Source organism: Rhodococcus sp. 14-1411-2a, assembly GCF_002259485.1.
Classification (GTDB): Bacteria; Actinomycetota; Actinomycetes; order Mycobacteriales; family Mycobacteriaceae; genus Rhodococcoides.
The window spans coordinates 230,687-346,029 of the sequence record NZ_NPGA01000020.1 but is presented as its reverse complement, the minus strand read 5'-3'; the positions used below and the strand labels follow the sequence as shown (position 1 = coordinate 346,029).

At 66.0% G+C, this 115,343-nt stretch carries 102 protein-coding genes and 1 tRNA gene (2 of these 103 running past the window's edge); 61 read left to right on the top strand and 42 right to left on the bottom strand.

The features are described from left to right. The 9 genes from carB to CH291_RS22515 all read left to right on the top strand — a co-directional run. Positions 1-1,211, top strand: partial view of a carbamoyl-phosphate synthase large subunit gene (gene carB / locus CH291_RS22555; protein ID WP_094688700.1) — the final stretch only. The gene continues 2,128 nt to the left of window position 1, outside the view; the window shows 1,211 of its 3,339 coding nt (coding positions 2,129-3,339); its start codon lies off the left edge, out of view; the stop codon is at positions 1,209-1,211. Positions 1,212-1,238: 27 nt separating this feature from the next. Further along, positions 1,239-2,066, top strand: a complete 828-nt coding sequence (gene pyrF / locus CH291_RS22550) for an orotidine-5'-phosphate decarboxylase (protein WP_094688699.1) — start codon at positions 1,239-1,241, stop codon at positions 2,064-2,066. 209 nt (positions 2,067-2,275) lie between these two features. Next, the gene (gene mihF / locus CH291_RS22545; RefSeq protein WP_008716579.1) at positions 2,276-2,596 is read left to right on the top strand and encodes an integration host factor, actinobacterial type; all 321 of its coding nucleotides are present in this window, start codon (positions 2,276-2,278) and stop codon (positions 2,594-2,596) included. 5 nt (positions 2,597-2,601) lie between these two features. Next, positions 2,602-3,213, top strand: a complete 612-nt coding sequence (gmk, locus tag CH291_RS22540) for a guanylate kinase (RefSeq protein ID WP_094688698.1) — start codon at positions 2,602-2,604, stop codon at positions 3,211-3,213. 72 nt (positions 3,214-3,285) lie between these two features. Continuing rightward, positions 3,286-3,591, top strand: a complete 306-nt coding sequence (rpoZ, locus tag CH291_RS22535) for a DNA-directed RNA polymerase subunit omega (protein WP_032377808.1) — start codon at positions 3,286-3,288, stop codon at positions 3,589-3,591. A 23-nt stretch (positions 3,592-3,614) separates the two neighbouring features. After that, positions 3,615-4,865 carry a bifunctional phosphopantothenoylcysteine decarboxylase/phosphopantothenate--cysteine ligase CoaBC gene (gene coaBC, locus CH291_RS22530; RefSeq protein WP_094688697.1) on the top strand — a complete coding sequence of 417 codons (1,251 nt, stop codon included), beginning with the start codon at positions 3,615-3,617 and terminating at the stop codon, positions 4,863-4,865. 181 nt (positions 4,866-5,046) lie between these two features. Beyond that, complete coding sequence (gene metK, locus CH291_RS22525; RefSeq protein WP_032397994.1) at positions 5,047-6,261, top strand: methionine adenosyltransferase; 1,215 nt, start codon at positions 5,047-5,049, stop codon at positions 6,259-6,261. Between the two features lie 147 nt (positions 6,262-6,408). Further along, a complete protein-coding gene (locus tag CH291_RS22520; protein WP_179276662.1) occupies positions 6,409-8,376 on the top strand; it encodes a primosomal protein N' in 1,968 nt (655 codons plus the stop codon). Between the two features lie 79 nt (positions 8,377-8,455). Beyond that, positions 8,456-9,307 carry a cyclase family protein gene (locus CH291_RS22515; protein ID WP_068050541.1) on the top strand — a complete coding sequence of 284 codons (852 nt, stop codon included), beginning with the start codon at positions 8,456-8,458 and terminating at the stop codon, positions 9,305-9,307. Here the strand turns inward: CH291_RS22515 and CH291_RS22510 are convergent. After that, positions 9,223-10,947 carry a diguanylate cyclase domain-containing protein gene (locus CH291_RS22510; protein ID WP_256980948.1) on the bottom strand — a complete coding sequence of 575 codons (1,725 nt, stop codon included), beginning with the start codon at positions 10,945-10,947 and terminating at the stop codon, positions 9,223-9,225. The two genes, CH291_RS22515 and CH291_RS22510, sit on opposite strands and share 85 nt — an antisense overlap. A gap of 313 nt (positions 10,948-11,260) precedes the next feature. On the opposite strand from CH291_RS22510, the gene CH291_RS22505 reads away from it, so the two are divergent. From CH291_RS22505 to CH291_RS22495, 3 genes are all read left to right on the top strand, one after another. Beyond that, positions 11,261-11,998 carry a PadR family transcriptional regulator gene (locus CH291_RS22505; RefSeq protein ID WP_256980970.1) on the top strand — a complete coding sequence of 246 codons (738 nt, stop codon included), beginning with the start codon at positions 11,261-11,263 and terminating at the stop codon, positions 11,996-11,998. Positions 11,999-12,085: 87 nt separating this feature from the next. Next, on the top strand, positions 12,086-13,009 hold the full coding sequence (fmt, locus tag CH291_RS22500; protein WP_094641886.1) for a methionyl-tRNA formyltransferase: 924 nt from the start codon (positions 12,086-12,088) through the stop codon (positions 13,007-13,009). Next, entirely contained in the window at positions 13,006-14,475 is a 1,470-nt protein-coding gene (locus CH291_RS22495; RefSeq protein ID WP_094688696.1) for an RsmB/NOP family class I SAM-dependent RNA methyltransferase, read from the top strand. Before fmt ends, CH291_RS22495 begins: the two co-directional genes overlap by 4 nt. Before the next feature lie 17 nt (positions 14,476-14,492). Here the strand turns inward: CH291_RS22495 and CH291_RS22490 are convergent, their stop codons facing one another. Then, positions 14,493-14,882 carry an MmcQ/YjbR family DNA-binding protein gene (locus tag CH291_RS22490; protein ID WP_068050537.1) on the bottom strand — a complete coding sequence of 130 codons (390 nt, stop codon included), beginning with the start codon at positions 14,880-14,882 and terminating at the stop codon, positions 14,493-14,495. A gap of 36 nt (positions 14,883-14,918) precedes the next feature. Between CH291_RS22490 and rpe the strand changes: the two genes are divergently transcribed. The 15 genes from rpe to ppc all read left to right on the top strand — a co-directional run bounded on the left by rpe (position 14,919) and on the right by ppc (position 31,084). Further along, entirely contained in the window at positions 14,919-15,593 is a 675-nt protein-coding gene (gene rpe, locus CH291_RS22485) for a ribulose-phosphate 3-epimerase (RefSeq protein ID WP_094688695.1), read from the top strand. Then, positions 15,593-16,624 carry a bifunctional diaminohydroxyphosphoribosylaminopyrimidine deaminase/5-amino-6-(5-phosphoribosylamino)uracil reductase RibD gene (ribD, locus tag CH291_RS22480; RefSeq protein WP_094688694.1) on the top strand — a complete coding sequence of 344 codons (1,032 nt, stop codon included), beginning with the start codon at positions 15,593-15,595 and terminating at the stop codon, positions 16,622-16,624. The genes rpe and ribD overlap by 1 nt, the downstream gene beginning before the upstream one ends. After that, on the top strand, positions 16,625-17,236 hold the full coding sequence (locus CH291_RS22475) for a riboflavin synthase (protein WP_094688693.1): 612 nt from the start codon (positions 16,625-16,627) through the stop codon (positions 17,234-17,236). 86 nt (positions 17,237-17,322) lie between these two features. After that, positions 17,323-18,612, top strand: coding sequence for a bifunctional 3,4-dihydroxy-2-butanone-4-phosphate synthase/GTP cyclohydrolase II (locus CH291_RS22470; protein WP_068050543.1), 1,290 nt, complete (start codon positions 17,323-17,325; stop codon positions 18,610-18,612). Beyond that, positions 18,609-19,106 carry a 6,7-dimethyl-8-ribityllumazine synthase gene (ribH, locus tag CH291_RS22465; RefSeq protein ID WP_068050533.1) on the top strand — a complete coding sequence of 166 codons (498 nt, stop codon included), beginning with the start codon at positions 18,609-18,611 and terminating at the stop codon, positions 19,104-19,106. The genes CH291_RS22470 and ribH overlap by 4 nt, the downstream gene beginning before the upstream one ends. Positions 19,107-19,135: 29 nt before the next feature. Then, positions 19,136-19,594, top strand: a complete 459-nt coding sequence (locus CH291_RS22460; RefSeq protein ID WP_068050542.1) for a PH domain-containing protein — start codon at positions 19,136-19,138, stop codon at positions 19,592-19,594. A 71-nt stretch (positions 19,595-19,665) separates the two neighbouring features. Continuing rightward, the gene (gene uvrC, locus CH291_RS22455; protein WP_094688889.1) at positions 19,666-21,756 is read left to right on the top strand and encodes an excinuclease ABC subunit UvrC; all 2,091 of its coding nucleotides are present in this window, start codon (positions 19,666-19,668) and stop codon (positions 21,754-21,756) included. A 56-nt stretch (positions 21,757-21,812) separates the two neighbouring features. Beyond that, a complete protein-coding gene (gene rapZ / locus CH291_RS22450) occupies positions 21,813-22,706 on the top strand; it encodes an RNase adapter RapZ (protein ID WP_094642373.1) in 894 nt (297 codons plus the stop codon). Continuing rightward, positions 22,703-23,728 carry a gluconeogenesis factor YvcK family protein gene (locus CH291_RS22445; RefSeq protein ID WP_068050530.1) on the top strand — a complete coding sequence of 342 codons (1,026 nt, stop codon included), beginning with the start codon at positions 22,703-22,705 and terminating at the stop codon, positions 23,726-23,728. The genes rapZ and CH291_RS22445 overlap by 4 nt, the downstream gene beginning before the upstream one ends. Further along, complete coding sequence (whiA, locus tag CH291_RS22440; protein ID WP_068050529.1) at positions 23,719-24,702, top strand: DNA-binding protein WhiA; 984 nt, start codon at positions 23,719-23,721, stop codon at positions 24,700-24,702. The genes CH291_RS22445 and whiA overlap by 10 nt, the downstream gene beginning before the upstream one ends. 120 nt (positions 24,703-24,822) lie before the next feature. Further along, positions 24,823-25,842: a type I glyceraldehyde-3-phosphate dehydrogenase gene (gene gap / locus CH291_RS22435; RefSeq protein ID WP_032365753.1), complete on the top strand. Its 1,020-nt coding sequence runs from the start codon at positions 24,823-24,825 to the stop codon at positions 25,840-25,842. Positions 25,843-25,847: 5 nt separating this feature from the next. Continuing rightward, the gene (locus tag CH291_RS22430; protein WP_032377823.1) at positions 25,848-27,059 is read left to right on the top strand and encodes a phosphoglycerate kinase; all 1,212 of its coding nucleotides are present in this window, start codon (positions 25,848-25,850) and stop codon (positions 27,057-27,059) included. A gap of 3 nt (positions 27,060-27,062) precedes the next feature. Further along, positions 27,063-27,848, top strand: a complete 786-nt coding sequence (gene tpiA / locus CH291_RS22425; RefSeq protein WP_068050527.1) for a triose-phosphate isomerase — start codon at positions 27,063-27,065, stop codon at positions 27,846-27,848. A gap of 119 nt (positions 27,849-27,967) precedes the next feature. Continuing rightward, positions 27,968-28,201 (top strand): preprotein translocase subunit SecG, encoded by a 234-nt coding sequence (secG, locus tag CH291_RS22420; RefSeq protein WP_068050526.1) that lies wholly within the window; start codon positions 27,968-27,970, stop codon positions 28,199-28,201. Between the two features lie 51 nt (positions 28,202-28,252). Beyond that, positions 28,253-31,084 (top strand): phosphoenolpyruvate carboxylase, encoded by a 2,832-nt coding sequence (ppc, locus tag CH291_RS22415; protein ID WP_094688692.1) that lies wholly within the window; start codon positions 28,253-28,255, stop codon positions 31,082-31,084. 224 nt (positions 31,085-31,308) lie between these two features. Here ppc and pgl read toward each other — a convergent pair whose 3' ends face one another. The 5 genes from pgl to tkt are packed head-to-tail and all read right to left on the bottom strand — an operon-like array spanning position 31,309 to position 37,743. Then, entirely contained in the window at positions 31,309-32,055 is a 747-nt protein-coding gene (gene pgl / locus CH291_RS22410) for a 6-phosphogluconolactonase (protein ID WP_068050524.1), read from the bottom strand. Beyond that, positions 32,048-32,956: a glucose-6-phosphate dehydrogenase assembly protein OpcA gene (gene opcA / locus CH291_RS22405; protein WP_170946023.1), complete on the bottom strand. Its 909-nt coding sequence runs from the start codon at positions 32,954-32,956 to the stop codon at positions 32,048-32,050. The genes pgl and opcA overlap by 8 nt, the downstream gene beginning before the upstream one ends. Further along, positions 32,953-34,509: a glucose-6-phosphate dehydrogenase gene (zwf, locus tag CH291_RS22400; RefSeq protein ID WP_037189374.1), complete on the bottom strand. Its 1,557-nt coding sequence runs from the start codon at positions 34,507-34,509 to the stop codon at positions 32,953-32,955. Before zwf ends, opcA begins: the two co-directional genes overlap by 4 nt. Positions 34,510-34,515: 6 nt before the next feature. Continuing rightward, complete coding sequence (tal, locus tag CH291_RS22395; RefSeq protein ID WP_037189373.1) at positions 34,516-35,640, bottom strand: transaldolase; 1,125 nt, start codon at positions 35,638-35,640, stop codon at positions 34,516-34,518. Positions 35,641-35,643: 3 nt separating this feature from the next. Continuing rightward, positions 35,644-37,743 carry a transketolase gene (gene tkt / locus CH291_RS22390; RefSeq protein ID WP_094688691.1) on the bottom strand — a complete coding sequence of 700 codons (2,100 nt, stop codon included), beginning with the start codon at positions 37,741-37,743 and terminating at the stop codon, positions 35,644-35,646. 411 nt (positions 37,744-38,154) lie between these two features. Between tkt and CH291_RS22385 the strand changes: the two genes are divergently transcribed. Continuing rightward, a complete protein-coding gene (locus CH291_RS22385) occupies positions 38,155-39,162 on the top strand; it encodes a heme o synthase (RefSeq protein ID WP_068050518.1) in 1,008 nt (335 codons plus the stop codon). A 24-nt stretch (positions 39,163-39,186) separates the two neighbouring features. On the opposite strand, the gene CH291_RS22380 is transcribed toward CH291_RS22385, so the two are convergent. Continuing rightward, positions 39,187-40,152 carry a quinone oxidoreductase family protein gene (locus CH291_RS22380; protein WP_094688690.1) on the bottom strand — a complete coding sequence of 322 codons (966 nt, stop codon included), beginning with the start codon at positions 40,150-40,152 and terminating at the stop codon, positions 39,187-39,189. 136 nt (positions 40,153-40,288) lie between these two features. Between CH291_RS22380 and CH291_RS22375 the strand changes: the two genes are divergently transcribed. Then, the gene (locus tag CH291_RS22375) at positions 40,289-40,660 is read left to right on the top strand and encodes a hypothetical protein (RefSeq protein WP_068050522.1); all 372 of its coding nucleotides are present in this window, start codon (positions 40,289-40,291) and stop codon (positions 40,658-40,660) included. A gap of 139 nt (positions 40,661-40,799) precedes the next feature. Here the strand turns inward: CH291_RS22375 and CH291_RS22370 are convergent, their stop codons facing one another. From CH291_RS22370 to mptB, 4 genes are read right to left on the bottom strand one after another with little or no spacing between them, the layout of a single operon-like run. Beyond that, a complete protein-coding gene (locus tag CH291_RS22370) occupies positions 40,800-41,804 on the bottom strand; it encodes a COX15/CtaA family protein (RefSeq protein WP_094670228.1) in 1,005 nt (334 codons plus the stop codon). A gap of 55 nt (positions 41,805-41,859) precedes the next feature. Beyond that, positions 41,860-42,654, bottom strand: a complete 795-nt coding sequence (locus tag CH291_RS22365; RefSeq protein WP_373455161.1) for an ABC transporter permease — start codon at positions 42,652-42,654, stop codon at positions 41,860-41,862. A 2-nt stretch (positions 42,655-42,656) separates the two neighbouring features. Beyond that, positions 42,657-43,601, bottom strand: coding sequence for an ABC transporter ATP-binding protein (locus CH291_RS22360; protein WP_176460513.1), 945 nt, complete (start codon positions 43,599-43,601; stop codon positions 42,657-42,659). Beyond that, positions 43,598-45,301, bottom strand: coding sequence for a polyprenol phosphomannose-dependent alpha 1,6 mannosyltransferase MptB (gene mptB / locus CH291_RS22355; protein ID WP_373455160.1), 1,704 nt, complete (start codon positions 45,299-45,301; stop codon positions 43,598-43,600). Before mptB ends, CH291_RS22360 begins: the two co-directional genes overlap by 4 nt. Before the next feature lie 286 nt (positions 45,302-45,587). Between mptB and CH291_RS22350 the strand changes: the two genes are divergently transcribed. The 7 genes from CH291_RS22350 to CH291_RS22320 are packed head-to-tail and all read left to right on the top strand — an operon-like array spanning position 45,588 to position 51,993. Then, entirely contained in the window at positions 45,588-46,334 is a 747-nt protein-coding gene (locus tag CH291_RS22350) for a helix-turn-helix transcriptional regulator (RefSeq protein ID WP_317810418.1), read from the top strand. After that, the gene (gene sufB / locus CH291_RS22345) at positions 46,331-47,776 is read left to right on the top strand and encodes a Fe-S cluster assembly protein SufB (protein ID WP_032377835.1); all 1,446 of its coding nucleotides are present in this window, start codon (positions 46,331-46,333) and stop codon (positions 47,774-47,776) included. Before CH291_RS22350 ends, sufB begins: the two co-directional genes overlap by 4 nt. A 24-nt stretch (positions 47,777-47,800) precedes the next feature. Continuing rightward, positions 47,801-48,991, top strand: coding sequence for a Fe-S cluster assembly protein SufD (sufD, locus tag CH291_RS22340; RefSeq protein ID WP_094688888.1), 1,191 nt, complete (start codon positions 47,801-47,803; stop codon positions 48,989-48,991). Between the two features lie 40 nt (positions 48,992-49,031). Then, a complete protein-coding gene (gene sufC / locus CH291_RS22335; protein ID WP_094641863.1) occupies positions 49,032-49,808 on the top strand; it encodes a Fe-S cluster assembly ATPase SufC in 777 nt (258 codons plus the stop codon). 2 nt (positions 49,809-49,810) lie between these two features. Continuing rightward, positions 49,811-51,112 carry a cysteine desulfurase gene (locus tag CH291_RS22330; RefSeq protein WP_094688687.1) on the top strand — a complete coding sequence of 434 codons (1,302 nt, stop codon included), beginning with the start codon at positions 49,811-49,813 and terminating at the stop codon, positions 51,110-51,112. Then, positions 51,113-51,610, top strand: a complete 498-nt coding sequence (gene sufU / locus CH291_RS22325; protein WP_094641859.1) for a Fe-S cluster assembly sulfur transfer protein SufU — start codon at positions 51,113-51,115, stop codon at positions 51,608-51,610. It abuts the gene before it with no gap. Beyond that, the gene (locus CH291_RS22320; RefSeq protein ID WP_068050507.1) at positions 51,607-51,993 is read left to right on the top strand and encodes a metal-sulfur cluster assembly factor; all 387 of its coding nucleotides are present in this window, start codon (positions 51,607-51,609) and stop codon (positions 51,991-51,993) included. Before sufU ends, CH291_RS22320 begins: the two co-directional genes overlap by 4 nt. A gap of 21 nt (positions 51,994-52,014) precedes the next feature. Here CH291_RS22320 and ku read toward each other — a convergent pair whose 3' ends face one another. Genes ku through CH291_RS22305 form a run of 3 tightly spaced genes read right to left on the bottom strand, consistent with a single transcriptional unit; the run spans position 52,015 to position 54,935 of the window. Continuing rightward, positions 52,015-52,953, bottom strand: a complete 939-nt coding sequence (gene ku / locus CH291_RS22315) for a non-homologous end joining protein Ku (protein WP_068050506.1) — start codon at positions 52,951-52,953, stop codon at positions 52,015-52,017. 51 nt (positions 52,954-53,004) lie between these two features. Next, the gene (locus tag CH291_RS22310; RefSeq protein ID WP_094641857.1) at positions 53,005-54,150 is read right to left on the bottom strand and encodes a lycopene cyclase family protein; all 1,146 of its coding nucleotides are present in this window, start codon (positions 54,148-54,150) and stop codon (positions 53,005-53,007) included. Then, the gene (locus CH291_RS22305; protein ID WP_094688686.1) at positions 54,147-54,935 is read right to left on the bottom strand and encodes an SDR family oxidoreductase; all 789 of its coding nucleotides are present in this window, start codon (positions 54,933-54,935) and stop codon (positions 54,147-54,149) included. Before CH291_RS22305 ends, CH291_RS22310 begins: the two co-directional genes overlap by 4 nt. A 155-nt stretch (positions 54,936-55,090) precedes the next feature. On the opposite strand from CH291_RS22305, the gene CH291_RS22300 reads away from it, so the two are divergent. Beyond that, a complete protein-coding gene (locus CH291_RS22300; protein WP_068050503.1) occupies positions 55,091-56,722 on the top strand; it encodes an ABC-F family ATP-binding cassette domain-containing protein in 1,632 nt (543 codons plus the stop codon). 14 nt (positions 56,723-56,736) lie between these two features. Here the strand turns inward: CH291_RS22300 and CH291_RS22295 are convergent, their stop codons facing one another. After that, the gene (locus tag CH291_RS22295; protein WP_068282405.1) at positions 56,737-57,312 is read right to left on the bottom strand and encodes a TetR/AcrR family transcriptional regulator; all 576 of its coding nucleotides are present in this window, start codon (positions 57,310-57,312) and stop codon (positions 56,737-56,739) included. Positions 57,313-57,425: 113 nt separating this feature from the next. Next, positions 57,426-60,236, bottom strand: a complete 2,811-nt coding sequence (locus CH291_RS22290) for an aconitate hydratase (protein WP_068050501.1) — start codon at positions 60,234-60,236, stop codon at positions 57,426-57,428. Between the two features lie 336 nt (positions 60,237-60,572). Here CH291_RS22290 and CH291_RS22285 point away from each other — a divergent pair, with 336 nt between their 5' ends. The 8 genes from CH291_RS22285 (at position 60,573) to CH291_RS22250 (ending at position 69,405) form a co-directional block, all read left to right on the top strand. After that, the gene (locus CH291_RS22285) at positions 60,573-61,115 is read left to right on the top strand and encodes an Rv1476 family membrane protein (protein ID WP_068050500.1); all 543 of its coding nucleotides are present in this window, start codon (positions 60,573-60,575) and stop codon (positions 61,113-61,115) included. Positions 61,116-61,554: 439 nt separating this feature from the next. Next, entirely contained in the window at positions 61,555-63,084 is a 1,530-nt protein-coding gene (locus tag CH291_RS22280) for an NlpC/P60 family protein (protein WP_094641855.1), read from the top strand. Positions 63,085-63,160: 76 nt separating this feature from the next. After that, positions 63,161-64,567, top strand: a complete 1,407-nt coding sequence (locus tag CH291_RS22275) for an AAA family ATPase (RefSeq protein WP_373455151.1) — start codon at positions 63,161-63,163, stop codon at positions 64,565-64,567. Positions 64,568-64,587: 20 nt separating this feature from the next. Continuing rightward, entirely contained in the window at positions 64,588-65,559 is a 972-nt protein-coding gene (locus CH291_RS22270) for a DUF58 domain-containing protein (RefSeq protein ID WP_094688886.1), read from the top strand. Further along, the gene (locus CH291_RS22265) at positions 65,556-66,548 is read left to right on the top strand and encodes a VWA domain-containing protein (RefSeq protein WP_068050495.1); all 993 of its coding nucleotides are present in this window, start codon (positions 65,556-65,558) and stop codon (positions 66,546-66,548) included. Before CH291_RS22270 ends, CH291_RS22265 begins: the two co-directional genes overlap by 4 nt. Positions 66,549-66,614: 66 nt before the next feature. Then, on the top strand, positions 66,615-67,337 hold the full coding sequence (gene fabG1 / locus CH291_RS22260) for a 3-oxoacyl-ACP reductase FabG1 (RefSeq protein WP_068050494.1): 723 nt from the start codon (positions 66,615-66,617) through the stop codon (positions 67,335-67,337). A gap of 60 nt (positions 67,338-67,397) precedes the next feature. Then, positions 67,398-68,222 (top strand): NADH-dependent enoyl-ACP reductase InhA, encoded by an 825-nt coding sequence (inhA, locus tag CH291_RS22255; protein WP_032377850.1) that lies wholly within the window; start codon positions 67,398-67,400, stop codon positions 68,220-68,222. Positions 68,223-68,325: 103 nt separating this feature from the next. Then, positions 68,326-69,405, top strand: a complete 1,080-nt coding sequence (locus CH291_RS22250; RefSeq protein WP_068050493.1) for a ferrochelatase — start codon at positions 68,326-68,328, stop codon at positions 69,403-69,405. A gap of 34 nt (positions 69,406-69,439) precedes the next feature. Here CH291_RS22250 and CH291_RS22245 read toward each other — a convergent pair whose 3' ends face one another. After that, a complete protein-coding gene (locus CH291_RS22245) occupies positions 69,440-70,267 on the bottom strand; it encodes a hypothetical protein (protein ID WP_179276633.1) in 828 nt (275 codons plus the stop codon). A 76-nt stretch (positions 70,268-70,343) separates the two neighbouring features. Between CH291_RS22245 and CH291_RS22240 the strand changes: the two genes are divergently transcribed. Genes CH291_RS22240 through CH291_RS22230 form a run of 3 tightly spaced genes read left to right on the top strand, consistent with a single transcriptional unit; the run spans position 70,344 to position 72,828 of the window. Then, positions 70,344-71,153 (top strand): DUF3097 domain-containing protein, encoded by an 810-nt coding sequence (locus CH291_RS22240; protein ID WP_094670249.1) that lies wholly within the window; start codon positions 70,344-70,346, stop codon positions 71,151-71,153. A 54-nt stretch (positions 71,154-71,207) separates the two neighbouring features. Continuing rightward, the gene (locus tag CH291_RS22235) at positions 71,208-71,639 is read left to right on the top strand and encodes an NfeD family protein (protein WP_179276632.1); all 432 of its coding nucleotides are present in this window, start codon (positions 71,208-71,210) and stop codon (positions 71,637-71,639) included. Between the two features lie 4 nt (positions 71,640-71,643). After that, entirely contained in the window at positions 71,644-72,828 is a 1,185-nt protein-coding gene (locus tag CH291_RS22230) for an SPFH domain-containing protein (protein ID WP_068050491.1), read from the top strand. Positions 72,829-72,840: 12 nt separating this feature from the next. Here the strand turns inward: CH291_RS22230 and CH291_RS22225 are convergent, their stop codons facing one another. From CH291_RS22225 to CH291_RS22215, 3 genes are read right to left on the bottom strand one after another with little or no spacing between them, the layout of a single operon-like run. Beyond that, positions 72,841-73,350: a hypothetical protein gene (locus CH291_RS22225; RefSeq protein WP_094688683.1), complete on the bottom strand. Its 510-nt coding sequence runs from the start codon at positions 73,348-73,350 to the stop codon at positions 72,841-72,843. Beyond that, on the bottom strand, positions 73,347-73,946 hold the full coding sequence (locus tag CH291_RS22220) for a hypothetical protein (RefSeq protein WP_094641852.1): 600 nt from the start codon (positions 73,944-73,946) through the stop codon (positions 73,347-73,349). Before CH291_RS22220 ends, CH291_RS22225 begins: the two co-directional genes overlap by 4 nt. Positions 73,947-73,995: 49 nt before the next feature. After that, the gene (locus CH291_RS22215) at positions 73,996-74,694 is read right to left on the bottom strand and encodes a TVP38/TMEM64 family protein (protein WP_094688682.1); all 699 of its coding nucleotides are present in this window, start codon (positions 74,692-74,694) and stop codon (positions 73,996-73,998) included. A gap of 170 nt (positions 74,695-74,864) precedes the next feature. On the opposite strand from CH291_RS22215, the gene mutA reads away from it, so the two are divergent. The 3 genes from mutA to meaB are packed head-to-tail and all read left to right on the top strand — an operon-like array spanning position 74,865 to position 80,072. Beyond that, positions 74,865-76,748 (top strand): methylmalonyl-CoA mutase small subunit, encoded by a 1,884-nt coding sequence (mutA, locus tag CH291_RS22210; protein WP_094688681.1) that lies wholly within the window; start codon positions 74,865-74,867, stop codon positions 76,746-76,748. A gap of 1 nt (position 76,749) precedes the next feature. Then, the gene (gene scpA / locus CH291_RS22205; RefSeq protein WP_094688680.1) at positions 76,750-79,035 is read left to right on the top strand and encodes a methylmalonyl-CoA mutase; all 2,286 of its coding nucleotides are present in this window, start codon (positions 76,750-76,752) and stop codon (positions 79,033-79,035) included. 2 nt (positions 79,036-79,037) lie between these two features. Then, a complete protein-coding gene (gene meaB / locus CH291_RS22200) occupies positions 79,038-80,072 on the top strand; it encodes a methylmalonyl Co-A mutase-associated GTPase MeaB (RefSeq protein ID WP_255183141.1) in 1,035 nt (344 codons plus the stop codon). Here meaB and CH291_RS22195 read toward each other — a convergent pair. Together CH291_RS22195 and CH291_RS22190 are read right to left on the bottom strand one after the other, a co-directional pair. Further along, a complete protein-coding gene (locus CH291_RS22195) occupies positions 80,049-81,125 on the bottom strand; it encodes a nucleoside hydrolase (RefSeq protein WP_094688885.1) in 1,077 nt (358 codons plus the stop codon). The genes meaB and CH291_RS22195 overlap by 24 nt on opposite strands. Beyond that, positions 81,122-81,592, bottom strand: a complete 471-nt coding sequence (locus CH291_RS22190) for an OsmC family protein (RefSeq protein WP_094688679.1) — start codon at positions 81,590-81,592, stop codon at positions 81,122-81,124. Before CH291_RS22190 ends, CH291_RS22195 begins: the two co-directional genes overlap by 4 nt. Before the next feature lie 191 nt (positions 81,593-81,783). Here CH291_RS22190 and proP point away from each other — a divergent pair, with 191 nt between their 5' ends. Then, the gene (gene proP / locus CH291_RS22185) at positions 81,784-83,289 is read left to right on the top strand and encodes a glycine betaine/L-proline transporter ProP (RefSeq protein ID WP_094641842.1); all 1,506 of its coding nucleotides are present in this window, start codon (positions 81,784-81,786) and stop codon (positions 83,287-83,289) included. A gap of 11 nt (positions 83,290-83,300) precedes the next feature. Here the strand turns inward: proP and CH291_RS22180 are convergent, their stop codons facing one another. From CH291_RS22180 to CH291_RS22165, 4 genes are all read right to left on the bottom strand, one after another. Continuing rightward, complete coding sequence (locus CH291_RS22180) at positions 83,301-84,557, bottom strand: saccharopine dehydrogenase family protein (protein ID WP_068050812.1); 1,257 nt, start codon at positions 84,555-84,557, stop codon at positions 83,301-83,303. A gap of 44 nt (positions 84,558-84,601) precedes the next feature. Then, positions 84,602-86,098, bottom strand: a complete 1,497-nt coding sequence (locus CH291_RS22175) for a glutamate-cysteine ligase family protein (RefSeq protein WP_094688678.1) — start codon at positions 86,096-86,098, stop codon at positions 84,602-84,604. A gap of 105 nt (positions 86,099-86,203) precedes the next feature. Beyond that, on the bottom strand, positions 86,204-87,664 hold the full coding sequence (locus CH291_RS22170) for an SDR family NAD(P)-dependent oxidoreductase (RefSeq protein ID WP_068050810.1): 1,461 nt from the start codon (positions 87,662-87,664) through the stop codon (positions 86,204-86,206). 146 nt (positions 87,665-87,810) lie between these two features. After that, positions 87,811-87,896: transfer RNA gene (locus CH291_RS22165), tRNA-Leu, on the bottom strand. A gap of 204 nt (positions 87,897-88,100) precedes the next feature. Here CH291_RS22165 and CH291_RS22160 point away from each other — a divergent pair. Together CH291_RS22160 and CH291_RS22155 are read left to right on the top strand one after the other, a co-directional pair. Further along, entirely contained in the window at positions 88,101-89,432 is a 1,332-nt protein-coding gene (locus CH291_RS22160; RefSeq protein ID WP_082898618.1) for a M20/M25/M40 family metallo-hydrolase, read from the top strand. Positions 89,433-89,448: 16 nt separating this feature from the next. Then, positions 89,449-89,976 (top strand): YbhB/YbcL family Raf kinase inhibitor-like protein, encoded by a 528-nt coding sequence (locus CH291_RS22155; RefSeq protein WP_068050809.1) that lies wholly within the window; start codon positions 89,449-89,451, stop codon positions 89,974-89,976. Between the two features lie 45 nt (positions 89,977-90,021). Here CH291_RS22155 and CH291_RS22150 read toward each other — a convergent pair whose 3' ends face one another. The 3 genes from CH291_RS22150 to CH291_RS22140 form a co-directional block, all read right to left on the bottom strand. Next, positions 90,022-91,092: a quinone-dependent dihydroorotate dehydrogenase gene (locus tag CH291_RS22150; RefSeq protein ID WP_094670055.1), complete on the bottom strand. Its 1,071-nt coding sequence runs from the start codon at positions 91,090-91,092 to the stop codon at positions 90,022-90,024. A 95-nt stretch (positions 91,093-91,187) separates the two neighbouring features. Further along, positions 91,188-91,448: a DUF5703 family protein gene (locus CH291_RS22145; RefSeq protein WP_094688677.1), complete on the bottom strand. Its 261-nt coding sequence runs from the start codon at positions 91,446-91,448 to the stop codon at positions 91,188-91,190. A 58-nt stretch (positions 91,449-91,506) separates the two neighbouring features. Continuing rightward, entirely contained in the window at positions 91,507-92,532 is a 1,026-nt protein-coding gene (locus tag CH291_RS22140) for a YncE family protein (protein WP_094688676.1), read from the bottom strand. Between the two features lie 160 nt (positions 92,533-92,692). Here CH291_RS22140 and CH291_RS22135 point away from each other — a divergent pair, with 160 nt between their 5' ends. Beyond that, positions 92,693-93,058, top strand: coding sequence for a hypothetical protein (locus tag CH291_RS22135; protein ID WP_082898619.1), 366 nt, complete (start codon positions 92,693-92,695; stop codon positions 93,056-93,058). Here the strand turns inward: CH291_RS22135 and CH291_RS22130 are convergent. Genes CH291_RS22130 through CH291_RS22115 form a run of 4 tightly spaced genes read right to left on the bottom strand, consistent with a single transcriptional unit; the run spans position 93,033 to position 96,917 of the window. Then, positions 93,033-93,887, bottom strand: coding sequence for a heme ABC transporter ATP-binding protein (locus CH291_RS22130; protein ID WP_094688884.1), 855 nt, complete (start codon positions 93,885-93,887; stop codon positions 93,033-93,035). The genes CH291_RS22135 and CH291_RS22130 overlap by 26 nt on opposite strands. Next, positions 93,878-94,945, bottom strand: a complete 1,068-nt coding sequence (locus tag CH291_RS22125; protein ID WP_094688675.1) for a FecCD family ABC transporter permease — start codon at positions 94,943-94,945, stop codon at positions 93,878-93,880. Before CH291_RS22125 ends, CH291_RS22130 begins: the two co-directional genes overlap by 10 nt. Then, positions 94,942-95,949 carry a heme/hemin ABC transporter substrate-binding protein gene (locus CH291_RS22120; protein ID WP_179276630.1) on the bottom strand — a complete coding sequence of 336 codons (1,008 nt, stop codon included), beginning with the start codon at positions 95,947-95,949 and terminating at the stop codon, positions 94,942-94,944. The genes CH291_RS22125 and CH291_RS22120 overlap by 4 nt, the downstream gene beginning before the upstream one ends. Positions 95,950-95,984: 35 nt before the next feature. Continuing rightward, positions 95,985-96,917 (bottom strand): aldo/keto reductase, encoded by a 933-nt coding sequence (locus CH291_RS22115; protein ID WP_094641830.1) that lies wholly within the window; start codon positions 96,915-96,917, stop codon positions 95,985-95,987. Positions 96,918-97,128: 211 nt separating this feature from the next. On the opposite strand from CH291_RS22115, the gene CH291_RS22110 reads away from it, so the two are divergent. From CH291_RS22110 to mshC, 5 genes are all read left to right on the top strand, one after another. Beyond that, entirely contained in the window at positions 97,129-97,959 is an 831-nt protein-coding gene (locus tag CH291_RS22110) for an undecaprenyl-diphosphate phosphatase (protein WP_094669321.1), read from the top strand. Between the two features lie 124 nt (positions 97,960-98,083). Then, positions 98,084-98,791, top strand: a complete 708-nt coding sequence (locus CH291_RS22105) for a histidine phosphatase family protein (protein ID WP_094688674.1) — start codon at positions 98,084-98,086, stop codon at positions 98,789-98,791. A 135-nt stretch (positions 98,792-98,926) separates the two neighbouring features. Next, on the top strand, positions 98,927-99,517 hold the full coding sequence (locus CH291_RS22100; RefSeq protein ID WP_094688882.1) for a DUF3090 domain-containing protein: 591 nt from the start codon (positions 98,927-98,929) through the stop codon (positions 99,515-99,517). Between the two features lie 35 nt (positions 99,518-99,552). After that, the gene (locus CH291_RS22095; protein ID WP_179276661.1) at positions 99,553-100,326 is read left to right on the top strand and encodes an SCO1664 family protein; all 774 of its coding nucleotides are present in this window, start codon (positions 99,553-99,555) and stop codon (positions 100,324-100,326) included. A 24-nt stretch (positions 100,327-100,350) separates the two neighbouring features. Then, positions 100,351-101,592, top strand: coding sequence for a cysteine--1-D-myo-inosityl 2-amino-2-deoxy-alpha-D-glucopyranoside ligase (gene mshC / locus CH291_RS22090; protein WP_094688672.1), 1,242 nt, complete (start codon positions 100,351-100,353; stop codon positions 101,590-101,592). Here the strand turns inward: mshC and CH291_RS22085 are convergent. The 8 genes from CH291_RS22085 to CH291_RS22050 form a co-directional block, all read right to left on the bottom strand. Beyond that, complete coding sequence (locus CH291_RS22085) at positions 101,589-102,827, bottom strand: DUF2399 domain-containing protein (RefSeq protein WP_256980943.1); 1,239 nt, start codon at positions 102,825-102,827, stop codon at positions 101,589-101,591. The two genes, mshC and CH291_RS22085, sit on opposite strands and share 4 nt — an antisense overlap. After that, positions 102,817-107,001, bottom strand: coding sequence for a TIGR02680 family protein (locus tag CH291_RS22080; RefSeq protein WP_094688671.1), 4,185 nt, complete (start codon positions 106,999-107,001; stop codon positions 102,817-102,819). The genes CH291_RS22085 and CH291_RS22080 overlap by 11 nt, the downstream gene beginning before the upstream one ends. Positions 107,002-107,005: 4 nt before the next feature. Next, positions 107,006-108,439, bottom strand: a complete 1,434-nt coding sequence (locus CH291_RS22075) for a TIGR02678 family protein (RefSeq protein WP_094688670.1) — start codon at positions 108,437-108,439, stop codon at positions 107,006-107,008. Next, positions 108,436-109,911: a TIGR02677 family protein gene (locus tag CH291_RS22070; RefSeq protein ID WP_373455159.1), complete on the bottom strand. Its 1,476-nt coding sequence runs from the start codon at positions 109,909-109,911 to the stop codon at positions 108,436-108,438. Before CH291_RS22070 ends, CH291_RS22075 begins: the two co-directional genes overlap by 4 nt. Before the next feature lie 127 nt (positions 109,912-110,038). Beyond that, positions 110,039-110,338 carry a Rieske (2Fe-2S) protein gene (locus CH291_RS22065; protein WP_094670191.1) on the bottom strand — a complete coding sequence of 100 codons (300 nt, stop codon included), beginning with the start codon at positions 110,336-110,338 and terminating at the stop codon, positions 110,039-110,041. Next, the gene (gene nirB, locus CH291_RS22060) at positions 110,335-112,824 is read right to left on the bottom strand and encodes a nitrite reductase large subunit NirB (protein WP_094670190.1); all 2,490 of its coding nucleotides are present in this window, start codon (positions 112,822-112,824) and stop codon (positions 110,335-110,337) included. The genes CH291_RS22065 and nirB overlap by 4 nt, the downstream gene beginning before the upstream one ends. Beyond that, positions 112,824-113,171 carry a molybdopterin oxidoreductase gene (locus CH291_RS22055; protein WP_068050787.1) on the bottom strand — a complete coding sequence of 116 codons (348 nt, stop codon included), beginning with the start codon at positions 113,169-113,171 and terminating at the stop codon, positions 112,824-112,826. The genes nirB and CH291_RS22055 overlap by 1 nt, the downstream gene beginning before the upstream one ends. Positions 113,172-113,271: 100 nt before the next feature. Continuing rightward, positions 113,272-114,174, bottom strand: coding sequence for a PAC2 family protein (locus CH291_RS22050; protein WP_068050790.1), 903 nt, complete (start codon positions 114,172-114,174; stop codon positions 113,272-113,274). 173 nt (positions 114,175-114,347) lie between these two features. On the opposite strand from CH291_RS22050, the gene metH reads away from it, so the two are divergent. After that, a protein-coding gene (gene metH, locus CH291_RS22045) for a methionine synthase (RefSeq protein WP_068050786.1) crosses the window boundary here: on the top strand, positions 114,348-115,343 show its beginning. The gene runs 2,574 nt beyond the window's last position; only the first 996 of its 3,570 coding nucleotides appear in the window; its start codon is at positions 114,348-114,350; the stop codon falls past the right edge of the window.

The following is a 115,343-nucleotide window of genomic DNA, read 5'->3' as shown; positions in this document are numbered from 1 at the left end:
ACGGAGCCCGTGAGATCGCCGCCGGAATCGGTTACCCGGTGCTGGTGCGCCCGTCCTACGTGCTCGGCGGACGCGGCATGGAGATCGTGTACGACGAGGGATCGCTGGCCACGTACATCTCCAACGCGACGGAGATCTCGGACGACCGTCCGGTGCTGGTCGACCGGTTCCTCGAAGACGCAGTCGAAATCGACGTCGACGCACTGTGCGACGGCACCGAGGTCTACATCGGCGGCATCATGGAACACATCGAGGAGGCCGGTATCCACTCCGGCGACTCGGCCTGTGCGTTGCCGCCGATCACGCTGGGCAAGACCGACATCGAGAACGTCCGACGGTCCACCGAGGCGCTCGCGAAGGGCATCGGCGTACGCGGTCTGCTCAACGTGCAGTACGCACTCAAGGACGACATCCTGTACGTCCTCGAAGCCAATCCTCGCGCGAGCCGCACGGTTCCGTTCGTGTCCAAGGCGACGGCAGTTCAGCTCGCGAAGGCCTGCGCTCGCGTGATGCTCGGGGAGAGCATCGCCGAACTCCGGACCGCGGGAATCCTGCCCGAGACCGGAGACGGTGGCACCGTCCCGGCCGGATCCCCGATCGCCGTCAAGGAAGCGGTGTTGCCCTTCAACCGGTTCCGCCGCGCGGACGGGACCGGAGTGGACACCTTGCTGAGCCCGGAGATGAAGTCCACCGGTGAGGTGATGGGAATCGACTTCGATTTCGGTACCGCGTTCGCCAAGAGTCAGACTGCGGCGTACGGCTCGTTGCCTGCGGGTGGCGCGGTGTTCGTATCGGTGGCCAACAAGGACAAGCGATCACTGATCTTCCCGGTGAAGCGACTGGCGGATCTGGGCTTCACGATCCTGGCGACCGAAGGAACCGCAGATGTGTTGCGGCGCAACGGAATCAAATGCGAACAGGTCTACAAGCAGTCCGGTGAGGACGTGCCCGCAGGGGAGCGGACCATCGTCGACCGGATTCTCGCCGGTGACATCGCCATGGTGATCAACACCCCGTACGGCAACTCCGGCCCCCGCGTCGACGGATACGAGATCCGCAGCGCGGCAGTGGCGCAGAACATTCCGTGCATCACCACGGTGCAGGGTGCGTCGGCAGCGGTGCAGGGCATCGAAGCCGGCATCGCCGGAGGAATCGGTGTTCGCTCGTTGCAGGACCTGCACGCCGGTCTGAAGCAGGGTCTCGAAGGCTGAGGTAGGTCAGGGAGAGCGGGGAAAGCAATGAGTCATCACACGTGGTCGGATCGGTTGCGCGCCGCGGTTGCGGCCCGTGGTCGACTGTGTGTCGGAATCGATCCGCACCCGGCGCTGCTCGAGGCGTGGGGCCTGCCTCGCTCGGCGGACGGTCTCGAGGTGTTCGCCGAGCTGTGCGTCGAGGCGTTCGTCGGCGAGGTGGCCATCGTCAAGCCTCAGGTGGCGTTCTTCGAGGCGTACGGATCTGCCGGGTATGCGGTGCTCGAACGCACTGTGAGTGTGCTTCGGGATGCGGGCACCCTGGTGATCTCCGATGCGAAGCGCGGCGACATCGGAACCACGATGGATTCGTACGCGCAGGCCTGGCTGGAACCCGATTCTCCGTTGTCCTCGGATGCAGTGACGGTGTCGCCGTACCTTGGCTTCGATTCACTGGGGGAGACCGTCGATCGAGCGGTGCGACACCGGCGCGGTCTGTTCGTGCTGGCTCGGACCTCGAATGAGGAGGGCTCGGCCCTGCAGCAGGCGGCGACCTCGGACGGCGAGACGGTGGCTCAGTCGATCGTCGACGCGGCGGGGAAGCGCAACCGGGTCGACGCCGACACGGTGGGCTTGGTCGTCGGTGCCACTCGTGATCACGGTCTCGACCTGTCGAACTACACCGGACCCATCCTCGCGCCGGGTCTGGGAGCGCAGGGAGCAACGGTTGCAGATCTTGCGGAGATCTTCCGCGATTCGCGTGAGCTGTTGCTTCCCAACTCCTCTCGGGGTGTCCTGGCGGCAGGTCCGTCGGTGACGGCATTGCGCGACGCGGCGATGCGGTTGCGCGACGAGATCGAAGCCGGTCTCGCATAGTCGACGCTGCCGCGCTCCGGCATTCGGGGGCGGGTTAGCGGTGAGCGGCAGTCGTCGGTACGGTCGCTAGCGCTGCCGACGAACAGTGCGGATCGCCGGTGCGGAGCGCCGATGAACGTGGTCCGTGGCAGTGGAACATCGATGGTCGACGTGCCGACAGCGATCGTGCACGTCGTATCGCCCAGAACGAGAAGACGGAGGAACCGACAGTGGCCCTTCCCCAGTTGACGCCCGAGCAGCGTGCCGCTGCCCTCGAGAAGGCAGCGATCGCCAGGAAAGCGCGCGCCGAGCTCAAGGAGCGCCTCAAGCGCGGGGGCACCGATCTCAAGCAGGTGCTCACAGATGCCGAGACGGACGAGATTCTCGGAAAGATGAAGGTCTCCGCGTTGCTCGAGGCCCTGCCGAAGGTGGGCAAGGTCAAGGCCGCGGAGCTGATGACGGAATTGGAGATCGCGCCCACCCGTCGACTGCGCGGTCTCGGAGATCGGCAGCGCAAGGCGCTGTTGACGAAGTTCGATTTCGAGGCCTGACGACGGTGAGTGACACTGCGGCGACATCGGTCCCGGAGATCGAGCGCGGCCGGTTGGTGGTGTTGTCCGGCCCCTCCGGCGTCGGCAAGTCCAGTGTCGTTCGGCTCGTGCGTGCTGCGCTGCCCGAGCTGGTGTTCAGCGTGTCGGTCACGACGCGAGCGCCGCGGCCCGGTGAGGTGGACGGTCAGGATTACCACTTCGTGTCGGCCGATGAGTTCGATCGGATGATCGCCGACGACGAGTTGCTCGAGTGGGCGAGCATTCACGGTGGTCTGCAGCGGTCGGGGACTCCGGCCGCACCGGTGGAGGCCGCGCTGGAGGCGGGTAGACCGGTGTTGCTCGAGCTCGATCTGGCCGGTGCCCGTGCCGTGCGGGTGTCCAAGCCCGAGGCGATGCTGGTGTTCATGGCTCCACCGACGTGGGACGACCTCGTCTCTCGTCTGGTCGGGCGCGCGACCGAGGAGAGCGCGGCCACCGAGCGGAGATTGGAGACCGCACGGGTGGAATTGGCCGCACAGGACGAGTTCGACACGGTGGTTGTCAATACCGATGTCGACCATTCGTGCGAACAGTTGGTATCCTTGTTGGTCGGTAGGTCGTCGGTCGGCAACAGCTGACCAGTTTCACGGCGCATGAGGCCCCGACCAGCTAGTTCGTAGCACCAACGATGCAATTTCAGGAGATCATCAGTGAGCAGCATTTCAGCGGCCGTTTCCGACTTCGACGGACGCAGCGCTCTGCCGGCCTACGACACGCCGCTCGGCATCACCAATCCGCCCATCGACGAGCTGCTCGCCCGCACCTCGTCCAAGTACGCCCTCGTGATCTACGCAGCCAAGCGTGCCCGCCAGATCAACGACTACTACAACCAGCTCGGTGACGGCATCCTCGAGTACGTGGGACCGCTGGTCGAGCCGGGTCTGCAGGAGAAGCCGCTGTCGATCGCTCTTCGCGAGATCCACGCGGACCTGCTCGAGCACACCGAAGGCGAATAAGAACCTCACAGAGGACATCTGACTTGCACGTTGTCGTCGGAGTCGGCGGAGGTATCGCCGCCTACAAGAGTTGTTCGCTCATCCGTAGTTTCACCGAGGGCGGGCACCAGGTACGGGTTATTCCGACCGCATCCGCCCTGGAGTTCGTCGGGCGTGCGACATTCGAGGCGTTGTCCGGCCAACCGGTACACATCGGGGTGTTCGCGGACGTGCCGGAAGTTCCGCATGTGCGCCTGGGTCAGGAGGCAGACCTCGTCGTCGTCGCCCCCGCCACCGCGGACCTCATGGCCCGCATCGCGGGGGGACGCGCAGACGATCTTCTGACGGCCACCCTGCTCACGGCGCGGTGCCCGGTGGTCCTGGCTCCGGCGATGCACACCGAGATGTGGGAGCACCCCGCCACGGTCGCCAACGTCGCGACCCTTCGTTCTCGCGGAACACACGTGATCGAACCGGCATCGGGGCGTCTGACCGGGCGAGACACCGGGTCGGGTCGGCTGCCGGAGCCGGACGAGATCTTCGCGCTCTCCATGCTGGTGACCGAGCGAGGGGACGCGCTTCCTCGCGATCTCGAAGGACGCCGTGTTCTGGTCTCTGCCGGGGGCACTCGCGAGCCTCTCGATCCGGTTCGTTTTCTGGGCAACCGAAGCTCGGGCAAGCAGGGATATGCGCTCGCGCGAGTGGCAGCGCAACGAGGAGCCCAGGTGACGTTGGTCGCCGGGTACACCAGTGACCTCGACGCTCCGGCCGCGGTCGACGTGGTGCACGTCAAGACGGCGTCGGACATGCAGGAGGCCGTTCGCAAACTTGCCGTCGGTGTCGACGCCGTGGTGATGGCGGCCGCGGTCGCCGACTTCCGCCCGGAGTCCATCGCGGGCAGCAAGATCAAGAAGGGGGCCGACGAACCGTCGTCGATCCCGCTGGTCCGCAACGACGACATACTCGCCGGCCTCGTGTCGGCTCGCCGCGACGGTGAGCTCGAACCGTCGACGGTCATCGTCGGATTCGCCGCCGAGACCGGGGACGCGGACGGCGACGTGCTGACGTACGCGCGGGCCAAGCTCGAACGCAAGGGCTGCGACCTGCTCGTGGTCAACGCTGTCGGGGACGGCAAGGCGTTCGAGGTCGACCACAACGACGGCTGGCTGCTCGGTTCCGACGGTTCCGAGGCGGCGCTCGGCGAGGGCTCCAAAGCACTTCTCGCGAGCCGCGTGCTGGATTCGGTGGCGCAGATGCTCGATGCGCGGAGTACTCGACCGAAGTCGAATCCGTGACGATGCCGAGAGTGCACGATCGATGTCGTACCGGCTACCGTGCTGGGCACCACGTGTAGTGCCGTAGAGGTTTGCGCGGCTCCGGCAGGGGCGATAACACCGAGGGAACGTCAATTTTCGTGGAGTGCCCGACCGGCGCGAGGCGTCGGGTCGGGCAGGAACATGCGTCGAGAGGAAGTCCGTGAGCAAGTCCGGTAGTCGGCTTTTCACCAGCGAGTCCGTCACAGAGGGTCACCCCGACAAGATCTGTGACGCCATCAGCGATTCCATTCTCGATGCTCTGCTGACGGAGGATCCGCGTGCTCGGGTGGCCGTGGAGACCCTGGTCACCACCGGCCAGGTGCATGTCGCGGGTGAGGTCAATACCACCGCATACGCCGACATCCCCAAGATCGTGCGCGAGAAGGTGCTCGAGATCGGGTACGACTCGTCGGCCAAGGGGTTCGACGGAAATTCGTGCGGTGTCAACGTTGCGATCGGCGCGCAGTCACCCGAGATCGCTCAGGGCGTCGATCACTCGCACGAGGCCCGAGTCGAGGGACTGTCCGACGACGAGATCGACCGTCAGGGCGCGGGGGATCAGGGGTTGATGTTCGGCTACGCCAACACCGACACTCCCGAGCTGATGCCGTTGCCGATCGCGTTGGCGCACCGGCTCTCTCGGCGACTGACCGAGGTCCGCAAGAGCGGAGTGCTGCCGTACCTGCGTCCGGACGGCAAGACGCAGGTGACGATCGAGTACGACGGTGACAACGCCGTTCGCCTCGACACCGTGGTGATCTCGACTCAGCACGCAGCGGACATCGATCTCGACAACCTGCTCACTCCCGATATCCGGGAGAAGGTGCTCGGCTCGGTGCTCGCCGAGTTGGACGTGCCGACGTTGGACACGTCCGATGTGCGTCTGTTGGTCAATCCCACCGGAAAGTTCGTGCTCGGTGGACCGATGGGTGACGCCGGGCTGACCGGCCGGAAGATCATCGTCGACACCTACGGCGGTATGGCACGGCACGGTGGTGGCGCGTTCTCCGGCAAGGACCCGTCGAAGGTCGACCGCAGTGCTGCCTATGCGATGCGCTGGGTTGCGAAGAATGCTGTTGCCGCCGGTCTCGCCGATCGCATCGAGGTCCAGGTGGCGTACGCCATCGGCAAGGCGGCACCGGTCGGGTTGTTCGTCGAGACGTTCGGCACCGAGAAGACCGATCCCGCGCGTATTCAGGCGGCGATCAGCGAGGTGTTCGATCTACGTCCCGGTGCCATCATTCGTGATCTGGATCTGCTGCGACCGATCTACGCGCCCACTGCGGCGTACGGTCACTTCGGCCGCACCGACATCGATCTTCCGTGGGAGTCCACCGATCGCGCCGGCAAGCTTCGCGAGGCTGCCGGACTCTGAGTTCGGCGTCGACCGTTCTGCACGTACCCTGCTCGCACCGGCTCGGTGCTCCGACATCGAGTGTGGGGTGAGAATCGAGGAGGAGGTGCGGTGGCGGGCGTAGCGCGGGTGGCGGCGTCGGATCTTCCGATCGCGCGCATTCTTCCGATGTTGCCGCTGCCGCATCTCGACCGCGAGTTCGACTACCTCGTTCCCGAGGAGGTGAGCAGTGATGCTCAGCCCGGTGTCCGAGTTCGGGTGCGGTTCGCGGGTCGACTGGTCGATGGTTTCGTGCTGGCCAGACTGGCCGAGACCGAGCACTCCGGCAAGCTCGGCTGGCTCGATCGGGTGGTGTCCGCGGAGCAGGTTCTGACTCCGGAGATCGCAGAACTGGCCGCGGCAGTGGCGGATCGATACGCCGGGACCAGGGCTGACGTGCTACGGCTGGCGATCCCGGCTCGCCATGCCCGAGTCGAGGCGGAACAGACACCCATCGTCGAGCCCCCGGCCGAGCCGGACATCGACCGAGCGGCCTGGTCGGCCTACACCCACGGCTCGAACTTCCTCGACGCATTGGCATCGGGACGCGTACCGCGCGCGGTATGGCAGGCGTTGCCCGGTGAGCTGTGGCCGGTGCGGTTGGCGGAGGCCGCCGCCGTGACCGTGGCCGGCGGTCGGTCCGCGGTGGTCGTGGTGCCCGATCAACGAGACCTCGATCGTCTGGAGACGGCCTGCACGGCTCTGCTCGGTGCCGACCGGGTGGTGGCGCTGTCGGCCGGTTTGGGCCCGGCGAAGCGGTATCGGCAATGGTTGCGTGGGCTGCGATCGGGCCCGGTCGTCGTGGTGGGGACGCGCAGCGCCGTGTTCGCTCCGGTGTCCACTCTCGGCATGATCGCCATCTGGGACGATGGTGACGACAGTTTCGCCGAGCCCCGTTCGCCGTATCCGCATGCCCGAGAAGTGGCGTTGCTGCGAGCGCACGTGTCCGCAGCCGCGGTGGTCATCGGCGGACATGCGCGGACTGCGGAGGCGGAAGCTCTCGTGGATTCCGGTTGGGCACACGACCTGGTGGCTCCTCGTGAGCTTGTCCGTGAGCGTCAACCCCACGTGGTGGCCTTGGCCGACTCGGACCATGCGCTCGCGCGGGATCCGGCAGCCCGTGTCGCCCGGTTGCCCGCGATCGCGTTCGAGGCGGCTCGGGCCGCACTGAAGGCCGATTCGCCTGTGCTGGTTCAGGTTCCGCGCGGGGGCTACGTGCCGTCACTGGCGTGCGCGAAGTGTCGACATCCGGCTCGGTGTCGCCGGTGCAACGGTCCGTTGGCGCTTCCGTCGGCCCCGGGGAGCGACGGAGCAGGGAGTCCGACGTGCTCGTGGTGCGGAATCGCAGACACCGCGCATCGGTGCACGGCATGCGGATCGCGCAACCTGCGTGCGGTCGTGATCGGCGCGGGCCGTACCGCCGAGGAACTCGGACGGGCATTTCCCGGAGTACCGGTTCACAACTCGGGAGGCGCCGCCGTGCTCGACGCCGTCCGACCCGGTGCCGGTCTCGTCGTGTCCACCGTCGGTGCCGAGCCGACGGTCGACGGTGGATACGGCGCGGCCCTCTTGCTGGACGGCTGGGCCCTGCTCGGCCGGGCAGACCTGCGCGCGGCCGAGGAGACGCTGCGTCGGTGGATGACCGCCGCCGCTTTGGTTCGGCCGGGCACGGCAGGCGGACGAGTGGTCGTCGTCGCCGAGTCCGAGATACCCACGGTGCAGGCACTGGTTCGCTGGGACCCGCTGTGGCACGCCAGAAGTCAGTTGGACGAACGAGTGGAGGTACGGTTCCCGCCCGCCGTGCACGTTGCGGCCGTCGACGGAACCACCGATGCGATCACCGCGCTGGTGGAGAGCGCAGATCTGCCCGAGTCGGTGGAAATACTCGGACCGGTCGATCTGCCGGACGGCCAACGGGCGCCGGCGGGCGGCGGTGAGGACGCACTTCCCGGTGATGTGCAGCGGTTGTTGATACGCGTGCCGCGCAGCACCGGGGCGGCGTTGGCGCGGGCACTGGCCACCGCGCAGGCATCGCGCAGTGCCAAGAAACTCGGCGGCGGAGTGCGGGTCCAGATAGACCCGATTCGAATCGGCTGATTCCGCCGTCCCGGCTCGACGTGGCCTAGGGTTGCCTCGGGGCGGCGCACGGGGCGCCGATGAAAGGTGGGTCGGGGACATGAAGAGAAGGCAGCTCTTTCGCCGTGCGACAACAGGTTTGGCAGTGGTGATCGGTGCCCGTCTGGCCGCACCTGCCACCGCCGACGCCCTGCCGGGTACCGGCTCGGCGCAGCCACCCACACCGGCCGTTCCGTTGGATCGAATGCTCCGGATCGTGTCCCTGTCGCACATCAACGATCCGGCGCTCACTCCGATCTTTCCCGGCGATCCCGAATTCTCGCTCGAGACGGCGTTCACAGTCGCAGACGACGGCTTCTACCTCCAGTACGTCAAGGAGGGCGAGCATACCGGCACGCACTGGGGCGCACCCGCGCACTTCCAGGAAGGTGGCCTGACCGCCGACCAGCTCGATCCGGAGGATCTGTTTCTGCCCGCGGTGAAGATCGACATTCGTGATCGGGCGGCGGCCGACGCCGACTACGCCGTGACCGTGGCCGACCTGCAGAACTGGGAAGCAGTCAACGGTGCCATTCCACCAGGGGCGGCTGTCGTTCTGTGGACGGGATGGGCGTCACGCTGGGGGACCGATGCGTACGCCAACGCGGACGCGGACGGTGTGACGCACCAACCCGGGTTCTCTCCGGAAGCAGCGCAGTGGTTGATCGACACGGGCAGGCTAGCCGACAGAGGTGCCCTCGGCACCGACACCTTCGGACCCGATCTGGGCAACGACGACACCTATCCGGTGTCGGTCAAGCTCTACGACCGGCGTCGGATCAGTCTGGAGAACCTGACCAATCTGGAGTCGATTCCGACCACGGGTGCCTACGTTCTGGTCGGCGGCCCGATCAACCGAGCCGGATCCGGTTCACCTGCAACCATTTTCGGCCTGGTCCCCAGGGTCGCCTGATCTGAGGTGCTCGGCACCGCGGTGAGTGCACCCGCGGTGTCGTAGGCGTAGATACCGGCCTTGCCCTCGCGTTTGGCCTCGTACATCGCTCGATCGGCCAGCCGCATCAGCTCGTCCTCGTCGGCGGTGTCGGAGCCGGCCACGCTCGTGCTGTCGTGGGGTGTGCGGTCGAGCTGACCGATCTGCACCACGCCCACGCACACGCCGACCGACACCGAATGGCCGTCGATCTCGTGGGCGGTCCGCATCGTCTCGGCGATGCGGACCGCCGTCGCGCGACCGGCATCGAGGTCGGCGTACACCAGGGCGGTGAACTCGTCGCCGCCGAAGCGCGCCACTACTCCGTCCACGACGCATCGCTCGAGGCGGCGTGCGAGTTCGACCAGTAGTCGGTCGCCGCCGCCGTGTCCGAATCTGTCGTTGACGCTCTTGAAGTCGTCGAGGTCGATGAGCAGCAGGACGGCGCGGCCCCGGCCCGCTCGGGCGTCGTGCACCGCCGCTCGAAGGTGTTCGTCGAACGACGACCGGTTGAGCAATCCGGTCAACCCGTCGTGATGCGCGCGGTACGTCAACTCGGCCTGCGCCCGAGTCAGGCTTCGCAGCAGATTGTCGTTCTGCACCAGGGTGATCACCTGGCGAACGAGTGAGAGCAACACCACTGCAACCCCGAGTATCACCACGGTCGAGTCCAGCTCTCCGGTCTGCACCCGCAGTATCGCCAACACGATCCCGATCGCACCCATGAGTGCGTACGGCAACAGCAATTGCGTTCTCGCGCCGGTGACGGCCTCGGTGCAGTCCGACTCGGTGGGCTGCGATCCGTGCAGCGACGATCCGTACAGCGACGAGCCGTGCGTCGACGAGTCACGCGGTGCCGGGTTGTCGTCCACGGTCCTCGGGGCAGCAGCCGCGAGAGCGATGAGCGCTGTGCCTGCGATGAATCCGCCGTCGGTCAGAACCGGCATGAAGTCCGCACCGGTGGCGACGAGATACGCGTAGATGCTGTCGGATATCGCCATCATCAGGATTCCGGCGCCGAGCAGGGTGAGCTGCGTCCGATATCGCGCGGCGATCCTCGGGATCACGGCGAGCAGCACGATCATGGCCACGAGTACCAGGTCGGTGATGGGGTACATGATCGCCACCAGGAACTCGATCGAGTCGGATTCCGACGAATGCACGACCGCGCCGAGCACGGTTGCCCAGGAGAGAACGAAGAGCGACCCGACGACGACGGCCCCGTCGAGCAACGACATCACCCAGACATGGCGTGCACTGGAGGCAGCCCGCCAGGGCGACGGGCCGACGAAGGCCAGCAGGGCAGGCACGGCGAGGATCGGGAAGAGAAAGAAGCCGACGTCGGCGACGGACGCGGTCGGCAGCGGCATGCCGAGAGCGGATCGATAGAAGGCCCAGACCGCCATGCCTGCACTCCAGCAGGCCATTCCGGCGGCCATCAGAACGCGCCACTGCCGTTCGGTGCCCGTTCTTCTCGACGCCGTCCGCCAGCAGACGATCGTCGCCGTGATACCTCCCGCGAGCTGTGCGATGTCGTCGATCAGTACGGAGGTTCGTTGGCCGAGAACGTTGGAGCCGGCGAGCAGGACGATGGCGAGGACGCATCCGAGCACGACGGTCACGCATCGCCTCGTCGATCCGGCCACACGGCCTCCCTCGTTGGTGCGCGAGCGTGGTTGCGCGAGCGCGGTAGAGCCGGCCGCTGTTTCGGTCCGTTGGACGAGAGCTCGTACCGACCGCGTCATCCTAGCGAGCGAGAGCCGTCCAGGGCGCGTTCCTCGGAGTCGGAAACGTGGAGGTTGCCTCTGGACCTTGCCAAAGATCTATTGGCGATATATCGTCGCTGTGTCAATCGATACTAAGGAGTACGACATGAATTACGCATTCGAAGGTTTCGCACACGAATTCGGACGTCGCGCAGGAGCACGTCGACACATGCGTGGCGCGCCGTTCCAGATGTGGGTCGCGCAGAGTGAGGACCGCGGCCCGTCGGACGATCACGGTCCACGAGAGCGCGGCCGCGGCAGGAGAGGTCACGGTGAACGGAGCAGGCACGGTGCCGGTGGGCCGTTCGGACGGGGACCGGAAGGCATGCGCCCCGGTTTCGGTCCCGGTGGTTTCGGTCCCGGTGGTTTCGGGCCGAACGCAGATTTCGGTCGAGGTCGCGGTCGGGGAGGGCGAGGGCGTCGCGGGGACGTGCGCGCTGCAATCCTCCTGCTGCTCGAGGAACGTCCGATGCACGGATACGAACTGATCCAGCAGATCGCCGAGAAGAGCAACGGCACCTGGAAGCCGAGTCCTGGCTCCATCTATCCGGCCCTGTCGCAACTCGAAGACGAGGGCCTGGTCCTCATCGACAAGGTGGCCGGCCGCAAGACCGCTGCGCTGACCGACGAGGGTCGAACACACATCGAGGCCCATCGTGCCGACCTGGGCAGCCCGTGGGACGACGTGGCAGAGTCCGTCGGAGTCGACGCCCGGGATCTTCGGGCGCTCATCGGCCAGTTGATGGGCGCAGCCGGTCAGGTCGCCGGAGTGGGCACACCGAAACAGGTGGAGCGGGCCGCCGAGATTCTCACCGAAGCCCGCAGGTCGCTGTATCGGATACTTGCCGAGGACGGTTCGACCGATCGAGATCCCGACGACACGGTCGACGCCCCCGACGCGCCGTGACCGGCAGGTGCGGAATCGTCCGCAGTGCTTGCGACTCCCTAGGATGGACACCCGAGATCCTTTCGTCCATCCCAGGGAGTTGCTCGAGTGCGCGTCGTCTTTGCCGGTACACCGGAGCCCGCGGTCCCGTCGCTGCGGGCACTGCTCGAGTCCGAACGCCACGAGGTGATCGCGGTGGTGACTCGGCCCGACGCCGCTGCCGGTAGAGGTCGCAAGACGATGCGCTCACCGGTCGGGCAGCTGGCCGACGAGCACGGAATCCCCGTGTTCACACCCGCGAAGCCCGCGGATCCGGATTTCGTCTCACAGCTCACCGAACTCGCACCCGACGTGTGTCCGGTGGTCGCGTACGGGGCACTGCTGCCGCAGCCGGTGCTGGACATCCCTCGCTTCGGCTGGATCAATCTGCACTTCTCGTTGCTGCCCGCATGGCGAGGTGCCGCGCCGGTACAGGCCGCCATCGCCGCAGGCGACGAGATCACCGGTGCCTCCACCTTCCTGCTCGACGCGGGAATGGACACCGGCCCGGTACTCGGCGTCGTCACCGAGCGGGTACGCGCAACCGACACGACGGGGGACCTGCTCACCCGGCTGGCGTCGAGCGGAGCAGACCTACTCGCTGCCACCCTCGACGCGATCGAGGACGGGACGGCATCGGCGCATCCGCAGCCCGAGGACGGGATCTCATACGCGAGCAAGGTCAGCGTCGACGCCGCACGCATCGACTGGACGCGGTCTGCTGCATTCGTCGATCGGCACATCAGATCGGTGACCCCCGCACCGGGCGCATGGACGACGATCGGTGAACTCCGCGTCAAGATCTCACCGGTTCAGCACTCCGAGGACACGCTCGCGCCGGGTTCGATCGAGGTGCGCAAGTCCGGGGTGCACATCGGAACAGGTACGACGGCAGTGGTTCTCGGCGAAGTTCAACCGCAGGGCAAGAAGCTCATGAAGGCACTCGACTGGGCGCGCGGCGCTCGGCTGGACGATACGGCGGTAGCGCGATGACAGAACCCGACAGGCCTCGAAAGCGCGAGTCGAGTCCGGCCCGAAAGACCACCAAGAAGTCGCCCGGTGCGCGTGGTCCGAAGGGAAACCGGCCCCCGCAGGGCGGGGGACCCCGTGCCGTCGACGCGATCGACCCGGCCCGTCGCGCGGCCAGGGACGTGCTGAAGGCCGTGCGCGAGCGGGATGCCTACGCCAACCTGGTGCTGCCCGGTTTGCTGCGAGAGCGCAAGCTCGACTCACGCGACGCGGCACTGGCCACCGAACTCGCGTACGGCGCTTCCCGAGCGCGTGGTGTGCTCGACGCGGTGATCGCCCACGCCGCCGGTCGGCCCGCCGCCGAGATCGACGGACCACTACTCGACATTCTGCGGCTCGGCTCGTACCAACTGCTGCGTACCCGGGTGGCTCCTCACGCCGCCGTCGCCACGTCGGTGGACCTTGCTCGGTCCGAATTCGGTTCCGGCAAAGCAGGTTTCGTCAACGCCGTGTTGCGGCGCGTGTCCGAACGTACGGCGGCGCAGTGGGTCGACGAACTTGCGCCCGAGGCGGGGGTCGATCCCGTCGGCCACCTCGCGTTCGAGTACGCGCATCCCACGTGGATCGCGCAGGCCTTCGCCGATGCACTCGGTGCCGACGCCGGTGAACTCGCCGCCGTCCTCGAGGCCGACGACGCGCGCCCCTCGGTGCACCTGGTCGCCCGGCCCGGAGAGATCTCCGCCGAAGAACTGGCGCTGATCACCGGGGGAGAAGAGGGGCCCTATTCGCCGTATGCCGTGCACCTCGACGGCGGTGATCCCGGCAAGATCGACGCCGTCCGTGACGGGTTGGCCGGAGTGCAGGACGAAGGCAGTCAACTCGTCGGCCGGGCGCTCACCCTGGCACCGCTCGTCGGCGAGGACGGTGGCCGGTGGCTGGACCTGTGCGCCGGACCGGGCGGTAAAGCTGCCCTGATCGGTGCCATCGCCGAAATCGACGGTGCCACGGTCGACGCCGTCGAACCGACCCCGCACCGAGCCGATCTGGTGTCGAAGACGACGAAAGATCTTCCGGTGACGGTGCACACCGTCGACGGTCGAGCGTCCGGACTCGACGGCGGCTACGACCGAGTGCTCGTCGATGCGCCGTGCACCGGACTCGGTGCCCTGCGACGCAGGCCCGAAGCACGCTGGCGTCGACAACCTTCCGACGTGGCGGCGCTCGTGACTCTGCAGAAAGAACTGCTGGCAGCGGCAATACAGCTGGTTCGCCCCGGTGGAGTGGTGCTGTACTCGACCTGCTCGCCGCATCTGTCCGAAACCACGGCCGTCGTCGCCGACGCGATCCGCCGCTACGGCGTCGAGCCGCTCGATACCCGTGAGCTGGTGCCGGGTGTCCCACAACTCGGAGACGGCACGTCGGTGCAACTGTGGCCGCACCGACACGGTACGGACGCGATGTTCATGGCGGCGCTGCGTAAACCGATGTAAACAGCATGCCGATGTGATCAGTCGCCGGCCAGGAACGTCTCGGCCACATCCTTCGGGGCGTAGACCAGCCAGCCGTCGACGATCAGTTCTCGCAGTTCGTCGTCGCCGGTGTTGTCGATGTCGACCAGAACGGCGGCGAACCCGTCGAAATGCGGGATGGTGAAGCACGCCCGCGGGTGGGCGGCGAGGATGGCTTCCTTTTCGTTCGGATCAGCGGTGCGGACCGCGAGGATCGGCCCGCTGGGCGGAATCTCGCTGCCGAACCGCTTCAGATCGGCCTTGCTGAACGGCCGAATCCACGCGAAGACGTTCTTGCCCACCGACCATGCCGGATGGCCGTACCGAACACCCTCGGTGACCTCGGGCAACTCGGCGATCACCGTCGCCGCGTAATCCATGGTGGTCATGGGCGAACGATACCGGCTGGGCTAGGCTCGTCAATCGTGGTTTCCCCGATGATTGCCCCCTCGATCCTGTCCGCTGATTTCGCTCGTCTGGCTGCCGAAGCCGAGGCGGTGGCCGGAGCCGACTGGCTGCACGTCGACGTCATGGACGCGCACTTCGTGCCGAACCTCACCCTGGGTCTGCCGGTCGTGGAGAGCTTGCTGAAGGCGACGAACATCCCCCTCGACTGCCACCTGATGATCGAGGACCCGGCCCGCTGGGCTCCGCCCTACGCCGAGGCCGGGGCGTACAACGTCACCTTCCACGCCGAGGCAACCGACGACCCGTCCGCAGTGGCACGCGACATCCGCGCCGCGGGCGCGAAAGCAGGCCTGTCCGTCAAGCCGGGAACACCCATCGAGCCGTACCTCGAGATCCTGCGCGACTTCGACACCCTGCTGGTGATGAGCGTGGAGCCGGGCTTCGGCGGACAGTCGTTCCTGCCCGAGGTGCTCTCCAAGGCGAAAGCTGTTCGGGCACTTGTCGATTCCGGTGATCTCCGGCTGATAGTGGAAATCGACGGCGGCATCAACTCCGATACGATCGAGCAGGCCGCGGAGGCCGGAATCGACTGTTTCGTGGCCGGATCGGCCGTCTACAACACCGCCGACCCCGCGGTCGCCGTGCGCGACCTCCGTGCCCGCGCCGCCCGCGCATCACATCACCTGTCGTAATGAACGGCCAGGGCGCAACACTGTCCGTCGCGGACGCCATGGCCCTCGCCGTCGAGGCATCCGAAGCCGCCCGGGGCATCAGCAGTCCCAACCCCCCGGTCGGCGCGGTGATCCTCGATGCCGACGGCATCGTCGTCGGCATCGGTTCGACTCGCCCGCCCGGCGGACCACACGCCGAGATCGTCGCGCTGGCCGAGGCCGGGGACCGAGCTCGCGGCGGTACCGCGGTGGTGACCCTCGAACCCTGCAACCACACCGGCCGCACCGGACCGTGCTCACAGGCCCTGATCGCGGCGGGCATCGCCGCAGTCGTGCATGCCGTCGCAGATCCGAATCCGCTCGCATCGGGCGGCGGAGACACCCTGCGCGCGGCGGGCATTCGCGTCGAACAGGGGACCGGCGAGACCGAGGTGCGGCAGGGGCCGCTGCGAGCCTGGTTGCACAAGCAACGCACCGGGCGGCCGCACGTGACGTGGAAGTATGCCGCCACCCTGGACGGCCGTAGCGCGGCGGCGGACGGCACGAGCCAGTGGATCACCGGACCGCAGTCCCGGGCGCACGTCCACGCCGAACGGGCCAAGCTCGACGCCATCGTGGTGGGAACCGGCACCGTACTGGCCGACGACCCGCGCCTGACCGCACGACGTCCCGACGGGACCCTTGCGCCCCACCAGCCCGTCCGCGTCGTCGTCGGATCTCGGCCGATTCCGTCGACCGCGGCAATCCGTGGATCCGACGCACCTACCGTGTTCCTGGACACACACGACCCCGCCGCCGTGATCGACGCTCTGCACGAGCACACCGACATCCAGCTCGAAGGCGGTCCGACGTTGGCCGGAGCGTTCCTCGCCGCCGGGCTCGTGGACCGCGTCGTGGCGTACGTCGCGCCGGCCGTGTTGGGCAGCGGGCCCGCAGCGGTGGAGAATGCGGGTATCGGAACAATTGCCGACGCAATTCGGTTCCGCACGGAGACAGTCACCATGATCGGCAACGACATTCTGATCGGCGTCGTGCCCGAAGGAGCGAAGTAGATGTTCACCGGAATTGTCGAAGAGCTCGGCGAGATCGTGGCCAAGGACGAACTTCCCGACGCCGCGCGGTTCACCGTCCGCGGACCGGTGGTGACCTCCGATGCAGGCCACGGCGACTCCATCGCGGTGAACGGCGTCTGCCTGACCGTCGTCGAGGTGCTGCCCGACGGCGGATTCACCGCCGACGTCATGCAGGAAACTCTGATCCGCTCGAGCCTCGGCGCCCTCGATGTGGGCAGCCGCGTCAACCTCGAGCGGGCAGCCGCGCTCGGCAGCCGTCTCGGTGGGCACCTGGTGCAGGGCCATGTGGACGGCACCGGGACCATCATTAGCCGGTCCCCGTCGGAGAACTGGACGGTCGTACGCATCGCACTGCCCACCTCGGTCGCACGCTACGTCGTAGAGAAGGGCTCGATCACCGTCGACGGCGTCTCGCTCACCGTCTCCGGACTCGGCACCGACGACGGTGCGCACTGGTTCGAGATCTCCCTGATCCCCACCACCCTCGACCTGACCACTCTCGGCACGGCCGAGGTCGGAACGCCGGTCAACCTCGAAGTCGACGTCATCGCCAAGTACGTGGAGCGGCTGCAGACGATCGACGCACAGTAAGTACTGTTGACGTGCACGCAATCGATGGTGCATCGGAGAATTTCCAGGGCGCTGAGCCAGGCCCGAGACGTATGGAGCACACCGTGGTGACCAGGTTCGACAGTATCGAGCGCGCAGTTGCGGACATCGCTGCGGGCAAAGCAGTGGTGGTCGTCGACGACGAGGACCGCGAGAACGAAGGCGACCTCATCTTCGCCGCCGAGAAGGCCACACCGGAACTGGTCGCCTTCATGGTCCGCTACACCTCCGGTTACCTCTGCGTTCCGCTCTCCGGTGAGGACTGCGACCGGCTCGGCCTGCCACCGATGTTCGCCACCAATCAGGACAAGCACGGCACCGCGTACACCGTCACCGTCGACGCCCGCGAAGGCATCGGCACCGGAATCTCGGCCTCCGACCGGGCGGCCACCATGCGACTGCTCGCCGATCCCGACACCGGAGCCAACGACTTCACCCGGCCGGGCCACGTCGTACCCCTGCGCGCCAAGGACGGCGGAGTGCTGCGTCGCCCCGGCCACACCGAGGCGGCCGTCGACCTCGCGCGCATGGCAGACCTGAGGCCTGCAGGCGTCATCTGCGAAATCGTCAGTCAGAAGGACGAGGGCGCGATGGCCCAGACAGACGAACTGCGCGTCTTCGCCGACGAACACGACCTCGCTCTCATCTCCATCGCCGACCTCATCGCCTGGCGTCGCAAGCACGAGAAGCACGTCGTCCGCGTCGCCGACGCCCGAATCCCCACCAGCCACGGCACCTTCCGCGCCGTCGGCTACCAGAGCATCTACGACGAGGTCGAACACGTCGCGCTCGTCCGCGGCGACATCGCGGGCCCCGACGGGGACGGCAACGACGTGCTCGTTCGAGTGCACTCCGAATGCCTCACCGGCGACGTGTTCGGATCACTGCGCTGCGACTGCGGACCACAGCTCGACGCGGCGCTGGAAATGGTCGCCGCCGAGGACCGCGGCATCGTGCTGTACATGCGCGGACACGAAGGTCGCGGCATCGGTCTGCTGCACAAGCTCCAGGCCTACCAACTCCAGGACGCAGGCTCCGACACCGTCGACGCCAACCTGCAGCTCGGACTCCCCGCCGACTCGCGCGACTACGGAATCGGTGCCCAGATCCTCGTCGACCTCGGCGTGTCCTCGATGCGGCTGCTGACCAACAACCCCGCCAAACGAGTGGGACTCGACGGCTACGGACTGCACGTGACCGAGCGAGTGCCGATGCCGTTGCGCGCCAACGCCGAGAACCTCACCTACCTGCGCACCAAGCGCGACCGCATGGGCCACGACCTCACCGGGCTCGACGACTTCGAAAATGGTCATTCCGCAGGCTCCACTCCCGCCCACGAGAATGGGGCCACATCATGAGCGGCGAAGGCGAACCCACCCTGCAGCTGGCAGGCGCGCGTGATCTCAAGCTGGCGATCGTGGCCGGTCAATGGCACCAGAAGATCTCCCAGGCGCTGCTCGACGGTGCACTTCGCAAAGCCGAGTCGGCGGGGATCGAGGACGTCACGGTCATCCGTGTCGCCGGAGCCATCGAACTGCCCGTCGTCGCGCAGGCGCTGGCCCGCAACCACGACGCCGTCGTCGCTCTCGGCGTCGTCATCCGTGGCGGCACACCACATTTCGAGTACGTGTGCGACGCCGTGACGGCCGGGCTGACGCGTGTCTCGCTCGACGAGGGCACTCCGGTCACCAACGGCGTGCTCACCACCAACGACGAGCAGCAGGCGCTCGATCGCGCCGGACTGCCCGGTTCGTTCGAGGACAAGGGCGCACAGGCCACGGCGGCCGCGATCGACACGGCGCTGACTCTCAAGCACCTCCGCCAACCCTGGACGAATCAGGAGTTCACGTGACCGGCAGCGCACCGTCCGCCGAGTGGGACATGGTGGTGAAGTCGCGTAAGTCGGCCCGCTACGCCATCGCGACCGCGGTACTGCTCGTGGTGGCGCACTCGACCGTCGCCGTCCTGCTGCGAGTGTCGCCGACCGGGGTGTACTTCAGAACCGCCGACCAGCTCGCGATGGCGGGAATCGGAGTCCTTCTGGGAGGCCTGGCGCTAGTGCTGACGCGCCCGCGCATTCGCGTCGGGCCGGCCGGTGTCGCGGTACGGAACCTGTTGTCGGAGCGTCTCATCGAATGGGATCTGGTGCGTGGCCTGTCCTTCCCGGACGGAGCCATGTGGGCCAGAGTCGACATTCCCGACGACGAGTTCATCAACGTGATGGCCATCCAGTCCAACGATCGTGACCACGCGGTCGCGGCGGTGAGACAGTTCCGCACACTCGAGCGTAAGTACGCGCCCGCCGCCTCGGTTCCGGACATCGAGGTCGATCGGGACTGACGTCGGAACTCCGCACCACAGCTGAGCTGCGGATGCGGAGAACGTCGGACCCGACGGCTAACGTGGTTGCCGTGTCCGACCCCGCTACCTACCGCCCGGCCACCGGAACCATCCCGGTGGAGCCGGGGGTGTACAAATTCCGCGATCCGCACGGTCGCGTCGTCTACGTAGGAAAGGCCAAAAGCCTCCGCAGTCGGCTCAATTCCTACTTCGCAGACATCGCCTCGCTGCATCCTCGCACTCGCCAGATGGTCACCACCGCGGCTTCGGTGGAGTGGACGGTGGTGACCACCGAGGTCGAGGCCCTGCAGCTCGAGTACAACTGGATCAAGGAGTTCGATCCACGGTTCAACGTCCGATATCGCGACGACAAGAGCTACCCGATGCTCGCGGTGACGATGAACGAGGAATACCCGCGGTTGTTCGTCTACCGCGGACCGAGGCGCAAGGGCGTGCGGTATTTCGGCCCCTACGCGCACGCGTGGGCGATTCGGGAGACGCTGGATCTTCTGTTGCGGGTGTTCCCCGCCCGCACGTGCTCGACCGGAGTGCTGAAGCGCCACAATCAGATCGGCAGGCCCTGCCTGCTGGGTTACATCGACAAGTGCTCGGCACCGTGTGTCGGCCGAGTCAGCGCCGACGAGCATCGGCGCACCGTCGAGGACTTCTGTGACTTCCTGGCCGGTAAGACGGACAAGCTCGTTCGTCAGCTCGAGAAGAAGATGCAGGCTGCGTCCGAGGACCTCGATTTCGAGACCGCCGCGCGTCTGCGAGACGACGTCGGTGCGCTGCGTCGAGCACTGGAGAAGCAGGCAGTGGTGCTCGGCGACGGCACCGACGCCGATCTCGTCGCCTTCGCCACCGATGCCCTGGAAGCGGCAGTTCAGGTATTCCACGTCCGCGGCGGCCGTGTGCGAGGGCAACGCGGCTGGGTGGTGGAGAAGGCAGGCGAGGTGATCGAACGCCAGGACGAGGCCGATCTGCCCGCCCTGGTCGAACAGTTCCTGACGCAGTTCTACGGCGAGCAGGCAGCCCTGTCCGCACAGGCACCGGGCGGCGACGACGGTGGATCCAATGCCGTCCCGAGGGAAGTACTGGTTCCGGTCCTGCCGGACAACGCCGACGAGGTTCAGGTCTGGCTCAGTGAACTCCGGGGCTCGAACGTGACCTTGCGAGTTCCGCAACGCGGCGACAAGAAGGCGTTGGCCGAGACCGTCGAGCGCAACGCCAAGGAGGCCCTGCAGCAGCACAAGCTCAAGCGTGCAGGCGACTTCACGTCCAGATCGGCTGCGCTGCAGGGTATTCAGGAGGCGCTGGATCTGGATTCCGCACCACTGCGCATCGAGTGCATCGACATCTCCCACGTGCAGGGAACCGACGTGGTGGCCTCGCTCGTCGTCTTCGAGGACGGACTGCCCCGCAAGAGCGACTACCGCCACTACGCGATCAAGGAAGCGGCAGGCGACGGGCATTCCGACGACGTGGCGAGCATCGCCGAGGTGACTCGTCGCCGATTTTTGCGACATTCGGCCGACGGTACGGCCGAGGGAACAGGGGGCGATCTGGCCCCCGAAGCGGCCTTGGATCCGCAGACCGGCAGACCGCGAAAATTCGCGTATCCACCCAACCTGTTCGTCGTCGACGGCGGTGCCCCTCAGGTGGCCGCCGCCGCAGCGGTACTGGACGAGCTCGGCGTGACCGACGTCGCTGTGGTCGGTCTGGCGAAGCGTCTCGAGGAGGTATGGGTTCCGGGGGAGGAGGATCCGGTCATCCTGCCGCGCACGAGCGAATCGCTTTATCTGCTGCAACGGGTCCGAGACGAAGCGCACCGGTTTGCGATCACGTTCCATCGCAGCAAGCGATCACGGCGGATGACGGCGTCGGCCCTCGATTCGGTTCGCGGACTCGGTGAGTCGCGTCGAACAGCGTTGGTGGCACACTTCGGTTCGGTAGCCAACCTCAAGCGTGCAACGGTCGCGGAGATCGTCGAGGTTCCGGGAATCGGAGAGACCACGGCCAAGTCGGTGCTGGCCGCGCTGGGTTCCGACACGGACGACGCCGATGTAGGCGATGATGGCAACGCAAGTGCAACGACATCGGGCGAGAACACGGCGGAACATGCGATCGCACCGCGTGTGGAATCGGCGGGACAGGCTTCGTAGTGAGCGAACACCAGACACAGAGACATCCACCGTCCGAAGAACACCTCGAGCAGTCCATCGAGGGGGAGTCGCAGCACGACGAGATCGAGGTGGCGTTGGTCACCGGGGTGTCCGGTGCAGGATTGCGCACTGCGGCCAAGATTCTCGAGGATCTCGGCTGGTACGTCGCCGACAATCTACCGCCGGAGCTCATCTCCAAGATGGTCGATCTCGGACGCGAGTCCAAGCCCAGAATCGAGCGACTGGCACTGGTGATGGACGTCCGAAGCCGCCTGTTCACCGGCGATCTGGGCTGGGTGGTGAAAGAACTCGACTCCAAGGGCGTGCGCAACAGAGTGCTCTTCCTTGACGCGTCCGACGCCGTGCTGATCCGTCGATTCGAGTCCAACCGGCGTAGCCATCCCCTGCAGAACGACGGTCAGGACGGAACGCTGACCGAGGGCATCACCGCCGAACGGTTGCGACTCGCTCAGGTCAAGGCAGCTGCGGATCTCACGGTGGACACCACGTCCCTGTCCGTGCATCAACTCCGGCGCAAGATCGAGACGGTGTTCGGCGCGGCCGAGACCACCGGAGTGGGCGTCACCGTGCAGTCGTTCGGCTTCAAGTACGGCCTGCCGATGGACGCCGACCTGGTCTGCGACGTGCGCTTTCTGCCCAACCCACATTGGGTGCCCGAGCTGCGCGAACACACCGGCCAGGACGCGGACGTTCGCGACTACGTGTTGGGGCAGGACGGGGCACGCGATTACCTGCAGACGTACACGCACCTGCTGAATCTGACCATCGAGGGATACGTGCGGGAAGGCAAGAGGTACATGACGGTGGCCGTTGGCTGCACCGGAGGGAAGCATCGAAGTGTCGCGATGACCGAGGCACTGGCGGCAATTCTCGCCGACCAGGGTGATGTGTCGGTGCGCGTGCTGCATCGGGATCTGGGTCGCGAATGAGCGAGGTCGACACCGAAGTACCGACAGCGGGCCCCAGGATCGTCGCGCTCGGCGGCGGGCACGGCCTGTACGCCACGCTGTCGGCGGCCCGGCTGCTCGGTCCCGACGTCACCGCCATCGTCACGGTCGCCGACGACGGGGGATCCTCGGGGCGTCTGCGGGCCGAGCTCGGCGTCATTCCGCCCGGAGACCTGCGCATGGCACTGGCTGCGCTGGCACGATCGGACGAGAGGACGCAGCTCTGGACGGACGTCCTGCAGCACCGCTTCGGCGGCACGGGCGCTCTGGCCGGACATTCGGTGGGCAACCTCATCCTCGCCGGCCTCACCGAGGTACTGGGCGATCCGATCGCCGCACTCGACGAGATGGTGCGGATGCTCGGAATCGACGGACGGGTGCTTCCGATGTCGCCGATCGCACTCGACATCGAGGCCGACGTCTCCGGTCTGGAGGACGACCCACGTGTGAGCCGCGTCATTCGCGGACAGGTTGCGGTGGCGACGACTCCTGGCAAGGTTCGCCGCGTTCGACTGTTGCCACCCGAACCGCCTGCCTCGGCGGATGCACTCGCTGCGATCGATAAGGCCGACCTCGTGGTGCTCGGACCGGGATCGTGGTTCTCCAGCGTCATCCCGCACGTGTTGGTGCCCGATCAGCTCGCCGCGCTCGCTCGCACGAGCGCGCCGAAGGTACTGGTGTTGAACCTGGCACCGGAGCTGGGGGAGACCACCGGATTCTCCGCCGAGCGCCATGTCCACGTACTCTCCCAACACGCACCGGATTTGGGAATCGACTACGTGTTGGTCGATTCCGCCTCGGTCCCGGAAGGCAGCAACCGCGAGCACGTGGCGCGGGCAGCGGCCCGGCTCGGTGCCGAGGTCGTCTACGTCGACGTTGCCGAAAACGGCACCCACGCACATCATTACGGCAAGCTTGCTGCGGCTCTCGGTTCCATCGTGTCGTCCACCGACGGCACCGCACCGACTACCGCACGCAGAGAGGGGATCACTTCGTGGCCATGACAGCGGAGGTCAAGGACGAGCTGAGCAGGCTCACCGTCAGTCAGGTCAGTTGCCGCAAGGCCGAGGTGTCCGCACTCCTGCGATTCGCCGGCGGACTGCACATCGTGGCAGGCCGCGTGGTGGTCGAGGCAGAGGTGGATCTCGGGTCCATTGCGAGACGGCTGCGTCGGGAGATCTTCGAGCTGTACGGCTACTCCTCCGACGTGCACATGCTCGGAGCAGGCGGGCTCCGCAAGACCTCTCGCTACGTGGTGCGCGTGGCCAAGGACGGCGAGGCACTGGCGCGGCAGACCGGCCTGTTGGACCTGCGCGGTCGCCCGGTTCGCGGCCTGCCCGCCCAGGTGGTCGGCGGCACGGTGGGGGACTCCGAGGCGGCATGGCGGGGCGCATTCCTGGCGCACGGTTCACTCACCGAACCGGGTCGATCCTCGGCTCTGGAGATCAGCTGCCCGGGTCCCGAGGCAGCTCTCGCGCTCGTCGGAGCCGCTCGACGCCTCGGCGTGGCCGCCAAGGCACGCGAGGTCCGCGGCACCGATCGAGTGGTCGTCCGCGACGGCGAGGCGATCGGGGCACTGCTCACCCGCATGGGCGCACAGGACACCCGGTTGATCTGGGAAGAACGACGGATGCGACGCGAGGTCAGGGCAACCGCGAACCGGCTCGCCAACTTCGACGACGCCAACCTGCGCCGCTCGGCCAGGGCCGCCGTCGCCGCCGCAGCGCGCGTCGAGCGGGCCCTGCACATCCTCGGCGAGGACGTGCCGGATCATCTGGCCGCCGCGGGCTCGCTCCGGGTACAGCATCGCCAGGCGTCGCTCGAGGAACTCGGCCAGTTGGCCGACCCGCCGATGACCAAGGACGCTGTGGCAGGCCGAATTCGACGCCTGCTGTCCATGGCCGACCGCAAGGCGAAGGAAACCGGAATTCCGGACACCGAGTCCGCCGTCACCGCCGAGTTGCTCGACGAGGCATGACCGGCCCGATCACGTGATGCGCGCGCTCTGCCTGCGCGCACACTAGGGTGGGAACCGCGTGTGGCACCCCGCACGCAGGCACAATCAGACATCTGTTTTCACAACTTTTAGGAGCGAACAGTGACGATCCGGGTAGGCGTCAACGGCTTCGGCCGCATCGGGCGTAACTTCTTCAGGGCTGTCGATGCGCAGAAGGCGCTCGGTACCACCGACATCGAAATCGTTGCTGTCAACGACCTGACCGACAACGCATCGCTCGCACACCTGCTCAAGTACGACTCGATCCTGGGTCGCTTGCCGCACGATGTCTCGCTCGAGGGCGAGGACACCATCGTCGTCGGTGGCCAGAAGATCAAGGCGCTGTCGCTGCGTGAGGGCCCGTCCGCACTTCCGTGGGGTGACCTGGGTGTCGACGTCGTCGTCGAGTCCACCGGCATCTTCACCGACGCTGCCAAGGCACAGGGCCACATCGATGCCGGTGCCAAGAAGGTCATCATCTCCGCGCCCGCCAAGGGCGAGGACATCACCATCGTGATGGGCGTCAACGACGACAAGTACGACGGCAGCCAGAACATCATCTCCAACGCGTCGTGCACCACCAACTGCCTCGGCCCCATCGCCAAGGTTCTCGACGACGAGTTCGGCATCGTCTCGGGTCTGATGACCACCATTCACGCGTACACGCAGGACCAGAACCTGCAGGACGGCCCGCACAGCGATCTGCGTCGCGCCCGCGCTGCAGCCCTGAACGTGGTCCCGACCGGCACCGGCGCGGCCAAGGCCATCGGCCTGGTTCTCCCGCAGCTGCTCGGCAAGCTCGACGGCTACGCGCTTCGGGTACCGATCCCCACCGGCTCGGTCACCGACCTGACTGCGCTGTTGAAGAAGAAGGCAAGCGCCGACGACATCAACGCCGCCATGAAGGCCGCAGCCGAGGGCCCCCTCAAGGGCATCCTGAAGTACAACACCGATCCGATCGTCTCCTCGGACATCGTCACCGACCCGCACTCGTCGATCTTCGATGCGCCGCTGACGAAGGTCATCGACGATCAGGTCAAGATCGTCTCCTGGTACGACAACGAGTGGGGCTACTCCAACCGCCTCGCCGACCTCATCGGTCTCGTCGGCAAGTCCCTCTGACACCGATGGCTGTCAAGACACTGCAGGATCTGCTCGATGCCGGTGTCGAAGGCCGTGGCGTCCTCGTGCGATCGGACTTCAATGTCCCGCTCGAGGACGGCACGATCACCGACCCCGGCCGCATCCAGGCGTCGATCCCGACTCTCCGGGCACTGGTCGAGGCGGGTGCCAAAGTCATCGTGACCGCGCACCTCGGTCGTCCCGACGGCAAGCCCGACGCGAAGTACAGCCTGGCTCCGGTCGCAGCGAAGCTCGGCGAACTGCTCGGACGCCACGTTCAGCTCGCGGGCGACGTGGTGGGTCAGGACGCCGAGGCTCGGGCCGAGGGTCTGACCGACGGCGACGTGCTGCTGCTCGAGAACATTCGCTTCGATCCGCGCGAGACCAGCAAGGACGAATCCGAGCGAGCTGCTCTGGCTCGTGAGCTCGTTGCTCTGGCCGGCGACGACGCGGCCTTCGTCTCCGACGGATTCGGCGTCGTGCACCGCAAGCAGGCATCGGTCTACGACGTGGCGCAGTTGCTGCCCCACTACGCGGGCACTCTCGTCGCGGCCGAGGTCGAGGTACTGGCCAAGCTCACCGAGGACGCCGCGCGTCCGTACGCGGTGGTGCTCGGCGGCTCCAAGGTCTCGGACAAGCTCGGCGTCATCGAGGCGTTGGCCCCCAAGGTCGACACCCTGGTCATCGGCGGCGGCATGGCGTTCACTTTCCTTGCCGCGCAGGGATATTCGGTCGGCAACTCGTTGTTGCAGGAGGACCAGATCGGGGTCTGCAAGGACCTGCTCGAGCGTTTCGGTGACGTGATCCACCTGCCCGTCGACATCGTCGTCGGAGACAAGTTCGCGGCGGACGCCGAGGCGAAGACCGTGAAGGCATCCGAGATTCCGGACGGCTGGATGGGCCTCGACATCGGACCCGATTCGGTCAGCCGCTTCGCCGTCGTTCTCTCGAATGCCAAGACCGTCTTCTGGAACGGACCGGCCGGAGTGTTCGAGTTCGACAAGTTCTCGGCCGGCACCAAGGGCATCGCCGAAGCGATCATCGGAGCCACCGAGAAGGGCGCGTTCAGCGTCGTCGGTGGCGGCGACTCGGCCGCTGCGGTACGCACCCTCGGACTGCCCGACGACGGTTTCTCGCACATCTCCACCGGCGGCGGTGCATCCCTCGAATACCTCGAAGGCAAGCAGCTCCCCGGCCTATCCGTCCTGGAGGCGTAACGCATGGCACGTAAGCCGCTCATCGCGGGCAACTGGAAGATGAACCTCAACCACCTCGAGGCCATCTCGCTGGTGCAGAAGATCGCATTCTCGTTGCCCGAGAAGTACTTCGACAAGGTCGACGTGACGGTGATCCCGCCGTTCACCGACATCCGCAGCGTGCAGACCCTGGTCGAGGGCGACAAACTGCTGCTCACCTACGGTGCGCAGGACGTCTCGTCCGAGGACAAGGGTGCCTTCACCGGCGAGATCAGCGGATCGATGCTGGCCAAGCTGGGGTGCACCTTCGTCGTCGTCGGTCACTCCGAGCGACGCACGCTGCACAGCGAGGACGACGCCGTCGTGCTCGCCAAGACGAAGGCGGCCCTGAAGAACGGCCTCACTCCGATCGTGTGCATCGGCGAGGGTCTGAACATCCGTGAGGCCGGCGAGCACGTGGCCTACAACGTGGCACAGCTGCGAGGGTCACTCGAAGGACTGTCGGCCGACGACATCTCCAAGGTCGTCATCGCCTACGAGCCGGTATGGGCCATCGGTACCGGCCGGGTCGCGTCGGCGTCGGACGCTCAGGAAGTGTGCGGTGCCATTCGTGAGGAATTGAAGGCGCTGTCCTCGGACGAGGTCGCCGCGGGCGTGCGCGTGCTGTACGGCGGCTCGGTCAACGCGAAGAACGTCGGTGAGATCGTCGGACAGCCCGACGTCGACGGTGCCCTCGTCGGTGGCGCTTCGCTCAAGGCGGACGAGTTCGCCACGTTGTCGGCCATCGCCGCAGGTGGACCCCTGCCCTGATCGGCCATCGGCAACGCTGTATCGGACGGTTTTCGGACACCTCGCTTCGGCGGGGTGTCCGAAGCCGTTCGCGGGGCCAGGTAGGCTGCTGAAGGCATCGAATCGAGTTTGAGGTGGACATGGATCTGTTTCTGGATATTCTGCTGGTCGTCACCAGCCTGGCACTGATCTTGCTGATCCTGCTGCATCGCGGCAAGGGCGGCGGATTGTCCAGCCTGTTCGGTGGCGGAGTGCAGTCCAGCCTCTCCGGTTCCACCGTCGTCGAGAAGAACCTCGATCGCCTCACGGTCTTCACCGGCATCATCTGGCTCATCGCCATCCTCGGTATCGGCCTGGAGATCAAGTACACCTGATCGGATTCGGCTCCGAGTGCGAGTTGGTGACGGAGCGACGATACTGGGTGGATGAGCGAATCCTCCTACGAGTCAGTCGGTTCCCCAGCCTTCGTCCCACCGACAGCTCAGGGTCGGGAGTTGACAGAGCCTCTCCGTGAGGACATCCGCTATCTCGGCGGCATCCTGGGTGAGATCATTCGCGAGCACGAGGGCGACGACGTATTCGAGTTGATCGAAGCGGCGCGAGTCGAATCCTTCGCAGTACGCAGATCCGAGATCGAGCGCGACGACTCGGTCGGGCGCTACACCGATGTCGAAGTGGCACAAGCGGTTCCACTCATTCGAGCATTCAGTCACTTCTCGCTGCTGGCCAATCTTGCCGAGGACCTGCACCGCGAACGTCGTCGCGCGATTCACCTCGACCGCGAGGACCCGCCGCAGAACAGCAGCCTCGACGCCACCTGGCTCAAGATCGATGCCGCGGCCCCGTCGCGCGAGCAGGTGGCCGCGGCCCTGACGGATGCGCTGGTCGCACCGGTGATCACCGCGCACCCCACCGAGACCCGTCGACGCACCGTGTTCGATGTGCAGTCCAAGATCACCGAGCTGATGCGGCGCCGCGATGTCGCCGCCGCGGCGCGTGAGGGCAAGGCCGCCAGCGCGGCGAAGGAATTGGCCGCCATCGACGTGCAGATCCGCAGGCAAGTGCTGACCCTGTGGGAGACGGCTCTGATTCGGTTGTCGCGCTTGCGGATTCAGGACGAGATCGAGGTCGGCCTCCGGTACTTCGAGTCCTCCCTGTTCGATGTCATGCCGGCGTTGAACGCGGACGTGCGGGCAGCCCTGCGGGCACGGTGGCCCGAGGACGACCTATTGCCACGGCCCATTCTTCGCCCCGGCTCCTGGATCGGCGGCGATCGGGACGGCAACCCGAACGTGACCGCAGAGGTGGTCCACACCGCGACCCATCAGGCGGGATACGTAGCGTTCGAGCACTACCTGGACGAATTGGTCGCGCTGGAGAAGGAATTGTCGATGTCCGCGCGTCTGGTGGATGTCACCGAGGATCTGAAGGCTCTGGCCGGCGCATCGACCGAGCCGGACGACCGTCGATCGGACGAGCCGTATCGGGTCGCGGTCGTCGGTATCCGAGCCCGGCTCACCGCCACCGCCCAGACCGTGCTCGACGCGGTGCCGGTCTCCGGGATCGATCTCGGGGCGCAGAAGTACGACGGTCCGCAGGGCATCCTCGACGACCTCGACATCATCGACCGCGCGCTGCGGGCGGACGGCGATGCCCTGATCGCCGACGATCGACTGCTCCGGCTCCGACAGTCGGTCGAGACGTTCGGCTTCCATCTGCAGGCGTTGGACATGAGGCAGAACTCCGAGACTCACGAAGAGGTGGTCGCCGAGCTGCTGGCCTGGGCCGGTGTACATGCGGACTACATGTCCCTCGGGGAGGACGAACGGGTCTCGGTTCTGTCGCACGAACTTGCGACCAGGCGGCCGCTCGTCGGCCCCAACGCGCAACTCAGTGAGCTCGCCACCAAGGAACTGGGCATCGTCAAGGCCGCCAAGGAGGCCATCGACCACCTGGGCCCCGACACCATCCAGAACTACATCATCAGCATGTGTCAGTCGGTCAGTGACATGCTCGAAGCGGCGTTGCTGCTCAAGGAAGCGGGGATATTCGACCCCGGCACCGACGGTTCGGCGCCCACGTCGACGGTGGGTGTCGTGCCGCTGTTCGAGACCATCGAGGATCTCCAGCAGGGCGCAGCGACGTTGCTCGCCACGCTCGACGTTCCGATCTACCGTGCGCTGGTGGCCGGGCGCGGCATGAATCAGGAAGTCATGCTCGGGTATTCGGATTCGAACAAGGACGGTGGATACCTCGCGGCGAACTGGGCGCTGTACCGCGCCGAGCTCGATCTGCTCGAGGCCTCACGCAAGACGGGTATTCGCCTGCGGCTCTTCCACGGTCGCGGCGGCACGGTCGGCCGCGGCGGCGGTCCCAGTTACGACGCGATCCTGGCGCAGCCGCCCGGAGTGGTGCAGGGATCGCTGCGGCTCACCGAGCAAGGCGAGATCATCGCGGCCAAATACGCCGAGCCGTCCATGGCGCGTCGCAACCTCGAGTCTCTGGTTGCCGGAACCCTCGAATCGACTCTGCTGGACGTCGAAGGTCTCGGGGACGGCGCAGAAGCCGCGTACGACATCCTGGACGACCTCGCCGCGAAGGCCCGCGCGGCATACGGCCGGCTGGTGCACGAGGAGCCCGGGTTCGTCGAGTACTTCCGCACGTCGACTCCGGTTGCCGAGGTCGGTGAGCTGAACATCGGCTCCCGTCCGGCATCGAGGAAGCCGACGAACTCGGTGTACGACCTCCGAGCAATCCCATGGGTGATGTCGTGGAGCCAGTGCCGCGTCATGCTGCCCGGGTGGTACGGCACCGGTTCGGCGTTCGAGGAGTGGGTCGGCGACGACGACGCCAAGCTCGAGGTACTGACCGACCTGTATCGGAAGTGGCCGTTCTTCCAGACCGTTCTGTCCAACCTTGCGCAGGTCATGGCCAAGTCGGATCTGGGTATCGCGGCGCGGTACGCGGAGTTGGTTCCCGACGCAGACCTGCGTGCGCGGATCTTCGGCATGATCGAAGCCGAACATGCCACGACGGTGCGGATGTACCTGAAGATCACCGGTCACAGTCGCCTGCTCGAAGACAACCCGTCGCTGGAGCGCTCGGTGCACAATCGCTTCCCGTACCTGGAGCCGCTCAATCAGATGCAGGTCGAGATGCTGCGTCGATACCGCAACGGTGACGACGACGAACGGGTCAAGCGAGGAATTCTGCTGACGATGAACGGTCTCGCGACGGCGCTGCGCAACAGCGGTTAGCCACGCACGAGGGGCGAGGAACCGGTCGTCGGTCGATCGCGTCCAACGAGGTATGACGCAGTGCAGTAGTTCGATCGATACCTGGAGAGACGGATCCGCCTACCGCGGGAGCAGTAGGCGGATCGGTCGTTCGATATCAGGATATGCCCGGGGCGTCGGCGACTACGACTGCGAGCGGCCGGGATGTGACCCCGACGCTGCCGACCCCGATTAGTCGGGTGGGATCAGACGGTGTCCAGCTTGGACGCTGCGCCGGCATCGAGGAACCAGACCGTCGATTCGGTGCCCAGCGCGCCTGCCGACGGGACGTCGTCGGAATCGGCTCCGCCCACCGCAGCGGCGACGGCGTCGGCTTTGTTCGCTCCCGAGACGAGCAACCACACGTGCTGTGCGCGGCGAACCGCAGGCAGTGTCAGTGTGATGCGCACCGGCGGGGGCTTGGGGGAGTCCTCGACCGCCACGACGAAGCGGTGCTGTTCACGCACTGCATCGGTGTGGGGGAAGAGTGAATTGATATGGCCTTCGCCGCCCATACCGAGGAGATGGACGTCGAACCGGGGCGTCGGCTCACCCTCCGATCCGGAATGCAGGATCTGTGCGTACGTTGCCGCGGCCACCTCGGGGTCGCTTCCGTGCGGTCCGTCCGATGCGGCCATCCGGAACACCCGATCCGGGTGGACATCGACGTGATCGAGCAGCGCCTCCGAGGCCTGGACCTCGTTGCGTTCGGGATCACCCGAGGGTAGGAAGCGTTCGTCGCCGAAGTAGATGTCGACTTTGCCCCAGTCGATCGATCCGGAGTCCTCACGTAGCGCTTGCAGCAGCGCGATTCCGGTGCCGCCGCCGGTGAGCACCACCGATGCGAAGCCGCGCTCGGCCTGCGCGGCCGTGACCACGTCGACGAAGCGAGATCGTGCAGCGTCGACCAGGGCCTGCGCGTCCAAGTACTGGAGTACCGATGTCTTACTCATAGCTCACTTTCGACAGTCCGTGCAAGGCGAGTTCGTAGATCTCATCCGTGTCGAGTCTGCGCAGTTCCTCGGCGAGGCACTCGCGAGTGTTGCGACGCGCCAGTGCGACCTCCGCGTCGGGCTGACCGGTGCGTCGCAGGGTTGCGGTCTTGCCGGTCTGCGGACGCGTCAGCGAGATGCTGCTGTTCTCTCTGATCAGCTCCACCTTCAGCTCACCCGCACGGCGGTGGACCGGCACGTCGAGTTTGGCGGCCAGCCAACCTGCCAGGATGTCGAGTGCGGGTTCTTCGGCCAGTCCGGACACCGTGGCCGAGACGACCGCCTCGAACGGAGCCTGGTCGAGCGCGGTGGCCAACAGGCCGCGCCAGTACGTGATGCGACTCCAGGAGAGATCGGTGTCGCCCTCGGTGTAGCTGCTGAGCCGACCCTTGATCGTTGCGGTGGTGTCGGGGGAGTTGGTGGCATCGGTGATCCGCCGAATTGCCAAGCGCCCCAGCGGATCCTTCGCCGGAACGGTCGGTGCCTCGTCCGGCCACCACGCCACGATCGGGGTATCGGGCAGCAGGAACGGGATGACCACACTGTGCTCGTGATCGGCGAGTTCGCCGTTCAAGCGCAGCACCACGACCTCCGACGCTCCGGCGTCGCCGCCCACCCGGATCTGTGCGTCGAGGCTCGACTCGGCGGATCGGTCTCCGTGGATGAGCACGATGACGCGGCACGGATGCTCACGGCTCGCTTCGTTGGCTGCGTCGATCGCTCGTTCGGCTTTGGCCGGATCACGGCTGGCGACGATCAGCGTCAGCACCCGACCGATGGTCACCGCACCGCCTGCTTCACGCACCTCCACCAACTTCTTGCCGACCTCGGCCGTCGTCGTGGCGGGGATGTCGACAATCACGGCCTTCTCCATTCGCGTCCGGTGCGGTGCATCATCTCGTCACCCGAGGAAGGCCCCCAGGTACCGGCTTCGTACGGCTCCGCGGTGCCGCCGGAAGCCCAGAATTCCAGAATCGGATCCAGGATCTTCCACGACAGTTCCACTTCGGCATTGACCGGGAACAGCGACGGCTCGCCGAGCAGCACATCGAGGATGAGGCGCTCGTATGCCTCGGGAGAGGACTCGGTGAACGCCTGGCCGTAGCTGAAGTCCATGCTGACGTCGCGCACCTGCATGCTCGATCCCGGCACCTTGGAGCCGAAGCGCATCGTCACGCCCTCGTCGGGCTGGACTCGGATCACCAACGCATTCTGACCGAGTTCTTCGGTCATCGTCGCGTCGAACGGCAGGTGCGGAGCGCGCTTGAACACCATCGCGATCTCGGTGACTCGACGCCCGAGTGCCTTGCCGGTGCGGAGATAGAACGGCACCCCACCCCAGCGCCGCGTATCCACCTCCAGAGTGATGGCGGCATAGGTTTCGGTGTTCGACTCGGAGTCGAATCCCTCTTCCTCCTTGAGCCCCTTCACTTTCTGACTGCCCTGCCACCCCGCGGAGTACTGACCGCGCGCCGAGGTGCGATCGAGTGGCTCGGCAAGTTTGGTTGCCGAGAGCACCTTGATCTTCTCCGACTGCAACTCCTTGGGGTTGAAGCTGACCGGCTCCTCCATCGCAGTGATGGCGAGAAGCTGCAGAAGGTGGTTCTGGATGACGTCACGGGCGGCGCCGATTCCGTCGTAGTACCCGGCGCGACCGCCCAATCCGATGTCCTCGGCCATCGTGATCTGAACGTGGTCGACGTAGTGCGCATTCCAGATCGGATCGAACAGCTGGTTGGCGAAGCGCAGTGCCAGGATGTTCTGCACCGTCTCCTTGCCGAGGTAGTGGTCGATGCGAAACACGGTGTCCTCGGGGAACACTCGGTTCACGACAGCGTTGAGCTCTTTCGCGCTCTGCAGGTCGTGTCCGAACGGCTTCTCGATGACCACGCGTCGCCAATTGCCGTCCTTGCTCTGCGCCAGGCCCGAGCGCGACAACTGCTCGAGGACCACGGGGAACGCGCTGGGCGGGATGGACAGATAGAAGGCGTGATTACCGCCGGTGCCGCGGGTCTCGTCGAGCTCGGTCAGTGTTCGTGACAGCTCGTCGAACGCCTCGTCGTCGTCGAAGGAGCCCTGGACGAACCGGAATCCCTCGGCGAGGGTGTTCCACACCTCCTCACTGAACGGTGTTCGCGCGTGATCGCGCACGGAGTCGTGCACGATCTTGGCGAAGTCCTGGTTCTGCCATTCCCGCCGGGCAAATCCGACCAGGGCGAAACCGGGGGGTAGAAGCCCCCGGTTCGCCAGGTCGTACACCGCAGGCATGAGCTTCTTACGCGCGAGATCTCCGGTCACTCCGAAGATGACCATGCTGCACGGGCCCGCGATGCGGGGGAGCCGCTTGTCCCGCGCGTCGCGGAGAGGGTTGAGCCAGTCCGCGGAATGGAGAGGTTCGGTTTCTGCGGTGGGCACAGTCGGTCAGCTCTTCTGACCTGCTTGGCGAAGCTGCTCGCCGGTGGCCTCGAGCAACTCGTTCCAGGCGGCCTCGAACTTCTGGACGCCTTCGTTCTCCAACGTCACGAAGACATCGGTGATGTCGATACCGAGCGCCGAGATGCGGTCGAAGATCTCCTGCGATTCCGGTCCCTTGCCCGAGACGGTGTCGCCGACGATCTCGCCGTGATCGGCAACCGCGTCCATGGTCTTCTCGGGCATCGTGTTCACGGTGTTGGGCGAGACGAGCTCGGTGACGTACATGGTGTCCGGGTAGGCGTCGGACTTGACGCCGGTCGACGCCCACAGCGGCCGCTGAGCGCGCGCGCCACTGCCGACGAGCTCACGGAACCGAGGAGCGACCTCGAAGATCTGCTGGTACGCCACGTATGCGAGCCGAGCATTGGCCAGAGCGGCCTTGCCCTTGAGCGCCTCGGCGTCGGGGGTGCCGATCGCATCGAGCCGGGAATCGATCTCGCTGTCCACGCGGGAGACGAAGAACGACGCGACCGAGTGGATCTTGTCGAGGTCGTGACCGGCTGCGCGCGCCTTCTCGAGCCCCTCGAGGTACGCGTTCATCACCAGTTCGTAGCGCTCGACGGAGAAGATCAGCGTGACGTTGACGCTGATGCCCTCACCGATCACCTTGGCGATTGCGGGAATTCCGGCCTCGGTGGCCGGAATCTTGATGAGCAGGTTCGGGCGGTCGACGATCTTCCACAGTTCGACGGCCTGCTCGTAGGTCTTGTCTGCGTCGTGGGCCATGCGGGGATCGACCTCGATCGACACCCGTCCGTCCACGCCTGCACTGGCCTCGTACTGAGGCATCAGGATGTCGCAGGCCTCACGGACGTCGTCCGTGGTAACCGTACGGATCGTGGTCTCGACGTCGGCACCTTCACCGGCGAGCTTGGTCACCTGCTCGTCGTATGCCTCGCCCGAGCTCAGGGCTGCCTGGAAGATCGACGGGTTGGTGGTGACTCCGACGACACTCTTGGTGTCGATCAGGTCCTTCAGGTTGCCCGAGCGGATGCGGTCACGGGACAGGTCGTCCAGCCATACCGAGATTCCGGCGGCTGAGAGCTCTGCGAGATTCTTGTTCTGGGTCATGGATTATCCCTTCACATTGGTGATGGAGCGCTGTGCGGCTGCGGTGACGGCCTCGGCCGTGAAGCCGAACTCGCGGAAAAGTGTTGCAGCATCGGCAGATTCGCCATAGTGCTCGAGCGAGATGATCTCGCCGAAGCCGCCGACGATCTTCCACCACGGCATAGCGATACCGGCTTCGATCGACACCCGGGCCTTGACGGTGGGCGGGATCACCTGGTCGCGGTAGTTCTGGTCCTGGCTCTCGAACCATTCGACGCACGGCATCGAGACGACGCGGGCGGCGATGCCCTGCGCCTCGAGCTGCTTCTGCGCTTCCACGGCGTACTGCAGCTCCGAACCGGTGCCGATCAGCACGACGTCCGGGGTCGCCTTGGACGACTCGGCAAGGATGTATCCGCCCTTGGAGACGCCCTCGAAGCTGGTGCCCTCGAGAATCGGGATGCCCTGACGCGTCAGCGCGAGGCCGACGGGTCCGCTGCTGCTGGACTTGGCCAGCACTGCCTGCCATGCGAATGCGGTCTCGTTGGCGTCACCTGGGCGTACCACCGAGAGGTTGGGGATGGCCCGCAGCGCGGCGAGGTGCTCGACCGGCTGGTGCGTCGGGCCGTCCTCGCCGAGGCCGATGGAATCGTGTGTCCACACGTAGATGGGGTCGATGTCCATCAACGATGCGAGCCGAACTGCCGGCCGCATGTAGTCGCTGAACTGCATGAACGTTCCGCCGTATGCGCGGGTCGGGCCGTGCATGACGATGCCGGAGAGGATGGCACCCATCGCGTGCTCACGGATACCGAAGTGCAGCGTGCGGCCGTACGGCTCGGCGTCCCAGTCGTCGGTGGAGATCGACGTGGGGCCGAAGGACTTCGCACCCTTCATCGTGGTGTTGTTGCTGCCGGCCAGGTCGGCGGAGCCGCCCCACAGCTCCGGGAGGACAGGTCCGACGGCGTTGAGGACCTCGCCCGACGCCGCACGTGTCGCGACGGCTTTGCTGCCGGGCTCCCAGGTGGGCAGAACGTCGGTCCAGTTCTCGGGCAACGTGCCCTGGGTCAGGCGATCCAATAGCTTCTTGCGCTCGGGCTCGCGCGCGGCCCAGGCGTCGAATTCGACGGTCCACTCGGCGTGAGCCTTACGGCCGCGTTCCTGCAGCTTGCGGGTGTGGCCGATGACCTCGTCGGTGACCTCGAACGTCTTGGCGGGGTCGAAATCGAGTGCCTGCTTGACCTTTGCGATCTCCTCGTCGCCCAGTGCGGCACCGTGAACAGCACCGGTGTTCATCATGGTGGGGGCCGGGAAACCGATGATGGTGCGCAGGACGATGATCGACGGCTTGTCGGTGACAGCCTTGGCAGCCTCGACGGCCTCTTCGATGGCAGTCACGTTCTCACCGCCCTCGACCACCTGCACGTGCCAGCCGTAGGCCTCGTAGCGCGCGGCCGTGTTCTCGGACAGGGCGATGTCGGTGGAGTGCTCGATCGAGATCTTGTTGTCGTCGTAGAACAGGATCAGGTTGCCGAGCTGCTGCGTACCGGCCAGCGACGACGCCTCGGACGTGACGCCTTCTTCGATGTCGCCGTCGGAGGCGATCACGAAGATGAAGTGGTCGAACGGACTCTCGCCGAGTGCGGGCTCGGGATCGAACAGGCCACGCTCGCGGCGCGCCGCCATGGCCATACCCACGGCGGAGGCGAGTCCCTGACCGAGCGGGCCGGTGGTGATCTCGACGCCGTCGGTGTGGCGGAACTCGGGGTGCCCGGGAGTCTTGGACTTGTAGGTGCGCAGCGCCTCGATGTCGGCGAGCTCGAGTCCGAAGCCGCCCAAGTAGAGCTGCAGGTAGAGCGTCAGGCTCGAGTGACCGCACGAGAGGACGAATCGGTCGCGGCCGATCCAGTGCGTGTCGGTGGGATCGTGGCGCATGGTGCGCTGAAAGAGGGTGTAGGCGAGAGGGGCCAGGCTCATCGCGGTTCCGGGGTGGCCGTTGCCGACCTTCTGCACTGCGTCCGCTGCCAGAACACGAACGGTGTCGACCGCTCGGGTGTCCAGGTCCGTCCAGTCGCTCGGGTGGTGCGCCGTGGTGAGGACGTCAATATCGTCTGTGATCGACACGAGCAGAAATCTCCTGACATTCGTTCGAGTTGTGGCTCCGAGGAATCGTCGCTCGGCGTCCGCTGCAATGCGCCTGGGTGGAGCGCGCGCGCAGTCGGTGCCGAAGGACCTCCCCCACCAGCCTAGTTCCGTCCGACCCTACTGTCGTGCCTTCCCCCGGGCGATTGCGCGCGGGTTACTCGTAGGCGACGTATTCCTCACTTTGGGTGCCCTGCGAATTGGAGGTGCAAACCCAGCCGTCTACCATCGGTCGTAGTAGGCGTACGTTCGTCGGCTGCCGCGGTAGTGAACGCGGGGGTCGGCGCGTGCGCGAAGGCGCCGAAGTGTCGCCATGAAGAGTCAACCCGCGTGCCGGTGGCATGCGAGCAAGTGGCCGAGCGCCAGAGAACGACAGTCGTGCGAGGAGACGCAGTGCGAATTGGGCAGCAGCCGGGCGGACACGGTTTCGCCGGCGGCCCCGGATTCGGAGCAGACGACGAGGGTGAGCCCACGCAGGCCGCGCCGGCGACGTCCGCCCCGCGCAGAGCACTCGCACTCTTTCTTGCGTATGTCGCGCTCACGAAGCCCCGGGTCATCGAACTCCTCCTCGTCACGACCATTCCGGCGATGCTGCTGGCCGACCGAGGAAACGTCGATCCCTGGCTGATCCTCACCACCCTCTTCGGCGGAATGCTGGCCGCAGCCAGCGCCAACACTCTGAACATGGTCGTCGACGCAGACATCGACAAGGTGATGAAGCGCACCGAGAAGCGCCCACTCGCGCGCGGTGCCATGCCCGTCTCGCACGCCCTGATCTTCGGGCTCGTCCTGGGTGTGTTCTCGTTCTTCTGGCTGTGGGCCACCACGAATCTGCTCAGCGGTGTGCTCGCCGTCGTGACGATCTGCTTCTACATTTTCGTCTACACGCTCGTGCTCAAACGGCGCACCTCGCAGAACGTGGTGTGGGGCGGCGCGGCCGGATGTATGCCGGTGATGATCGGTTGGTCCGCCGTGACCGGCACGATCGGGTGGCAGGCGCTGGTGATGTTCCTGGTGATCTTCCTGTGGACGCCGCCGCACACCTGGGCACTCATGCTCCGCTACAAGGAGGACTACCAGGCCGCCAACGTGCCGATGCTGCCTGCTGTCGCCTCGGAAACGAAGGTCACCAAGCACATCGTGCTCTACGCGTGGGCCACCGTTGCCGCAACGCTCGCGTTGGCCCCGGGCTCGGGCATCGTCTACGCAGCCGTCGCTGTGGCGTCGGGAGTGTGGTTCCTCGTCGTGGCCCACCGTCTCTACGCAGGCGTGCGTGCGGGAACACCGGTCAAGCCGCTCAAGCTGTTCATTCTCTCGAACGAATACCTGGCACTGGTGTTCTGCGGCTTGGCCGTCGACTCCGTTCTCGGCTGGCAGACGCTCGCTCAGATCCTTTCCTGAGCGAGCCGTCCGGCACAGTCGGCGTCAGGGAACCAGCACGATGGACCCCATCGTCTTGCGTGACTCCAAATCGATGTGGGCCCGAGCAGCATCCTCCAGCGCGTACTGCGCACCGATCTCGACCGTCAGAGCGCCGCTGGCCATCGCTGCGAACACATCTCCGGCGCGCCACTCCAGTTCGGCCCGGTTTCGGATGTGATGTGCGAGCGTGGGCCGGGTCAGGAACAGGGAGCCCGCGCCGTTCAGGCGCTGCGGATCCATGGGCGGGACGGGACCGCTCGCGGCACCGAACAGAGCCAGAGTCCCTCTGATCCGAAGCGACGCAAGACTTGCCTCGAACGTGTCGGCACCCACGCCGTCGTACACCGCATGGACACCCTCACCAGCGGTGATCTCACGCACGCGGGCGGCGATGTCGTCCTCGTAGCGCAACACGTGGGCGGCACCGGCCTGCGTCGACCGCTCGGCCTTGGCATCCGTGGAGACCGTGGTGATCACGTTCACGCCCTTCGCCACCGCCATCTGCGTCAACAACAGTCCGACGCCACCTGCGCCTGCATGTACCAGCACTGTGTCGCCCCGCTGGGCGGGATAGGTGGACTCGATCAGGTAATGCGCAGTCATGCCCTGGAGCAGCGCCGAGGCGGCCTGATCGGCAGGAACACCGTCGGGAACCGCGATGGCCGAGGAAGCGTCCACCAGGACGTATTCGGCGTAGCTGCCGGGTGCTGCGGCCCAGGCGACGCGAGCTCCCGGAGCAAAGTCCGTGACGTCCGCCCCGACCTGATCGATCACTCCGGACCCCTCGTCGCCGGGAACGTAGGGGAGTGCGCGCGGATACAGGCCGCGCCGAAAGTACGTATCGATGTAGTTGATGCCGATGGCGTCCGTCCTGACCAGGAGTTGAGCAGGTCCTGGCGTCGGTATCGGAACATCGACGACGTTCATGACCTCGGGTCCGCCGGTGTTGTCTATTCGAATGGCACGCATGAAGTCCGTTCTACACCGGCGCGTCGCACCCGGTGGCATCGATCCGCTCGATGTACGCACGCGGGCGAAGTTACCGATCAGTAACGACTGGACGGGTCGATGCGGGGACTGCGAACGGCCTCGGTATCGTGTCGGCATGGCTACCGAAATCGACAGTGCGGGCATCGAGAAGAACGAGTCGAACGACGTTCCCAAGGGAACGCTCGCGGCGGTGAAGAGCTTCCTCGCCGACCACGGCAACTCTGCCAACGTGGTGATTCAGCCGGTCGGTCGCGCCGGGACTCGGCTCACCATGGTCGGTGCCGACGGAGTTCTGGGGGACCAGGTGGTGGCGACGACCGCCATCGCCCGCGCGATCGTCGACGGTCTCGACCAGTTGACCGAGGCCGAATGGGACCGCGAGTTGACCAGTTCGGTCAATCCGGCACCCGGACACCACGAGAAGATGGCCGGGTGGGTAGCCCATCAGAAGAAGTTCCCGAAGGCGCGCAACCAGGCGATCGTCTGAGCGGAGAAAAGTCGCAAAACTTGTTCGATTCGGCGGGAACCATCTGGGCACCCGGTGCGTCGAAATCAGTGGAGGGGCAGTCGGCCATCTGAGGGGGAGGTCGGCTGCCCCTCCACCCTGTTCGAAGATCGATCGATCGTCACGAGTGAACTGCGACGTCCTCGGCGGTCTCGATCTTGTCGGTCGCGGCCGGGCCGCGAGTTCGGCAGGCCGCCCAGACGGCAGCGGTGGCGGCGGTACACGCGCCCGCACCGGCCACATGGAAGGCGACGAGTACGGCTGGAACCCCGGTGAAGTACTGGACCAATCCGATCAGAGACTGTGCCAACACCAGAACGATCAGGACATTGAGTCGAAACGTGACCGTCTTGGGCGCACGAACGGCATACAGGGCGAAGGCCAGTCCGACGAGCAGCCCCAGGTAGCCGACCAGGAACTGCGAGTGCGCGTGCACCAGCGTCACGATCTCGATACCGAGGCGCGGTACCGGTTCCTCGATGCTCTTGTCGCCTGCGTGCGGACCTGCTCCGGTCACCATGGTGCCCGCGATCAGCACGCCCGCCAGAGCGATCCCGGACAGTCCCGTCAGCGCTCGCAGAGCACCGGGCACCGTCGGCGTCGACTCCGATGCCGCATCGCTCTCGCCCACCTTGGCGTACAGCAGCGTGGCCAGCCACACCATCGCCATCGAGACGACGAGGTGAACGGCGACGGTCCACCACAGCAGTCCGGTCAGCACGGTGAATCCACCGATCACGGCCTGCACGACGGTACCGAGTGGCATCAGCCACGCGAAGAACAGCACTCCGCGACGACGCCGCGCCCTGGTGACGGCGATGACGACAGCGGCGGCCGCGAGAACGACCACGAATGTGAGCAGGCGGTTACCGAACTCCACGGCCTGATGCAGAATCGGCACCTCGGACACTCCGACGGGAGTGAAACTACCGGGGAAGCACTGCGGCCACGTGGGGCAGCCGAGACCGGATCCGGTGACGCGAACGACTGCACCGGTGACGGCGATGCCGCCCTGCGTCAGGATCGCGATGAAAGCCAGAATTCGCTGCACACGAAGCGACGGCAGTGGCAGGAGATCGACGACGCGCAGGAATACGCCATAGAGCTTCCGTGGGAGGTAAGGCACTCCACGATGGTAAACGCCGATCAACTACACAGCGTCGTTGGGTAGCGAGCGTGACTCAGGTGAACTTGAACGTGCGGACGGCGAGCGTGCTGCACACCGCAGCCCACACCAGCAGTACGACCACACCGAACACGTCGAACGACGACGCCACACCCCTGCTCAGTGCCTCGCCCAGTGCGCCGGACGGAACGATGCGTGCCACGTTCTGCAGTCCCTTGGGGATCTGGTCGTCGACGAACACAGCGCTTCCGACGCCCAGCATCACGAACCAGGCGATGTTCGCCAGCGCCAGCACGATCTCGGCGCGCAGGGTGCCGCCCAGCAGCAACCCCATGGACGCGAAGGTGACGGTTCCCAGAGCGATGATGACGGCACCGAGCAACAGCCCCGTCGCGCTCGGGCGCCATCCGAGAGCGACTCCGATCGAGCCGAGCAGAATCGACTGCAGGATCACCACGATCACCACGGCGGCGGATTTGCCGCCGATGATGCCCCACCGCGGAAGTGGTGTCGCCCCGAGCCGCTTGAGAGCGCCGTAGCGGCGATCGAAGCCGACGGCGATCGCCTGACCGGTGAACGCCGTCGACATGATGGCCACCATCATCACGGCCGGGACCACTCGGGCAACTCGGTCGACGCCGAGCTCGCCGAAGGGCAGCAGGGTCAAGCCGATCAGCAACGTGATCGGGATGAACATCGTCAGCAGCAACTGTTCACCGTTGCGCAGCAACAACTTCAGCTCGAGGCGGGTCTGCGCGAGCAACATACGTGCAGCCGACGCGGGCTGCGGGCGAGGCGCGAACAGACCTGTCTCGAATCGGTTGTCGGCGAGCCGAGCTTCTCTGCGCACGGTCACTTCCTCAATTCTCTGCCGGTCAGTTCGAGGAACACGTCCTCGAGCCGGCGCTGGTCGACCTGCAGTTCGGTCGCCAACACGTCCTGCTGTGCACACCAGGACGTGACGATCACCAGGATCTGCGGCTCGATCACACCGGCGACCACATAGGAACCGGGCGTCGGTTCCGACGGTACGTACCCCGGGGGAAGAGCCGCGTCGAGCATGGAGAGTTCGAGCCCAGGGGGTGCGGTGAAGCGTAGCTGGCCCTCGGCACCCTGCTTGGTCAGCTCCGAGGGGGTGCCCGAGGCGACGACGCGGCCGTTGTCGATGATCGTCAGCCGGTCTGCGAGCTGCTCGGCCTCGTCCATCAGATGTGTCGTGAGCAGAACGCCGACTCCGTCGCGGCGCAGGGCGTCGATCAGCTCCCACACGAGCAGCCGGGCCTGGGCGTCGAGCCCGGCGGTCGGTTCGTCCAGGAACACCAGTTCGGGCCGTCCGACGATGGCGCACGCCAGGGCGAGCCGCTGCTGCTGCCCACCGGAGAGCCGCCGGTACGGGGTGCGGACGGCCGAGGTGAGGCCGAGGCAGTCGAGGAGCCATGCCGGATCGAGGGGGTCGGCGGAGTACGAGGCGACGAGTTGGAGCATCTCGCCGGCTTTGGAACCGGGGTATGCACCTCCGCCCTGGAGCATGACGCCGATGCGTGGCCGCAGCTGCGCCGACTGCGCGACGGGGTCGAGTCCGAGGACTCGGACCGAGCCGCCGTCGGGGACGACGAATCCTTCGCACATCTCGACGGTGGTGGTCTTTCCGGCACCGTTGGGGCCCAGCAGTGCGAGAACCTCGCCGGGGCCGATGTTCAGGCTCAATCCGTCGACGGCACTGACACCGTCGTACGACTTGCGTACGTCGGTCAGCTGTACGACAGGTTGCGTCGCGTCGGACGTCCCGGAGATCACGAGGACTCAGCGTATTCGTCTGCGCTGCGGTCGCGTGCCGGTGGTCCGGTGCGGGTGGGCCACGGCATCCGGTTTCGCGTGAACAGGTAGAGCACTGCGATCGTCAGGATGGTCATGACTGCGGCCTGCACGATCTGGAACGGCTGATACTCACTGCCGTTCGGCATCAGGATCACACTCACCAACGACGAGAAGGCGATGGCCGGACGCCGGAACGAGGAAGTGGTGGCCCATGCCGCCAGCGGAATCACCGCCCACAGCAGGTACCAGGGTTGGACCACGGGGAACAACAGGACGACGGCACCGAGCGCGACGCCGAGTGCGCCGACCGGATGTAGCCGGCCGCGCAGAACGGCGATCAGCATGCGGACGACGATGATTCCCGCGACGACGGCAGCGATCGGGCGAGTGAGACCCAACACGGCGGTGGTGTGGTCGCCGAGGCCGAGGAGTACACCGACGAATCCGGTGCCCAGCCCGAGAATCGTGGGAATCGACATCCAGCTGCGCACCACGCCGGCGGTCCCCAGAGTGTTGATCCAGCCGAAGCCGAGCCCACTGCCCAGGCTCACCGCGACTTGGACCGCGACGGCGATCGAGCCGAGCAGGATTGCCGCGTACACCACGGATCTGAGGGTCCCGCCCCACCGCCTCGACAGGGCCATCCCCACGAAACCGAGTGCGATGAGCGAGGGAATCTTGATCGCAGACGACAGCGCGATCAGGCCTGCTCCGCCGACGAGGAATGCAATATCGGTGCTGCGGAGGGGACCCGAGCGCTCGATCGCGCGAAGCGCCAGTTCGGTACCGGCCAGCATGAGCCCGATCATCAGGGCCTCGTTGTGGATACCGGCGACCAGGTGGAACAGCAGCAACGGGTTCGCGGCACCGAGCCACAGTGCCGTCACCGACGCAACCCCGCAGCGTCGGGCGAGGCGGGGCAGCGACCAGACGATCAACGCCACGCCCGCCAGTGCGAGCAGACGATGCAGAAAGATGCCGGCGACGATGTTCTCGCCGGTCAGGTACGTGATGCCACGCCCCATCCACAGGAACAGTGGGCCGTAGGGTGCCGGGGTCTCCCGCCAGATGTTGGGAACAGTTCGGGTCAGTACGTTGTCGGCCCCGAGTGCATCGACCGGACCGACCTCGTACGGGTCGAGTCCGCGTGCGGTGATCTCGCTCTGAGCCAGGTACGAGTAGACGTCGCGCGAGAACATCGGCGGTGCCACGCACAACGGCAGGATCCACAGCAGCAACGTGCGGTCCATCTGGGAGCGGGTGAGTCGCCGCGGGGTCGCTCCCGATCGCAAGCGTCCCAACGCGAATCTTCCCAGCAGCAACCACGCGAGCACCACGATGACGGTTCCGGTCATCGTGACGGTCAGTGCGGTGGTCGCCATCCGGGACGGCAGGCTCAGAAGTCGGACGCCTGCGATCGGGTTCTGCAGCACCGGCTGCGCGCCTGCGCCGAGTGCTCCGATCGCCATCAGCAGTGCGCCCGCGGCACCGAAACGGCGGATGTTCCTGAGCTGGTTCGTCTCCGCCGGATTCAGCCCCGGTGTCTCCTGCTCGTCTCCGTGCAGGGTGGCGACCACCCCGCCCGGAGGCGTGGGCTCGAGGCCGATGACTCGACGTGCCGGGGCCACGACGAACCTGTGGACGAATGCAGTCGGCGTGGACTTCGATGTGCCGGACACCGGGGGAGACCCGGGACCGCCCGCAGAAGGTGAGCTCTCGAAACTGGGCTCACTGTCGGTCGATGGCACAGTGGGAGCGTAGCGGGGCACTCGCTCACCACCTGCACCGTGCTCCACCCGATGACATGCGCATCGGCCGCCGCGCTGGGTGAGCAGCCCGCATAGGGCACCCTTGCTGGACCGAGTACAGCAATTCCGTCACACTGGTGTTGTGAAAACAACCGAGAGCTCGCTCGTGCGTCCGGGAAGTGTCGAGTCGTCGGCCTCCGGCGCAGGCGTTTCGTCGGTGCGACCCACGTCGGCGCCCGAGGGGCAGACGCGGAGCGCTGTGGTCACGCTGCTGCTCGAGGAAGGCCCCATCACCGCCTCGGACATCGGCACTCGACTGGGGTTGAGCGCGGCGGGTGTCCGACGTCACCTGGACGCACTCATCGACGCGGGCGAGGCCCGCATCACCACCCCCGCAGGTGCGCGGCAACGGGGCCGCGGCCGACCGGCCAAGCACTTCCAGCTCACTGCAGCCGGACGTAACCGTCTCGGCCACACCTACGACGATCTTGCCGGTGCCGCCATGCGGCAGTTACGCAAGATCGGCGGGGATGCGGCCATCGAGACATTCGCGCGGCAACGCGTCAACACCATCGTGGCCGACGTGGAGCCGGCCACGGGTTCCGATGCGCATGCCGTGGAGGACGCTGCCGACCGAATCGCCGACGCGTTCAGCGCGGCGGGCTTTTCTGCCACCACCCGTCAGGTGGGCAACGGTGTGCAGATCTGCCAGCACCACTGCCCGGTGTCGCACGTCGCCTCCGAGTTTCCGGAGTTGTGCGAGGCCGAGCAGACCGCGTTCGCCGAGATCCTCGGCACGCACGTGCAGCGTTTGGCGACCATCGCCAACGGCAATTGCGCATGCACGACGCACGTACCGCTGTCACCGACGCGGTACTCGAACACCGATAGTTCCGACAAGAAGACTCCCGACGCGCAGCCCCGCGTCGGAGAACGCCCACGCCTCCGGAAGGAGCCCGCATGACCGTCACACCAGACCAGGTGACACCCACCGCGCCGCTGACCCAGGACGAGACCATCGCCTCGCTCGGCACCTACGGATACGGCTGGGCCGACTCGGACGTAGCCGGTGAAAGTGCCAAGCGCGGTCTTTCCGAGGCCGTCGTCCGGGACATCTCGCAGAAGAAGAGCGAGCCCGAGTGGATGCTCGAGGCGCGCCTCAAGGCGCTCAAGACGTTCGAGCGCAAGCCGATGCCGAACTGGGGTTCCAACCTCGACGGCATCGACTTCGACAACATCAAGTACTTCGTGCGGTCCAGCGAGAAGCAGGCTGCCACGTGGGAAGACCTGCCGGAAGACATCAAGAACACGTACGACAAGCTCGGCATCCCCGAGGCGGAGAAGCAGCGCCTCGTCTCCGGTGTCGCTGCCCAGTACGAGTCCGAGGTGGTCTACCACTCGATCCGTGAGGACCTCGAGGCTCAGGGAGTGTTGTTCCTCGACACCGACACCGCCCTCAAGGAGCAGCCGGAGCTGTTCCGCGAGTACTTCGGCACCGTCATCCCCGCGGGCGACAACAAGTTCTCCGCACTGAACACCGCGGTGTGGTCCGGTGGATCCTTCATCTACATCCCGCCGGGCGTCCATGTGGACATCCCGCTGCAGGCCTACTTCCGGATCAACACCGAGAACATGGGCCAGTTCGAGCGCACGCTGATCATCGTCGACGAGGGTGCATACGTGCATTACGTCGAGGGTTGCACCGCGCCGATCTACAAGTCGGATTCGCTGCACTCCGCCGTGGTCGAGATCATCGTCAAGAAGGGTGGTCGTTGCCGCTACACGACCATCCAGAACTGGTCGAACAACGTCTACAACCTCGTCACCAAGCGTGCCAAGGCCGAGGCAGGCGCAACGATGGAGTGGGTCGACGGCAACATCGGCTCCAAGGTCACCATGAAGTACCCCGCTGTCTGGATGACCGGTGAGTACGCCAAGGGTGAGGTTCTCTCGGTCGCGTTCGCAGGCCCGGATCAGCACCAGGACACCGGCTCGAAGATGTTGCACCTGGCACCGCACACGTCCTCGAACATCGTCAGCAAGTCCGTCGCTCGCGGCGGTGGCCGGACGTCGTACCGCGGTCTGATCCAGATCAACAAGGGTGCGCACGGTTCGCGTTCGACGGTCAAGTGCGACGCGTTGCTCGTCGACACGATCAGTCGTTCCGACACGTACCCGTACGTCGACATCCGCGAGGACGACGTGTCGATGGGCCACGAGGCCACCGTCTCGAAGGTCAGCGACGATCAGTTGTTCTACCTGATGAGCCGTGGCATGACCGAGGACGAGGCCATGGCAATGGTCGTGCGTGGCTTCGTCGAGCCGATCGCTCGCGAACTGCCGATGGAATACGCGCTCGAGCTCAACCGGCTCATCGAGCTGCAGATGGAAGGGTCGGTCGGATAAGTGAACAACCCCCTCACCGGAGTCATGGGTGCCGTGGCATCCGAGAATCCAGAGTCGGCCAAGGAAGACAAGTCGAAGCTCGTCGAGAACAAGGGCGCTCAGTTCACGTCCTACGACGTCAATGCGTTCGAGATCCCGTCCGGCCGTGACGAGCTGTGGCGTTTCACGCCGCTGCGTCGGCTGCGCGGCCTGCACGACGGTTCCGCTGTCGCCGACGGGGCCGCTCAGGTCACCGTCGGTGCACCGGAATCGGTGGTCGTGGAGACCGTGGGCCGCGACGACGAGCGGCTGGGCAAGGCCGGTGTTCCTGCCGATCGTATTGCCGCTCAGGCATTCTCGGCGTTCACCGAGGCCACGATCGTCTCCGTGCCGAACGAGGTCGAGGTGGCCGATCCGATCGAGATCACCGTCGACGGTCCCGGTGTCGACCACGTCGCCTACGGCCACGTGCAGATCAGGCTCGGCACGTTCGCTCGCGCCACCGTCGTGATCGACCAGCGAGGTAGCGGAACGTACGCCGAGAACGTCGAGTTCGTTCTCGGCGACAGCTCGCAGTTGCACGTCGTACTGATCCAGGACTGGCAGTCCGACGCCGTGCACGTCGCAGCACACCACGCGATGCTCGGACGCGACGCCGTGCTGCGGCACTACAACGTCAGTCTCGGCGGCGACCTGGTGCGCATCAGCCCGACCGTGCGCTACAGCGCACCCGGCGGCGACGCGAACATGCTCGGTGTGTATTTCGCCGACGCAGGCCAGCACCTCGAGCAGCGACTGCTCGTCGACCACTCGGCACCGCACTGCAAGTCCAACGTGATGTACAAGGGCGCGCTGCAGGGCGAAACCGGACCCGGAACGGTCGACGCGCACACCGTGTGGATCGGAGATGTTCTGATCCGAGCCGAGGCCGAGGGCACCGAGACCTACGAGCTCAACCGGAACCTGGTCCTGACCGACGGCGCTCGCGCCGACTCGGTGCCGAACCTCGAGATCGAGACCGGGGAGATCGTCGGAGCAGGCCACGCCAGCGCCACCGGCCGGTTCGACGACGAGCAGCTGTTCTACCTGCGCGCTCGTGGCATCTCGGAGGAGGTTGCTCGTCGACTCGTCGTCCGGGGCTTCTTCCACGAGATCATCGACAAGATTCCGGTCCCCGCCGTACGCGAGCGTCTCGACGCCGCCATCGAGACCGAACTCGCCGTCGCCGGCGCGTAGGTCTCACCCGAACCTTTCTCGACTGCACAAAGGAACTGTGATGTCCACACTCGAAATCCGCGATCTGCACGTCAGCGTCGCCAACTCCGACTCGACCGCGGAGCCCATCAACATCCTCAAGGGTGTCGACCTCACCGTGAAGTCCGGTGAGACGCACGCGATCATGGGGCCCAACGGTTCCGGCAAGTCCACGCTGTCCTACGCCATCGCGGGCCACCCCAAATACACGGTGACCTCCGGCACCATCACCCTCGACGGTGAAGACGTGCTCGAGATGAGTGTCGACGAGCGCGCCCGTGCCGGCCTGTTCCTGGCGATGCAGTACCCGGTGGAGGTGCCCGGCGTCTCGATGTCGAACTTCCTGCGTACCGCCGCCACCGCCGTGCGCGGTGAGGCCCCCAAGCTTCGGCACTGGGTCAAGGAAGCCAAGACCGCCATGAGCGAATTGGAGATCGAGGCCAATTTCCTCGAGCGCAACGTCAACGAGGGCTTCTCCGGCGGCGAGAAGAAGCGTCACGAGATTCTCCAGCTGGGACTGCTCAAGCCGAAGATCGCCATCCTCGACGAGACCGACTCCGGCCTCGACGTCGATGCTCTGCGCGTGGTGTCCGAGGGCGTCAACAAGTACAAGGAGCGTGAAGACGGCGGAGTGCTGCTGATCACGCACTACACCCGCATCCTGCGCTACATCAAACCCGACTTCGTCCACGTCTTCGTCAACGGCGAAATCGTGAAGTCCGGCGGTGCAGAGCTGGCCGACGAGCTCGAAGCCAATGGATACGCCGGTTACGCGCAGGCCGCGACCACCGGAGCATGAGTATGGCTGCACCCGCAGCTGCGGCGGTGGCGACATCGTTCGATGTCGCCACGGTTCGCCGCGATTTCCCCATCCTCTCGCGCACCGTCCGCGACGGGAAGCCGTTGGTGTACCTCGATTCCGGTGCCACTTCGCAGCGGCCCGTGCAGGTACTCGACGCCGAGCGTGAGTTCCTGACCACGTGCAACGCCGCTGTGCATCGCGGGGCGCATCAGTTGGCCGAAGAGGCCACCGACGCCTACGAGGGTGCGCGCGCGGCCATCGCGTCGTTCGTCGGGGCGGATGTCGACGAGATCGTGTTCACCAAGAACGCGACCGAGTCGCTCAACCTCGTGACGTACGTGCTTGCCGATCAACGATTCGATCGTCACCTCGGTCCCGGCGACGAGATCGTCGTCACCGAACTCGAGCACCACGCCAATCTCGTTCCGTGGCAAGAGCTTGCGGCTCGAACCGGTGCAACGCTGCGCTGGTACGGCGTGACCGACGACGGACGCATCGATCTCGACTCGCTCGAATTGTCTTCCGCCGTCAAGGTTCTCACCTTCACACATCAATCCAACGTGACCGGCGCGGTGGCCCCGGTCGAGGAGTTGGTGCGTCGGGCCAGGGCGGTCGGTGCGCTCGTCGTTCTCGACGCATGCCAGTCGGTGCCACACATGAAGGTCGATTTTCACGCGCTCGATGTCGACTACGCCGCGTTCTCGGGTCACAAGATGCTCGGTCCTTCGGGAGTGGGCGTGCTGTACGGCAAGGCTGCACTCCTCGCGGCGATGCCTCCGTTCATCACCGGCGGTTCGATGATCGAGACCGTCACCATGGAGAAGACGACGTACGCCGCGCCTCCGCAACGATTCGAGGCCGGGGTTCCCATGACCTCGCAGGTCGTCGGACTCGGTGCCGCTGTGCGGTACCTGGAGAACATCGGCATCGATGTCATCGCCGCGCACGAAAAGGCCTTGGTCGCAGCAACTCTCGCCGAGTTCGTCAAAATCGACGGTGTTCGCGTGATCGGCCCGACCGAGAACGTCGACCGCGGTTCGGCAGTGTCGTTCGTGGTCGACGGCATTCACGCCCACGACCTCGGACAGATCCTGGACGACGAGGGCGTCGCCATTCGCGTCGGGCATCACTGCGCGTGGCCGCTGCACCGACGGTTCGGTGTGGCTGCGACAGCGCGCGCCTCGTTCGCGCTGTACAACACGGTCGAGGAAGTGCAGGTTCTCGCACAGGCGATTCGCCGCGCGCAAACGTTCTTCGGAACCGCTCGCTCCGACGACCACGGCGGGGGAGGGCAGCTCTAGATGCGGATGGAACAGATGTATCAGGAAGTGATCCTCGATCACTACAAACACCCGCACGGCCGTGGACTGCGTGAGCCCTTCGGCGCGGAGGTACATCACGTCAACCCCACCTGCGGCGACGAGGTCACCCTGCGTGTTCAGATCGAGGATGGCGCCGTTGCAGACGTCTCGTACGACGGCCAGGGTTGCTCGATCAGTCAGGCAGCGACGTCCGTTCTCACCGATCAGGTCGTCGGCCTGAGCGTGGCCGACGCGCTGAAGACGGTCGACGCGTTCAGCGACATGGTCGGCAGCAGAGGTACCGTCGAGGGTGACGAGGACGTCATCGGCGATGGCATTGCGTTCGCCGGTGTGGCCAAGTATCCGGCTCGCGTGAAGTGCGCTCTGCTGGGATGGATGGCTTTCAAGGACGCGGTTGTTCAAGTAGTGGACGCAGATTCGACAGCCACGACGGGCGAGACCGCCCGGTCGGCACTTTCCGGAGGACAGCAATCATGACCGAAGCAACAGAGACGACGCAGGCAGTGACAGCCGAGACCACGCCGGTGGAACTGACCGCCGACGAGATCAAGGTGCTCGAGGACCTAGAAGAAGCGATGCGCGACGTCGTCGATCCCGAGCTCGGAATCAATGTCGTCGATCTGGGACTGGTGTACGACATCAAGATCGACGCCGACGACATCGTCACCGTCGACATGACGCTCACCTCGGCGGCATGCCCGTTGACGGACGTCATCGAGGATCAGGCGCGCGGCGCGCTCGTGCGCAGCGGACTGGCCGCCGATCTCAAGATCAACTGGGTCTGGATGCCGCCATGGGGCCCGGACAAGATCACCGACGACGGTCGCGAGCAGCTCAGGGCCCTCGGCTTCACCGTCTGACGCACGGCCGAATCGGCCCCCTCACGCACCCTTCGCTTCGTCGGCTTTCGAGTCGGCGGACTTGGCCGAGGCCTTCTTCGCAGCCGCCTTCTTGGCCGGAGCCTTCTTCGCAGCTGCCTTCTTGGCGGGTGCCTTCTTCGCCGGAGCCGATGTGGCCGACCCGGACTTCGCGTTCTTGCCGGCCGCCTCGACGCTCCGCTGCAAGGCCGCCACGAGATCGACGACCTCGGCGTCCTCGCCGTCGTCGTCTTTTTCCGTTTCGGTGTGGATGACCTTCTCACCGCCGTTGGCGAGCGTCTCGTCGATCAGCTTGCGCAGTTCGGTCTGATAGTCGTCCGTGTACTCGGTCGGATCGAATTCCGAGGACATGCTTTCCACGAGGGACGTCGCCATCTTCACTTCCTGCGGGCGCGCGGACGGCGCGTCCTCGAGCGAAGGAAATTCAGCCGCCCTGACTTCGTCCGGCCACAGCAGTGTCTGGATCACCAGGACGTCGTCGCGCACACGCAGTGCGGCCAGGCGGGTCTTCTGTCGCAGAGTGAAATGCACCAACGCGGTGCGCTCTGTTTCTTCGAGAGTCTCGCGCAGCAGCACATAGGCCTTCGGTGAGGCAGAGTCCGGCTCGAGGAAGTAGCTCTTGTCGTACAGGATCGGATCGATCTGCTCGGTCGGCACGAATTCGAGAACCGGAATCTCGTGTTTCTCCGCCGCAGGCAGCTTGTCGAAGTCGTCGTCCGTGAGAATGACGCGTTCACCGTCGGGGGAGTCGTAGGCCTTGTCTATATCGGCGAACTGCACCGACTTGCCGCATTCCTGACAGATCCGGTCGTACTTGATGCGACCGCCGTCCTTCGCATGCACCTGATGGAACCGAATGTCGTGCTGCTCGGTGGCCGAGTAGACCTTCACCGGAACATTGACCAGTCCGAAGGCGATCGAGCCCTTCCAAATGCTGCGCATCTGTCCATGATCGCCGACCGGGTGCCCGTGTGTCGACCGTTGGCGAGAAACTCAGCCACGGCCCGGCGAGCGCGCGATCGTGCGCGCGATCGCGAGCCTGGCCGACGCCGGAAGCGTCGGAAACATCTTCAGCATCGCGGTCATCGTCCCGAATGCGTCGTCGTGGCCCGATAGGTACGAGCGCTGCAGTTCGACCGGGAGCGAGAAGAAGCTGGTGAAGAACTGGGGGACCATCTCGGGTTCGAGAGCCAGTGCCGTGCGCAGTCCGAGGTTACGAAGTTTCTGGACCGTCCAGACGTGCACCGGGCGGTTCGCGCGCGACCGACCGCCACCTCGGAAACGCTCGACGAGGTGATCCGCCGACGCCAGCGACGCCGCGACGCTGTACCCAGTGGCGGGATGCATCAGATTCGAGCGAGACCCGAACAGCACCGGACCGCCTCGCCCGGTGTGCAGTCGGGACCGAGGCGGCGGTTCGACCGAGAAGCGGACTCGTTCGACATCCTCCTTGCCGGTCGGTTCCAGGTTGCGATGGGTCAGACGGTGGTGCAGCCGCGACCGAAGAACTGCGAGTTCCAGCGGGGGTCGGCCCACCAAGCAGGTCTCTTCGAGCAGGATTCGATCGTCGTCGAGTGCCACGGCGTACAGAAAACTCGGGGCTTCACCGTGCCGAGCCCCGTTGTCGGTGCGCCAGTCCATGAACCACGCGTCGGCCCCTTCGAGGATCGGTTCGGCGCGGTCGCGTTCGACGACGATCCCGTAGGCGGTCTGCTGGGCGAGGTCGCGCGAATCGAGTGTGCCACGGGCGTCGACGACGTGACGGGCATCGACGATCGAGCCGTCGGCGGTCGTCACCCGCGAACCGGTGACGTCGACAGCCGTCGCGGCCAGCACCCGCACCAGGTCGACAGACAAGGCCGCTTGCAGTGCAGGAGTGTCCAGCACGCAGTACGTCCTGTCGATGATCCGCTGGTGATCGGTCCACACCGCGGGTTTGCGTGCAGTCGAGGCGACCGCGGTCTCGGGCAACCACGACGGCAACTCGTCGGCCCAGGCGGAGTACGTCGGTGTCCACGTGCGCGACGGGTGTGGATCGACTGCGATCACATCGAGTCCGGCTTCGGCACATCGATGGGCGACCGCCCGTCCGGCTGGACCGAGTCCGACGACCGCGACGTCGGCCGAGAAATCGTTCACATTCCGCCGGTGGCGAGCAAACCACCGTCCACGCGCACGGTCGCGCCGGTGATCCAGGAGGAGGCGTCCGAGACCAGGAAGGCCACCAACGCAGCCACGTCCTCCGGGTTTCCCAGACGCTTCATCGGGTAGCCGGCCGCCGCCGCGTCTTCTCCGTTGGCGACGAGGGCCTCGGCGAATTTGGTCTTCACCACGCCCGGTGCCACGGCATTGACGCGAATTTTCGGACCGAGCTGCCAGGCGAGCTCCTCGGTGAGGCGGATCAGAGCGGCCTTGGATGCGCCGTACGCGGCGATCACCCCGGTCGAGCGGATGCCGGCCACGCTCGCGATGTTGACGACCGCGCCGCCGTGCTCGCCCATCCAGGCATGGAAGGCCTGCTGGACGAAGCCGAGAGTCCCCACCACGTTCGTGTCGAAGATCTTGCTCACGCCCGCCAGGTCGGCATCCATCAGCGAACCGTAGACGGGATTGATACCGGTGTTGTTGACCAGGATGTCCAGCGAACCGAAGGTCTCCACCGTGCGCGCCACCGCGGTGCGTCGGTGCTCCGGGTCGCCTGCGTTGCCGTCGATCGCGAGCACGGAATCGCCGAGCTCTGCTGCCGCCGCAACGAGTGGTTCGCGCTTGCGGGCGGTGATGGCGACGTTCGCGCCGCGAGCGAGCAGTTCCGCGGCGATGGCCTTGCCGATGCCTCGGCTGCCGCCGGTGACGAGTGCGGTGCGCCCGGCGAGGTCGGGGATCGGCGCGCTGGACGGGCTGACGGTTTCGGGGGCGTCGGTCATCGATCAGACGTTACCGGTGTCACCGTCGTTCCTGGGTGAGGGCACGTGAATGCTGAGCTAAAATGGGGGTTTGCTGTGCCGTTCGACGGCACACCTGAGTTCGCCCGTCGGTCGACGGGCAACGGTCTTGTTCGGCAATCGCTAGGAGCGCACGCGTGATCACCGCCACCGACCTGGAAGTTCGTGCCGGTGTGCGGACCCTTCTGTCCACCGAGGGGCCCGCGCTCCGCGTACAGGCAGGCGACCGCATCGGGTTGGTGGGCCGCAACGGTGCAGGCAAGACCACCACGCTGCGCATCCTGGCAGGTGAGGGAGAGCCGTACGCGGGCGAGGTCGTGCGTACCGGAGAGCTCGGCTACCTTCCGCAGGATCCCAAAGAGGGCGACCTCGACGTGCTGGCCAAGGATCGAGTGCTCTCGGCCCGGGGCCTGGACACCCTCCTGCACAGCATGGAGAAGCAGCAGGCCCTGATGGCCGAGGTCGCAGACGAGGCGCTGCTCGACAAGGCCGTGCGCAAGTACGGCGAACTCGAAGAGCGGTTCGCATCCCTCGGCGGCTACGAGGCCGAGAGCGAGGCAGCGCGCATCTGCAACAGCCTCGGCTTGGCGGACCGCATCCTCGGTCAACCGCTGCGGACTCTCTCCGGTGGCCAGCGCCGACGCGTCGAACTGGCTCGAATTCTGTTCGCCGCGTCCGACGGCAGTGGCGGACGCTCGAACACCACATTGCTGCTCGACGAGCCCACCAACCACCTCGACGCCGATTCCATCACCTGGTTGCGCGGATTCCTGCAGAGCCACGAGGGCGGACTCATCGTGATCAGTCACGATGTCGAACTGCTCGGAGACGTGGTGAACCGGGTGTGGTTCCTCGACGCAGTGCGCGGCGAAGCCGACATCTACAACATGAACTGGAAGAAGTACCTCGACGCCCGCGCCACGGACGAGCAACGTCGCCGCCGTGAGCGCGCCAACGCGGAGAAGAAGGCCGGCGCACTGCGAGTGCAGGCCGCCAAGATGGGGGCCAAGGCGACGAAAGCCGTTGCGGCACAGAACATGGCAAAGCGCGCGGACAAGCTGCTCGCCAACCTCGACGCCGAGCGGGTGTCCGACAAGGTGGCGCACATCCGTTTCCCCGAGCCCGCACCGTGCGGCAAGACGCCGCTGATGGCGAAGAACCTCACCAAGATGTACGGATCGCTGGAAATTTTCGCGGGCGTCGACCTGGCCATCGACCGAGGCAGCCGCGTTGTGGTGCTCGGGCTCAACGGTGCAGGCAAGACGACGCTGCTGCGGATCCTCGCCGGAACCGAGAAGGCCGACACCGGTGAGATCGAACCCGGCCACGGCATGCGCGTCGGATACTTCGCACAGGAACACGACACCCTCGACGACCACGCGTCGGTCTGGGAGAACATCCGGCACGCGGCACCGGACACCGGCGAGCAGGAACTGCGGTCGCTCCTGGGAGCCTTCATGTTCACCGGCCCCCAGCTCGACCAGCCTGCAGGGACACTGTCGGGCGGTGAGAAGACCCGCCTGGCACTTGCGGGCTTGGTCTCTTCGGCGGCGAACGTGCTGCTGCTCGACGAACCGACCAACAACCTCGACCCGATCTCACGCGAGCAGGTCCTCGACGCGCTCCGCAGCTACAAGGGTGCCGTCGTGCTGGTCACGCACGATCCCGGTGCCGCCGAAGCACTCTCACCCGAGCGGGTGATTCTGCTTCCCGACGGTACCGAGGACCACTGGTCGCAGGAGTACCTGGAACTGATCCAGCTGGCCTGACCCGCTCGCCAGGGTCATTCCGATCGGTCTTGCCTGCGAACCGATTCCTCGACCAGGTCCAGGATCGCCGAGAGGTTGGACCTACCGTGGCCCGACGCGATGCGCGCCACCAGGCCGTCCAGCACGAGATCCAGGTAGTCGGCGAGGACGTCGTTGGGAATGTCGTCGCGCAGTCTTCCTGCGGTCTTCTGACGCTCGAGTCGCCCCAGCGTCGCGTCGGTCAGCTCTGCAGACCGTTCGGCCCAGCTGCTCCGGAAGTCCGCGTCCGTGCGTAGTCGTCGGGTGATCTCGAGCCGCGTTCCGAGCCACTCGAATTGTTCGGGTTGCGCCAGCATGTCTCGCATGACCTGCACCAGACCCTGGGTGGACGCGACCTCTGCCATGCGTCGGGCATCTTCCTGCGCCAGCGCGAGGAAGAGACCGTCCTTGTCCTTGAAGTGATGGAAGATGGCTCCGCGCGACAGGCCGGTGGCCTCTTCCAGGCGCCGTACCGTCGCGCCCTCGTAACCGAACTCGCCGAAGCACTTGCGCGCGCCGTCGAGGATTTCACTTCGACGGGCGGCCAGGTGGTCTTCGCTGACCTTGGGCACGTGTGGGTTTCCTACTTTCGATGAGGGCCTCGACCGATACGGCGATGGGCCCGGAAACACGTTGTCGGTTCCGGGCCCATCGCCGTTCGAGGCATACGTCAGACGACGCGCACTCAGCCTCTGATCATGTTGCGCAGCACGTACTGCAGGATGCCGCCGTTGCGGTAGTAGTCCGCTTCACCCGGGGTGTCGATGCGAACCACGGCCTCGAATTCGACCTTGGAGCCGTCTTCCTTGGTGGCGATGACGGTCATCGTCTTCGGGGTGGTGCCTTCGTTCAGCTTCGCGACGCCGACGATGTCGAACGTCTCGGTGCCGTCCAGCTTGAGCGACGCTGCGCTCTCACCGGCCGGGAACTGCAGGGGAACGACGCCCATGCCGATGAGGTTGGAGCGGTGGATGCGCTCGAACGATTCGGTGATGACGGCCTTGACTCCGAGGAGCGAGGTGCCCTTGGCCGCCCAGTCGCGCGAGGAGCCGCTGCCGTACTCCTTGCCGCCCAGCACGACCAGCGGGATGCCGGCCTTCTGGTAGTTCTGCGACGCGTCGTAGATGAAGGACTGCGGTCCACCGTCCTGCGTGAAGTCACGGGTGTAGCCGCCCGAGACGTCGTCGAGGAGCTGGTTCTTCAGGCGAATGTTCGCGAACGTTCCGCGAATCATGACCTCGTGGTTTCCACGACGCGAACCGAGCGAGTTGTAGTCCTTGCGCTCGACACCGTGCGAATCGAGGTACTGCGCGGCAGGCGTGCCTGCCTTGATGGGGCCTGCCGGGCTGATGTGGTCGGTGGTGACCGAATCGCCGAGCAGGGCCAGCACGCGTGCACCCTTGATGTCCTCGACCGGAGCCGGATCCATCGTCATGCCGTCGAAGTACGGAGGCTTGCGCACGTACGTGGAGTTGGGATCCCACTCGAACGTGTCGCCCTCGGGGGTGGAGAGGTTCTGCCAGCGGCTGTCGCCGGCGAAGATGGTGTCGTAGGACTTGGTGAACATGTCCCGGCTGATCGAGGACTGGATGGTCTCTTCGATCTCCTGCGTGGACGGCCAGATGTCCTTCAGGAACACCGGGTTGCCCTCGTGATCCTCGCCGAGGGCGTCGGTCTCGAAGTCGAAGTCCATCGTGCCCGCGAGGCCGTAGGCGATGACCAGCGGCGGTGAGGCCAGGTAGTTCATCTTGACGTCGGGGGAGATGCGGCCCTCGAAGTTGCGGTTACCCGACAGCACAGCGGTGACCGAGAGGTCGTTGTCGTTGATCGCCTTCGAGATCGGCTCGAGCAAGGGACCGGTGTTGCCGATGCACGTGGTGCAGCCGTAACCGCCGAGGTAGTAGCCGAGCTTCTCGAGGTACGGCCAGAGGCCGGCCTTCTCGTAGTAGTCGGTGACGACCTGCGAGCCGGGTGCCATGTTGGTCTTGACCCAGGGCTTGGTGGACAGGCCCTTCTCGACGGCGTTGCGGGCGAGCAGTGCCGCGCCGAGCATGACCGACGGGTTCGAGGTGTTGGTGCAGGAGGTGATGCCCGCGACCACGACGGCACCGTGATCGAGCACGAATTCGCCTGCCTCGTCGGTGGTGACGCGAACCGGCTTGCTCGGACGACCCTCGGAACCGTATGCGGCAGAACGAACGTCGACGGAATCCTCTTCGGCGAAGCTCAGCGACGCGGAGTCGCTGGCCGGGAACGATTCGTCGAGGGCCTCGTCGAGCTTGCTGTCACCCTCGTGCTTGGGGTGGTTCTCCTCGACGTAGTTGTGGATGTCCTTGCGGAACGCAACCTTGGACTCGGACAACAGGATTCGGTCCTGCGGGCGCTTCGGGCCTGCGATGGACGGAACGACCGTGTTGAGGTCGAGTTCGATGTACTCGGAGTACACGGCCTCGTTCTTCGGGTCGTGCCACATGCCCTGTTCCTTGGCGTACGCCTCGACGAGAGCGAGCTGCTCGTCGCTGCGGCCGGTCAGGCGCAGGTAGTTGATGGTTTCCTCGTCGATCGGGAAGATCGCTGCGGTGGAACCGAACTCGGGGCTCATGTTTCCCAGGGTGGCGCGGTTCGCCAGCGGAACCTCGGCCACGCCTTCGCCGTAGAACTCCACGAACTTGCCGACGACGCCGTGCTTGCGCAGCATCTCGGTTGCGGTCAGCACCACGTCGGTCGCGGTGACGCCGGGCTGGATCTCACCGGAGAGCTTGAAGCCGACGACGCGGGGGATGAGCATCGAGACGGGCTGGCCGAGCATGGCCGCCTCTGCTTCGATGCCGCCGACGCCCCAGCCCAACACGCCGAGGCCGTTGACCATCGTGGTGTGCGAGTCGGTGCCGACGCAGGTGTCGGGGTAGGCCTGGCCCTTGCGGGTCATGATCGTCGGTGCGAGGTACTCGATGTTGACCTGGTGCACGATGCCCATGCCAGGGGGGACGACCTTGAAGTCGTCGAATGCGCCCTGTCCCCAACGCAGGAACTGGTAGCGCTCACCGTTGCGCTCGTACTCGAGGTCGACGTTGCGCTCGAGAGCATCGGCGCGGCCGAAGACGTCGAGGATGACCGAGTGGTCGATGACCATGTCGGCAGGGGAGAGGGGGTTGACCTTGTTGGGGTCACCGCCCAGGGTGGTGACGGCTTCACGCATGGTGGCGAGGTCGACGATGCACGGAACACCGGTGAAGTCCTGCATGATGACGCGTGCAGGGGTGAACTGGATTTCGAAGCTCGGCTCTGCGGACGGATCCCACGAGGCAATCGAACGAATGTGGTCGGCGGTGATGTTCGCACCGTCCTCGGTGCGAAGGAGGTTCTCCGCGAGGACCTTCAGTGCGTAGGGCAACTTCTCGGCACCGGGCAAAGCCGACAGTCGGAAGATCTCGTACGAGTTCTCGCCGACTTCGAGGGTGCCCTTTGCACCGAATGAATCTTTACTTGCGGTCACTTCAGCTCCACTCGTCTATGAGGCACACCGCCGACGGGGCTGTGTCGACGGTTGAAGCGAGGCTCCCACTGCGGGCCTCGGCCTCGAATCTCGGTAACGAGAGTTCGAGGCGGACGCACAGTCGGTGTCTCGATGGAAGTCTAACAGTACGCTTGTCCTGTGAAAACCTGCGGTCCGGTTCTCGGTGGGTGTCGCGAGACCGATCCTCACGTAGTGCTCCCGGCTGCGCAATGAAGGGCGACCTCAGTAGTTGCGTCGGACCTGCGGGCCTACCAGGTACGGGCGCGGCGGTGACGTAGGGTTCGACCCGACTGGTTCCTACCGACTGGACGAGAGATGCCTGAGCCGATTCACGCCGTTTCCCCACTTGCCACCGACATACCGGCAGGTCTGGACGTCGACAGCATCGTCGCCACGGTCCGCGAGTCCGGTGTCAGTGCCCCCGCCGACGAAGAAGCCGGGTTGTCTGCGGCCGTCGCGCGCGCCGAGGACCATGGCATCGACCTGAGCATCGTGATCGTGCCGACCGAACCTCGCCACGACTCGCAACTTCGAGACCTCGCGACCGCTGTCGGAGCGCGCGAGGGCGGCACGGTTCTCGTGCTCAGTCCCGGTCAGGTGGGCACGTTCAGCGACTCGATCAGTCGGGTGACCCTCGAAGCAGGCCAGGACCGTACCTATACCGGCAACCACGTCGTCGCCGCGGACAACTTCGTCGACACCCTCGTCGAGGACCAGACGCCGTGGGGCCTGCTCACCGGCGGCCTGGTCATCGTCGTCGCCGCGGTCGCGACCCTGACCGCTGCCGTCAAGGTCCGCAGATACCGCTCTCGTTCGGAGTCGAAGGATCACGCTCACAGCGAGCCCGTCAGCGACTGAGCACTCTCCTGCGCGTGTCGTTCGAGTGACCGACACCCGCACTGTCGGACCCGGTCGCGATCGTGACCGTGAGGTCGTCCGAAAAAGTCGGAAAAATTGTTTCCGGTAAACCCCGAGTTCACGGCGTTGTGCCTGGTGGAATTACCAATGTGTCATTTGTGACTGGAGTTTCCTCAGGGTGCAAAGTGTCGTACGGTGCCATTGGCACTGCTGGGGAAGGAGTGTCGCAGAAGGCGGTTGTCATCCGTGGGGAACTCGGGAGGCCACTGCTTCGGGTGTGACTGACGTGGTTCGCACCTGTCGTATCGCTGCGTGTTTCTTTCCTGCCCGGCGAGAACGCTCACCGTCACCTGCGATCGGGGTGGAGGACGGAGAGCACCTCGACGGCACGACGGTTCGACGCGAACCCGAGTGAGTGCCGGACCCGAGGGAGACATTTGTGAGCCGACGTCAAGTCCGCGGAACTCACCGCCGTGCACTCGTCCGTACCCGATTCGTGCTGGTGGGCGCAGGCCTCGTTCTCGCGTTGACGGCGACCCTTCCCGGGGTTGCCGCCGCGGTACCTCCGCCACCGCCCAACCCCTCGGACACCGACCTCGCCGCCGCAGGCAGCGCCGTCGATTCGAGCCTCGGCCAGGTGGGCCAGCTGATCGACGCGATCGCGTCGGCCAACCAGCAACTCGCCCAACTCGACGACGAGGTTGCGTCGAAGCGAGAAGGCGTCAACAAGGCCCTTGTCGATCTGCAGAATGCGCGTGACGCGGCCGATGTCGCTGCGGCCGTCGTCGGTGCCGCGCAGCAGGCTCTCGCCGATGCGGGCACCCAGATCCAGGCAGCCCAGAAGAAGTTCGACGAGTTCGCCAAATCCAGCTACACCCAGGGCTCCGGGGTTGCCTCGATGGCGTCGTTCCTCGGATCCAGCGGACCGGACGATGTGCTGGACCGGGCCCAGGTCCTCAAGGTGCTCTCCAACAGCCAGAACGCGGTACTCGACGGGTTGCAGCGGGCCCGTACCGAGCAGGCGAACCGCGATTCGGCGGCCCGTGAATCCAAGCAGCAGGCCGACGCGGCCGCGTCGGAGGCCGAGGCCAAGAAGGCCGAGGCCGAGCAGGCCATCGCAGAGGCGCAGGCAGCGCTGCAGGCAGAGGCCGACCGGAAGGCCACGATCGAATCGCAGCGTGACTCGGCGCAGGCCGAACTCGATGCCGCCCGCAGCAACGTCGCCGGTCTGCAGGATCAGCGAGCGGCGTATGGCACCTGGGAGGCGCAGAAGGCGGCCGAGGACGCGGCCATCGCCGCCGCCACGGCCGCAGCGAAGGAAGCTGCCGTGCAGGCAGCGGCGCGAGTATCGGCCAACCTGGCGGCGCAACAGCGCGCGGCGGCCATCGCCGAGGGCCAGCGCTCACACGTGGACGTGGACGAGGATTCGAGCTCATCGACCGACTCGGACAGTTCCACCGCGACCACCCCGACCACGCCGAGCACTCCCACCACGCCGAAGACGCCCGCCAAACCGAAGACGTCCACGACCCCGTCGGTGACCGGAAGCGCAGCCGTCGAATTGGCGATCGACCGCGGCATGAGTCAACTCGGCGTGCCGTACTCGTGGGGTGGCGGCGACGAGAACGGACCGACCAAGGGCATCAGGGACGGCGGAGTAGCGGACAGCTACGGCGACTACAACAAGGTCGGCTTCGATTGCTCGGGGCTGATGATCTACGCCTTCGCGGGCCTGGGGATCTCGCTGCCGCACTACACCGGTTACCAGTACACAGCGGGCAAGCAGGTGCCGTCCTCGGAGATGAAGCGGGGCGACATGATCTTCTACGGACCCAACGCCAGCCAACACGTCGCGCTCTACCTCGGCGACGGCAAGATGCTCGAAGCTCCGCAGTCGGGTTCGGTGGTCAAGGTGTCCGACGTGCGATACAGCGGAATGACGCCGTACGCCGTGCGCATGGTGTCCTGAGCCCGGATCCGGCGCGCGCGTCGGGGGTGCCTTTCGGCGCGCGTGCCGAACACCTGGAATAGTTGATTGCGGCGGTATGAAACGTGCCCGACGACGATCGACTGAAAGCGGTGAATTCTTGGTGACATCACGTGACGGCCGGATTTCGAACGACGAGGGGTCGACGCGAGTCGAGTCCGAGACGTCGAATCCACCGGGTGTGGAGCCGAAGCGGGTGGACAGTCCGGCCTTGGCCGAGGACGTCCAGCTTCTCGAGAAAGCCGTGTACGAGGTCAAGCGCGTGATCGTCGGTCAGGATCGGCTGGTCGAGCGCATTCTGGTGGGGTTGCTCGCCCGCGGACACGTGTTGCTCGAGGGTGTTCCCGGCGTCGCGAAGACTCTTGCCGTCGAGACGTTCGCACGTGTGGTCGGTGGCTCGTTCTCGCGAGTTCAGTTCACACCCGACCTGGTTCCCACCGACCTCGTCGGCACTCGAATCTACCGTCAGGGTCGTGAGGAGTTCGACACCGAACTCGGACCCGTCGTGGCCAACTTCGTGCTGGCCGACGAGATCAACCGTGCACCGGCCAAGGTTCAGTCCGCTCTGCTCGAGGTCATGGCAGAACGACACGTGACCATCGGCGGCAAGACGTTCCCGATGCCGGATCCGTTCCTGGTGATGGCAACGCAGAACCCCATCGAGAACGAAGGTGTGTACCCGCTTCCCGAAGCGCAGCGAGACCGATTCCTGTTCAAGATCGTCGTCGACTACCCGACGGTCGAGGAGGAGCGCGAGATCGTCTACCGCATGGGAATCAAGGCTCCCGAGCCCAAGCAGATCCTGGACCCGGTCGAATTGGTTCGCCTGCAGAATCTGGCCAGCTCGGTGTTCGTGCACCATGCGCTCGTCGACTACGTGGTCCGGGTCATCTCTGCTACTCGAACTCCCGAGCAGTTCGGCATGGACGACGTGGCCAGCTGGATCGCCTACGGTGCATCGCCGCGTGCGACGCTCGGCATCATCGCCGCCTCCCGCGCACTGGCTCTGCTCCGTGGTCGCGACTACGTCGTTCCCCAGGACGTTCTCGAGGTCATCCCCGATGTGCTCCGGCACCGTCTCGTGTTGTCCTACGACGCTCTGGCCGACGAGGTGACCCCGGAGACGGTCATCTCCCGGGTGCTGCAGACCGTCGGGTTGCCGCAGGTGTCACCGCAGGCGGTACCGGTGCCGCAGGGCAACGGAGCCGGTCCGGACGCCCCGCACTTCGACGGACGTCAGCCACAGGGCCCCTACCCGAGCCAGGGTCAGCATCCCGGCCAGTTTCCCGCTCCGGGGCAGTTTCCCGCGCAGGGCCAGATGCCTCCGTCGCAGCAGCCCGGACCTCAGCAGCAGCCCGGACCTCAGCAACCACAGGGCGGTCAGTACGGTCAGTACGGTCAGCCGGCACCGTCGTTGCAGGAGCCGTCGGGTGACGGATCGGCGATCGGTACGCCGGGGCAGTGAGCGGATCCGACACCGCTTCCGTGACCGCATCCCGTGCCGTCGTGTCTCGGCCGCCGTCCTTTCGATCGGGTGAACTGCGCGATCCGAAACTGGCTGCCGCGCTGCGGACCTTGGAGCTGACCGTCCGCCGCCGATTGGACGGGGTGCTGCACGGCGATCATCTCGGGCTGATTCCCGGTCCCGGTTCGGAACCGGGCGACGCCAGGGAATACCAGCCGGGCGACGACGTCCGCCAGATGGACTGGTCGGTCACCGCGCGTACGACGCATCCGCACGTGCGGCAGTCCGTGGCCGACCGCGAGCTGGAGACCTGGCTCGTCGTCGACTTGTCGGCCAGCCTCGACTTCGGCACCACCGGGTGCGAGAAGCGCGATCTCGCGGTCGCGGCCTCGGCCGCCATCACTCATCTGTCCGGCGGTGGCGGTAATCGAATCGGCGCGGTGGTGGCCACCGGTTCCGAGACCAACCGCATTCCTGCACGCGGCGGCCGCGTGCACACTCAGTCGATGCTCCGTGCCATTGCCACGACGCCGGCTGCGGCCGACGGTGTGCGCGGTGACCTGCGCGCCGCCATCGAAGCGCTGCGACGGCCCGAACGCCGCCGCGGAATGGCTGTGGTGATCAGCGACTTCCTCGGGCCGATCGATTGGGAGCGGTCGCTTCGGGCCATCTCCGCTCGACACGACGTGCTGGCCGTCGAGGTACTCGACCCACGTGATCTGGAACTGCCCGACGTCGGTGACGTGGTTCTCCACGATCCGGAATCCGGCCGCACTCGCGAATTCAGTACCACGCCTCGGCTGCGTGCAGATTTCGCGCGCGCAGCTGCAGCACACCGCGACGACGTCGAGAAGGCGCTACGTCGGTGCGGCGCACCCCGATTGACGCTCCGCACCGACGGTGACTGGATCGCAGACATCGTACGGTTCGTGACCGCACGCAGGCACACCATCGGGTCCGGGTTCACCAACACAGCGCGGGCACCGCGATGAGCCTGACCGATTTCGCCTCGCCGTGGTGGCTGGGCTTTCTCCTCGTCGTCATCGCACTGACGGTCGGCTACGTCGTGATCCAGCGGCGCAAGCAGAAGCACGTGCTGCGGTTCTCCAACATGGAACTGCTCGAGTCCGTTGCGCCGGATCGGCCCAATCGACTGCGACACCTGCCGACGGCACTGGTTCTGGTCGGCCTGATGTTCCTGACCGTCGCGTTGGCCGGTCCCACGGCGGACCAGCGGGTGCCACGGAACCGAGCGACCGTCATGCTCGTCATCGACGTGTCGCTGTCGATGGAGGCCACCGACGTGGAGCCGACTCGGTTGGCAGCCGCGCAGGAAGCAGCCAAATCCTTCGCCGACGGTCTGACGCCCGGCATCAATCTCGGGTTGGTCGCGTTCGCCGGAACGGCGTCCGTCCTGGTCTCGCCCACGGCCAACCGCGAAGCCACCAAATCCGCCATCGACAGGTTGCAACTCAGCGAACGAACGGCCACCGGCGAGTCGATCTTCACCTCGCTCCAGTCGATCGACACTCTCGGCGCGATACTCGGCGGCGGCGACGCGGCGCCGCCTGCGCGCATCGTGCTGCTCTCGGACGGTAAGCAGACCGTTCCGCAGAACCTCGACGACCCCCGCGGCGGGTACACCGCAGCGCGTGCCGCCAAGGACAAGAACGTGCCCATCTCCACCATCTCGTTCGGCACGAGCTACGGCTCCGTCGAGATCGAGGACGAGAACGGCGTCGAACGTGTGCCCGTACCGGTCGACGATCCGTCGTTGCGGGAGATCGCGAATCTGTCCGGCGGCAGCTTCTTCTCCGCGTCGTCGCTCGAGGATCTCAGAGACGTCTACGACACCCTCGAGGAACAGATCGGGTTCGAGATCACCCGCGGGGACGCGTCGCGTCCGTGGCTGATACTCGGCGTCCTGTGCATCTCGGCTGGCCTCGGTTCGGCATTGGTGATGCGGCAACGTCTCCCGTGATCGTTGTTCTTACTCACCAGTAAGTTTCGCTTTGTCATTCCAGGACGAACAGATAGGTTGCTAGGCATGTCCACACCTGACTTCATCGCGCGATCGGTACTCGTCACCGGAGGTAACCGGGGAATCGGTCTTGCCATCGCCCAGCGACTCCAAGCCGACGGCCACAAGGTGGCCGTCACCCACCGTGGCTCCGGCGCTCCCGACGGGCTGTTCGGGGTCGTCTGCGACGTCACCGACTCCGCCTCGGTGGACGCGGCCTTCAAGGAGGTCGAAGAGAAGCAGGGACCGGTCGAGGTGCTCGTGGCCAACGCCGGCATCACCGACGACACGCTGCTGATGCGTATGACCGAGGACCAGTTCCAGCGTGTGATCGACGCGAACCTGACCGGAGCCTTCCGCGTCGCCAAGCGCGCCAACCGAGCCATGTTGCGCGCGCGCTGGGGTCGGATGATCTTCCTGAGTTCTGTCGTGGCCATGGCCGGCGGACCGGGGCAGATCAACTACGCAGCGTCCAAGGCGGGCGTCATCGGAATGGCTCGATCGATCACGAGGGAACTGGGCTCGCGTTCCATCACGGCGAACGTCGTGTCCCCGGGTTTCATCGAAACCGACATGACGGCAGAGCTCTCGGACGACTTGCGCGGCAAGGCGAAGGAATACATCCCCCTCCAGCGTCTCGGTCAGCCCGAGGACGTTGCGGCAGTGGTGAGCTTCCTTGCCGGACCTGACTCGTCGTACGTGTCCGGTGCGGTCATTCCCGTCGACGGTGGTATGGGCATGGGGCACTGAAGTCCTACTCGCACAACGATTCCGACAGACGTACACCTCCGAATTAAGGAATACAGCACTATGGGCGGATTGCTCGAAGGCAAGACCATTCTCATCACCGGCATCATCACCGACGCCTCGATCGCGTTTCACGCTGCAGCCATGGCGCAGGAGCAGGGCGCCAAGGTGATCATCACCGGGTTCGATCGACTCCGACTCATCGACCGCATCGCGCAGCGTCTGCCCAAGGAGGTGCCCCCGGCGATCGAGCTCGACGCCACCAACGAGGAGCACCTCGCGGCGCTGGCCGACCGCGTACGCGAAGTGGCACCGGAAGGTATCGACGGGGTTCTGCACTCGATCGCATTCGCGCCCCGCACCCTCATGGGCCCCGATGCGAAGCCGTTCCTGGACGGCCCCGGACCCGATGCCGCGAGGGCATTCGAGATCTCCGCGTGGAGTTACGCGTCGCTCGCGCGCGCCGTGCTCCCGGTCATGAACGAGGGTGGCTCCATCGTCGGAATGGACTTCGATCCGCGCACCTCGATGCCGTACTACAACTGGATGGGTGTGGCGAAGGCCGCCCTCGAGTCCGTGAACCGTTACGTGGCACGGGAAGTGGGCGCAGCCAAGCGCATCCGCTCCAATCTTGTTGCAGCAGGGCCCATCAGGACTCTCGCAGCCAAGGCGATTGCGGGTACCGCGACCGGTGATGCCGCCAAGATGGACCAGCTCAACGTCTACTGGGACGGTGCCGCTCCCATCGGTTGGGACGTCAACGATCCGACTGTCGTCGCGAAGTCGATCGTCGCGCTGCTGTCCGATTGGCTGCCCGGCACCACCGGATCCATCGTGTACGTCGACGGTGGAGCCAGCCACAACACGTACCTCCCCGAGAACATGTGACACCGCGGTGGGCGGAACCGCACGTGGTTTCGCCCACCGAGAGGTTTCGATCGCCGATCGGACCCCCACCGGGTCCGGTCGGCGACGGGGGCACAATGGACACATGACCACCCCTGGAGACTTCGACGCATTGTTGGTGCTCTCGTTCGGCGGGCCGGAACAGCCCGCCGACGTACGCCCTTTCCTGGAGAACGTCACTCGCGGACGTGGAGTGCCGCCCGAGCGGCTCGACGCGGTCGTCGAGCATTACATGCACTTCGGGGGCGTCTCGCCGATCAACCGGCTCAACCGAGACATCATCGACGCCCTCCGTGTCGAATTCGATTCCGCCGGAGTGGATCTGCCGATCTACTTCGGAAACCGCAACTGGCATCCGATGATCGAGGACACCGTCGCGACCATGAAGTCGGACGGAATCAGGAACGCACTCGTGTTTCCCACCTCCGCGTGGGGCGGATACTCCGGATGCAGGCAGTACCACGAGGACATCGCCCGGGCCCGCGCCGCCGTCGGTGACGATGCGCCGCATCTGCTCAAGATCCGGCAGTACTACGACCACCCGCTGATGGTCGACGCGTTCAGCGACGCCGTCGCATCGGCGCGAGCCACACTGCCCGAGCAGCACCGCGCCGGCGCGCGTCTGGTGTTCACCGCACACTCCATCCCCTCGGCCGCCGACGCCAACGCCGGCCCGCCCGAGGACGGCGGTCACCTCTACAGCCGTCAGGTGGCAGAGGCCTCGAGGCTCGTTGCAGCCGCGTCGGGCGTCGACGACTACGACCTGGTGTGGCAGTCCCGCTCCGGGCCCCCGCAGGTGCCGTGGCTCGACCCCGACATCTGCGACCACCTCGAAGCGCTGTCGGAGAAGTCCGTGGACGCCGTGATCGTGTGTCCGATCGGATTCGTGTCCGACCATCTCGAGGTCGTGTGGGATCTGGACACCGAAGCGGAGGAGAAGGCTCGCGAACTCGGTATGGCTTTCGCGCGCGCAGGCACGCCCGGATCCGACGCGCGTTTTCCACGGATGATCCGCGAGCTGGTGGACGAATACCGAGTCGGCGGCCGATGCCGCGGTCTCGGCAGTGTGCCCGGCTACGGCTCGACACTGGACGGCAGTCGCTGCGCCGTCGGGTGCTGTGAGCAGCCCACCAGGCCCTCCCGGCCCGCCGCTGCCACGTCGTGAACGTTGCCGCCTGACACCGCGGCCGGGCGCGGTGTCAGGCGGAATGCATCGCCGCTGCGATGCTCGTCGCGACCGCGATGGTGCGTGCGGTGCGCACCGCAACCCAGAGCGGTCGAACGAGTTCTTCCCGTGCTGCAGCTGCCGTCGCGGTCGGTGCCTCCGACGGAGCCGATCCCGCCGCGACCGTCAGAATGGCGGCCACCCGATCCGCCGATTCGAGGACGCGGAACGCCCTGTCGGACATGTCTGCGGGGTAGCGATGCCGTGCCGCGTCGGCGATCAACTCGGCGATACGAGTGCGCGGATCGGCGTCGAGGGTCCGGGTGGGTAGCGACTGCATCCGTGCGAGAGCGTCGGCCGCACCGCGTACGGCCTCACGCATCTCGTACTCGGCCTCACCCAACCCCCGATCCCGATGACCGTGCTCGGGGACGACGATCGAGTAGACGGTCCAGCGCAACACATCCGGCCCCTCCACGACGGGTACCAACCCGATCCCGGTGTTGCCCGAGGTACCGATCACCACCGCTTGACCGGTGTTCAGGGCAGCTCGGGAGAAGTCGGTGTTGGCGGGGAGGCCGCTCACCGCGCCGGGGGCGGGCAGAACGAGCTTGATCCGATCGTCCCCGGCCGTGGGCGTCGACGCAGTTGCGGCCGCTCTGATCGCGTGCAGCAGGCCCGCTATTCCCTCGGCGTGGCCGGGGTACTGCAGCCCGAAATCGTTGGCTGCGTCCACATCACCTGCACCGACGAGATGCATCGGAGCCCACTCGGACATCGCGTCGATGACGTCGTCGGGAGAGCTGGAACCGGCCAGCCAGGAACCGGCCCACAGGGCGAGACTTGCGCTAGAGGAACACACGACTCACGAGCATAGGTCGGCGTGGCGAACCGTGCTGGAGAGGCCGGTGTCGCTAGCGTTGGTTGCCGTGAACGACATGTACGGCGGAGACATTCTCAGAGGGCACAGTCGCATGCGCAAGGTTCCGGCACCGGAGGTGTCGGCCGATCGTGGATTGGTTGTCGAAGACGCCGGTACCGGGTACTGCGGTGCCGTGGTCGGCTTCGAGCGCACCTACGACGGAGATTTCGTCCGTCTCGAGGACGGTGCCCGTACGACGCGGCTGTTCGCCCTGCGCGAGGCAGCATTCCTGATCGACGGACGCCGGGTGACTCTGGTGCGTCCGAAGCCCGCCGCTGCAACGCCACAGCAGGCGCGCTCCGCATCCGGTTCCACCAAAGTCGAGGGACTGCGCGCGCGCACCGCCCGGGCGAGCCGCATCTGGGTCGAGGGCGTGCACGACGCGGCCCTGGTGGAAAGTGTGTGGGGACACGATCTTCGGGTGGAGGGCGTGGTCGTCGAACATCTGGAGGGTCTGGACAATCTGGGGGAGCGGTTGGCCGATTTCGGTCCTGGCCCCGGCCGTCGCGTCGGAGTCCTGGTGGATCATCTGGTGACCGGGTCCAAGGAGTCGAAGTTGACGAGGTCGCTGGGCGAACACGTGTTGGTCACCGGTCATCCGTTCATCGACGTCTGGGAAGCGGTGAAGCCGGCGGCCGTGGGAATCGCTGCGTGGCCGAAGATTCCGCGCGGCGAGGATTGGAAGACCGGGATCTGCCGAGAGCTGGGGTGGGGTACTCCCCGGGAGGGGTGGCGTCGGGTGTATTCGTCGGTGTCGAGCTTTCGGGATCTCGAGGCACCGTTGATCGGTGCCGTCGAACAATTGGTCGACTTCGTGACCGAGTAGGGCTCTGTCCAGCAACGCACCGGCAATTGTCCGATTCGTGATTGTATGGAGGCTGTGGCAGCGATCATTTGGCTCATAGCGGCAGTGGTGCTCGCCGGTGCCGAGGCACTGACGGGCGACTTCTTTCTTCTGATGATTGCCGGCGGTGCGCTCGGTACTGCCGGTGTCTCTGCTCTGACGGATTTCCCGGTGTGGGCCGATGCGATCGTCTTCGGTGTCCTGTCACTGGCGTTGGTGCTCGGGTTGAGACCGATTCTGTTGCGGCGGTTCGCGAATCCGCCCGATACCCCGATGGGCATGGCGGCGCTCACCGGCAAGAGTGCGGTCGTTCTCGAACAGGTCACTGCCCACGAAGGCCAGATCAAGCTCGGTGGTGAGGTGTGGACGGCTCGTCCTCTCGACGATACCGAGGTCTATGCCCCTGGCACCACCGTGACCGTGATGGAAATTGACGGCGCTACCGCCGTCGTATGGAAGGGACCGTAGCCAAGTGGAAGCACTCATCGCACTGGCTGTCATCGTCGCGTTCGTTGCGGTGTTGATGGCCAAGTCCATCTCGATCGTCCCGCAAGCCGAGGCCGCCGTCATCGAACGGCTGGGCCGCTACACACGCACCGTGTCCGGACAGCTCACGTTCCTCGTGCCGTTCGTCGACCGCATCCGCGCCAAGGTCGACCTGCGCGAGCGGGTCGTGTCGTTTCCCCCGCAGCCGGTGATCACCAAGGACAACCTGACCGTGTCGATCGACACCGTCGTGTACTTCCAGGTGACGAACCCGCAGTCGGCCGTGTACGAGATCAACAACTACATCGTCGGCGTCGAGCAGTTGACGACCACCACACTGCGTAACGTCGTCGGCGGAATGACGCTGGAGGAGACGCTCACCTCGCGTGATTCGATCAACGGTCAACTCCGCGTCGTGCTGGACGAGGCGACCGGCCGCTGGGGTCTGCGAGTGGCCCGAGTGGAGCTCAAGAGCATCGATCCGCCGCCCTCGATCCAGGAATCGATGGAGAAGCAGATGAAGGCCGATCGCGAGAAGCGAGCGACCATCCTCACTGCCGAGGGCCATCGTGAGTCGGCGATCAAGACCGCCGAGGGCGACAAGCAGAGTCGGATTCTCGCGGCCGAGGGTGGCAAGCAAGCGTCCATCCTCACCGCCGAGGGTGAGCGGCAGTCACGCATCCTGCGGGCGCAGGGTGATCGAGCTGCGAAGTATCTCGAGGCCCAGGGCCAGGCCAAAGCCATCGAGAAGGTGTTCGGTGCCATCAAGGCCGGCAAGCCGACCCCCGAGTTGCTCGCGTACCAGTACATGCAGACCCTGCCGCAGATGGCGCAGGGCGATGCGAACAAGGTGTGGATGATTCCGAGCGATTTCGGCGATGCGCTCAAGGGCTTCGCCAAGACACTCGGTGCGCCCGGGGAGGACGGTGTCTTCCGCTACGAGCCCAACGAGTCGGCGGGCAACGAGCCCAAGCCGGAGGACGACTCCGACGAGGTCGCCGAATGGTTCGAGACCAAGACCGATCCGGCGGTCGCCGAGGCGGTCAAGGCGGCAGAAGCAGTGGCGCGCAAGCCGGTCGACACGTCGCTGGCTGCGTCTCCCGAACTGTCCAAAGGGTTGGACCTCGGTGCCCTGGCGGCGTCGCCCGAGGCGGAGCCGGAACAGCGCTGAGGTCCGCCCTGATCAGCTGATCAGGGCGGTTCCGACGCCGGCAGCGGCCAGGGCCCACAGCACGCTGGCGAAGGTGCCGATGATGAACTGTTCGGAGGCATGGGATTCGCGCAGTTCGGGATAGCGCGCGAGTCCCTTGACTGCCAGCACGATGGCGATCCCTTCCGGCCAACCGGCGAGAATCGACACGGCAACGGCCACGCGTTCGAGGATGCCGATGGTCAGTCCACCACGAAGCGGCTCGACCGGATCTTCTCCGGTCGAGTCGCTTCGTCGTCGTGCGACGCGAAAAACGGTGGGCACCACCGCTGTTCCACCCAGTGCCGCAGCGACGACGCTCAGGACCACTCCGATGGCGTGGCCGAGACCGTAGGCCGGTCCGGCGACAGTGGCCAGGACTGCCGCTGCCGCGAGCAGACTCGACGCGGCGGCGGTGGGCAACCATCGTCGAATTCCGGTGCCGGCCGGGACCGTAGCGGCGATTGCGGTCAGTGCAAGCAGCACGAGGGTGGCGACGATCATGACCGATGGCTTTCCGTTGTGTTCGCGGTGTCGAGCAAGCGAGTCGCCAGGGTGCGGCCCGCGTTCTCGACGTGCCAGCCGGCTACCGAGAGTCGTTGTGACATGGCTTGTTTGCTGATCTTCAGTCGTTCGGCCGCGTCGGTCTGCGACAACCCGCGAGCCATGAGTTCGACTGCTTCTCGGCCCTGGTCCGAGCGTCTGCCGACGAGCAGCGCAACCAGGGTCGATGCGGTCTCCGCATCCTCGGCGGCAGCGGCGTCGGGGCCGCTGACGGCGAGTGCAGCCGGTGCGTTCTTGGCTCTGGTCACGGCGTCCCGGGCTGCCTCGAACGCCGGTCCGCGTCCGGCGCGCGTGGTCTCGGGCAGCGGGAGTTCGACGGAGCCGATGCCGATGCCCACGCTCCAGTGCGGGGTGGATACCAGTTCGAGGGCGATCGAGACGACGATGGCGGCCTCCTCGCAGACGGCTTGCACTTCGTCTCCTGCGGTTCGCTCGAAGGGACGGATCAGCTCGTGGTCGCGGTAGCGATCGAGCAGTTCGGGTACGCGATCGATATCGCGCCTACTGCGGCGCTGGTCCACGGTCAGTACGAACATCGGACAAGGCTAGATCGTTGATGTGACCCAGTCAAGCTTCAATGCTTGATTAGTCAGAATCAAGGTTCCCGGCCTGTCGACTGCCCGCGGGTGTGGGCTCGGATCGCGAACCGCGCGACAGACGCCAATCCACGACCAGCCCACTGAGGCCGATCGCGATACAGACCGCGGACAGCACCAGCAGCGCCGGATGTGTCTCGCCCCCGATCGCTCCGCCGATCACGACGATTCCGAGAGTGCCCGGCAGCATCCCGACGGCCGTCGCCAGCGCGAACGGGACGGGCCGAACCGCCGACACACCACACGCGTAGTTCACCACCGAGAACGGCACCGGCGCTATCAGGCGTAGAGAGCCGACGGCCAGCCATCCGCGCCGCCGCAGACTCTCGTCCACCGAATCCAGGACCGAGTGCGACATCCGCGCTGCCACGGCTTCTCGACCTATCGCGCGGACCAACAGCAGAGCCAGAATCGCACTTACCGTCGACGCGCCGATGGTGACCGCCAATCCGGTCAGGGGCCCGAACAGCACTCCTGCGCTGAGCGTGAACAGTGTTCTCGGGACGGGTGCGACGGTCACGATCGCGTGCACGCCGAAGAACACGAGCGGAAATGCCGGGCCGACTGAGACGCCCCAATCGCGAATCTGTTCGACACTCGGATGGGGTGCGAACACCGCCACGAGAGCGAAGACGGCAACAACCGCCAGCAGCGCGATCAGTCGAACGTCACGCAGGTGCCGGGTCACGAGAGGCAAGCGTACCGGCGCGAGACGACACCTCGCTGTTTCGGCGAGTGCGAGAGCTCAGCCGTCCTACCGAACGTGAGGTGATCCTCACGATAACCTGCAAGGCGGTGGGGTTAGCATCACTTCAAGTCGGGCGCAGGACTACCCGCCGAACCGAGGGAGCAGCACACGTGTCCATCGCGTCGCACGAAGATGCCGCACGCAGCGCTCATGCGGCCTGGCAGAAGGCAGTGGCCGGTGTCCTGGCCAAATCTCGTCGGGTCGAGGTGGCCGATCTGCCCGCCGACGCCGAACATCTACTCGATTCGACGACGTACGACGGGGTCACCGTGTCCCCGCTGTACACCGCGTTCGACGAGCGCCCGGAAGGTCCACTGCCGGGGCAATTTCCCTACCTGCGGGGCCGCGACCCCCACCGCGACGTCAACGCCGGCTGGAAGGTGTGCACCCGCCACGGTTCGGTCCGCGGCGACGGCGCCGACGACGCGTCGACGCTCAACACGCAGATACTCGATTCCCTCTCCAACGGCACCAGCGCTCTGTGGTTGACGGTCGGCACCGGCGGTGTGGATCCGACTGCGCTCCCGGAGGTTCTCGGTGGAGTGTTTCTCGAGCTCGCACCGCTGACGCTCGATGCGCGCGGGGATGTTCGGGCAGCAGCTGCAGCAGTGTTCGGGGTGCTCGACTCGGCCGATATCGACGATCGCGCCGCAGTCGACATCCGGCTCGGCGTGGCCACTCTCACAGCGCCGTTGGGCGGAACCGAGTCGATCGAGATGGACGAGGCACTCGAACTGGTTCGTGAATCGATCGGTCGCACCGAGACGGTTCGTGCGATCACCGTCGACGGCACCGTGTTCCACAATCTCGGAGGCGGCGACGCGCAGGAGCTCGGTGCTGCGATCGCCGCAGGCCTCGAGTACCTCCGGTCCATGACCGATGCCGGTATCGGCATCTCGGATGCCCTGAGACAGATCGAGTTCCGATTCTCCGCCACCGACGACCAGTTCCAGACCATCGCCAAGTTCCGGGCCGCTCGCACGTTGTGGGCGCGCATCGCGCAGGTCTGCGGAGCCCCCGACGCCGGTGACGCTCCTCAGCACGCGGTGACCTCGGAGGCGATGATGTCGCAGCGGGATCCGTGGGTGAACATGCTGCGGACCACGCTGGCGTCGTTCGGCGCGGGAGTGGGCGGCGCCGATGCGGTGACCGTGCTCCCGTTCGATGCGGCACTCGACGGCGGCGCAGCCGGGGTGTCGAAGACGTTCGCGGCCCGCATCGCCCGGAACACCCAGCTGCTGCTGCTCGAAGAGGCGCATCTCGGACGGGTCCTGGATCCGGGTGCCGGGTCCTGGTACATCGAAGAACTGACCGCTGCGGTCGCCGCGAAGGCCTGGGAGTTCTTCCAGACCATCGAAGCGTCGGGCGGATTCCGTGCCGCCGTCGCCGACGGTTCGCTCGTGGCCGCGATCGAGAAGACCCGCGCCGAACGCGATTCCGACATCGCTCACCGAGTGACCCCGCTGACCGGCGTCAACGAGTTTCCCAACCTGGCCGAGGCACCACTGACCCCGGAGCAGACCGAGCCGCAGGATTCAGCAACCGTGTACAGGTACGCCAGGGCTTTCGAAGCTTTGCGGGATCGCTCGGATGTTCATCTGGCTCAGCATGATTCACGGCCGACCGTGCTTCTGGTACCGCTGGGCAGCGTTGCCGAACACAACGTCCGGACGACATTCGCGTCGAATCTGTTGGCCTCGGGCGGGATCGAGGCCGTCAACCCGGGTCCGCTGACCGTCGAGGCTGTTGCCGGGGCAGTGGAGGCGTCCGGAGCTCACATAGCGGTGGTGTGTGGAACCGACAAGAGGTACGTCGACGAGGCCGCCACTGCCGTGGAGGCACTGCGGGCAGCAGGCGTCACGCAGGTGCTGCTCGCCGGTCCCGAGAAGATCTTCACCGGCGTCGAGGGTGACTCGCGTCCCGATGGATTCCTGACCGCGAAGGTCGACGCCGTCGCCGTGCTGACCGAACTTCTCGACACCCTGGGAGCCTGAGATGAGCGAGCCTGAAGTGAATACCGACGAGCGCAGAATCTCGCACACCATCGGCAGTTTCGCCGAGGTGCCACTGGTCGATCCCGACGAGCCGACTCCGCCGCCGCCGTCGGCCGAGGACGTCAACGCTCACGTGGAGAAGGGCGCGAAGGCCAACTTCTACACACCCGAGCAGGTGGTGTGGTCCACCCCCGAGGGCATCGACGTCAAGCCGGTGTTCACCGAGGCCGATCGCGCCGCCGCCGAGGCCGAGGGCTACCCGCTGCACAGCTACCCGGGTGCCCCGCCGTTCCTTCGCGGGCCGTATCCCACGATGTACGTCAACCAGCCGTGGACCATTCGTCAGTACGCGGGCTTCTCCACCGCGGCCGAGTCCAACGCGTTCTATCGTCGAAACCTCGCGGCCGGCCAGAAGGGTCTGTCGGTGGCGTTCGACCTGGCCACCCACCGCGGCTACGACTCCGATCACCCGCGAGTACAGGGTGACGTCGGAATGGCCGGTGTGGCCATCGATTCCATCTACGACATGCGTCAGCTGTTCGACGGCATCGACCTGGGCAGCGTCTCGGTCTCGATGACCATGAACGGTGCGGTGCTGCCGATCCTGGCGCTGTACGTCGCGGCCGCCGAGGAGCAGGGCGTCGGGCCGGAGAAGCTCGCCGGCACCATCCAGAACGACATTCTCAAAGAGTTCATGGTGCGCAACACCTACATCTATCCGCCCAAGCCGTCGATGCGCATCATCTCGGACATCTTCGCGTACACCAGCGAGAAGATGCCCAAGTACAACTCGATCTCCATCTCCGGCTACCACATCCAAGAAGCCGGAGCCACTGCCGATCTCGAACTCGCGTACACCCTCGCGGACGGTGTCGAGTACATCCGGGCCGGTCTGGATGCGGGCATGGACATCGATACGTTCGCGCCGCGACTGTCGTTCTTCTGGGCCATCGGAATGAACTTCTTCATGGAGGTCGCCAAGCTGCGTGCCGGGCGTCTGCTGTGGGCCGAGCTCGTCCAACAGTTCGAGCCCGAGAGCGCCAAATCCCGCTCGCTGCGCACCCATTCGCAGACGTCGGGTTGGTCGTTGACGGCACAGGACGTGTTCAACAACGTCGCCCGCACCTGCGTGGAGGCGATGGCGGCAACCCAGGGACACACCCAATCGCTGCACACCAACGCCCTCGACGAGGCACTCGCCCTGCCGACGGACTTCTCGGCGCGGATCGCCCGCAACACCCAGCTGCTCATCGCTCAGGAGTCCAACACCGTTCGCCCGATCGATCCGTGGGGCGGCTCGCACTACGTCGAGTGGCTCACTCATCAGCTCGCGAATCGGGCCCGGGCACACATCGCCGAGGTCGAGGAAGCGGGCGGCATGGCTCAGGCCATCGGCGAGGGAATTCCCAAGCTACGCATCGAGGAGGCGGCGGCCCGCACCCAGGCGCGTATCGACTCCGGCCGTCAGCCCCTGGTGGGCGTCAACAAGTACGTGCCCGACGAGCCCGACACCATCGAGGTGCTCAAGGTCGAGAACTCCAAGGTTCGACGTGAGCAGATCGAAAAGCTCGAGCGACTGCGGGCCGAGCGGGACACCGCCGAGGTCGAGGCCGCCCTGGCGAACCTGACCAGAGCTGCGGCGTCGGATCAGCCGGGTATGGAGAACAATCTGCTCGCCCTCGCCATCGACGCGGCACGCAAGATGGCCACCGTCGGCGAGATCTCCGACGCGCTCGAGAAGGTCTACGGGCGCCATCAGGCCGAAATCCGGACAATCAGTGGTGTGTACCGCGACGAGGCAGGCAAATCCGAGAACATCACCCGCGCCACGACGCTGGTCGAGCAGTTCGCCGAGGACGAGGGCCGTCGGCCTCGCATCCTGGTGTGCAAGATGGGTCAGGACGGGCACGACCGTGGTCAGAAGGTCATCGCCACGGCGTTCGCGGACATCGGCTTCGACGTGGACGTCGGCCCGCTGTTCCAGACCCCCGAGGAGGTGGCCCGCCAGGCCGCCGACAACGACGTTCACGTCGTCGGAGTGTCGTCACTGGCGGCAGGCCACCTGACGCTGGTGCCCGCCCTGCGGCAGGCCTTGGCCGACGTCGGCCGCGAGGACATCATGATCGTCGTCGGTGGCGTCATCCCACCCGGCGATTTCGACGAGCTGTACGCCGCGGGCGCTGCGGCGATCTTCCCTCCGGGCACCGTCATCGCCGACGCAGCGATCGGCCTGGTGGAGAAGCTGTCCGTTGCGCTCGGGCACGCACCACGCGAGGCCAACGCCTGAGCATGGGTTCTCCGAACGACAACACGAGTTCCACGACCGGTGCAGCGTCGCCGAGAGGCCGAACCATCGACATCGATGCGGTGGCCGACTCGGTTCGAGCGAACGAGCGATCCGGTTTGGCGCGTGCCATCACCTTGGTCGAGTCGACCCGATCGGATCATCGAGACCTGGCTCAGCAATTGCTGCTGCGGGTGCTGCCCGATGCCGGTGGCTCCCATCGAGTCGGCATCACCGGCGTGCCGGGGGTCGGCAAATCGACCTTCATCGACGCGCTCGGAATGCGGTTGATCGAGAAGGGGCACCGAGTCGCGGTGCTGGCCGTCGATCCGTCGTCGACGCGGACCGGTGGTTCCATCCTGGGTGACAAGACCCGGATGTCGCGTCTCGCGGTGCAGGAGAACGCGTACATCCGGCCGTCTCCGACGTCGGGAACCCTGGGCGGGGTCGCACGTGCGACGCGGGAGACGATCGTGCTCCTCGAAGCAGCAGGCTTCGACGTCATTCTGGTGGAGACGGTGGGCGTCGGGCAGTCCGAGGTGACGGTCGCGAACATGGTCGACTGTTTCACGTTCCTGACGCTTGCGCGCACCGGAGATCAGTTGCAGGGCATCAAGAAGGGCGTTCTCGAACTCGCCGACCTGGTGGCCGTCAACAAGGCCGACGGCAAGCACGCGACCGACGCGAAGAACGCGGCCCGGGAGTTGGCGGGCGCCCTGCGGCTGATCTATCCGCACGACGCGATCTGGAAGCCCCCGGTGTTGACGATGAGTGCCATCGAGGGCACCGGTCTGGACGAGTACTGGGACACCGTGCTACGCCATCAGCAAGTGCTCAGCGACGCAGGCGAATTCGCGGAAAAGCGTCGCAAGCAGCAGGTCGATTGGACGTGGACGATGGTCAACGATCAACTGCTGCGAAGGCTGGCGCAGAATCCCTCCGTCAAGGCGATTCGCGGCGACGTCGAGGCCCGGGTACGCGACGGTTCACTGACCGCCGCGCTGGCTGCGCAGGAACTACTCGACGCCTTCGATTCCTGAATCTGTCTCGGCGATCGGGATTGCGGGGTAGAGTCGGGCGGCGAGACCCCCGACACGCTCGATCAAGCGGTCGAAGAATGCCTCCGGGTCCGTACGAGTCGCGATCGCGGCATTCGGTTCTCGACCCCACATCCCGCGCCAATCGGCCACTGTCGTTCCGCGCGTGAGAGTCCCGACGAGTTCGACGTCCACGGTCGCGTGTCGGTAGGTGGCGATGTCCGCGTCGAGCGCGAGCGCGGCTGCAAACGGATCGTGCATGTGCGCCAGGAAGCCTTGATCGTGATCGCGATGGAATTCCAGGTAGAACCGCACCGCGTCGGAGAAGTGCCGCACGATCGGGTTCGACGCGGCCGAGCGAACACCCGGAGCATCGCTCGACGAGATCGATTCGGCCGGAACGCTTCCGGCGCGCTCGGCAAGACGCCGGATGTGTTCGGGGGTCATCTCGATGGTCTCGGTGATGTCGAGCGCGCAGACGACGGGACGGCGTTCCGGCGGTAGCCCGGAGAAGGCCGCGAACACTTCTGCGGCGGCCTCGGGGTCGACGGCGATGTTCCACTCGCTGGTCGGTGTCGTGTTGCCCTGGTGCTGAAATGCGCCGCCCATCAACACCAGTCGCTTCAACAGTCGAGGTAGCTCGGGATCCCGACGGATCGCCAGCGCGAGATTGGTCAGCGGACCGGTGACCAATCCGGTGATCTCGCCCGGCCGCGAACGAACCAGCTCGATCCACATCGTGGTGGCGTCCCGGTCGGACAGCGGCCGCGTCGACACCGGAAGCTCCGCGTACCCGATGCCCTGCGGACCGTGGGTGTCCTCGGTGGTCATCAGTGGTGCCACGAGGGGCACCTGTGCGCCGAGCGAGACCTCGACATCGCCCGCGCGGCACACGTCGAGCCAGGCGAGATTGTTCGCGGCAACCTGGTTCACCGGCACATTGCCCGCGGTGGATGCGATGCCGAGGATCTCGGCATCCTCACTGGCGAGCAAGTAGAGCAACGCGAGAGAATCGTCGATTCCGGTGTCCACGTCGACGATCAAGGGGACGGTCACGACGCCACCTCCGTCGTCGGGGTGTGCCGCACCGGGAAGTTGACCGATCGCGCGATGAAGCACTTCGAAGACGCCGATGCGTGCAGTTTCTCGGCGCGCGGCACCATCGACGGGTCCACGACGGTCACGACCGGAACGAGGGTGACCTCGACGAACTGACCCGAACCGTCGGATAGCTCGGTCATCACTCCGGTGGGGGAGTCGGTGTAGTCGGTGACGACCACTCCCGAGGCGGCGGCGAGCCCGAGGTACCACAGCATATGGCAACTGGACAGCGAGGCGACGAGCATCTCCTCGGGATTCCAGCGTTCGGGGTTGCCGCGAAAGCTCGGATCGGAGCTCGCGTGGAGGTCGGGTTTCCCGGGTGCCGAGACGATGTGATCGCGGTCGTAGGCGGCGGCACCGGTGGTACCGACGCCGCGGTTGCCCGTCCAGTTCACCGTGAGTCCGTAGTTGTGGTTCGGCACGGGTCCATCCTGCCAGCTGTGCGTCGATCGGTGTCGTTGCCCCGCGACGGTCTCTGTCCGGATTGGCCGAATTGCTCCAATTGTCAACGTGGTGTGGCACATTCGACGCCTTGCCGTTCACCTGGAGGAACATCGGTAGACCGAGTTCGGTCGTTTGAAATCACATCGTTTGTCTGGCTAACGTTGCTGGAATGACCGTAGCCCGAGAGCCTGAGACAACCCCGCAGCACACGCGGTGGGGACATCGACACGTCCAGCTTCTTCGACGCGACGCGTTCACGAACCGAATGCGGAGGAAGCCGGCGCTCTCGCAGGAGAGCATCACCGTCGTGGATCAGCCGATGCTCAAGCGCGCGGTGTCGGCCGCTGCTCTCGGCAACACGATGGAGTGGTTCGACTTCGGTGTGTACGGCTACCTGGCCGCGACGTTGGGCAAGGTGTTCTACCCCGACGCCACGCCCGCAGTGCAGCTCATCTCGACGTTCGCCACGTTCGCGGCAGCGTTCGTCGTCCGTCCACTCGGAGGCTTGTTCTTCGGACCACTGGGGGACCGAATCGGGCGGCAGAAGGTACTCGCCGCGACGATGATCATGATGGCGATCGGCACGCTGGCCGTCGGACTCATCCCCAGTTACGCGACCATCGGGATCTGGGCACCGATTCTCCTACTCGTCGCGCGGCTGGTCCAAGGGTTCTCCACCGGCGGCGAGTACGGCGGTGCCACGACGTTCATCGCCGAGTACTCCCCGGACAAGCGTCGTGGTTTTCTCGGTAGTTGGCTCGACTTCGGCACTTTCGTCGGTTATGCCATGGGCTCCGGCCTGGTGACGATCCTCAACGCGGTGTTGGGCGACGCCACGATGGTCGAATGGGGCTGGCGCATACCGTTCTTCGTCGCAGGACCGATGGGTCTGATCGGGCTGTACCTGCGGCTGAAGCTGGAGGACACCCCTGCGTTCCGCAAACAACTCGACGAACACGACAGCAAGGTCAAGGCGCAGGAGAGCGGTCGGAGATCGATCGGGAAGATCTTCACCGACCATTGGCGGGCTCTGTTGATCTGCACGGGAATCGTGTTGCTGTACAACGTGACCAACTACATGGTCACGTCGTATCTACCCACGTACTTCACCGAGGTCGTCGGCCGCAGTCAGCTCAGCGCCGATTTGCTCGTCCTGTCGGCGATGGTCGTCGTGGTGAGCGTCATCGTGGGTGTCGGCAGGCTGACCGATCGAATCGGCCGCAAACCGGTGTTCGTGTTCGGTGCTGTCGGGCAGATCGTTCTCGCCGTGCCCTGCTTCCTGCTGCTCCGCGAGAGCGGGTGGATCGGCCCGCTGATCGCGTGCCTGTTGCTCGGTCTCGTGCTGGCGTGTTTCGCGGCGCCGAGCGCGTCGACGCTACCGGCCCTGTTTCCCACCCGAATTCGCTACGCGGCGCTGTCGATCGGGTTCAATCTGTCGGTGTCGATCTTCGGTGGTACGACGCCACTGGTCACCTCTGCGTTGGTCAGCGCAACGGGTAGCCCGATGATCCCTGCGTACTACCTCGTCGTGAGCGGTGTTATCGGCCTCGTCGCGGTCGGGTTTCTGCGCGAGTCCGCCACCCAACCGTTGGAAGGCTCACCGCCACAGGTCGACTCGACCGCAGAGGCCGAGGAGCTCTACTCCGAGCTGTCCTCGGCCTCCCCGCGGTCGTAGTTCGCGGTCGATCAGTTCCGCTTGGCCCAGATCTCCATTCCGGCAGCATTGAGACGATCGACGAGGACGTCACCGATCGCGGTGGCGGGAGTGAGAACTCCTGCGGCCTTCGGTAAGGCGTCGCCGCCGTACACGAGTGCGAGTGCCGACTCCGCCAGCATGACCGCGGTGGCCTTGTAGCCGGGGTCTCCCGACGCTTTGACGCGAGCCCGGTAGCGAGCCCCCGACGTGGTGAGGGTGTACAGGTCGACCGTGAAATGTCCCTTCTCACGGGCTTTTTCACTGGGGCCGGTGCCCGGCTTGGGCAGAATGCGGTCGAGCACCTTGGCCGGAAGCACAGTCATCGCGGACACGCCGACGAACAGCCCGGCAGACAGAGCACCGGCGAGGACGGGGCTGGCGAACGACGAGCCAACGCTCATCACCTCGCTGTAGCGGAACTGCTTTCCGTAGGCCCAGTCGCGAAGTGCATTGGTGCGCCGGACGACTCGCGTGTTGTACGAGGCCATCACGAACGGGGCTTTCCAACCACGCAGGCTCGGGTCGATCTTCTTGCCGTCGATCAGCACGGTGTCGAGCTGACGGCCGAGTTGCGGCTCGAGGCCCCGGTCGGGACTGAGGGAGTACGGCCGCGCGGCGATGCGTCGGGCTCGCTTGTCCTTCTTCATCGCCTCGATCTGCCCGCGCAGCGAGTCGATGGTGCCGCCGCTGACCCCGCCGGACATCGACGTGACCACCAGGGTCGTGTCGGTCAGCTCACCGGCGTTGTCCGCGGTAACGGCCTCGTACAGCGCGTGTACGCCGATGTCGGACGGGATGGAATCGAAGCCGCACGAGTGAACGATGCGGGCCCCGGTGCGCTGAGCGATTTCGTGGTTGGTATCGATGCTCTCGCGAGCGAACAGGACCTCGCCGGTGAGGTCGACGTAATCCGTCCCGGCCTCGGCGCACGCCGTTGCCAATTCCAAGCCGTACTTGGCGTAGGGACCGACCGTGGTGATGACGACTCGGGTCGATCGGGCCATGGCCTCGAGCGATGCGAGGTCGGTTGCGTCGGCCTCGAGAACGGACCACTGCTGAGCCCTGGAGCCCAGTTCTTTCCTGGCGGCCTCCACCCTCGCCGTAGAGCGCCCGGCGAGGGCGATGCGGGTGTCTGCCGGTGCATGCTCGGCGAGGTACTTCGCCGTCAATTTCCCGACGAAGCCGGTGACGCCGTAGACGACGATGTCGTGAGTGCGATCGGGGGAGTCGGATGCAGGCGAATTCATACCAGCGACACTAACGCGGGTCACCCCGGCGAGTCGACGCGCCGTCAGTTCGTCCAGGTGTGCACGGGTTCTCCGGCATTCATGAGGGTGACGTAATCACCGAGCATTCCCGCAAGCGCTCTATCGCGCTTCTCACCGGCGCTTTCGCGGGCGACGACGGCGTTGCGCTGCCACACCGAGCCGGACTGCTTGGCCAGGCACCGCGCCTCGATCACCCCCAGATAGCGGTCGCGGACCGCCGCGTCCACGCCGTAGGCGGCCAATCCGGCGTCGGCCAGGGGCAGCAGCCGACGCAACACCAGTTCCTGCGGACTCACCCAGCCCACCTCGGGCCAGTAGAGCATCGAATCGAACCCGCCGCGGGCCGCGGAGTGCACGTTCTCCTGGGCGGCGTCGAACGACAGCTGCGACCACAGCGGGCGGTCGGCATCGGCCAGCGCGCGGACGGTTCCGTAGTAGAACGCCGCGTCGGCGAGAGTGTCCACCACCGACGGTCCGGCCGGCAGAACGCGATTCTCCAGCCTGATGTGATGGCCGTCGCCGGACCGGTCGTAGATCGGCCTGTTCCACCGGTAGACGGTTCCGTTGTGCATGCGCAGTTCGGACAGCGACGGTGTCTTGCCCTCGGCCAGCGCAGCCTTGGGATCCTCCTCGCTGCAGACCGGCAGCAACGCAGGGAAGTAGCGTGAATTCTCCTCGAACAGATCGAAGATCGAGGTGATCCATCGTTCGCCGAACCACACCCGCGGTCGGACACCCTGATTCTTGAGCTCCTGCGGCCTGGTGTCGGTGGCCTGCTCGAACAGCGGAATGCGAGTCTCGTGCCACAGCGCGCGTCCGGCGAAGAACGGCGAGTTGGCGGCGAGCGCCACCTGTACACCCGAAAGGGCTTGCGCTGCATTCCAATACGACGCGAACTCGTCCGGAGCCACCTGCAGGTGCAGCTGAACCGACGTGCAGGCCGCCTCGGGCAGGATCGTGTCGGTCACGATGTCGAGATCCTCGGCGGCAGCGGCACCGGGCAGTCGAACTCCGCCGATCTTCAGTTCGATGTCCTCGCCCCGAGCGGCGAAGATCTGCTGATTGAGCAGGTCGTAGCGCGGATTCGCCGAGAGCCACCGGTGCTCGAAGTGCTCCTCGTCCAGAGTCGGGAGCATGCCGATCATGGCGAGCCGACTACCCGAGGTGCGGGCGCGTTCGTCCGCTGCATTCAGCGATCTGCGCAGGTCGGTCTCCAACTCGGCGATCGAGGCACCGCGCAGTGGCCGAGGGTCGACGTTGATCTCGATGTTGAACTGGCCGAGCTCGGTTTGATAGTCGGGATCGGCGATGGCGTCGAGCACCGCCGCGTTGGCCATCGACGGTTCCATGTCGTCGTCGACGAGATTGAGCTCGATCTCCATGCCGATCTGCGGTTCACCGACGTGGAAGGTCTCGTCGGCCAACATGATCGCCAGGGCATCGAGACAGTCCTGCACCTTCTGGCGAAACTCGTGCCTGTCCTGCCTGGTGAACTTACGGCGCTCGACGTCCTCGCCCATGGTGCCCGCCTATCGGTGCGTGAAGAAGGGCCGTTCGCTCGCGCGCAACGACTTCGGCTTACGAGTATCGCAGCCCATGTTCGCCGAGGGGCACGCACGCGAAAATCACCAGGGTGACGGCTGGTAGTCCTTGAGGAACGAGCCGTGCAGATCGACTCCGAGTTCGCCCTGCACGATCGGGTCGTACACCCGGGCGGCACCGTCGACCAGGTCGAGTGGAGCGTGGAAACCTTCGTCGGCGAGCCGCATCTTGGTGGGGTGTGGCCGTTCGTCGGTGATCCAGCCGGTGTCGACGGCGGTCATCAGGATCCCGCTCTCGAGCATCTCCTTCGCGCTGGTGCGCGTCAGCATGTTCAGCGCGGCCTTGGCCATGTTGGTGTGGGGATGGCCCGGCCCCTTGTACGCGCGGCCGAACTGGCCTTCCATGGCCGAGACGTTGACCACGTACTTGCGCCGCGCGTCCGAGGCCTCCATCGCGGTGCGTAGCCGCGAGACCAGGATGAAGGGTGCGACGGAATTGCAGAGCTGCACCTCGAGCAGTTCCACCGGGTCGACCTGCTCGACGGTGTGGATCCAGCTGTTGGTCTCGGCGAGATCGGGCACCAGACCCCCGGCATCGATGGCGAGCCCGCTCTCGATTCTCTCGGCCGTGACCGAGCCGGCGACCATGGCGAGCGAGGCCACGTCGTCCGCGCTCAGGGCAGCAGTCGATCGGCCGCCGATCGCGGTGGCGGGCAACGAGCTCGCCAGTGACGCGGGGTGCGCATCACTGGTCTTGCCGAACGTGATGCGCTCCGGTCCTGCGCCTTCCGTCAGGGCTGCGGGCAACGGTTCGGCTTCCGCATCGGCCAGTGCGCTGTAGGAACCGGGGGAGCGTTTGACGGTCTGTGCGGCGTTGTTGATCAGAATGTCCAGAGGTCCCTCGGCCGCGACCGAATCGGCGAGCGCCACAACCTGAGCCGGATCGCGAAGATCGATACCGACGACGCGCAGACGGTGCAGCCACTGGTCACTGTCGTCCATCGCGGCGAAGCGACGCACGGCATCGTTGGGGAATCGGGTGGTGATGGTCGTGTGGGCACCGTCGCGCAGCAGTCGAAGTGCGATGTACATCCCGATCTTCGCCCGACCACCGGTCAGCAACGCCCGCCGGCCGGACAGATCGGTTCGCGCGTTGCGCTTGCCTCGATTGAGCGTCGCGCACTCCGGGCACAGCTGGTGATAGAACGAGTCGACGTGGGTGTAGCGCTGCTTGCAGATGTAGCAGGGACGAGCCTTGATCAGAGTGCCTGCGATGTCTCCCTCGGCGCGGGAGGTCAGGGACAGTCCTGCGGTCTCGTCGTCGATTCGGTCCGGGGATCCGGTTGCGGTGGCGGCGACGACGGCACGGTCGGCCGCGTTGACGGCGTTGCGCGCCGCGACGCGTCGGGCACGCTTGAGATCTTTGAACATGGCACCGGATGCGCGCTGCACAGCGATCGAATCCGGATGGTTCTTGTCCAGCTCTGCGGCCTGCTTCAGCACGCGCAGGCACGTCTCGAGATCGGTCGGGTCGATCGCGTCCATCGTCGGTCTCCTAGCATCGGCCCCTTCGAGCCGAACGAAAGCGAGTGCAGAACGAAAAAGACCCCGATTCCGAAGAATCAGGGTCAGTTTCGTCTGTCTCAACTCAGATCTGTGAAAATCTTTGTCTGGCTACATCTTTCAGACGGTGTCCGAGGGGGGACTTGAACCCCCACGTCCGTTAATAGGACACTAGCACCTCAAGCTAGCGCGTCTGCCATTCCGCCACTCGGACAAGTGCGACCTCTGCCGCATATTCTTTTGTTGCTTTCACAGCCGGCCGCTGTGTGCTGCGTAAGATTATCCGACGGGTTCCCGATAACCCAAATCCCCACGTCAGTTCATGCTCGAGGCCGTTTCTCATGGTGCCCGGAGCCGATTCTGGTGGTAGGAACGACGTGTGCCCAACGATGTGAGCAATCCCGGAAACACAACCGATATCGACGCCACCGTTGCCCTCGACGAAGTCGTGGATCTCGTCAGTTCCCTCATCCGGTTCGACACCTCGAACACGGGGGAGCTCGACACGACCGTCGGCGAAAAGGAATGCGCCGAGTGGGTGGCGAGCAAGCTCGAGGAAGTGGGCTACGAGACGGAGTACGTCGAGTCCGGTGCCCCGGGTCGAGGCAACGTGTTCGCGTGGCTGCGCGGAGCGGACTCCTCTCGCGGCGCGCTGCTGGTCCACGGACACCTGGATGTCGTACCGGCCGAACCGGCCGATTGGAGCGTGCATCCGTTCTCCGGGGCCGTCGAGGACGGTTACGTGTGGGGCCGAGGCGCGGTGGACATGAAGGACATGGTCGGCATGGCTCTCGCGCTGGCCCGCCAATTCAAGTCCAACGGAACCGTCCCACCCCGCGACATCCTGTTCGCGTTCCTGGCGGACGAGGAGGCGGGCGGCAAGTACGGATCGCACTGGTTGGTGGACAACCGACCCGATCTGTTCGAGGGCGTCACGGAGGCAGTCGGCGAGGTCGGCGGGTTCTCCCTGACCGTCGCCCGCCCGGACGGCACCGAGAAGCGGCTCTACATGGTCGAGACGGCAGAGAAGAGCTTGGCGTGGATGCGGCTGACGGCAAAGGCTCGGGCCGGGCATGGATCGTTCCTGCACGACGACAACGCCGTGACGTACCTCGCCGAGGCAGTGGCCAAACTGGGCAATCACACGTTCCCGCTGGTGCTCACCGAATCGGTCTCGCAGTTTCTGCAGGCCGTCTCGGAGGAATCGGGTCTCGATTTCGACCCGACGTCACCGGACATCGACGGCACCCTGCTCAAGCTCGGCAGCATCGCCCGCATCGTCGGAGCGACCCTGCGCGACACCGCGAACCCGACGATGCTCTCGGCCGGCTACAAGGCCAACGTGATTCCGCAGACGGCGACGGCAGTGGTGGACTGCCGAGTGCTGCCCGGGCGTCAGGCGGCCTTCGAGAAGGAGGTCGACGAGTTGATCGGCCCCAACGTCGAGCGTGAGTGGATCACGAAGCTCGAGCCCTACGAGACCACCTTCGACGGCGATCTCGTCGATGCGATGAACGACGCCGTCTTGGCCCACGACCCGAACGGTCGAACCGTTCCCTACATGCTCTCCGGCGGAACCGACGCAAAAGCGTTCGCGCGCATCGGTATTCGCTGCTTCGGCTTCGCCCCGCTGAAGTTGCCACCGGAACTCGATTTCGCGGCGTTGTTTCACGGCATCGACGAACGAGTACCCGTGGAATCGTTGGAGTTCGGTACACAGGTACTCGAACACTTCTTGCTGCACAGCTGACACGAAAGGAATCATCGTGGCGTACAACCCATACGACTCGCTTCCGGACCTACCATCCTTCGAGTTGACGTCCGAGGACGTCGAGGACGGTCAGACATTGGCCGCTCAGCAGGTCAGTGGAATCATGGGAGCCGGTGGGCACGACAACTCTCCGCAGCTGTCCTGGTCCGGTTTCCCCGAGGGCACCAAGAGTTTCGCTGTCACCGTCTACGACCCCGACGCGCCGACGGCCTCCGGCTTCTGGCACTGGGCAGTGGCGAACATCCCCGTCGAGACGACATCGCTGGTGTCCGGCGCGGGCGACGACGGCGGGACCGGGGTGCCCAGCACCGCGGTGACGCTCAAGAACGACGCCGGTCTGTTCCGCTACATCGGTGCTGCTCCGCCCGCAGGCCACGGTCCGCACCGCTACTTCATCGTGGTTCACGCGGTGGACGTCGAACGGCTCGAAGTGGACGAGACGGCCACCCCGGCCTACCTCGGCTTCAACCTGTTCTCGCACGCCATCGGTCGTGCGGTCCTCACCGGCATCTACGAGGCCTGAGCTCGAACGTCGGGTGTCGGAACACCGGTTCCGACACCCGACGGTTCAGGGCTTGTTCGCCGAGCCCACCGCATCGGTGATCGTGGCGAAGCCGTGTTCCTCGAGCCGAGTTGCCAGTCCCCGGTGAATGTTCTTGATCCACAGCGGGCCGCCGTAGATGAACCCGGTGTAGCCCTGCACCAGTGACGCGCCCGCAGTGATGCGTTCCCACGCCTGCGCCTCGGTCTCGATTCCGCCGACGGAAATCAGCGTCAGCCGGGTGCCCACTCGGCGGTAGAGACGTCGCAGCACCTCGATCGAGCGGTCTGCCAGCGGAGCACCGGACAGGCCACCTGCTCCTGCTGCGGCGACCACGTCGGCGTCGGTGCGCAGCCCGGTGCGGGAGATCGTCGTGTTGGTGGCCACGATCCCGTCGAGACCGAGTTCGACGGCCAGATCGGCCACGGCGTCGATGTCCTCGTCGGACAGGTCCGGGGCGATCTTGACCAATACCGGCACCGTCACCACGGACTGAACCGCCTCGAGGATCGGCCGCAGCGATTCGACGGCCTGAAGGTCACGTAGCCCAGGGGTGTTGGGGGAGCTGACGTTGACGACCACGAAGTCCGCCAACGGGCCCAGAAGCCGGGCGCTGGCCGTGTAGTCCGCGGCGGCATCCACCGGCTCCACGATCTTGGTCTTGCCGATGTTGGCACCGATCGGGATGCCCGTGCGCCTGGCGCGGACACGCTGGGCGGCGTGCTCGGCACCGTGGTTGTTGAACCCCATGCGGTTGACGATGGCGCGGTCCGCAGGCAACCGGAACAATCGCGGCGTCGGATTGCCCGGCTGGCTCTGCGCTGTCACGGTGCCGATCTCGGCGAAACCGAATCCGATCGGCCCCCACGCGTCGATTCCGTCGGCATTCTTGTCGAACCCGGCCGCGAGGCCGAGCGGAGCCGGGAATTCGACGCCGAACACCGTCGAGCGAAGTCGTGGATCGTCGACCACGAACGCCTTCTCGGCCAGGTAGCGGAGCGGCGGCACGACGGCGACGACGCGGAGCACCCGAAACGCCAGGTGATGGATCCTCTCCGGTGGCACGAGGAACATCAGGCGCAACAGAACTCGGTACAGGCGGTCTCCCACGGTCTTCTCTCCGGTCGATCTGGCTCGGTCGAACTCATGCGGTGGTGTCAACGATCGTGCGGTCGAACAGTACTGCGACGGGCTCAGATTCCGGGCTCGGGGATGTGATGCGCGGTCTTCTTGCGTTTGAGCAACACACGCCTGCTGCCATCGGTGTACAGCCGAACCCGCGACAGTTCCCAGCCGCCGAACTCCGCCTGAATCGCCAGCCGCATCGAGGCCGTCACCCGGGTCACATCCGGCGGCAGCCGCAACGGCACGTACTCCCAATCGTCGGACGCAGACACTTCCCATCCGACGGGCATCTTCGCGCGCCCCGGTGCCGAACTGTCATAAGCGTTCATATGCCTCCTCATCCCCTATCGGTCGTTCCTGCAGGCTCCACTCCCGCGTCCACGCGGGTCAACGACCGGCAGCGGGGATGCGCTGCAGTCCGTCACCGGTTGCCGATCCCACGTACAGGTCGCCGGTGTCGGCGTCGACAGCAACCGAATTCGGCTGCCGCACAGTGGCCAACCGCTCGGCCTCGACCGGAATTCCGGTATCGAGTGTGTACCCGACCACCTCGTTGAGAGCCGGAAGCGTCACCCACACGACACCGGACTGCTCATCGTAGGCGATCGCCCACGGCTGCGACCCGACCGGAAAGCGTTGCCGCATCAGCAGATCGTGCGAGGTGAAGACGAGCAACTCGGTCCCCGTCGAATCGGTGACCAGCAAGCGGCCGAACTCGTCGCTGGTCATCTCCGCGGCACCTTCGCCTGCGCGCAAGGCCACTCCGAGGGTGCCGTCGTCCAGATTCAGGTCGGTCACCGACGTCTGACGACGATCGAGAACCGAGACCCCGTTCGGTGTACTGGCCAGAGCATCGGCCGAGGTCACGCTGCCGCCGGAGACCGTGGTGGTGACCTCACCGTTCGTGTCGAGTACACGGACCGCTCCGGTGACGTCTCCGACAGCTGTCGTGCCGTCGGGTAGGTCCGCTGCGGACAGCGCGTCACCGTCGACAGGCAGGGCGGTCCGCTGTCCGTCCACCACGGAGATCCTCGCGACGGAACCGTCCATGGGCACCAACACTGTCGAGTCCCGTCCGGCGACGAGTGCGGCTCCCGTGGCCCCCAGATCGACCACCTGGGTCTGCGCTGCGGCACCGTCGCGGGCCAGGGTCACGGTTGTCGATGCGTCGGTCAGCGCCACGAGGGTGCGGGTGACGGGATCGAACGTGAGGGCGTCCACGGGCGCGAACGCGCCGACGGTTCCGGCGGGGGTGGCAGTGGCTTCGGGGGACTCGGCCGGCGGTCGGGGGTCGACGGAGATGTCGTCGGCGTTCTCGTCGTCGCTGGAACACCCGCCGACCGACAGGACTGTGACGACGGCGAGCGCGGACGCGACTGCCGCTCGAATCGAACGAGCCGACGGTGTTCGCATGAGGCCGAACCTACTTCCTCGAGAAGACGCTGCCTGTGGAGGCGTTGCCACATCTGTACCAGCGTGCAGCGACCTCGGCGAAATCGACCGCGCCGGACCGGTTGTCGTTCGGTCTCGCCCGAACAGGCGGTAGCGTGATCGGGCGAGGTGAGTACACGACATGGGAGTGGACGTGGGAACCGAGGAAACACACTTCGTCGTCGAGGAAGTGAACGCGGGAACGCACCCGAACGGCTTCGGACGCACCGACGACGGTCGGGCGTTCGCGTTTCGTGTGCATCGAAGCACCCTGTACGTCGAGATATACCGCCAAGATGTGCAATCTCCGGTACCGGATCGGTCCGAGGTCGAAGCGGTTGCCGAGCATTCGGTCACCGAGGTCGATCTGACGGACGAGCGCAGCATCGTCGGTGTGGTGCGTGACGCGGTCGCCCATGCGCAGCAGCTGTCCGATGCGTCACAGCGAGACACCACCGCAGTTCGAGCCTTCTTCAACCGAGTCAATTCCGTGCTTGAGGGTTTCTGACACGGTGGGGAACCACCAGTTGTTCGCCCGTCACGGGATGGTCGAACACGTCGACGGGATGTCGGTAGACCCGGGCCAGTCGCTCGGCGGTGAGCACCTCCCGCGGCGGACCGGTTGCGACCAGTTCACCCGAGTCCAGGATCGCGACGCGGTCGGCGTAGGCCGCCGCGAGGCCGAGATCGTGCAGCACGACAACGACGGCACGGCCGGCGGCAGCGAGCGAGCGCACCACGGCCATGACCGACTCCTGATGTCCCAGGTCGAGTGCGGCAGTGGGCTCGTCCAGCATGATCGTCGCGGTGTCCTGGGCTATGACGCGCGCCAGCGCAACTCTGGCCTGCTCGCCACCGGAGAGCGACGCGAACGGTCGATCGGAGAAGTCCGCTACGTCGCATGCGGATATGGCTGCGGAGACGCGGTCGTCGTCGTTGCGCGCAGCCGACGTACCGACCCAGGGGGCTCGACCCATTCGAACGATCTGGCCGGCCGTGAACGCGAACCCGACGCTGTGTTGCTGAGGAAGCACCGCACGCCGCCTGGCCACGTCGACCGTGCGGAGGCGGTTCAGCGGTTTCTCGTCCAGTAGAACCGACCCGGCGCTGGGCTCGGTGTCTCCCGCCATGACCGACAGCAGCGTCGATTTGCCCGCGCCGTTGGGGCCCACCAGCGCCAGTATCTCGCCGGCGACCACGTCGAGGTTGACGTCGGACAACACCGTCGCGTCCCCGCGCCGAGCGGAGACTCCGCGGGCGACGAGGGTATTCGAACCCGGTTCGGGGATGACCGGGATGTCGTTGCGTGCCGTGCCGATTCGCTTCGTCACGCCCAGCCGCCCTGGCGAGCACGGGTACGGCGGAGCAGCCAGAAGAAGAACGGCGCACCCGCCAGTGACGTCACCATGCCGAGCGGCAGATCGACGTTCGCGACGAGGGTGCGGGTGACGAGATCGGCAGCGAGCAGCACGACGGAGCCGGCGAGGGCGCTGGCCGGGACGAGGAGTCGATGGGCGGGACCGAGCACCATCCGCACGGCGTGCGGAACCACCAGCCCCACGAACAGAATGATTCCGGTGAAGGCGACGCCGGACGCAACGAGCAGGGCGACGACGACGATGGCGAACTGTCTGAGTCGTTCGACGTTCACTCCCAAATGGCGTGCCACGTTCTCTCCGAGCGCAAGCAGGTCGAGTCGGCGCGCGATCGCCAGGGAAGCTCCGATTCCGAGCAGTGCGAGCGGGCCGACCACGGCCACCGACTGCCAGGTCGCGCCCGCGAGTGACCCCAGTTGCCAGAACACGATCTGATCGCGGGCTGCGGGACTGGCGACGAACGTGAAGAACGCGATGGCACCGCCGGCGAATGCATTGACTGCAACGCCGGTGAGGATGAGCGTCACCACCTCGGTGCGTCCTGCGTTGCGGGCGAGGAAGTACACGGCGATCGTGGTGACGAGGCCGCCGACGAATGCTGCGAACGCCACACTCCAGACTCCGGCGAAGCTGCCGCCGAGCACGATGACCGAGCTGGCACCGACGGCAGCGCCCGAGGAGACCCCGACGACACCCGGCTCGGCCAACGGATTGGCGAACACCCCCTGGAGCAGCGCACCCGCGCACCCCAGACACGCGCCGACGACGATTGCCAGAGTCAGGCGCGGGAATCGGACCTGCCACAACGTCACCTCGCCACTGGGGTGTGCGGGCATCGGGCCGATGTCGAGTCCCACCCGATGCGCGAGGCTGCCCAACACTTCCAGCGGTGTCGTCGGCACCTGCCCCACGACGGCCGAGATCAGGGCCAGACACACCAGTGCCACGACCAGGGCTCCGAATGTTGCAAGAACCCGCCCTCGGCCCGTGCGCGTTTCGGCGAGTGCGCGGTCGGTCATGACGCGGGGTCGTACACGGCCTTCGACAGTGCGCCCAACACCTTTCCGGTGTTCGGGCCGAAACTGAGGATGGTGCCGTCGTCCATGTCCACCACCCGGCGATCTCGGCCTGCCGGTGTCTGCGCGATTCCGGGGATCTGCTCGAGCCCCTCGATACCGCCGATCGATTCCAGGCCCTTGGTCATCATCAGAATGACGTCGGGTGCCGCGGCGATCAACGCCTCGCTGGTGACCGGCACGAACTGTTCGGTCAGACCCGATTCGACACCGGCGTCCCTGGCGCCGAGAGCCTCGATCAGTGCGTCCGCTCCCGAGCCGGGTCCGGCGAGCATCTTGATGTCCGGGCCACGCATGTACAGAAACGCGATCTTCGGCGGTTCCGAGGACTCGGGTGCGGCGTTCTCCGCTGCCGAGATCTCGGTGTTCGTTCGTTCGGCGAGTGCGGCACCGGCGTCGGGCACACCCAGGGCAGCTGCGACGGCCTCGATCTGAGGGGCGACGCCGGCCAGAGTGCGCGTGGGATCGAAGTACACGAGCGGAATGCCCGCGGCTCGGATCTGATCCTGCACGGCACGTGGACCGATGCTGGTATCGGTCAGTACGACGGTCGGCGACAGTGCCAGAATTCCCTCGGCGCTCAGCGAATGGCCGGTCGGGGTGACGTCGGGCACGTTCTCGGCCGCGGGAAATGCAGCCGAGGTGTCACGCCCGACGAGGTTGTCCCCGAGTCCGAGTGCGAAGACGGTCTCGGCGAGCGTTCCGTACTGGTCGGCAGCGACGATGCGGCTGTTGTCCGTCACCGTGACGGGGACGCCGTCGAATCCGGTCACGGTCACGGGGAGTACCTCCGCCGGATCGTCGACGACGGGTTCCGGATTCGGATCGTCGACGACGGCAGTGCGGGGGCCGATGGAGTCCGAGGATGCGGTGCCGGGGGTGTTCGCCGAGCAGGCGACCAGGACTCCGGCGACGAGGAGCACGGCGGCGAGACGGTTGACGGTCACCACGGAAGGTTAGCCTGTCCGATGTTGGTGCGTGATCAGGCGCTGACGTCGTCCAGGGCCGACGCGATCGCTGGCGGCAGCTCGAGTTCCTCGGCCATCAGTGCGCCCATCAACTGCGCGAGGTCCCGCGCTCCCACGATCGCGCTGCTCACTCCCGGTCGGTCCCGCGCCCACGCGAGTGCGACCACCAGGGGAGAGGTGGCCAGACCGTCGGCAGCGGTGACGGCCGCGTCGACGACGCCCACGGCGGAATCGGTCAGGTACGCGTGCACGGCCTCGGCGTGCAACTCGTCGGCCCCGCGGGAGTCCGCGGGTACTCCGCTGCGGTACTTGCCCGTCAGCACGCCGCCTGCCAGGGGTACCGCCGCGAGGATGCCGATGCCGTGGTGGTGCGCGGCGGGAACCAGCTCGTCCTCGATTCCGCGCGCGAGCAGCGAGTACTCCGCCTGAGTGGCCACGATGCGCCCGGTACCGGCTGCGCCCGCTGCCGTCGCCAGTTGCCAGCCGAGGTATCCGCGGGCTCCGGTGTAGCGCACCCGTCCGCTGGTCACGGCGTAGTCCAGCGTTGCGGCGACCTCGTCGACCGGCGTCATCGGGTCCCAGGTCGCGACCTGCCACAGGTCCAGGTAGTCGGTTCCCAATTCGCGCAGCGTGGCGTCGAGTTGGCCGAGCAGTCCGCGCCTCGAGCAATCCACGTGATAGCGGCCGTAGCGTGAGCTGAGGCCCGCTGCGCTGCTGATCACCAATTCGTGTCGCGGGACGACGTCGTCGAGCAACTCGGCGAGCACTCGCTGCGCCCGTCCGTCGCCGTACGCCGGAGACGTGTCGACGAGCGTGCCGCCGGCCTCGGCGAACGCCGACAACTGTGCTGCGGCGTCGTCACCGTCGGTTCCGCTACCCCATCCGAGGGTGCCGAGGCCGAGTCTCGAGACTCGAAGTCCGCTGGTGCCGACCGATCTCTGCTTCATATGTGCCGAATGTCCTTTTACGTGTGATCGTCGGTGTCGAACTGCACTGCCGCCAGTGCACAGTAGTGCGCCGCGCCGCTCGGTGCGTACGTGCCGCGCCGGGTACGGTCGTGCCCGTGAATCGCGAATTCAGGGGGCAGGCCGGCGGCCGCGCATCGACACTGGACAGTCCATCGACACCGATCTCGGAGGGTGGCCCCGCATGATCGACATGACGTGGCTGCAGGCGATCATCCTCGGCGCGGTGCAGGGCTTGACCGAATTCCTGCCGATCTCCTCGTCCGGGCACCTGCGCATCGTGTCCAGCGTGTTCTGGAACGAGGACGCAGGCGCGTCCTTCACCGCGGTGACCCAGCTCGGCACCGAAGCCGCTGTGCTGCTGTTCTTCTGGCGCGACATCGTCAGAATCGTCAAGGCCTGGTTCGTCGGACTGAAGCACAAGAACGAACGCGGGCTCGACTACCGAATGGGGTGGTACGTGATCATCGCCACCATCCCCATCGGCGTTCTCGGCCTGCTGTTCAAGGATCAGATCCGAACCGGTGCCAGGAACCTGTACCTCATCGCGTTCATGTTGATCGCGTTCGCCGTCGTCATCGCGATCGCCGAGAAGGTCGGCCGCAAGGAACGTCCCATCGAGAAGCTGACCACCCGCGACGGCATCGTCATGGGTCTGGCGCAGTGCCTCGCGTTGATCCCCGGAGTGTCCCGTTCCGGTGCGACGACCAGCGCCGGCCTGTTTCTCGGACTCGAACGAGAAGCGGCTGTACGATTCTCGTTCCTGCTTGCCATCCCGGCGGTCACCGCCTCCGGTCTCTTCTCGTTGCCCGACGCCTTCGAGCCGGTCGGCACGGGTCTGGCCGCGTCCGGCCCGCAGCTGCTGGTGGCCACGATCGTCGCCTTCGGTCTCGGCTACGCCTCGATCGCCTGGTTGTTGAAGTTCGTCGCGAACCATTCGCTGTACTGGTTCGTCGGTTACCGCATCGTGCTGGGTGTCGTCGTGCTCGGGCTGCTGGCCGGCGGGGTCGTGTCGGCCACCTGAGGCCGGGAGTGGAGCCTGCGGAACGACCTGATGGTGCGGGAGTGGAGCCTGCGGAACGACCTGATGGTGCGGGAGTGGAGCCTGCGGAACGACCCAGAGGTCAAGACTGGCTAGGCTCGATGCAATGACAGTCATCTTGCTTCGGCACGGACGCTCGACGTCGAACACCGCAGGCACGCTCGCGGGTCGGAGCGCGGGAGTCGAGCTCGATGATCGGGGGCGTGAGCAGGCGCAGGCGGTGGCGGATCGTCTCGGCGAGCTTCCCGTGTCCGAGATCGTGCGCTCGCCGTTGCTGCGGTGCGAGCAGACAGTGGAGCCGTTGGCGGCCAAGCTCGGGCTCTCGCCGGTGGTCGAGGACCGGTTGGTCGAGGTCGACTACGGACAGTGGACCGGCCGGACGATCAAGGAGTTGCTGGCGGAACCGCTGTGGAAGGTGGTGCAGCAGCACCCGTCGGCTGCGGTGTTCCCGGAGGGCGAGGGCTTGGCGACGGTGCAGCAACGCGCGGTGCAGGCCGTGCGTGAACATGACGCCCGGTTGGCCGCGCAGCACGGCCGCGACGTGTTGTGGGTGGCGTGCTCGCACGGTGACGTCATCAAGTCGGTGCTCTCGGACGCCATGGGTGCCCACCTCGATTCCTTCCAGCGGATAGTCGCCGACCCGGCTTCGATCAGTGTCGTCCGCTACACCTCGACGCGGCCGTTCGTACTGCGGACCAACGACACCGGGTCCGATCTGAGTGCGTTCGTACCGAAGGCCGAGGAGCCCGCCACGCCGGAATCGGTCGATGCGGACTCTTCCGACGCGGTCGTCGGTGGTGGGGCAGGCAGCTAGAGCGCCCTTTCGGCGCTGACACCCCTATCGGTGGCAGGCTGGAGGGCAAGCAATACCGTCCACGGTCGATCCGTGGCCGATAATGAAAGTTCCGAGAATCGCTTCGCGGAGCTGTTCGAGTCGTTAGGAGGTGCAATGCCGCGCGCCATACACATTTTTCGCACCCCTGATCGTTTCGTTGCCGGAACCGTTGGGGAACCGGGCGACCGAACGTTCTTCCTCCAGGCGGTGCACGACGCCCGCGTGGTGTCGGTCGCGCTGGAGAAGCAGCAGGTCCAGGTACTCGCAGACAGGATGGGGCTGCTACTCGAAGAAGTGCACCGCCGGTTCGGAGCCGACGTTCCGGCCGAGGAGACCCATTCGGTCGACACCAGTCCGCTGCTGACCCCGATCGACACCGAGTTCCGCGTCGGAACGATGGGACTCGGCTGGGATGCCGACGCCAACGCCGTCGTGGTGGAACTTCTCGCCGTCAGCGAAGTCGAGGTGGACGAATCGGTCGTTCTCGACGACACCGACGAGGGCCCGGATGCCGTCCGGGTGTTCCTCACTCCGGTGCAGGCCCGCGAGTTCGCGGTGCGGTCCGAGCGCGTCATCGCGGCCGGCCGTGCGCCGTGCCCGCTGTGCGGACAGCCTTTGGCCCCCGAGGGACACGTCTGCATCAGAACCAACGGCTACCGCCGCGGTGCGACGTTCGGACCGGTGACCGAGGTCGACGAGTCTTGACCGTCGAACTGCCGCCGTTCGAGGGCCGCGAAACCATGGAGACCGGCGACCTGACGATCGTCGGTCGAGTGGTGTCGGCCAGCAACGCCACGCTGGTGTGCGAGGCGGGCGAGGGCGACTCGGCCGTGCGGTGCGTGTACAAACCCGTTCGTGGGGAGGTTCCGCTGTGGGATTTTCCGGACGGCACTCTCGCGGGCCGCGAAGTGGCGTCCTACGAAATCTCCGAGGCCCTCGGTTGGGGAGTCATTCCGCCGACGGTTCTGCGCGACGGGCCGTTCGGTCCCGGCATGGTGCAGAAGTGGATCGACACGACCGACGACCACGCCGAGGGACGCGTCGACCTCGTCGATATCTGCCGTCCCGATCTCGTACCGGCTGGATGGATTCCGGTACTGCAGGCGTACGACGGCGAGGGCGAGGAGATCGCGCTGATCCACGCCGACGATCCGCGACTGCAGCGGATGGCGGTGCTCGACGTGATCCTCAACAACGCCGATCGCAAGGGCGGGCACGCGCTCGAAGGTCTGGACGGCTACGTGTACGGAGTCGATCACGGTATCTGCCTGCACGCCGAGAACAAGCTGCGCACGGTGCTGTGGGGGTGGGCAGGCCAGGCGGTGGACGATGCGTTGATGTCCGACGTCGTACGGTTCGTCGAGACGTTCGACGCGGTCATCGCACCACGATTGGTCGACAAGATCACCCTGACCGAAACGGTCGCGGTTCTCGATCGGGCGCAGGCGCTGATCGCGCGGCCGGTCATGCCGGAGCCGCGCTCGAGCAGACCCATACCCTGGCCCGCCTTCTGATCGGGCTCGGATAGGCTCGGTTGCATGCATTCTTGGTCGAGCCCGGAGATCCCGACAATTCCAGGACAGGGTCCAGCGCTTCGATTGTTCGATACCGCAGACCGTCAGGTTCGACCCGTCACCCCCGGTTCGACGGCTCGGATGTACGTCTGTGGAATTACCCCGTACGACGCCACCCACCTCGGACACGCAGCGACGTATCTGACGTTCGACCTGATCAACCGACTGTGGCGAGACATGGGCATGGACGTGCATTACGTCCAGAACGTCACCGATGTCGACGACCCACTGTTCGAGCGCGCCGACCGCGACGGTGAGGACTGGCGCGATCTGGGAGCGCGTGAGATCGAGCTCTTCCGTGCCGACATGGAAGCGCTGCGCGTGCTCCCTCCGCGCGACTACATCGGCGCCGTCGAGTCCGTCGACGAGGTCGTCGAACTCGTGGAGAAGCTCGTCGCGTCCGGTGCCGCGTACGTCGTCGACGATGCCGAGTACCCGGATGTGTACTTCCGTGCCGATGCCACGGAGCAGTTCGGTTACGAGTCCGGCTACGACCGCGCCACGATGGACACGTTCTTCGCCGAACGCGGAGGTGACCCCGATCGGGTCGGTAAGCGGGATCCGCTCGATGCGTTGCTCTGGCGCGCGGTGCGGCCGGGCGAGCCGTCGTGGCCGTCGCCGTGGGGTCCCGGCAGGCCCGGGTGGCACATCGAATGCGCGGCGATCGCGCTCAACCGCATCGGTACCGGCTTCGAAGTCCAGGGCGGCGGAAGCGATCTCATCTTCCCGCACCACGAATTCTCGGCCGCCCACGCGGAGGCGGCGACCGGTGATCCGCGTTTCGCGCGGCACTACGTGCACACCGGCATGATCGGGCTCGACGGCGAGAAGATGTCCAAGAGCCGCGGCAATCTGGTGTTCGTCTCCACGCTCCGGGCCGAGAACGTCGACCCCGCAGCCGTGCGACTCGGTCTGCTGGCCGGGCACTATCGGCAGGATCGGCCGTGGTCCGACGAGGTTCTCGAACGGGCTCACACCCGGCTCGCACTGTGGCGTCGGGCCGCCGCGCTCGAGAGCGCAGCGTCGGCCGACGATGTGATCAATCGGTTGCGGCAGCATCTGGCCGACGATCTGGACACCCCCAAGGCACTCGACGCTCTGGACGCGTGGGCGAGCTTCGCGGTCGAGCGCGGTGGCTCGGACGCGAACGCACCTGGCGCCTTCGCCGACGCGGTCGACGCTTTGCTCGGGGTTCCGCTGCGTTAGTCCCCAGATCCCAGGCGCAGGTCCGTCAGCAGATCCGGGACAAGCCGGTCTTCCATGACCGCCCGGCCCGAGTCACGAAGGGCACCGGCCAGTTCCGGGTCCCACGGACTGTCTGTCGGATGGCCCTTCAGCGGTTCGGAATTTCGTGCGTCGAGAGCATGTCGATAGGAGTCGACGTCCATGCGCCACGGCACCGCGTCGTACCGGGAGAGTGCTCGTTTCACCATGTGCACTCCGGCCCAGTCGAAGTCGGCACGCCAGCGAATCGTGGTGCCTGGTGCGCGGGAGGCCAGCAGCCGGTGTACCGCGGCGGAGGGCTGACCGTCCGTGCAGATCAGGCTCGCGCAGTTCGACCCGAGAGTGCGGGCTGCCGCGGCGAGAACCGCCACGTTCTCGCAGACGAACACCGTGGCCGAACTGTTGGTGAGCGTCCCGCGCATGAGCATGTCCACGGTGACGGGGAAGGGGATGCCCTCGTCGGCAGCCTCGTTCAGCCACCCTGCCACGGTATGGGTCTCGTCGACGCGGTAGCCGAGCACGAGCACCCGGCTGGACACCGCGTCGACCGACACACCTGCGGTCTCCCACAACGCCCTGATACCGACCGGATCGACGGGCCGAGGGACGTTCTCGCGCAACGACAATGCATCGAGGACAAGTTTCGGGGCACCGCCGGCCGAGAGTGCCTTGGTATCACCGCAGGCGAGTTCGGCCAGCTCGGTGAGCGACATCCCGTCCACCGGCAGCATCGCGAGGACCTTCGTGGCCACCTCGAGCGCGTCGACGGCGACCCGGCCACCGAGGGTGCCGTCCTGGTTGAGCAACGAGGCGATCCAATGTTCGATCCATTCTCGGTCGGTGCCGCCGCCGAGAACCTCCCTGGCCCGATCGAGTGCATCGGCGCGCACCTGAGCCTTGTCGGCGGCGATCCGCTTCTTGTCCTGCAACGGGGCCTGCGACGTGAGGGTGTCGATCAGTCCGAGGCCACCGTTGAGCGGATGGCTCAGCCACGCGTCGAATCGCTCCAGGTCGAGTCTGGTGCTGCGCGCCCGAGAATGCAGACTGGAGTTGGACCGAGAGATCGCGCTGCACAGACGCCACAGCTCCGGAGCATCGCTCAGATCGACGGTGATGTTGCCGCCGACCCGAAGCCAGTTGGACTCCAACTTCTTTCGTGCCGCATCGAGCAGCGCACCCAATTCCACGCTGCCGCGCCATTCGCTGTTACCGCTCAAACTCCAGCCCACCTTCGGTTCGGGTCGGCACCCGGCGCGTCAGCGGTGACCCGAGTGCCGCGGCGAGGTCGGTACCGTCGTGCTCGGCGAACAGTTCGCCGTTCTCCCACACCAGAAGTGCTGCGCTGACGGTGTTCTCGGCTGTCGAATGCGCCAGGTCGTAGTGCGCGCAGCCGGGGACGTCCCCGTAGGTGATCCACAGGTCGTATCCGGTCATGAACAGGTCGAGGTCGAATTGCACACTCAGGCCGAGCAATTCGCTGCGGCCGTTGTCGTCGACACCGGCGAACGCCTCGTCCAGCGCCAGCAGCCGAGGTGAATGTGGATCGGCGGAGGACAGCATCACGTGCGCGGCGGCGAACAATGGCAGGTGCAGCGACACCGACTGCTCACCGCCCGAGAGCGCACTGTGGCGTGCGACGGTGAGACGATCCTCGTTGCCGTCACCGCTGATGAGCGTGAAGGCGAACACGCGCCAGCGGCGATAGTCCAGTGTCGTGGACAGGATCTCGGGGTAGGACCGTTCCGGATGCGCCGCGCGAGCGATTCTGATCTCCGACGCGAAGTGGGCGCGCATTGCGGCCAGATCGTCCTGGTTCAACGCCGAGGCGTCGCGGTCGAGCAGTTTGGACACCGCCCGGGCCCCGTCGTCGAGGTTGTCCGCGAGCACCCAGTGCACACCGATCGTGTTGCCCGACGACATGCGGCGCTGCTTCATCTCCGCAGACATCTGGGCGATCAGCTCGCGTGCGTCGACGGTGCGCTCGTGAATCTGCTGCGCCAGGCCGGTCAGCAGTGCATCTTCGAGTATTCGGCGCTCCTGCTCGGTCAGCAGCAACTCCTGATCGGCCCTCGCCGCGCCGATGCGGTCGGCGAAATCTCCGACCGACGAATAGCCCTGCTCGTCCTGAACTCGTACGACGGTCAAACCGTCCGGCGCATCCCACTGCAAACGGTAGTCCTGCCCCGATGCGGCGAGTTGCGAGTCGAACTCCTGGAGCGCACTCGTCAGGGCCGTCCGGGTCGACTTCCGGCTCGAGTCACTGACTTTCACCGACGCCGTCGCTGCGTCGAGTGCCGAATGCAGTGCGCTCACGACCGGCGGTAGTACCGGAACCTCGTCGTCGGGACCGTCGGCCTGCTGAACTCGATACAGAATCTGCTCCACGGTCAACCAGGCAGAATCACTGGCAGGCCAGGCGTACGCCTCGTGGACACCCAGGATGCCGAGCAGGTCCTTGCGAGCGTAGGGCGCCAGCCGCACGGCGTCGCCCAGGGTTTCGGTGACGGCACCGCGCAGGCTTTCCAGCGCGGTGTTGCAGGCACCCTCGGCCTTGCCGATCGCTTCGCCGGCTTCCTTGTCCGCTTTGCGCGCGGCCCGCTGCTCGGCGCGGCACTTCTCGATGCGTTCGCGTGCGTTCTCCAGATCGGTGTCGATCTGTTCGGCGGTGGCACCGAGCTTCTCGCTCAGGAGCTCGAGGCGTAGCACCTGCTGTCGGTAGTTCTCTTCGGCTATTGCCGCTTCCTCGGCGAGCTCCTCGGCCAGGCCGGTCGCCTCTTCGAGCCGGTTGGTTGCTTCGCGGGCGCGTTCTGCTTCGCGCGTGTGATCGCCACGCTTGCGGATGACCACCGAGCCCTGATGCTCGAAATGCCGAATCGCAGCGGCGAGGGCATCGATGTCGCGACCGATGTGGGGGGTGCGGTGAGCCACTGCGACGGTGCGCAGCTGCTTCTCCTTCGCCGACAGGTCTGCGATCGCCTGGTCGAACTCACGGTCGGCCGCGGCAGCACCCTCCGTGGAGGTGCGTAGCGCTCCAGCGGCAGCGGTGACGGCGCGTTGCGCTCTCACGATGGCCGAGGCCCGGGGGAGCTGCTTGGCGGCCGCACCCAGTGCCTGCACCGATTCGCGCGCAGATCGTTCGTCGGCCGTCGCGGTCTCCAGCGCGGCCGTTGCGGTATCGATCGCGCCACCGAGCTCGGCGATGCGTTGCTCACGCCGACGAGCTCGCGCCGTCGCACCGATGTACTCGGCATCGGCCTTGGTGTGGCGACCCTGCTGCACACCCTGCCAGTACCGACCGTCGACGCCCACCGAGACGGCACCGCCGGAGACTGCGCTTTGGTCCTGTTGCAGTGCAACCGAATTCAGCACGTCGAGTATGCGCGATTCCGATACGGCAGTGCCGGGCTCGGGTTCGAGGACGGACGCCAACGTGGTTCCGGTCGGCCTCGAGGCCTCCGGCAGCGGCGACAGATACTGCTCCGAGTTCGAGTCGACGGGGAAATCCGCGATCGGATGGATCCAGCCGTCGAGCAGATTCGCCGCCTGCAGCGCGGATTCGATTCCGGCGGCGTCGGCAGGGGAGACCGAAACCGCGAACCGAACCAGCTGCCACAGTGGCGCTCCCGACAGATCCGCACGCGAGTCGGACCGTGCGGCGAACGGCGGCGGCGCGTCATCGTGTTCGGCTCGCACCAGGGACAGTTCGTCGCGTAGCGCGTTCAGCTCGGCCGTGCGGGTCGATACGTCCACGCGGGCCTGTGCCTGCCGGGCGCGAAGCGCGTCGATACCGTCCGCGGTCTGTTCGGCCAGCACCGATTCCAGGCTCGGGGCGTCGTCGTCGCCGACGTGTGCCAACGCCGCGTCGAGGGCCTCGAACGCGGCGGAGGTGATGCCCGCAGCAGAGTAGAGCGCCGAATTGTTCGACCACCAGGCTCGTAGTCCCGAAGCGAACTGCGCCTTCTCCAGGTCCACGGTCGCCTCGGCCTCGGTGACCGCGGCCGACGCGGCCTCGAGCATCTCTCTGGCCTTCGACGCGGCCTTCTCCGCACGAGTGCGTTCCGTCGACGCCTTCTCGACGGTTCCCAGCGCCTCGCGAACCGCCCGCACGTCGCCGTCGCGTTCCTCGGCGTGGCCGCGCAGCGCGGTGCTGATCTGGTCGCTACGGGCGGTTCCCGGCAGTGGTGTCCAGACGATCCCCGCGTCCTCGGCTGCAGACTGCAGTTCCTCCTCGGCGCGGGTGACCCCGGCAACGGAATCCCGGAGTGCGGAATCGGCCCGAGCCGCTTCGGTGGTGCGCTGCTCCAGTTCTACTCGAGCCTTGCGGGCGCGGTCGGCCTGCTGGGCGGTCGAGATCTCCAGCTTCGCAGCGGATTCGGCCAGATCGTCGAGTTGCTGCTTGCCCTCGTATGCGCTCGAGCGCTGTAGAGTCTCGCGGTCTGCGACGGCCTGATCCAGTGCGCGTTCGGCCTCGTCGAATCGGGTTTCTGCAGCCGCACGTTCGAGCAGACGGCGGTCCTTCAGAGCGGCAGCGGCGAAGTGTGCGGTGGTCGCATGAGTGACCGCCTCGAGCCGGCGCGAGACCTGCTCGACATCCGAACGCGTCTGCACCCGAAGGTATTTGGAGTACACCGAGACGAAGTTCTTGGCGGCGTGATCGGCCTGCGCCAGTCCTTCGAGAGCCCGGCCCACCTCTTCCATGTCACTGAAGGAGCGCGCTGCTTCGAGCACCAGCTGCTCGTCCAACGGACGCAGGCCGTCGGTCAACGCCTGCGAGAGCCCCTTCGGGTCGAGGTTCTTGGCCAACTGTGGGCGGCGGAGTGTCAAGATCAAGTTGATCAACTGGTCGTAGCGCTGTGCACCGAGCCCGAACATGCGGGCGTCGATCGCGGCGCGATAGTCCACCGGGCGATCTGTCAATGCGTCGGTGCCCAGCTGTTCACCGAGTTGCTTCTTCGTCAACGGACGGTCGTCGGAACCCAACAGCGAGAAGTCGACGCCCACTCGGCCGTCGGCCACGAAGTACCAGCGGGTCACCTTGTCGTTGTGGCGGCTCGCCCGCATGCCGATTCCGACCGTCACCGATTCGGGGTCCTCGCGCGACCCGCGGCCGAACTCCATCCACACGTACGAGTGCGCGCTTTCCTGCCCTCGGTAGAGCAGGTTGGACTTCATCGTCCGCTCTTCTCCGGCGAACGGATTGAGCCGGCGCGGTTCGATACGACCGTCGAGGACGAACGGGAACAGCACCTCGAGAGCCTTGGTCTTGCCGGAACCGTTGGGCCCACGCAACACCAGACGACCGTCGGCGAAGGAGAACTCCTGATCACGGTAGTCCCACAGGTTGACGATCCCTGCTCGCGTCGGCCGGAAACGTGACGAGTGTGCGGTCATCTACTCAAGCCTCTACTTCGGATGGATCGGTGCTGCTTGACTGGTCGGTACTGGGGGACTGTTCGGTACCGAACAGCGAATCCTGCGGGGTCCGATCGCGCACGCTGACCATCAAGTCGCGGTAGCGCGCGATCACCGGCAGCACCAGCACGCCGCCGGACACGCTGTGTATCAATCGAAGTCGATGCAGCATCGCGATCGATCGGAGCCGCAGGCCGTCGCGATCGGTCTGCCACTGAGCAGCGAACGTACGACCGAACCGTTCGACGAGATCGTCGACCACCGAGACCAACCAACTGTCCTCGATCAGCGGATGACGCTTCTTGCCCACCGCATCGTCGAATGTCGCTGCATCGGAACCGAACCCGAATTCTGCGAGATCACCGAAGACTCCACCGTCGGGAATGGCACCGTCCAACTGCTCGATCAGGGCGTCACCGTCGGGAAGGGGGTAGGTCGCCAGCGCGGGTGCATCCGGATCGATCACCCGGTCCGAGATCTCGCCCGCGATCAGCAATGCGACCTGGGCAATGGTTCCGGTGCTGGGGAATCGGTAGTCCGAGAGTCGTCCCGAGGTGTCGATGAGGGCCACTCCCTCGGCGCGACGCTCGGCGACGAGGCCGGTCAGCAACTCGACGTCGGCAACGGTGCGCGACGCGGCGAGGGCCGTGCGGCCGTCCGGGTCGAGATCGTCGACATAGACCACCGGTTGCTCCACCAACGCACGGCGTACCGCACGCAGCGTTTCCTTCGGATCTGCCTCACGCCCGGAATCGGTCAGTCCCGCATCGGATTCCTCGGGGTCGATCGCGGCGTCCGAGCCGGCCAGCAACCCGCGAATCGATCGCAGATGCTGCACGGCGCGGGGCGGCCTGAACATGGCAACGACGACGGGACGGTCGATGTCGTAGAGCGCCTCGCCCGCGGACGGGTTGTTCGCCCAGCCGCTCGCGTCACCGTCGGCCAACGCGATGGCCCCGCGTGTCGCGAGCCACCCGATCGCGTCGACGAACGCGTCTCGATCGCTTGCCCGGTCGGTTGTCAGCTCGACACCGTCGACCTGACTCGCCTCTGCTGCAACATGATCGGCGAGTTCGGACAGGGTGATCTGGTTGCCCGCCCGGCCGAGTGCCGCCAGCGCCAACGCCAGGTACGCGTACCTACGGCGGTCGAAGATTCGGTCGGTGGGCGTTCGCGCGGGTTGACTGTTATCGAGTGCGTCGATCACCGGGAACAGGCGAGCCGTGGTCTCGGTGACCTCGAGGCGATACCCGAACAGCTCGAGCAGATCCTCGCGCAACTCGGTGGCCCATCTGCGCAGCAGTGGCAGCGCGATCCGGTCGGGGTACGTCGTGGTCACCAGGTGATTCGACAGCGCAACCCGGGCGGCCCGCTGGTAGGAATCCAGTGCGAGGGTGGAGATCTCGCGAGCTCTCATCGGCGTGCCACCTCGCTGACCTCGAGCGCCAGGCGGTCCAGGTGCAGCCGGCCTCTGCTGGTCCGCACGATTGTCGAACGGTCGCTTTCGCTGAGGGTCAGGCGCACGCCGCTGTCCGATCCGGACGAGTCGGAGGTGCGTCCGCTCACGCGTACCCGGGCGGTCAACGCAGCATTCAACAGACTCAACAGCACCTCGGTTTCCTGCTCGTCGAGAATCCGGTCGTGGATTCCGGCGGAGGCAAGCGACTGCGCTGCGGCACTGCGTGATCGCTGCGACTCGAGTTGCTGCTCGCGCAGCCGTCTGATGCCGCCGTCGTTGCGCTGCACCCGTCCCGGAACACCGGGGGTCGGGGTGCGTCCGGTCTCGGCCAGGGTGCGCGAGATCTCGACCGGTGGTGCCTCCCACCACGATCGGGACGTGGGGATGATGTCGGCGTCGGGATGCACCATCGACAGATGCCGCGGTCTGCCGAGGCCGAACACGGCATGGAACAGAGCGTGCGCGCTGTCTTCGGTCGGCGCGGCAGCGAACCAACCGGCCAGGTGGCGCAATTGGCTCTCGCGACTGACTCCGCCCTTGCGGGTCTCGGTGACCCGGCGCAGCAGCGACAGCACGGCGGCGATCGCGCTCATCGTGCCCTCGCGGAGTCGCTCGGACTCGCTGAGTTCGGACTCGGCCGAGACGAACCAATGCGAGAGGCCGGCCCAGCGATCGGTCCAGTCGGCGCGGCGTTCGGCGACGGTGAGAAAGACTCGTTCGTCGCTGATCGCGGCTCGCTCGACGAGTTCCTCGATTCCGGTGCTCTCGACGAGTGCTATCGCCTCGGCGAGTTTCGGTGCGTAGCGGGTCAGATCGGAGCTGAATTCACGCATGTGTGTCAGCAGGGCGTCCTTGTGGACCAGGAACGACTCCGGCGTGATCTCGGTGGTGCGCACGAGGTCGCCGAGCACCAGATAGAAGTGCGCGGCGCGGGTAGCCATCTCCGACAGTGTCGAATCGAGTCGGCTGAGCTTGCGGTAGATGCGATCGCCGTCGGCCTGACGGTTCGCCTCGGCCAGCTCGTGCATGTCGGCCAGTAGCTCGGGCAGCACCAGCCGCGACAGCGCGGCGTCGTCCAGGCGCGCACCGAGCACGTCCTCGACCGCTCGGTAGGCCTTGTAGCCGGCTTGGCCGAACTGGTAGACGAAGTGACGGTTGCGGTACTCGGCGAGGGTGGCGGCGCGGGTGCCGTCGTAGCTGCGTTCGAGCAGGCCCCAGGCGTGGAGCTGATCGAGCAGAGGCGCGATGTCGAGGGTGCTCAGCGCTTCGTGGTGCCCGGAGCTGCGTGCGATGAGGTCGGCGACGTCTCCGGAGTGCAGCAGGACGACGTAGTTGGCTCGTGCAGTGTCGAATGCCCGGAGAACAGCCAGGTACTCGGAGCGCTTCTCGGCAACGGCGAACGAGAAGAGACCGAGACGATCTTCCTCCACGAACGCATTCACGACTCCCTGTCGTGCGTCCTCGCCTGATTCGCTCACTGGAACAGGGTAGGGGGTAGGAGTGGAGCCTGCGAAACGACCAGGCGGTGCAGCGGTGTCGGTCGTTCAACCGTGCCGGTTAGAGCTCCAGGGTCACTTTTCCGTCCACCACTGTGGCGGGGTAGGTGCGCACCGAGTCGATGCCGCTGGGGCAGGTGCCGTCGTCGAGCGAGAAGGTGTACTGGTGCAGTGGACACACGACTATGGATCCGTCGATCTGACCGTCTGCCAGCGGCCCGCCCTTGTGCGGGCACACGGCGTCCATGGCCCGGACCGAGCCGTCACGGAGGAGGAACACCGCCACCTGCTTGCCGTCCACCACGTAGGCCCGTCCCTCGCCGGGCGTCAGGTCCTCCACGGCCCCGACAGGCACGCTCATCGGACCGGCACCTGTGGCAGCGGAAGCAGGGGCAGCGATGGGGTGAACTGGGCGGGTGACTTCGGTGCGGCGCGGTCCTGCCACGGGTCGATGTACCCGTCCACCGATGCCTGCATTCGTTCGTCGAGTCCGGCGACGATGCCGTCGCGGTCGTCGATCAGCACGCTCTGCAGTTCTTCGAGACCGACACGCGGAACCCACGCGTACGTTCGCTCGAGCCACTGGGCGTTCTCACGGTAATGCTGGATGAACCTGCCTGCCACGGTCAGAACCTCCTCGGCCCCCGTCACGGTGGCCAGTAGATCGCCCTTGCGGATGTGTGCACCGGCCGCACCTCCGACGTAGATCTCCCATTTGTCCTCACCCACCGAGACGACGCCGAAGTCCTTGCACAGTGCTTCCGAGCAGTTGCGCGGGCAGCCCGCGACCGCGAGCTTCAACTTCGCCGGAGTCTCCAAGCCCTGGAACCGTTCTTCGAGGGCGATGCCCAGTGCCGTCGAGTCGCCGAGGCCGAAGCGACAGAAGTCGCTGCCGACGCAGGTCTTCACCGTGCGCATACTCTTGCCGTAGGCGAAGCCGGAGGGCATGTCCAGATCGCCCCACACCTTCGGCAGGTCTTCCTTCTTGATGCCGAGGAGATCGATACGCTGACCGCCGGTGACCTTGACCAGCGGAACGTGGTACTTGTCCGCGACGTCGGCGATCTTGCGCAACTGATCCGGGGTGGTGACGCCACCCTTCATCTGCGGCACCACCGAGAACGTGCCGTCCCGCTGGATGTTGGCGTGAACTCGGTCGTTGATGAACAGCGCGCCGCGCTCGTCCACCCAGTCCGGGCCCCACACCGTCCGCAGCAACGACGCCAACGGCATCTTGGCCGCGGCATCCTCCGCTCCACCGGTCGCCAACGCGGCGAAGACCGCAGACACCGCCCGAAGATCCTGCGCGCGAATCGCGTCGATCAGCTCCGGCTTGGTCATCGGGATACACGGCACGTACCAGTCTGCGGTCGGGTCGGCCTCGACGGCACCGCCTGCTGCGCACGCGATGATGTCCTTCACCAGTCCCTTGCACGATCCGCACCCCTTGCCCGCCCGGGTCTTCGCGGTCACGTCGCCGAGGTTCTTCGCGCCTGCGTGTACGCAGGCCACGATGGCTCCCTTGGTGACGCCGTTGCAGTTGCACACCTGGACGTCGTCGGCCAGCTCGGCGGCTCCTGTTGCCGCAGAGGGGGTGCCCATGTCGAAGAGCATGCTGATGCGCTCGTCGGGCAACGGCACTTTCTCGTCGAACGCCTGGGTGAGGAAGTTGGCCTTGGAGATGTCGCCCAGCAGGGTGGCACCGACGAGTTTGTTGTTCCGCACGATCACCGACTTGTACGTACCGCTGCGCGGCTCGTAGAACTGGACGAACTCGTCGTCGTCTCGTTCGGGGGCGGTGATCCCCATCGAGGCGACGTCGACACCGGCGACCTTGAGCTTGGTGGTCAGACGCGAACCGTGGTACGCCGCAGTGGGATCGGCTCCGGTGAGCACGTCTGCCAACACGACGGCCTGCTCCCACAGCGGAGCGACGAGGCCGTAGACCTCGCCGCGGTGTTGGCAGCATTCACCGACGGCATAGATGGAACCCTCGTCCTCGCAACGTAATTGGTCGTCGACGACGATTCCGCGTTCGATCACCAGTCCGCCGGCGCGAGCGAAATCGACGCTGGGACGAATGCCCGCGGTGACGACGACCATGTCAGCGGCGAGCGAGGTGCCGTCGTTGAACCCCACGCCGGTGACGACGCCGTCCTCGGAGCGCAACACCGAGGTGGTTCGCTTGGAGGTGTGCACGCCGACGCCGAGTGACTCGATCTTGTTCCGTAGTACGCGGCCGCCACGCTCGTCGAGCTGCTGATTCATCAGGTGACCGGGGGAGTGCACCACGTTCACTTCCAGGCCCTGCGTGCGCAAGCCGTATGCGGCTTCGAGTCCGAGCAGACCGCCGCCGATGACGACGGCGCAGACGTCGTCGCGCGACTGCGCCATCTGCAGCATGCCGTTGGTGTCGGCGATGGTGCGGAAGCCGAACACGCCGCGCGCCAGCCTGCCGTCGGACTCGCGGAGACCGTCCATGTTGGGGAAGAACGTGTTGCTGCCGGTGGCGATGATCAGCACGTCGTAGTCGACGGACCGACCGCTCTCGCAGACGACGGTCTTGGAGAACCGGTCGAGTGAGATCGCGCGGTCTCCGGCGTGCAGCGTGACGCCGTTCTCGCTGTACCAGCTCATCGGGTTGAGGATCAGGTCCTCGTCGTCGACGGTGGCCTCGCCGGACAACACGTGCGAGAGCATGATTCGGTTGTAGTTGCCGTACGGCTCGTCGCCGATCATGGTGATCTCGAACGACGAACTGCCGCCGCGTTTGATGATCTCCTCGACCGCCCTGGCACCGGCCATCCCGTTACCGACCACCAGCAGCCGCTGCTTGCCCGCGGTCATCAGATCAGCACCAGACCGAAATCGACGACGACCTCTCCGCTGGTTCCGGCAGGGGCCGCGACGACCAATTCGAGCACCGTGTCGGGATCCACGTCCTCGACCACCCGCAGCGGAATGTTCACGCCGCTCTTGGCACCCATCGGGAACATGCGCATCGGACTGCCGTCGCGCAGCAAGGTGACGACCACCAGCTCGTCGCTCGAATTTCCGCCGCGAAAGTACAGCGGCTGAGCCGTCGTACCCTCGGGGACGACGAAGCTGAGGCTGGGATCGATCAGCTCGGGCTTGTCCAGACCGTGTCCGGTGAACGAGAAGACGCCTTGCAGGAATCGCGGTGTGCTGGCCATACCCACGAGGTTGCGGGGTCGGGGTGACGTCACCGCTGCGGTGACGTTACGTCGGGATCAGAAAGACCTCACCGGCCCCCGGCTACTCCTGTGCGGTCGGTCAGAGCCCGAAGTTGCCCGGACCGCGTCGCCTCAGGTACTTCTCGAACTCGGCCGCGATGGCGTCGCCGTCGATCTTGGCGATCGCATCGGACATGTCCACCTCGGCGTCGCCGCGTTCCTCGAGGCTGCGAACGTATTCGCTGATCTCCTCGTCTTCCTTCGTCATCTCGGTCACCGCCTCTTCCCATTCCTCGGCCTGGGTGGGCAGTTCGCCGAGCGGTACCTCGATGTCGAGCACGTCCTCGACCCGCTGCAGCAGCGCCACGGTGGCCTTGGGGTTGGGCGGCTGGGAGACGTAGTGCGGGACCGCAGCCCAGAAGGAGACCGCAGGCACCCCGGCCTTGACGCACTCGTCCTGCAGCACACCGGTGATCCCGGTCGGTCCCTCGTAGCGAGTCTGTTCCAGGTTGAACTGTTCGGCCGATTCGGTGCTGTAGGCGGTGCCGGTCACCGGAACGGGTCTGGTGTGGGGAGTGTCCGCCAGCAGTGCGCCCAGGATCACCACGGTCTCGACGCCGAGCTGTTCGACGAATTCGAGGAGGTCGTCGCAGAAACTGCGCCAGCGCATGTTCGGCTCGATGCCACGTAGCAGCACCACATCGCGCGAGCTGCCGGGAGGCGAACACACCGACAGCCGAGTCGACGGCCACTCGATCTCGCGCGTGACACCGTCCACCTGCCGGACTGTCGGGCGGTTGACCTGGTAGTCGTAGTAGTCCTCCGAGTCCAGTTCGGCCAGCGGACTGGCGTCCCAGATCAGCTCCAGATGCTCGATCGCGCCGCTGGCTGCATCTCCCGCGTCGTTCCAGCCCTCGAAGGCAGCGACCAGGATCGGGGAGCGCAACTCGGGAATGACGTCGTCGAGGTCGTCGAGGTCGTCGAGGTCTGTGGCATTGGCCACAGCATCGTGGACGGCCTCGATCAATGCAGCATCCAGAGGCACATCCGATCCGGCACCTGAAATGTCCGTATTTTCGTTTCCGTCGTCGATCGGGGACTGGCCATCGAGGTTTCGGGGACTCACCACGACAGCCTACGACCCGACGTAACTTCGGTGCCCACTACTCTGTAGTGATGCCCGCTCAACACAAGCCCAGTCTGCTCGATGCGATTTCACGTCGTGTTGTCATCGGCGACGGAGCGATGGGCACGATGCTCCAGGACGCCGACCTCACTCTCGACGACTTTCTCGGTCTGGAGGGATGCAACGAAATCCTGAATGCCACCAGGCCGGACGTGCTGCGTGAGATTCACCGCGAGTACTTCGCGGCCGGTGCGGACGCCGTCGAGACCAACACCTTCGGCTGCAATCTACCCAACCTGGCCGATTACGACATCGAGGACCGCATCCGCGAGTTGGCCGAGAAAGGCACCCGGCTCGCGCGTGAGACCGCCGACGAGATGGGCCCGGGCCGCGACGGGATGGGCCGCTTCGTGTTGGGTTCCATGGGCCCCGGTACCAAGCTCCCCACTCTCGGCCACGCCCCCTTCGCCCGACTGCGCGACGCGTACACCGAAGCCGCCCTCGGCATGATCGACGGCGGTGCCGACGCCATCCTGGTAGAGACCTGCCAGGACTTGCTACAGGTCAAGGCCGCGATCATCGGCAGCCAGCACGCGATGGACAAGCTGGGCGTCCGCATCCCAATCATCACCCACGTCACCGTCGAGACGACGGGCGCGATGCTCGTCGGCAGCGAGATCGGTGCCGCACTGACGGCACTCGAACCCCTCGGTATCGACATGATCGGGCTCAACTGTGCGACCGGCCCGGCCGAGATGAGCGAGCACCTGCGCCATCTGTCCAAGCATTCGCGTCTTCCGGTGTCGGTGATGCCCAATGCCGGCCTGCCCACCCTGGGCGCGAAAGGGGCCGAGTACCCACTGACCGCTCCCGAATTGGCCGAGGCCCTGAGCGGTTTCGTCAGCGAATACGGGTTGGCTCTGGTGGGAGGTTGCTGTGGCACCACGCCCGAGCACATCCGCCAGGTTGCCGACATGGTGCACGGGGCAACGAAACTCGAACGGCAGCCCGCGCCCGAGCCGGGCGTCTCCTCGCTGTACACCGCC

What these genes read in the sequence shown, in the direction of transcription:
- CH291_RS22520 (WP_179276662.1), top strand. Translation starts at nt 6,409, where the DNA reads ATGTTGCCGCTGCCGCATCTCGACCGCGAGTTCGACTACCTCGTTCCC.
- ribD (WP_094688694.1), top strand. Translation starts at nt 15,593, where the DNA reads ATGAACGGCCAGGGCGCAACACTGTCCGTCGCGGACGCCATGGCCCTC.
- CH291_RS22250 (WP_068050493.1), top strand. Translation starts at nt 68,326, where the DNA reads ATGACCACCCCTGGAGACTTCGACGCATTGTTGGTGCTCTCGTTCGGC.
- CH291_RS22505 (WP_256980970.1), top strand. Translation starts at nt 11,261, where the DNA reads ATGCGTGGCGCGCCGTTCCAGATGTGGGTCGCGCAGAGTGAGGACCGC.
- CH291_RS22135 (WP_082898619.1), top strand. Translation starts at nt 92,693, where the DNA reads ATGGGAGTGGACGTGGGAACCGAGGAAACACACTTCGTCGTCGAGGAA.
- nirB (WP_094670190.1), bottom strand. Translation starts at nt 112,824, where the DNA reads ATGACCGCGGGCAAGCAGCGGCTGCTGGTGGTCGGTAACGGGATGGCC.
- CH291_RS22375 (WP_068050522.1), top strand. Translation starts at nt 40,289, where the DNA reads ATGGCTACCGAAATCGACAGTGCGGGCATCGAGAAGAACGAGTCGAAC.
- sufU (WP_094641859.1), top strand. Translation starts at nt 51,113, where the DNA reads ATGCGGATGGAACAGATGTATCAGGAAGTGATCCTCGATCACTACAAA.
- pyrF (WP_094688699.1), top strand. Translation starts at nt 1,239, where the DNA reads ATGAGTCATCACACGTGGTCGGATCGGTTGCGCGCCGCGGTTGCGGCC.
- CH291_RS22105 (WP_094688674.1), top strand. Translation starts at nt 98,084, where the DNA reads ATGACAGTCATCTTGCTTCGGCACGGACGCTCGACGTCGAACACCGCA.
- CH291_RS22145 (WP_094688677.1), bottom strand. Translation starts at nt 91,448, where the DNA reads ATGAACGCTTATGACAGTTCGGCACCGGGGCGCGCGAAGATGCCCGTC.
- ppc (WP_094688692.1), top strand. Translation starts at nt 28,253, where the DNA reads ATGAGCGAATCCTCCTACGAGTCAGTCGGTTCCCCAGCCTTCGTCCCA.
- CH291_RS22475 (WP_094688693.1), top strand. Translation starts at nt 16,625, where the DNA reads ATGTTCACCGGAATTGTCGAAGAGCTCGGCGAGATCGTGGCCAAGGAC.
- CH291_RS22080 (WP_094688671.1), bottom strand. Translation starts at nt 107,001, where the DNA reads ATGACCGCACACTCGTCACGTTTCCGGCCGACGCGAGCAGGGATCGTC.
- CH291_RS22515 (WP_068050541.1), top strand. Translation starts at nt 8,456, where the DNA reads ATGAAGAGAAGGCAGCTCTTTCGCCGTGCGACAACAGGTTTGGCAGTG.
- tal (WP_037189373.1), bottom strand. Translation starts at nt 35,640, where the DNA reads ATGACCCAGAACAAGAATCTCGCAGAGCTCTCAGCCGCCGGAATCTCG.
- ku (WP_068050506.1), bottom strand. Translation starts at nt 52,953, where the DNA reads ATGCGCAGCATTTGGAAGGGCTCGATCGCCTTCGGACTGGTCAATGTT.
- CH291_RS22330 (WP_094688687.1), top strand. Translation starts at nt 49,811, where the DNA reads ATGGCTGCACCCGCAGCTGCGGCGGTGGCGACATCGTTCGATGTCGCC.
- meaB (WP_255183141.1), top strand. Translation starts at nt 79,038, where the DNA reads ATGGGTTCTCCGAACGACAACACGAGTTCCACGACCGGTGCAGCGTCG.
- CH291_RS22320 (WP_068050507.1), top strand. Translation starts at nt 51,607, where the DNA reads ATGACCGAAGCAACAGAGACGACGCAGGCAGTGACAGCCGAGACCACG.
- inhA (WP_032377850.1), top strand. Translation starts at nt 67,398, where the DNA reads ATGGGCGGATTGCTCGAAGGCAAGACCATTCTCATCACCGGCATCATC.
- CH291_RS22380 (WP_094688690.1), bottom strand. Translation starts at nt 40,152, where the DNA reads ATGCGTGCCATTCGAATAGACAACACCGGCGGACCCGAGGTCATGAAC.
- CH291_RS22140 (WP_094688676.1), bottom strand. Translation starts at nt 92,532, where the DNA reads ATGCGAACACCGTCGGCTCGTTCGATTCGAGCGGCAGTCGCGTCCGCG.
- CH291_RS22460 (WP_068050542.1), top strand. Translation starts at nt 19,136, where the DNA reads ATGGTGGTGAAGTCGCGTAAGTCGGCCCGCTACGCCATCGCGACCGCG.
- sufB (WP_032377835.1), top strand. Translation starts at nt 46,331, where the DNA reads ATGACCGTCACACCAGACCAGGTGACACCCACCGCGCCGCTGACCCAG.
- CH291_RS22095 (WP_179276661.1), top strand. Translation starts at nt 99,553, where the DNA reads ATGGAGACCGGCGACCTGACGATCGTCGGTCGAGTGGTGTCGGCCAGC.
- CH291_RS22175 (WP_094688678.1), bottom strand. Translation starts at nt 86,098, where the DNA reads ATGGGCGAGGACGTCGAGCGCCGTAAGTTCACCAGGCAGGACAGGCAC.
- CH291_RS22180 (WP_068050812.1), bottom strand. Translation starts at nt 84,557, where the DNA reads ATGAATTCGCCTGCATCCGACTCCCCCGATCGCACTCACGACATCGTC.
- CH291_RS22240 (WP_094670249.1), top strand. Translation starts at nt 70,344, where the DNA reads ATGTACGGCGGAGACATTCTCAGAGGGCACAGTCGCATGCGCAAGGTT.
- proP (WP_094641842.1), top strand. Translation starts at nt 81,784, where the DNA reads ATGACCGTAGCCCGAGAGCCTGAGACAACCCCGCAGCACACGCGGTGG.
- CH291_RS22275 (WP_373455151.1), top strand. Translation starts at nt 63,161, where the DNA reads ATGAAACGTGCCCGACGACGATCGACTGAAAGCGGTGAATTCTTGGTG.
- pgl (WP_068050524.1), bottom strand. Translation starts at nt 32,055, where the DNA reads ATGAGTAAGACATCGGTACTCCAGTACTTGGACGCGCAGGCCCTGGTC.
- CH291_RS22115 (WP_094641830.1), bottom strand. Translation starts at nt 96,917, where the DNA reads ATGAAGCAGAGATCGGTCGGCACCAGCGGACTTCGAGTCTCGAGACTC.
- CH291_RS22495 (WP_094688696.1), top strand. Translation starts at nt 13,006, where the DNA reads ATGACAGAACCCGACAGGCCTCGAAAGCGCGAGTCGAGTCCGGCCCGA.
- CH291_RS22125 (WP_094688675.1), bottom strand. Translation starts at nt 94,945, where the DNA reads ATGACCGACCGCGCACTCGCCGAAACGCGCACGGGCCGAGGGCGGGTT.
- scpA (WP_094688680.1), top strand. Translation starts at nt 76,750, where the DNA reads ATGAGCGAGCCTGAAGTGAATACCGACGAGCGCAGAATCTCGCACACC.
- CH291_RS22445 (WP_068050530.1), top strand. Translation starts at nt 22,703, where the DNA reads ATGAGCGAGGTCGACACCGAAGTACCGACAGCGGGCCCCAGGATCGTC.
- CH291_RS22075 (WP_094688670.1), bottom strand. Translation starts at nt 108,439, where the DNA reads ATGAGAGCTCGCGAGATCTCCACCCTCGCACTGGATTCCTACCAGCGG.
- CH291_RS22430 (WP_032377823.1), top strand. Translation starts at nt 25,848, where the DNA reads ATGGCTGTCAAGACACTGCAGGATCTGCTCGATGCCGGTGTCGAAGGC.
- CH291_RS22265 (WP_068050495.1), top strand. Translation starts at nt 65,556, where the DNA reads ATGAGCCTGACCGATTTCGCCTCGCCGTGGTGGCTGGGCTTTCTCCTC.
- sufC (WP_094641863.1), top strand. Translation starts at nt 49,032, where the DNA reads ATGTCCACACTCGAAATCCGCGATCTGCACGTCAGCGTCGCCAACTCC.
- tpiA (WP_068050527.1), top strand. Translation starts at nt 27,063, where the DNA reads ATGGCACGTAAGCCGCTCATCGCGGGCAACTGGAAGATGAACCTCAAC.
- fabG1 (WP_068050494.1), top strand. Translation starts at nt 66,615, where the DNA reads ATGTCCACACCTGACTTCATCGCGCGATCGGTACTCGTCACCGGAGGT.
- CH291_RS22055 (WP_068050787.1), bottom strand. Translation starts at nt 113,171, where the DNA reads ATGGCCAGCACACCGCGATTCCTGCAAGGCGTCTTCTCGTTCACCGGA.
- ribH (WP_068050533.1), top strand. Translation starts at nt 18,609, where the DNA reads ATGAGCGGCGAAGGCGAACCCACCCTGCAGCTGGCAGGCGCGCGTGAT.
- sufD (WP_094688888.1), top strand. Translation starts at nt 47,801, where the DNA reads ATGGGTGCCGTGGCATCCGAGAATCCAGAGTCGGCCAAGGAAGACAAG.
- CH291_RS22170 (WP_068050810.1), bottom strand. Translation starts at nt 87,664, where the DNA reads ATGGACGCGATCGACCCGACCGATCTCGAGACGTGCCTGCGCGTGCTG.
- CH291_RS22305 (WP_094688686.1), bottom strand. Translation starts at nt 54,935, where the DNA reads ATGACCGACGCCCCCGAAACCGTCAGCCCGTCCAGCGCGCCGATCCCC.
- CH291_RS22065 (WP_094670191.1), bottom strand. Translation starts at nt 110,338, where the DNA reads ATGAGCGTGCCTGTCGGGGCCGTGGAGGACCTGACGCCCGGCGAGGGA.
- CH291_RS22220 (WP_094641852.1), bottom strand. Translation starts at nt 73,946, where the DNA reads ATGTTCGTACTGACCGTGGACCAGCGCCGCAGTAGGCGCGATATCGAT.
- CH291_RS22225 (WP_094688683.1), bottom strand. Translation starts at nt 73,350, where the DNA reads ATGATCGTCGCCACCCTCGTGCTGCTTGCACTGACCGCAATCGCCGCT.
- CH291_RS22490 (WP_068050537.1), bottom strand. Translation starts at nt 14,882, where the DNA reads ATGACCACCATGGATTACGCGGCGACGGTGATCGCCGAGTTGCCCGAG.
- mshC (WP_094688672.1), top strand. Translation starts at nt 100,351, where the DNA reads ATGCATTCTTGGTCGAGCCCGGAGATCCCGACAATTCCAGGACAGGGT.
- CH291_RS22285 (WP_068050500.1), top strand. Translation starts at nt 60,573, where the DNA reads ATGCCTGAGCCGATTCACGCCGTTTCCCCACTTGCCACCGACATACCG.
- secG (WP_068050526.1), top strand. Translation starts at nt 27,968, where the DNA reads ATGGATCTGTTTCTGGATATTCTGCTGGTCGTCACCAGCCTGGCACTG.
- CH291_RS22100 (WP_094688882.1), top strand. Translation starts at nt 98,927, where the DNA reads ATGCCGCGCGCCATACACATTTTTCGCACCCCTGATCGTTTCGTTGCC.
- CH291_RS22110 (WP_094669321.1), top strand. Translation starts at nt 97,129, where the DNA reads ATGACGTGGCTGCAGGCGATCATCCTCGGCGCGGTGCAGGGCTTGACC.